Below are 111,459 nucleotides of genomic sequence, written 5' to 3'. Positions count from 1 at the left end.
CCCCCAGCACTTGTGGCCCGTAGGCGATCAACAGGATGAAAGCGGAGTAAAGCCCTAGCATGATCGCCGAGAGAATCCAGGCGAACCTTTCCCTTTTTCTCACCAGCTCCTTGAAACGCGGGCTGTTTTGAATCGAGAGGTAAATGCTGTCGTTCATTGTTTTTATCCTCGCAGCACAGCTTTTTTATTATTGGAACGTATCCACTGTATGCGGCTGCCGTAGAGGTTCCAGACGACCTTAGTCTTAGATCGAGTGTAGCGAGGGTTTGCGGGGGCGCAGGGAGATTTACGGGAGGCAAAATTAATGTGGGAGGGGGCTTGCCCCCGATAGCAGTGTGTCAGCCAGTACATCGATAGCTGACAGATCGCTATCGGGGGCAAGCCCCCTCCCACAAGGGTATATCAGGGGCTGTTACTTACCGGTCCACTCGGCTACGCGCTCAGGGTGCTTGGCGACCCAATCCTTGGCCGCTGCATCAGGCTTGGCGCCTTCCTGGATAGCCAGCATGACTTCGCCGATTTCGTCCTTGGAGGCCCACTGGAATTTCTTCATGAAGTCCGCGACTTCCGGCGCTTTCTTTTCCAGGCCCTTGCTGCCGATACTGTTGACGGTTTCAGCAGCACCATAAATCCCTTTTGGATCGTCCAGGAAACGCAGTTTCCACTTGGCGAACATCCAGTGTGGCACCCAACCGGTGACCGCAATGGATTCCTGTTTGTCTTCGGCGCGGGTCAGCTCGGCGATCATCGCCGCACCCGAGCTGGCTTGCAGTTTGTAGTCGAGGCCGTACTGCTTGATCGCTTCGTCGGTCTTGAGCATCACGCCCGAGCCGGCGTCGATACCAACGATCTTGTTCTTGAAGGTGGTGTCGGTCTTGAGGTCTTCGATGGACTTGGCCTTGACGTACTCCGGCACGATCAGGCCGATCTTCGCATCCTTGAAGTTGGGGCCGTAGTCGACCACCTTGTCCTTGTTCTTGGCCCAATACTCACCGTGGGTCACCGGCAACCAGGCGGACAGCATGGCGTCGAGCTTGCCGGTGGCCACGCCCTGCCACATGATCCCGGTGGCTACCGCTTGCAGTTTCACGTCATAACCGAGCTTGGCCTTGATCACCTCTGCCGCCACGTGCGTGGTGGCAACGCTGTCGGACCAGCCGTCCACATAGCCGATGCTCAGGGTTTTGCTGTCGGCGCTGGCCAGTGTGGAGCTCATCGCAACTACCAGAGTGGCAGCTGCGCCCAAGAGTCGTCGCATCTTCATCGTACTTCCCCGAAAGTGCTGCGCCCGACGGATGCCGAGCGACGTCAACCTGTTGTTATGTGGTGCACCGCGCCCCCGTCACGCGCATCGATCCGGTGTCTGCGGCATCAGTGGAGTGCTGACAGTTCGATCATCAACCTGCCGCGCCCTTCGACCTGCTCTGTCAGCGACCTCATACAAGCAAGAAACGACATCACATAGCCAGCAGGGCGTTTTGTAGGACTTGACGCCAAAATCCCGCCCGAACTTTGCATGTCAAAATTATGCGGCCCCACTGGGACGGCCTAAATCCGGGTAAGATGCGCGACTTTGCTCTCCAGATAAGCCGACCATGCCTGCGACTGCCCGCTTCCCTGCCCTGCCCTATTTCTGCGCCCTGCTCCTCGGCCTGCTGGCCCTGATCGGCTATTGGTATGGCCTCGGCCGCTCCGTAGTGCTGCCCGATGTCGCCAGCGCCACACACAAGATGCAGTGCGCGTCCTACACGCCGTTCGATAAAGACCAATCTCCGTTTGATCAGCCGTTCAGACTGCGGCCGGACCGCATGGACGCCGACCTGGCCCTGCTGGCCACCCGCTTTGAGTGCGTGCGCACCTACACAATGGTCGGCCTGGAAGCGTTGCCAAGCATGGCACGCGAACATGGGCTGAAGGTAATGGCCGGCGCCTGGGTCAGCAGCGACCCAGTGGCGACCGAGAAAGAAATCGAAACATTGATCACGGCAGCAAACGCCAACCCTGACGTAGTGACCTCGGTGATCGTCGGCAACGAAGCGCTGCTGCGTAAAGAAGTCACCGCCAAGCAGTTGGTGACGCTGATCCAGACCGTCAAAAGCCGGATCAAGCAGCCGGTGACCTATGCGGATGTGTGGGAATTCTGGCTGCAACACCCGGAAATCGCGCCGGCGGTGGACTTCCTGACGATACACCTGCTGCCCTACTGGGAAGATGACCCTTCCGGCATCGACCAGGCGCTCAAGCACGTGGGCGATGTGCGCCAGACCTTCGGCAACAAATTCGCGCCCAAGGACATCCTGATCGGTGAAACCGGCTGGCCCAGCGAAGGTCGCCAGCGCGAAACCGCCGTGCCGAGCCGGGTCAACGAAGCCAGGTTCATGCGGGGTTTCGTGGCCATGGCCGAGGCGAATGGCTGGCGCTACAACCTGATCGAGGCCTTTGACCAGCCGTGGAAGCGTGGGAGTGAAGGTGCCGTCGGTGGTTATTGGGGCCTGTTCGATGCCAATCGGCAGGACAAGGGTATCCTCGCCGGGCCGGTTACCAATGTGCCGTACTGGCCGCTATGGCTCGGCGTGGGCGGGATCATCCTGCTGGGCACCCTGGTTCTGGGTGGCCGTGTGCGCAGCACGCGCACCGCGATCGCCCTGCCGTTGCTGGGCGCCGTGGCAGCCTGCTCCATCGGCACTTGGGCCGAGCTGACCCGCGTCACCGCGCGGTTCAACGATGAATGGGTGTGGGCAGGCTTGCTGGTGGTGTTGAACCTGCTGGTGCTGGCCCATGCCGCCCTGGCCTTGAGCGCACGGCAAGATTGGCGCGCACGCGCATTCAACTGGCTGGAGCAGCGCGCGGGCTGGCTGGTGGCGACTGCCGGTTTTGCGGGGGCGGTGATGATGCTGGCGTTGGTGTTTGACCCGCGCTACCGCAGCTTCCCGAGCGCAGCGCTGGTGTTGCCAGCCCTGGTGTACCTGGTGCGTCCGGTGACCGGACCGCGCCGGGAGATTGCCTTGCTGGCCTTCATCATCGGTGCGGGTATTGCGCCGCAGTTGTACCGTGAAGGGTTGTTGAACCAGCAGGCTTGGGGTTGGGCGGTAGTGAGCCTGCTCATGACGGCAGCCTTGTGGCGCTGCTTGCGGGTGCGCAAGGTCTAAAACCGCTATCGGGGGCAAGCCCCCTCCCACAGGTGAATGCATTACCAATGTGGGAGGGGGCTTGCCCCCGATGAGGCCCTATCAGGCAACGCGGGGCTTCCTGACCAACCGCAACCCCGCAATCACCACCGCAAACACCGCAAACGTGGTGTTGTACAACGCCAATGCCGGCAACCCGAACGCCACCCCCAGCACCGCCAACCCCCAACCCACGCGGCCAGGCACAAAAAACGCCAGCACCGACGTGATCAGCGCGGTCCAGCCCAGCACCTTGAAGTGGATCATCAGGCCCAGGTTCGAACGCAATTGGCATTCCCAGCGGCTGGCTTCATCCGCGCAGATGCCCACCCACTGGCCGTCCTCCATAAAGCCATAGCGCGCACCGTAACTGGCAGCCAACCATAGCGGCAGGGCAATAAGCAGCAAAATCAACGGTAAACGACGGGACATGGGCCACTCCGATAGGCAAAAACGGCGCTCAGCTTAATGCTCCGACAGCCGTTAGCAAGGCGCATACACACAATTAGTATTCATCAAAGCGCGGCAAAGTGTATCTTCTCGCTACTATTACCCCGATTCCGACGTTATTTACCGACTTTTCGTGCCGAGTGCTGGCACTTCGGCGACGACGCGGTGGTCATAGCCTGCGAACTTCATTAAGCACGTTTCCTCCTAGGGATTAAGTCATGCTCCGTTCCTTGCGCTGTGCTGCCCTGCTGGGCAGCCTATTTCTGAGTGCGTCAGCACTGGCCGTCGATATTGACCAGGCCAGCTATGGCTACCCTTTGACCAACCCGTTTGAAGCGACCATCGCCACCACGCCGCCCGATCTTCGGCCAACGTTGCCGAGCGATGACGAGATCAACCAATCCGACTACACCCTGAACATGCGCCCCGAGCGCGAGTTCAGCCTGCCGGACAACTTCTGGGCGGTGAAGAAACTCACCTACCGCATCGCCAAGCAGGACCGAGCGGCGCCGCTGATCTTCCTGATCGCCGGCACCGGCGCGCGGTTTGACAGCAGCCTCAACGAATACCTGAAAAAACTGTATTACCAGGCCGGCTACCATGTGGTGCAACTGTCGTCGCCCACCAGCTTCGACTTCATCAGCGCCGCCTCGCGCTTCGCCACCCCGGGGATCACCCAGGAAGACGCGGAAGATATGTACCGCGTGATGCAAGCCGTGCGCGCGCAGAACGCCTCATTGCCGGTCACCGACTTCTACCTCACCGGCTACAGCCTGGGCGGCCTGGATGCGGCGTTTGTGGCCAAGCTCGACGAGACCCGTCGCAGCTTCAACTTCAAGAAAGTCTTGCTGTTGAACCCGCCGGTCAACCTCTACACCTCGATCACCAACCTCGACAAGCTGGTACAGACCGAGGTCAAGGGCATCAACAACACCACCACCTTCTATGAGCTGGTGCTGAACAAGCTGACCCGTTACTTTCAGCAAAAGGGCTACATCGACCTTAACGACGCCCTGCTGTACGACTTCCAGCAGTCCAAGCAGCACTTGACCAACGAACAGATGGCCATGCTGATCGGCACCTCGTTCCGTTTTTCAGCGGCCGACATCGCCTTTACTTCGGACCTGATCAACCGCCGTGGCCTGATCATCCCGCCGAAGTACCCGATCACCGAAGGCACCAGCCTTACGCCGTTTCTCAAGCGTGCGTTGCAATGCGACTTCGATTGCTACCTCACCGAACAAGTGATCCCGATGTGGCGCGCGCGCTCCGATGGCGGCAGCCTGTTGCAACTGGTCGACCAGGTCAGCCTGTACGCCCTCAAGGACTACCTGCACAACAGCCCGAAAATCGCCGTCATGCATAACGCGGACGATGTGATCCTCGGCCCTGGCGACCTCGGTTTCCTGCGTAAAACCTTCGGCGATCGCTTGACCGTCTACCCGCTGGGCGGCCACTGCGGCAACCTCAATTACCGCGTCAACGCCGACGCCATGCTGGAGTTCTTCCGTGGCTAAATATCTTCTGCTGCTTGCCGCCTTGATGTGCGCAGGCGTGGCCAATGCCGACAACAGCAAGGCCCATGAGCCGGTCAATATGGATGCCGACGGCTTCAAGGAACCGCTGAGCAAGCTCAAGTTCAACCCAGGCCTGGACCAGAGGGAGTTCGAGCGCTCGTCGCTCACCGCACTCAACGTGTATGACCCGCTGGAGTCGTGGAACCGCCGCGTGTACCACTTCAACTACCGCTTCGACCAATGGGTGTTCCTGCCGGTGGTCAACGGCTACACCTATGTGACCCCCAGCTTCCTGCGCACCGGCGTGAGTAACTTCTTCAATAACCTGGGCGACGTGCCCAACCTGTTGAACAGCCTGTTGCAACTCAAAGGCCACCGCTCCCTGGAAACCACCGGGCGCCTGCTGGTCAACACCACCCTCGGTATCGCCGGCCTGTGGGACCCGGCCACCGCCATGGGCCTGCCGCGCCAGAGCGAAGACTTCGGCCAGACCCTGGGCTTCTACGGCGTGCCTGGCGGTGCGTACCTGGTGCTGCCGATCTTCGGTCCATCCAACCTGCGCGACACCACTGGCCTGATTGTCGACTACGGCGCGGAAACCCAGATCAACTTCCTCAACGTGTCGGAAGTCAGCTCCAATCACCCGGAAATCTGGGCGTTGCGTGCGGTGGACAAGCGCTATCAGACCAGCTTCCGGTACGGGCAGATGAACTCGCCGTTTGAATATGAGAAAGTGCGGTATATCTATACTGAGTCTCGAAAGTTACAAATAGCCGAATAATATAAATTCAGCAAATACAGGGCTACCCGGTTATTCGGGCAGCCCTTTTTTATTGCCAAAGATTTTCAACATAACCAGTAAAAACCTCGCCTCGCGCCGTACCGTTTTCATGGAACCGCCCAGCCATACGACGCACTAAGACTGCGCAACCGATACATTTTCCTGCCTCGCCAGAAAAACAGAAACTATACTTAATCAAATGGAGTTGTTTACTTATGATCCCTATTAAAAATGGCTACAGTACACCCTATTTCACCTCCCTGCCTGCAGCAACGCCTTCAACAACCTCAGTTCATCCCGCCCCTGTTTCCGGTCATGACCGAGACATACGTTATTCTCGCATCCTTAAACAGGTCCTTGAAGACCCTCTCTTTTCAACTCTAGACAAAAGGGGAAAACCAGACGGGGCTCAATTTCTGGACCTTAATAAATTTTATAAACAACTGGGTGGCCATTGGAACGACAAATCTTTAAGTCCGCTTCAGCAACTAATCTTTGCGATCAAGGCATTGAACGTGCTTGAACGTATCGACAGGCTGGGCGGCGCTTACTCGCCGGAAAACAACAATAAAATCGATGGCGTTATGCGCGATCGCCCAACGTTAGAAGCTCGTCACATTTCCAACACCGTACACGCAGATTCGGAATTCATGCGTTTATTGGATTATTGCGAAAGGGGAGAAGAAGCATTGTCGGGCGATATCGTTAACCGGCGATAACACGTCGCGAAGCATAATTTACAGACGGTAGAGCAAACACTTCTTAGAAGGCCATTCGATTGAATGGCCTTTTTATTGCCAACGGATCAAGCCCTCGCGGCGTTCCAGAGCTTGCCCACTGCGCTGACCACCGCCAGCACCACCGCCCCCGCAACAATCCCCACAATGCCGTTCAGCACCACCGGCACCAACCACGCCACCCCGCCCACGCCCTGGCTGACCGTTTCGATCCAGTGATGCACCACCGGCACGCCATGGGTAAGGATTCCACCGCCGACCAGGAACATCGCCGCCGTACCGATCACCGACAGGCTCTTCATCATGTACGGTGCTGCCCGCAGGATGCCGCCGCCGATACTGCGCGCCACCTGGCCGGGCTTCTGGGTGAGCCACAGGCCCAGGTCATCCAGCTTGACGATACCGGCCACCAGTCCGTAGACGCCCACCGTCATGACAATGGCGATGCCGGACAGCACGATGACCTGCTGCATCAGTGGCGCATCGGCCACAGTGCCGAGGGTGATGGCGATGATTTCGGCGGAAAGGATGAAGTCGGTACGAATGGCGCCCTTGATCTTGTCCTTTTCGAAGGCCACCAGGTCGGTTGCCGGATCGACCACAGCCTCGACCAACTGCGCATGTTCAGCCTGGTCCTGGTCCTTGCTGTGGAGAAACTTGTGCGCGAGTTTCTCGAAACCTTCGAAACACAGGTAGGCACCGCCGAGCATCAATAAGGGCGTCACCGCCCACGGCGCGAACGCACTGATCAACAGCGCTGCGGGCACCAGGATCAACTTGTTGACGAAGGAGCCCTTGGCCACCGCCCACACCACGGGAATTTCCCGTTCGGCGCGCACGCCGGAGACCTGTTGGGCATTGAGCGCGAGGTCATCGCCCAGCACCCCGGCGGTCTTCTTCGCCGCCATCTTGGTCATCAGGGCAACGTCATCGAGTACCGCGGCGATATCGTCGATCAACACCAACAAGCTGCTTCCTGCCATGAATCGGGCTTCCGTAAGAGTGAGATGGCGCGAGCATAACGCGGCAAAAGGCCCAACGGGCAGATTGTTGAGGCGCGCGGATAGCCGGTGCTACCATGCGCAACCGCCAGTCTTGGCAAGGAAACTCCAGGTTTATGAGCACCATTCGCGAGCGCAACAAAGAAAAGATCCTGCGGGCGGCGAGCGAGGAGTTCGCCGACAAGGGCTTCGCCGCGACCAAAACCAGCGACATCGCCGCCAAGGCCGGGCTGCCCAAGCCCAACGTCTACTACTACTTCAAGTCCAAGGACAACCTCTACCGCGAGGTGCTCGAAAGCATCATCGAGCCGATCCTGGCCGCCTCCACGCCGTTCAATCCGCAGGGCGACCCCAAGGAAGTCTTGAGCAACTACATCCGCTCGAAAATCCGCATTTCCCGTGACCTGCCGTTTGCCTCCAAGGTGTTCGCCAGCGAAATCATGCACGGCGCGCCGCACCTGAGCGCTGATCAGATCGAGCAGTTGAACGCCCAGGCCAAGCACAACATTACATGCATCCAGGATTGGGTGGATCGTGGCCTGATCGCGGCGATTGACCCCAATCACTTGATGTTCAGCATCTGGGCGGCCACACAGACCTACGCGGATTTCGACTGGCAGATCTCGGCAGTGACCGGCAAGGCCAAGTTGGATGAAGCGGATTACGAGGCGGCGGCGCAGACCATTATCCGGTTGGTGCTCAAGGGCTGTGAGCCGGACTGACACACCGTGGTGTGTGTGCCAATCGGGGGCAAGTCAACACAAAATCAAGCTGACACCCCGGCATCCGCCATCAACCCCACCCCCTCGATCGCCGTGATCGCACACTGCTCATCAATATCCGACGTATCCCCGCTGATCCCGATCGCGCCCAGCACCACACCTTCCTGACTTCGAATCAACACCCCACCCGGCGCTGGCACCACACTGCCCTGCCCCAGGCTGTTCAATGCGGCGATAAAGGCCGGGCGTTGCTGCGCGTCCAGCGCCAGCAGGCGTGACCCTTTGCCCAGGGCAATCGCACCCCAGGCCTTGCCAATGGCGATCTGCGGGCGCAGCAAGCTCGCGCCGTCCTCCCGTTGCAGCATGACCAGATGACCACCGCTGTCGAGCACCGCGATGGTCAGCGGCGCAGCAGAAATCGTGCGCCCTGCGGTGAGGGCCTGACTGGCCAGCTGGGTGGCAATTTTCAAGGTTAAAGCGCTCATGGTGCCGTCCTTCTTTTGTTATTGGGAAAGCGGTGCAGGCCTGAATGATCAGATGCTCCATTCAACAAATAGAACACAATGACTTTTATTTTTGTATACAATATTTTCACACAAAGGCTCCATACGTCGAAAAAAGCCGTTCAGATGAGCGCAAAGGCCAGTTTATAAAATGCATTGACCTGCGCAGCTCGCCGTGAATACACTTTGTATAGAAACCACTTGTATACAATTACAAAACGCAAGAGGCACCAAAATCATGAGCAAAATGAGAGCAATCGAAGCCGCCGTCCTTGTCATGCGCCGTGAAGGCGTAGACACCGCCTTCGGTATCCCAGGCGCCGCGATCAACCCGCTGTATTCGGCCTTGCAGAAGGTGGGTGGCATCGATCACGTCCTTGCTCGCCACGTTGAAGGCGCCTCCCACATGGCCGAGGGCTACACCCGCACCAAGGCCGGCAACATCGGCGTGTGCATCGGCACGTCGGGCCCGGCGGGCACCGACATGGTCACTGGTCTTTACAGCGCCTCGGCCGATTCCATCCCGATCCTGTGCATCACCGGGCAAGCGCCCCGCGCCCGCATGCATAAGGAAGATTTCCAGGCCGTGGACATCACCAGCATCGTCAAGCCAGTGACCAAGTGGGCAACCACTGTCCTGGAGCCCGGCCAAGTGCCGTATGCCTTCCAGAAAGCCTTCTATGAAATGCGCTCCGGTCGCCCCGGCCCGGTGCTGATCGACCTGCCCTTCGACGTGCAGATGGCCGAGATCGAATTCGACATCGACGCCTACCAGCCGCTGCCCCTGGCCAAGCCTTTGGCCACCCGCGTGCAGGTGGAAAAAGCCCTGGCCCTGCTGGACCAGGCCGAGCGCCCGCTGCTGGTGAGTGGCGGTGGCGTGATCAACGCCGACGCCAGCGAGCTGCTGGTGGAATTCGCTGAGTTGACCGGCATCCCAGTGATCCCGACCCTGATGGGCTGGGGCACCATCCCTGACGATCATCCGCAGATGGTCGGCATGGTCGGCCTGCAAACCTCCCACCGGTATGGCAACGCGACGATGCTCAAGTCAGACGTGGTGCTGGGCATCGGTAACCGCTGGGCCAACCGTCACACCGGTTCGGTCGAGGTGTACACCGAGGGCCGCACCTTCATTCACGTCGACATCGAGCCCACGCAGATTGGCCGCGTCTTCACCCCGGACCTGGGCATCGTCTCCGACGCGGGCTCCGCCCTGACGATGTTCATTGAAGTGGCCCGCGAGTGGAAAGCTGCCGGCAAACTCAAGGATCGCAGTGCCTGGCTGCACGACTGCCAGCAGCGCAAGGCCACCCTGCACCGCAAGACGCACTTCGACAACGTACCGGTCAAGCCACAGCGTGTGTATGAAGAAATGAACCAGGTGTTCGGCAAAGACACTTGCTACGTCAGCACCATCGGCCTGTCGCAGATTGCCGGCGCGCAGTTCCTGCACGTGTACAAGCCACGCCACTGGATCAACTGCGGCCAGGCCGGCCCATTGGGCTGGACCATCCCCGCCGCCCTCGGTGTGGTCAAGGCCGACCCGAGCCGCAAGGTGGTGGCGCTGTCCGGCGACTACGACTTCCAGTTCATGATCGAAGAACTGGCCGTGGGCGCGCAGTTCAAGCTGCCGTATATCCACGTGGTGGTGAACAACTCCTACCTGGGCTTGATCCGCCAGGCCCAGCGCGGGTTTGAAATGGACTACTGCGTGCAGCTGTCCTTCGACAATCTCAACGCCCCGGAACTCAACGGTTATGGCGTAGACCACGTGGCCGTCGCCGAAGGCCTGGGTTGCAAGGCCCTGCGCGTGTTCGAGCCAGGCCAGATCGCGCCGGCACTGCGCCGCGCCGAGGCAATGATCGAAGAATTCAAGGTGCCGGTGATCGTTGAGATTATTCTGGAGCGCGTGACCAATATTTCCATGGGCACCGAGATCAACGCCGTCAATGAATTCGAAGATCTGGCGCTGGTCGGCAATGATGCGCCGACTGCCATTTCCCTGCTCGATTAAGGAGAACCCTATGCCGCGTTTCGCCGCCAACCTGTCCATGCTGTTTACCGAACAGGACTTCCTTGCCCGCTTCAAAGCGGCTGCCGATGCCGGTTTCCAAGGGGTCGAATACCTGTTCCCGTATGAATTCAGTTCCGCTGAAATCAAGGCGCAGCTCGACGCCAACGGCCTGACCCAGGTGCTGTTCAACCTGCCGGCCGGTGACTGGGCCAAGGGTGAACGCGGCCTGGCGTGTCACCCGGACCGCGTCGAAGAGTTCCGCGCCGGGGTCAAGCTGGCCATCGCCTACGCCCAGGTGCTGGGCAACACCCAGATCAACTGCCTGGCGGGCATCCGCCCACACGGCGTTGATGACGAAACCCTGGAAAAAACCTTCGTCGCCAACCTCAAGTACGCCGCTGAAAAACTGCAAGCGGTGGGCATCAAGCTGGTGATGGAAGCGATCAATACCCGCGACATCCCTGGCTTCTACCTGAACAACACGGCGCAGGCCCTGTCGATTCGCGAACAGGTCGGCAGCGACAACCTGTTCCTGCAGTACGACATCTACCACATGCAAATCATGGAAGGCGACCTGGCCCGCACCATGGCCGCGCACCTGGGCGAGATCAATCATATCCAGTTGGCGGACAACCCGGGGCGTAACGAGCCGGGCACCGGTGAGATCAACTACCGCTTCCTGTTCGAGCATCTGGACCGCATCGGCTACACGGGTTGGGTCGGCTGTGAATACAAGCCGTTGACCACCACCGAAGCGGGTTTGGGTTGGTTGAAGACCCATAACGCCATCTAATAAAAAGAGGATTCTTTCATGGCTAAAATCGGATTCATCGGCACCGGCATCATGGGCCAACCCATGGCCGCGAACCTGCAGAAAGCAGGCCACCAACTGTTCCTCTCCGAGCACCACGGCAAGGCCCCGCAAGCGCTGATCGACGCTGGCGCCGTGGCCCTGGCCAACCCGCAGCAGGTGGCGCAGGAAGCCGAGTACATCATCGTGATGGTGCCGGATACACCCCAGGTGGATGACGTGCTGTTCCGCAAGGACGGCGTCGCCGCAGGCCTGTCGCCGAACAAGGTGGTGATCGACATGAGTTCGATCTCCCCCACTGCCACCAAGGCATTCGCCGCGAAGATCAACGAGACCGGCGCGCAGTACCTGGACGCGCCCGTGTCCGGTGGCGAAGTCGGCGCCAAGGCCGGCACCCTGAGCATCATGATAGGTGGCGAGCCGCAGACCTTCGAACGCGCCTTGCCGCTGTTCCAGGCCATGGGCAAGAACATCACGTTGGTGGGCGGCAATGGCGATGGCCAGACCGCCAAGGTCGCCAACCAGATCATCGTGGCGCTGAATATCCAGGCGGTGGCCGAAGCATTGTTATTCGCGTCCAGGAACGGTGCCGACCCGGCCAAGGTGCGTGAAGCCCTGATGGGCGGCTTTGCCTCGTCGAAAATCCTCGAAGTGCATGGCGAACGCATGATCAAGGGCACCTTTGATCCGGGCTTCCGTATCAACCTGCACCAGAAAGACCTCAACCTGGCACTGGCCGGGGCCAAGGAGCTGGGCATCAACCTGCCGAACACCGCCGGTACGCAACAGGTGTTCAGCACTTGCGCCGCGATTGGCGGCGGCAACTGGGACCATTCGGCGCTGATCAAGGGCCTGGAGCATATGGCGAACTTCTCGATTCGCGATAAATAACCCCTGATGAGCTGCAGTCAAATGTGGGAGGGGCGGTGCGACGATTCGACTTGCCCCCGATAGCGGTGTATCAACCGACAAAAATGTTGAATGAAAGAATGCCATCGGGGGCAAGTCGAATCGTCGCACCGCCCCTCCCACCATTTGACCCCATTCCAAGCCTGAAATTGACGCACCTCTAATAACAAAAATCCCCGGGAGCCCGCTTATGTCGGTCGATCCGCAACACCTGCTTCGCGCGCTGTTTGCCACAGCCATCGACGCCGCCCACCCCCGGCAAGTCCTTGAACCCTGCCTGCCCGCCGACCGCAGCGGCCGTGTGATCGTGATCGGCGCCGGCAAGGCGGCCGCCGCCATGGCGCTGGTCGTGGAGAACTGCTGGCAGGGCGACGTCAGCGGCCTGGTGGTCACCCGTTACGGCCACGGCGCACCCTGCAAAAAAATCGAAGTGGTCGAAGCCGCGCACCCGGTGCCCGATGCGGCGGGCCTCGCGGTGGCCAAGCGCGTTCTGGCATTGATCGGTAACCTCGGTGAAGACGACCGCGTGATCTTCCTGCTGTCCGGTGGCGGTTCCGCCTTGCTGGCACTGCCCGCCGAAGGCATCACCCTGGCCGACAAACAGGCCATCAACAAAGCCCTGCTCAAATCCGGCGCGACCATCGGCGAGATGAATTGCGTGCGCAAGCACCTCTCCGCAATCAAGGGCGGCCGCCTGGCGAAAGCCGCATGGCCGGCGACGGTCTACACCTATGCGATTTCCGACGTACCCGGTGATCAGGCCACGGTGATTGCCTCCGGGCCCACGGTGGGCGACCCGAGCACCTCGCAACAGGCCCTGGCGATCCTCAAGCGCTACCACATCGACGTTCCCGCCTCGGTGCGCAATTGGTTGCAGGACCCGGCCTCGGAGACCGTCAAGCCCGGCGACCCGGTGCTCTCCCGCAGCCACTTCCAATTGGTCGCCCGCCCGCAGCAATCTCTCGAAGCCGTGGCGGTGAAAGTGCGCCAGGCCGGGTTCAGCCCATTGATCCTCGGCGACCTGGAAGGCGAAGCGCGGGACGTGGCCAAGGTACACGCCGGCATTGCCCGGCAAATCGTGCAACACGGCCAGCCGCTGGCGGCGCCATGCGTGATCCTCTCCGGTGGCGAAACCACCGTCACCGTGCGCGGCACTGGCCGTGGCGGGCGCAACGCAGAGTTCCTGCTGAGCCTCACCGATAGCCTCAAGGGCCTGCCCGGCGTATACGCCCTGGCCGGTGACACCGACGGTATCGACGGCTCGGAAGACAACGCCGGCGCCATCATGACCCCCTGCAGTTACCGCCGCGCCGAAGCACTCGGCCTGTCGGCCAGCGACGAGTTGGACAACAACAACGGCTACGGCTATTTCGCCGCCCTCGACGGGTTGATCGTCACCGAGCCGACGCGCACCAACGTCAACGACTTCCGCGCCATCCTGATCCTTGAGGCTGCCCAACATGACGCCTGACAAGAAGGTCAAAATCCTCGCCACCCTGGGCCCGGCCACCGACGGTATCGATGACATCCGCGAACTGGTGGAAGCCGGGGTGAATATCTTCCGGCTCAATTTCAGCCACGGCGATCATGCCGACCACGCCCAGCGCTACCAATGGATCCGCCAGGTCGAGCGCCAGCTGAATTACCCGTTGGGCATCCTCATGGATTTACAGGGGCCGAAGCTGCGCGTCGGGCGTTTTGCCGAGGGCAAAGTGCAACTGGTGCGCGGCCAGGCCCTGCGCCTTGACCTGGATCCGACGCCGGGCGACCAGCGCCGGGTCAACCTGCCCCACCCGGAAATCATCGCGGCGCTGGAGCCGGGCATGGACCTGCTGCTGGATGACGGCAAGCTGCGTCTGCGGGTCATCACCAAACAAACTGACGCCATCGACACCACCGTGCTCAATGGCGGCGAACTGTCGGACCGCAAAGGCGTGAACGTCCCACAAGCCCTGTTGGAACTCAGCCCTCTGACCGCCAAGGATCGGCGCGACCTGAGCTTCGGCCTGGAACTGGGCGTGGACTGGGTGGCGCTGTCGTTTGTGCAGCGCCCGGAGGATATCCGCGAAGCCCGCGAGCTGATCGGCGACAAGGCCTTCCTGATGGCCAAGATCGAAAAGCCCTCGGCCGTGCTGCGCCTGCGGGAAATCGCCGAACTGAGCGACGCCATCATGGTGGCCCGGGGCGACCTGGGCGTGGAAGTGCCGGCCGAGAGCGTGCCGCAGATCCAGAAAGACATCATCCGTACCTGCCGCCAACTGGGCAAACCGGTGGTGGTGGCCACGCAGATGCTGGAGTCGATGCGCTTCTCGCCGGCGCCGACCCGTGCCGAAGTCACCGATGTCGCCAACGCCGTGGCCGAAGGCGCGGACGCGGTGATGCTGTCGGCGGAAACGGCGTCCGGCGAGTACCCGCTGGAAGCCGTGCAGATGATGAGCAAGATCATCCGTCAGGTGGAAAATGGCCCGGACTACCAGACCCAGCTCGACGTCAACCGGCCCAAGGCGGATGCCACGGTGTCGGACGCCATCAGCTGTGCGATCCGCCGCATCAGCAGCATCCTGCCGGTGGCGGTGCTGGTGAACTACAGCGAGTCGGGCAGTTCCAGCCTGCGCGCGGCCAGGGAGCGGCCAGTGGCGCCGATCCTCAACCTTACGCCGAACCTGTCCACGGCGCGGCGCTTGAGCGTGGCGTGGGGCGTGCACTCGGTGGTCAATGACCGCCTGCGCCAAGTGGATGAGGTGTGCTCCACGGCACTGGAAATAGCCCAGGCACAGGGCATGGCGGAGCGTGGGGATACGTTGGTGATTACGGCGGGGGTGCCGTTCGGGCAGCCGGGGTCGACCAATTCGCTGCGTATCGAGACGTTGATTTAGCGTCTGTAAGGGCCTCATCGGGGGCAAGCCCCTCCCACATTTGAATCTGTGAACCCAATCAAGTGTGGGAGGGAGCTTGCCCCCGATGGGAACAACTCGGTCCCACTGATTAATCACCATGCACAACCCATCCTGCCCCGACTGGGCCGAAGCGCTGCTCAACGGCTTCAGCCAGATTTTCCTGCAGCGCCAGCCGCTGTGCGGCCTGCTGTGCCTGCTGGCGATCCTGATCGGCGCCCCGGCCTTGTTCGGCGGGGCGCTGCTGGGTGGCGTGGCGGGGTTGCTCACGGCCCAGCGTCGCGGTTATCCCAAGGCCGAACGCCAGGCCGGCCTTTACAGCTACAACGGCGTGCTGCTGGGTTTATTGATCAGCCAGCACTTTGCCTGGTCGGCGTTGTTGCCGCCGCTGATCCTGGCATGCGGCGGACTGGCGGCGATGTTGACACGGCAATGGTTGAAACATGCCGACCAGCCCAATGACTTGCCCGCTTACACGGCGCCTTTTGTCGGCCTGGGCTGGTTGTTGCTGGGCACGGTGCCGCAGAACACGTTTGCCCTGGGCGAACCCGACACCTTGGCTATCCTCACGGCGCCTTTTACCGGGCTTGCGCAGATCATGCTGCTGGACCAGCCGATGGCGGGCGCGCTGATTGCACTGGGTCTGTGGCTGGCCAACCGCCGCGCCGCTGGATGGGCGCTGATCGGTGCCAGCGTCGGTGTGCTGCTTGCGCTGTGGCTGGACGAACCTGCGGGCGCCCTCCTCGGCCTGCACAGCTACAACCCGGCATTGGCGGCCATGGCATTGAGCCAGATGCGTCGCCAACCCTGGTTGCCGTTGCTCGGCATCCTGCTGGCGATCCTCCTCACACCGGGCTTTGCGGCCCTGCACCTGCCCGCGTTGACCGCGCCATTCATACTCGCCTGCTGGCTGGTACGCGCAGGTGTTCGAGTGCTTCAGAAACCCCGCATGGACAGCCCCTTCGAATCCCCCTAGGCTTGCTCGATATTCGATTCAGGTGGGCTTTATGGACAGCAACAACGACTGGCGCCAACGGCTCTACGTCATGGTTTTTCAAAGTGACACGGTCGCCGGGCGGCGCTTCGATGGCATCCTGCTGCTGATCATCCTCGCCAGCCTGGTGATCGTGATGCTCGACAGCATCGACCAGATCCACCAGAACTACGCCGACGTGCTGGCGTACATCGAGTGGGGGTTCACCCTCATTTTCCTGATCGAGTACGGGCTGCGGCTGTACTGTTCGCCCAAACCCTTGCGCTACGCCTTCAGCTTTTATGGGTTGGTGGATTTGCTGGCCATCGTGCCCGGTATCCTTGCGTTGTATTACAGCGACGCGCAGTACCTGCTGATCGTCCGCATCATCCGCATGTTGCGGATCTTCCGCGTGCTCAAGCTCAGCCCCTACCTCAAGCAGGCCAACTACCTGATGGCGGCGCTGCGCGGCAGCAAGCAGAAGATCGTGGTGTTCCTGGTCAGCGTGTGCACCCTGGTGACGGTGTTCGGCACCCTGATGTACGTGATCGAAGGCCCGGAGCACGGGTTTACCAGTATTCCCAAGGGCATCTACTGGGCCATCGTGACCCTGACCACCGTAGGCTTTGGCGACATCGTGCCCAAGACGCCGCTGGGCCAGGTGATTTCGTCCCTGGTGATGATTACCGGTTACTCGATCATCGCCGTGCCCACCGGGATTTTCACCGCCGAACTGGCCAGTGCCATGCGCGGTGAACAATTGCAGCATGACTGCCCGGTGTGCAAGAAAGACAGCCATGAGCCAAACGCAGCGTTCTGCTCACGCTGTGGCAATCATCTTTTCAAGAAAGTGGAATAAGCAAAGTTCGTTTTAATCTTTAAACGTCTATGCGACGCCAGCTATAGTCGCTGGCAAATTGCCCCTACTCAATCAGCAACCTTCTCGAACAACAAGGAATGAGCAGTGAAAAAACTCCTTAGCGCCTCCCTTCTGGCCGCCGGCCTTGCCCTGGCGGGCGCCGTCCAGGCTGCCCCGGTCACACTGCTCAACGTCTCCTACGACGTGATGCGCGACTTCTACAAGGACTACAACGCTGCCTTCCAGAAACACTGGGAAGCCGAGCACCCGAACGACAAGCTGACGCTGCAGATGTCCTTCGGTGGCTCCAGCAAGCAAGCACGCTCGGTCATCGACGGCCTGCCGGCCGATGTGATCACCATGAACATGGCCACCGACATCAACGCCCTGGTGGACAACGGCAAATTGGTGCCGGACAACTGGGTCACCCGCCTGCCGAACAACAGCGCGCCGTTCACCTCGGCCACCGTTTTCATCGTGCGCAAAGGCAACCCCAAAGCCCTGAAAGACTGGCCGGACCTGTTGAAAGATGGCGTTCAAGTGATCGTGCCCAACCCGAAAACCTCGGGTAACGGCCGCTACACCTACCTGTCGGCCTGGGGTTATGTGCTGAAGAACGGCGGTGACGAAAACAAGGCCAAGGCCTTTGTCGGCAAGCTGTTCAAGCAAGCCCCGGTACTGGACACCGGTGGCCGTGCCGCCACCACCACCTTCATGACCAACCAGATCGGCGACGTGCTGGTGACCTTCGAGAACGAAGCGGAAATGATCGCCCGCGAATTCGGCCGTGATCAGTTCGAAGTGATTTACCCAAGCGTCTCCGCCGAAGCCGAGCCGCCGGTGTCGGTGGTCGACAAAGTGGTCGAGAAGAAAGGCACCCGCGTGGCGGCCGAAGACTACCTGAAGTACCTGTGGTCGCCGGAAGGCCAGGAAATCGCGGCCAACAACTACCTGCGCCCGCGTGATCCGAAGGTACTGGCCAAGTACACCGACCGGTTCCCGAAAGTCGACTTCCTGTCGGTGGAGAAGACCTTTGGTGACTGGCGCACGGTGCAGAAGACCCACTTCAATGATGGTGGAGTGTTCGACCAGATCTACAGCGGCCAGTAATTGATAAATGTGGGAGGGGCAAGCCCCCTCCCACATTTGGCTCTGTGTCTGGCCGTTACATCGGTGGTGTCACGCCATCCTTACCGGCGGAGATCGCCTGGGCCGTGATCGTGCCATCCGCGCCCTGCGCGGCAAACAGCACCACCTTCACGCCCGGCTTGAGCAGGCTGCGGTCACCCGGCTCCAGGTTGACGATCGGCACATCTTCCGGCACCACGATCTTCTGCTCGCCGCCTTTGTATTTCACCGTCAGCGTGCGCCCGTTGCTCACTACCAGGTCGCCGACGGTGCCGTTGGTCATGCTGCTGCCTTCCTTCAAATCAAATGCGCGATGCCCGTCGCCGGTGCCGGCCATGGCTGGCGGGAACACGTGCACTTCCAGCGCGGTAAGGCTGCCATCGTCGTTGGGCATCGCGGCCGAGCCGATGTAGCTGCCCGGCTTGATCTCATCGATTTTGGCCAGGGTGACCGCGCGCACCTGGGTGTCTTTGGTCAAGTGCACGACCACCTCTTCGCCGCTGTTGACCTTGACGTGCATCGCATCGCCGTCCATCGCCGTAATGGCGCCGCGTACGCCCACGCGAGGCGTCTCGGCAGCATGGGCCAGGCCCACGGCCATGGCGGCGGCCAGCGTGGAAGCCAGGAGCATCTTGTTCAACGTGATCTTCATTGCAATGGATTTCCTGTTTCAGCAGTGGTGCCTGAATGTATCATCAGCCTTCGCGCAGAAAGTTAACGATTCACTCATCATTACCGGGCATGAGTGTTATCACTGCCAGCGGCCTACCCGGGCTACGGTGTTGTCTTTAGGCTCGCCCCACTTCCTTCGCTTTTATGAGAACACCATGAACGCTACTTCCCACGCTACAAGCACCATGACCCGGAGCATGGTGATGCTGTTTGCGTTTTGCTGCGGCGCCATCGTTGCCAACATCTACTACGCGCAACCCATCATCGAGCTGATCGCGCCGGACATCGGCCTTACGCCGGCCATGGCCAGCCTGATCGTTTCACTGACGCAAATCGGCTACGCCCTGGGGCTGTTTTTCCTGGTGCCCCTGGGCGACCTGCTGGAAAACCGCAAGCTGATGATCGCCACTACCGTGATCGCTATCGCCAGCCTGCTGGGCGCAGCGGTCACCGAGCAGCCGAACCTGTTCCTGCTGGTGTCGCTGCTGATCGGCTTCAGTTCGGTGTCGGTGCAGATCCTGATTCCGCTGGCCGCGCACCTGGCGCCCGCCGAATCCCGGGGCCGTGTGGTCGGCAGCATCATGGGTGGCCTGTTGCTGGGCATCCTGCTGGCGCGGCCGGTGTCCAGCGTGGTCGCGGACCACTTCGGCTGGCGGGCGATGTTCATGGCGGCGGCGGCGCTGATGGCGTTTATCAGTGTGGTGTTGATGCTGACCATTCCCAAGCGTCAGCCGGATCACTCTGCCAGCTATGGTCAACTGCTGCGCTCCCTCGGCACCTTGCTGCGTGAGCAACCGGTGCTGCGTCAACGGGCGTTCTACCAGGGCTGCATGTTTGCCACCTTCAGCCTGTTCTGGACCGCCGCCCCACTGGAACTGGCGCGTAACTATGGCCTGAGCCAGAGCGAGATCGCCCTGTTCGCCCTGGTCGGCGCACTGGGTGCCATAGCCGCACCCATCGCTGGTCGCCTGGCCGATGCCGGTCACACCCATCGCGCTTCGCTGCTGGCCATGTTGTTCGCCGCGTTGAGCTTCCTGCCGGCCTTCGTGCACCCGCTGTACAGCGTGATCGGCCTGGCCGTGACTGGCGTGGTCCTGGACTTCTGCGTGCAGATGAACATGGTGCTCGGCCAGCGTGCCATCTACGCCCTCGACGCCAACAGCCGCAGCCGCCTGAACGCGCTGTACATGACCAGCATCTTCATCGGCGGCGCGTTCGGTTCGGCGATTGCCAGCGGCGTGTATGAACACGGCGGCTGGTTGGGCGTGATGCTGGTGGGCAGTGCGTTCCCCTTGATCGCATTATTACGGTTCCTGAGCGTTTCCCGTGAGGCCTCGGTGGCCACTGCCTGAGGCGCTTGTCTCGCTATGCCAAAGCCGTCCGCCAGCAATGACGGACGGCTTTGACTGGATGCCGTTTCAAACGGCGACGCGCCTTTTGCAACACCATCAGTTACGTCGGGATAACTGCCGATCGTAGGCCTGGTTCACCTTCATACCTACCACGTCTGCGGCGCTTATCACGTTAGGGCTATTGACGACAAAATCACTGCATCTGTCCCCGTCCAGGTCAACGGCTACCCAGTACAGACCATCACTGTCTGATTTCATGATGAATGCCTCACCGGCCCTTCCCGTGAACCTGTCTACCTGTGTCAGCGAAACACCCGCCTTTTCAAGCATCCTGGATAAATCAATTTTATCCTTACCACTGGTGAAATCCTTCAAAGTGTCGACCTTGCGACAGTTCGATTCGGAAGCCGAACCGTACGTGTACGTTTTACCGCCCCTCTGCTCGTTTGCTGTGTTCGCTCTTTTAGTCCTCGGCGGGGTGGGCTCTGGTTCCGGAGCTGTCGTCAAATCGGGCTCTGGTTCAATTGAGGTGGGAGGTTCAGGGTTGACCATCAAATCCTTGTAGTGGATTTTCCCGTTACAGTTCACCAGAAAATCAGGCTTCCCATTACCTGTCAGGTCAAGCGCCAGGCGTCCCTGCCCGTTGCTGGCGTTGTGGGTCAATACCGCCTCGCCCGCACGCCCACTGAATCGGTCAACAATGTAGAGGACCTTCACAGCAGCGCGCTTCAATAGCGTGGAGATGTCGACTCTGTCAGTACCGCTGGCAAAATCCACGATCAAATCAGGGGACTCAGGCGTGGAGTCTGCGATGCTGTCATAGACAAACGTATCCGCACCGCCGCCGCCCTCGAGCTTGTCCGCCCCGCCACCGCCCTTGAGGCGGTTGCCGACCTGATTACCGATCAGGCTGTCATCACTGGAACCACCCACCGCATTTTCCAGCGTGACGCCCTTGGCAATGGAGACGTTGTTTTTCAGGCCGCCAACATCCGAAAAGGACTCAGCATTAAGATTGATTTTCTGTTTCTGGCGAAAACCGGAAAAGTCCAGGGTATCCGTTCCACCTGCGTCCCAGACGCAAAAAACAGGTTTGTCCTCGGCGGTCTTCAGGCTGTAGAAATCTCGACCGGTGTTGGAATTGAAGCCGTAGACCGTGTTGGTTTTTCGGGTTTGGGTGTTCGCCCCGTACAACCTCTGCGCCGCAGCGATATCGTGCATCATGGGGGCCGCGATTTTTTTGCCGTTGTAAGGATCATCGCCAAAGGATGAATCGTGGTAGCTCATGGCGGTGTAGGCGGTTGAGTCCTCCCGGTACCCCGGGCCTTCTCCGTGGGGATGCCGAAGACCGATGGAATGGCCAAGTTCATGGACTGCTACCTTATCAAACAAAGTCCCGTGTTCCAGCTTTCCATCAGCCCCCTCAATGCCGATGTCGACCGTACCGATCGACCAGTCATTGGGCAGGCTCGCTACTCCGCCGGCATATCCCGGTATGGCTGAGATACGGAGGGAGGCATCAGTCCCCTTGGCATTTTCCTTGAACAAGAGGTTGGTCACCTCCGCCCAAGACCGAAGCGCCTCCCTGATGCGCAATTTCTGGTGAGGGGTGAATCGAGAGTCCAAGGTATACGACAGGTCTATTTTTTTGTCGTCATTACGATCTCGCCATTTGAAATCTCCTCGCACGAGATGTTTCGCAGCTTGATCGGTCGTGTATGAATTGGGGTGGCCACCTGTTGTTAAAGTGTCACCATTAACAATCCTGCCACTGTGCGCAACAGGCGGAACGCTTGATAGTTTCATGAGCAACTCGCTAGGCTTTTAAAAAATGAAACAACAATTAATATCCACATAAATTATTTGCAAACAAGCAAACCATGAATACACGAATAAATTCGCATAGGAAAATACGCCAAACAAGCACTTGAACCATACCAATTGAAACACCGAACATTCGTTATAAACAAACTGATAAAAACTCACACATCACCTGACGTTCGAAAATACTTGCAACTGACAACGGCCCCCAAGCGTTCACCTGAACCATCCAAATATCCAGTTCGCGACGTGAGAGATCCCTGAAACTATCTGTTTGCCCACCCGCGATCCAAACCAGGGTGCAGGCCTAGGCGTTGGCAGCGGATCAGGCTCTGAAGTTGAGTCAGACACGGGATCCGAGTCCGGTTCCGGCGTGGGGTCAGCCGTTTGATCGGGCGTAACGGGTGCGGCCTCCCCCTTTCCGCTCCAGATCACATCCTCCTGTTTGATTTGGCCATGGCCGCTGATCAACAGGTCTGCCGTGCCATCCCCCTGGGTATCCACGGCCAGTGTGGAGCGCCCGGTTGTGGTGTCGTGACTGAGCACCGCGTCGCCGGCACGCCCGCTGAAGCTATCCGTGAAGTTCAGCGACGTGAGCCCCGCCTCGCGCAGAACACCGGCGACGTCGATTTTGTCGCTGCCGCTGGTGAAATCCTGAATAACATCGGGGGCCTGCGGTGTTGACTCGCTGGCGCGGTCGTATACAAACGTGTCGGCGCCCGCGCCACCACGGAGCGTGTCGCTGCCGCCAGCCCCCTTCAAGCGGTTATTGGCGCTGTTACCCGTCAACACATCACTGTTGGAGCCCCCAATAGCGTTCTCAACGACTACCCCCTTGGCGATCGACACATTCCCCCGCAGCCCTCCCACATCGGAAAACGCCTCGGCATTGAGGTTGATGTTTTGTTTATTGGCAAAGCCGGAAAAATCCAGGGTGTCCTCGCCTCCGCCATCCCAGACGCAGAAGACGGGTTTGTCGCGGTCGCTCCTGAGGCTGTAGTGCGCACGATTGGCATTGGAGTTGAACCCATACACGGTGTCGGTGGCACGGGTGCGCTTATTCGCCCCGTACGAGCGCTGGAGCGCCGCGATATCGTCCATCATGGGGGCTGCGGGTTGTCGTTCGTTGAAGTCATGCCCCGGCTGTTTGCGCTCCGACCAATAGCTCATGACACTGCGGGCCTTCGTATCCTGCGCATAATCGGCATTGGCCTCGTAAGTGCCACCGCCGTCGTAAGCGCCCGGATGTTGCAGGCCCAAGGTGTGCCCCAACTCATGGGCCAACAAGGACAGAAAATGACTGCCCACTTCAGGATTGGCGCCCGCGCCTGCCGTTCCCACATTCGCCGTTACGCTCGATTGGTATTGGTTGGGAAAACCTGCGCTGCCCGACCAGGAGCCTGGCACGCCTCGGATGACAATAGAGCCATCTACCTGGGCACTGTTTTCAACAAAGGAAATGTTGGCGACATCGGCATAAGCCTTCAATGCCCGCCTGGCGTGCTCTTTCTGGGCCGCAGTAAAGGCGCCGGAAAAACTAAAGCCCACCACGACTTTATTGTCTCGATCTCGATCATGAAACTTGAAGTTACCTCGAGTGATATGTTTGGCCGCCTGCGCGGTGCTAAACGATCTCTTGTTGCTTGTCCAGTGCAAGGCGTCGTTATCAAACACTGACAAAAGGGAATGCGACGGGTGAACAGGGGGTTGCAGTGAAGTTTGTCGGACAGGAAAGTGCATAACCATGAATACTCTGAACAGTGAACAGCCATTCGTCCATGCATGAGAAATACCAACGCTGACCAGTCCATTGGCAGGCGATTAAATTCTCAAATTAACGACACCTTCACCAGCGCGAGTTATTTTCAACGATACTTAATAAACACCCCTGCAAAGAAAACACAAAAAATCACTTAACAACCGATCTTCTCCGAAATACCAACAACACTATGAAGTTGATTTTTCAAGGAAAAAATCTTGTAAAACACCCCCTTAACTTAATCAAAATCTTAATTTCAAACATGAGGAAACTCACTCAAACATGCCTGAAAAAAGGCGGGCAGAAAAACCGTGCTCATCCGACAACGCACGCGCCCCCTCCCTGACACCGCCTGATCGCCCTAGGATCGCACCAATTTTTCCAACGCTGCGTCCGCCAGGAATGACGAGCGGCTTTTGACCTTGTGCTCCCGCACATAGCGGTCGATGCGCTGGATGACATAACCGGGCAGGGTCACATTGACCTTCTCGGTCTTACCCAGGTAGGGCGTGACGTCCAACTCCAACATGCCCCAGCCCATCCCGGCGTAGTCCTCATGGGCATGATAACGGGCGACCGACGTTGGCATCGGAATCGTCCCACCTTCTGCGGCGATCTCTTGCAGCATGATGTGCGCAACTTCCACGGCCGCGTTGTAGGCCTCTTCAAAACTGTCCCCGGCGGTGACTGCACCGGGGATATCGGGGATCTGGATACCGGTGGCGGTGAAGTCATCGCCCCATTCGATATAGATTGGGTATTGCATGAATGCTCTCCTTAAAAATCAAACAGCCCGGCGCGTTTCCTGATGCTTCTGAGGGTGCCCAGTGGCAGGTCCTTCTTGGGGTGGGGTACCGGGATTGTGTACAGGCTATAACGATGGATAAAAATGTGATGACTGCCCGTTACCCGATCCAATACCCAACCCGCGTCTTGCAGTTCCTTGATCAATAGCCTGCTTTGCACCCCAGCCTCCTTGGCTTGGCCCGAATAAAAGTAACTCTAGAGTTATCTTTACTCAAGCACAAAATGCGCATGTCTGACTGACGGCTGTTTTACCGAATATTGAAAACTCAACGGCTCACCACGGGAAACGCATGACACCGCTAGCCCAGCGCCTTAGGCTTGAGCGCCGCCCAGTCAACAGGAACATCCGATGGACCGTCTCACTGCCATGGAAACCTTCGTTCACGTCGTCGAGACCGGCTCCTTCTCGGCCGCCGCCAAACGACTGGGCGTAGGCCAGCCCGCCGTCTCCAAAAGCATCGCGCAGTTGGAGGGCCGCCTGGCCGTGCGGTTGTTACTGCGCTCGACCAGGGGCCTGACCCCTACCGAGGCAGGCCTGGCATTTTTCGAGAAAGCCAAGAGCGCCATTTTCGAAGCCGACGAAGCTGACGAGGCCGCCCGTGGCGCAGGCGCTGGCTTGACGGGCAACCTGCGGGTCAGCGCCGGCGTGACGTTCTCCCGTATGCGGATCATTCCTAACCTGGGACCGTTCCTGGACCAACACCCCGGCCTGAACATCGACGTGTTGCTTGACGACCGCCTCCTCAACCTGGTTGAAGACGGCATCGACGTTGCCCTGCGTATCGGCAACCTGAGCGATTCCGGCCTCACTGCTCGCCGGCTTGGCCAAAGCCCGAGCCGGGTGTTCGGTACACCGGCCTACTTCGAACGTTTCGGCGAGCCACAAAGCCCGGCGGATATCCTCAACCACCAGGCCGTGATCTACAGCCTCGGAGAAAGCCCGCTCTGGTCGTTCAAACAAGGCCCGCACGAACAGGCGATAGCCGCCCGTGGGCGCTTGCGCGTCACTTCGTCGGAAGGCTTGCGCGCAGGCGTACTCGCCCACCATGGCCTGGCGATGACGTCCGAATGGATGTTCTCGCCGGAATTGGCCAGGGGGGAGGTGAAAGCTGTGTTGACCGATTGGGAACTGCCTCCCAAGGATCTCTGGGCGGTATTGCCGACGGGTCGAATGCCGAGTGCCAAGGCCAAGGCGTTTATCAACTATGTCGAAGGGTTAATGACCTAGCGCCATCCGTGGGCCGGTGCCGCGCGAGGTCAAGCGCATGCCGAATGCCCGTGGTCGAGGCAACACAGCAGGCGCTCGACCGTGTGGTCCAGCGGCCCGGAGTTATCCAGCACGAACAACCCCGCGCCATTACCGGCGATCAGCTCGGCGGTGAACCGCGCATTGCGTGCCAGGCGCGCTTCGATATCCGCCAACGCCTCACGGCCCCGTGCGATCAAGCGTTGGCGCAACACGGCCTGGTCCACCGTCAACAGCAACACCAGCGACGTCGAATAGCGCTCGCGAGTCTGCGCCAGGTGTGCACGGGAGCCGTTGACCAGTACGTCGTCCCCCGCTGCCAGCCAGTCGTCAATCACCCTGGGAATGCCGTAGGACAAGCCATTCGCCTGCCAACTGAGGGCAAACGCACCCTCGGCCTGCATCTGCGCAAACCGCTCCGGGCTCACCCCTTGCGCCGCTTCGCCCACCGACTCCGGCGAGCGAGTGATCACGCGGCGTACAATGCGGCAGCCGCGCTCGGCCAAACGTGGGCGTGCGGCATCCAGCAGGCTGTCCTTGCCCGAGCCCGAAGGCCCGATGAGATAGATCAACCTGCCTGCCATCAGAACCCCCTCTTCGCTTGTCGTCATACGTATTGCGCTACAGGCGCCCCTTCGCGGCGGCGGGCCTGGACCCGGTCTTCGCGCGGGCCGAGGGCAGTCTCGCCACGGTCCTCCAGCCCTGCCGCTAAGTATATCCAGCAAGCCCCCGGCCGCCAGGCCGGCGGCGGTCACATTACCGGAGTGCGACGCGTCGCGCACCACGTTCGGCGCCCCCCTCGACACTTTCATGTTCAGCGTCTGGCAGCCCTTCGCCGCCTGAATCTGAAAGCACACTCCCATCGGGGGCAAGCCCCCTCCCACCTTTCTTTGATCTCCAGTGTTTGAAAGAGCGGATTTCAAAGCGCAAAAAAAAGGCGACCTGTGTAATAGGTCGCCTTTTGTCATTGCGCGTACTGCTTGCTCAACCCCGGCGGCACACCCTGCACGTCGGTGTCTTCCCACGGCCCGTTCGGGCTGATCGAGCGGCTCCAGCCGTTGCTCCAGCGGTAATACGTGCGCTGGCGATAGAAGGTGTCGGGCTGGTCGTCCAGTACATACACCTGCATCTTGCCGTCCCAGTGGCTGGCGGCGCCCGGAGGTGGCGCAAACGTCGGCGACTTGGTCGGCACGGGCTTCGGCGGCGGGGTCACCGGGCCGGACGGTTTGGTGCTCGGTTGGGTCGACGGGGACGGTGGAATGGTCGGGCCGGTAGGTGCCGGAGGTGGGCGGTGGACCGCACAAGCGCTCAGGCCCAATACCAGGCTGAGCAGGGTGATGCGTGCAAATGCGGTCATGGGCGTTTCCTCGGTTTACTGGTCCGGACTGTCGATGGTCAGCTGCTGCAAGGCAGTGGTACTGCTGGCCAAGGGTTGGCTGCGGCCGATCCACTCGCCAGTGGTCGGCTGACCGGCCCGGGATATGCGCGCAACCAGTTGGACTTCGGGGAAGTTGGACAGTTTCAATTGCGGCATCATCGCGTCGGCATCGCCCAGTTCGACGGTGATCGGCAGTTCGGCGACAGTGACGCGCTTGGCCGCCAAGGGAGCCGGCGGGCCACTGACGGCGCGGGCGAAGATGAACACGCTGTCGGTGGGCAGGGCTTTGGCCTTCGCCTCGGCGGACAGGTCCACGCGGACTTTCATCACGGCCTTCTGCGCAACCGTGCCGCCGCTTTCCTTGAGCTTCTCGGCCGCGCGGTCGATACCGCCTTGCAGGGCGGCGCGGGAGTTGTCTTGCGGTGGCAGTTGGGCCAGCAATCGATTCCAGTAGTCGATCGCCTCTTGATAACGCTGACCTTCAAAGGCAGCGATACCCAGCAGGCCGAGGCTGGTGACTTCCTTCGGATCGAGCTTCAAGGCTTCGTCGGTCAGGGCCTGGACCTTGGGCGACCATTGTTTGTTGTCGGCAAAGTACTGCGCCTGGGCCCACTGGCCGAGCAACTCCGGTTGACGCCCGGCCAGGGCCACGGTGCGCTCGAAGACTTTCGCGGCATCGGCGGAGCGGTCCTGGGCCATGTAGGCGCGACCGAGGAAGTACAGGCCTTCCGCCGAATCCGGCTGGGCAGCGGCGGCCCGTTCCAGGCGCTGGGTCATGTCCTCCATGGACACCGGCGGCTGGGAGAATTCGCGGGTCAGTTCGACCTTGTCGCTGGCCCCATAGTGCAAGTACAGGGCAACGCCGAGGACCGGCACCAGAAACGCCGCCAACAAGGGCAGCGGCTTGCCCAGGCGCGACTCACGGGGCTTTTCCACGCCTTCGGTATCGGCCAGCAATTCGCGGGCAGCTTCGGCGCGGCCGGTGTCGAGTTGCGCAGGATTCAACACGCCTTCCTCCTGCTGCACTTGCAGCTCGGCGACGCGTTCCTGGTACAGCGCCACGTTCAGCGCGGTGCGGTCCTCTTCACGCTGGGCACGGCGGCCGCGCAGGACAGGGATCAACAGGAAACTCAGGGCAATCAGAAGCAGCAGGCCGGCTGCGAGCCAGAAATCAATCATCAGTCTTGGTGTCCAGCAATTGGTCGAGGCGTTTACGCTCATCCAGGGACAGCGCGTCGGAACCATCGGTCGGCGCGGCGCGGCGGCGGCGCACGATCACCGCCATTACCACAACGCCGGCCAGCAACAGCCCGGCAGGGCCGAACCAGAGCAGCGCGGTCTTGCCGGTGAGGGCCGGTTTGTAGCGCACGAAATCACCGTAGCGGTCGACCATGAAATCGATGATCTGCTGGTTGTCCTTGCCCTCCCCCAGCATGCGGAAAATCTCTTTGCGCAGGTCGGCGGCAATCGGCGCGTTGGAGTCGGCGATGTCCTGGTTCTGGCACTTGGGGCAGCGCAGTTCCTTGGTCAGGTCGCGGAAACGCTCGCGCTCGGCGTCGTTGGCGAATTCGTAGGTGTCGATGGCGGCGTGGGCCACACCGGCCAATCCGAGCGCCAGGACCGCAGCAGCTAACAGACGCTTCATGGCTTGGCCTCATCGACCAGGGCCTGGTACTTGGCGGCCAGTTGCTCGCGCCAGACCACCTCGTCGATCACGCCGACGTACTTGTCGCGGATCACGCCCTTGGCATCGATAAAGAAGGTTTCCGGAGCGCCGTAAACACCGAGGTTCAGACCGAGGTTGCCGTCTTCATCGCGGATATCCAACTGGTACGGGTTATGGAACTCCGCCAGCCATTTCAAGGCGGCGGCATTGTCGTCCTTGTAGTTGATGCCGTAGATCACCACGCCCTTCTCGGCCAGCTTGTTCAGCACCGGGTGTTCGACGCGGCAGGAGATGCACCAGGTGCCCCACACGTTGACAAGCGCCGGCTTGCCCAACAGGTCGGCCTGGGTCAGGGTCTTGTCGCCCTGCACGGTCGGCAGGCTGAACGCCGGGAACTGTTTGCCGATCATCGCCGAAGGCAGCTCGGCAGGGTCCAGGTACAGCCCGCGATACAGGAATACCGCCACCACCAGAAACATCGCCAGCGGTACCACCATCAACCAACGCTTCATGTCGCCGCTCCTTGCAGGCCGAGGGCTTCACGCACCCGGCTTTTCACTTTGACCCGATAACGCCGGTCCAGCGCGGCGAGCAAACCACCAAAGCCCGTGAGCAAGCCGCCGAACCAGATCCAGCGCACAAACGGCTTCACATGCACCCGCACGGCCCAGGCGCCGTCGCCCAGCGGTTCACCCAATGCGACGTAGAGGTCACGGGTGAAACCGGCGTCGATCCCGGCTTCGGTCATCATCGAGCTCTGCACGGTGTACAGGCGTTTTTCCGGGTGCAGCACCGCCACCTCCTTGCCGTTGCGCACGACGCGCACGGTGCCTTTGTCGGAGGTGAAGTTCGGCCCTTCGAAGTGCCTGGCGCCTTCGAAGATGAAGTGGTAACCGGCCAGGTCCATGGACTCGCCCGGCGCCAGGCGCAGGTCGCGTTCAGCACTGTTCTGGCTGGACAGCACCACACCGAGGGCGCACACGGCGATGCCGATGTGGGCGACCTGCATGCCCCAGTAGCTGCGGGTCAGGGTTGGCAGGCCCTTGATCAGGCCTTTGTGGCGGGTTTTGTCGAAGATATCGCGCACGCCGGCCAGCAACACCCAGGCGGCGAGCAGGAAGGTGGCGAGCACCGCCCAGTTGAAGTCGCCGTAGGCAACCCCGGCGATCACCGCCAGGGCCACACTGCCCAGCAGCACCGGCATCAGCATGCCGGCCAGCCATTTGACCGGGGTGTCTTTCCAGCGCACCAGCACGCCGACCGCCATTACCACCATCAACAGGCCCATCAACGGGATGAACAATGCGTTGAAGTACGGCGGGCCGACCGACAATTTGGCGCCACTCAGGGCATCCAGCACCAGCGGATACAAGGTGCCGAGCAGGATCATCGACGCGGCCACCACCAGCACCAGGTTATTGCCCAGCAGCAGGGTTTCCCGCGACCACAGGTTGAAGCCGACCTGGCTCTTGACCACCGGGGCACGCAGGGCGAACAGGGTCAGGGAGCCGCCGACCACAAACAGCAGGAAGATCAGGATGAACACGCCGCGCTCCGGGTCGGACGCAAACGCATGCACCGACGTCAGCACCCCCGAACGCACGAGGAAGGTGCCGAGAAGGCTGAGGGAAAACGCGGCGATGGCCAACAAAACGGTCCAGCTCTTGAACACGCCACGCTTCTCGGTGACGGCCAGCGAGTGAATCAGCGCCGTACCCACCAGCCAGGGCATGAAGGAGGCGTTTTCCACCGGGTCCCAGAACCACCAACCGCCCCAGCCGAGTTCGTAGTAAGCCCACCACGAACCCAGGGTGATGCCGATCCCGAGGAACGCCCAGGCGACGATGGTCCAGGGCCGAGACCAGCGCGCCCAGGCCGCATCGAGGCGCCCACCCAGCAACGCGGCAATGGCGAAGGCAAAAGCCACGGAGAAACCCACGTAGCCCATGTAGAGCATCGGCGGGTGCACGATCAGGCCGATGTCTTGCAGCAAGGGGTTGAGGTCATGCCCGTCCGCCGGGATCTGCGGCAGGATGCGGCTGAACGGGTTGGAGGTCATGATCAGGAACAACAGGAAGCCGATGCTGATCATGCCCATCACCGCCAGCACCCGGGCCAGCATCACTTGCGGCAGTTGGCGCGAGAACACCGACACGGCAAAGGTCCAGCCGCCGAGGATCAGCGCCCACAGCAGCAGCGAGCCTTCGTGGGCACCCCACACGGCGCTGAACTTGAAGTACCAGGGCAACGCGCTGTTGGAGTTGTTGGCCACATAGGCGACGGAAAAGTCGTCGGTCATGAAGGCATAGGTCAGGCAGCCAAACGCGAACAGCAGGAAAGCAAACTGGCCCCAGGCCGCCGGTTGCGCCAGGCTCATCCACAAACGGTCGCCACGCCAGGCACCGAGCAACGGCACCACGGCCTGGACGATGGCAAAGCACAGGGCGAGGATCATCGCCAACTGGCCCAGCTCCGGAATAAACAGTGCGGACGTCATGGCTTAGCCCTCCTTGGCAGGTGTTGGAGCCGACTGGCCGCTGTCTTTCAACGCCTTGGTGACTTCCGGCGGCATGTATTTCTCATCGTGCTTGGCCAGCACTTCATCGGCCACGACCACGCCGTCAGCGTTGAGTTTGCCCAGGGCGACAATGCCCTGGCCTTCACGGAACAGGTCCGGGAGGATGCCGCGGTAGGTGATGGTCACGGCTTTGTTGAAGTCGGTGACCACGAAGGTGACGTCGAGGGAGTCGGCAGAGCGTTTCAGCGAGCCCTTCTCCACCATGCCGCCGGCGCGAATCCGCGTGTCCACCGGCGCTTCGCCGTTGGCGATCTGAGTCGGGGTGTAGAACAGGTTGATGTTCTGTTGCAAGGCGCTCAAGGCAAGGCCCACGGCAATGCCGACGCCCACCAGGATGGCAAGGATGATCAACAGACGCTTTCTACGCAGCGGATTCACTTTTCGGTCTCCCGGCGCAAACGACGCGCCTCTTGTTGCAGGTAACGCTTGCGGGCCAGGATCGGCGCGGCGACGTTGAGGGCCAGCACCGCCAGGCAGATGCCATAGGCGGTCCAGACGTACAGGCCGTGATGGCCCATGGCGAGAAACTCGCTGAAAGAAGCAAAACTCATCCACGCGCTCCCAGGCTGCTTTGCACTTCGGCCTTGACCCAACTGGTACGGGCTTCACGCTTGAGCACTTCGAGGCGCATGCGCAGCAGCAGCACGGCGCCGAAGAAGCAGTAGAACCCCAGCACCATCAGCAGCAGCGGCGCCCACATTTCCACGGGCATCGCCGGTTTTTCGGTGAGGGTGAAGGTGGCGCCCTGGTGCAGGGTGTTCCACCACTCCACCGAGTATTTGATGATCGGGATGTTGATCACGCCGACAATCGCCAGCACCGCGCAAGCCTTTGCGGCGCTGTCACGATTGCTGATCGCGTTGCCCAGGGCAATCAGACCGAAGTACAGGAACAGCAGGATCAACATGGACGTTAGTCGCGCATCCCACACCCACCACGAGCCCCAGGTGGGCTTGCCCCAGATCGCGCCGGTGACCAGCGCCACGGCGGTCATCCAGGCGCCGATGGGCGCGGCGCATTGCAGGGCCACATCCGCCAGTTTCATCTTCCACACCAGGCCGACAATGCCGCACACCGCCAGCATCACGTAGCAGGACTGGGCCAGCATCGCGGCAGGTACGTGGATATAAATGATGCGAAAGCTGTTGCCTTGCTGGTAGTCCGGCGGCGCGAAGGCCAGACCCCAGACCAGGCCGATGCCGATCAGCAACACGGCAGCTACGCTCAACCACGGCAACAGCTTGCCGCTGATGCCATAGAACCATTTGGGCGAGCCGAGCTTGTGAAACCAGGTCCAGTTCATTGCTGTTTCCATCACGGTTGCTTTTCGTCGTTGCGAAAAGCTTAGGGTCTTTACTGGTTAAGACAACGCTTAACCAGACCTCATTATTCGCCGACGCTGATCTTCAGGCCGGCCGCTATAGCAAAGGGTGTCAGGGTGACCGCCAGGGCGGTCAGGCTACCCAGCCACAACAGGTAACCGGTCGCTGGCATGCCCATGAGCGCGGCTTGCAAGGCACCGCTGCCCAGGATCAATACCGGGATGTACAAAGGCAGAATCAACAGGGCCAGCAGCAGGCCGCCCCGCTTCAAACCCACGGTCAATGCCGCGCCTACCGCGCCCAACAGGCTGAGCACCGGCGTACCGAGCAACAGGCTCAGCAGCAGGATCGGCAGGCATTCGGTGGGCAACCCGAGCATCATCGCCAGCAGCGGCGAGAGCAAGACTAGCGCGAGGCCGGAAAAAGCCCAGTGTGCCAGTACCTTGGCCAGAACCAGAAGTGGCAGGGGGTGCGACGAAAGGACCCACTGTTCCAGGGAACCGTCTTCGAAATCACTGCGAAACAGCCCGTCCAGCGAGAGCAGGACCGATAAAAGCGCGGCCACCCACACCAGTCCTGGGGACAAGTTTTGCAACAGTTTAGTCTCGGGGCCAACCGCCAGCGGGAACAGCGCGATGACAATCGCAAAGAACACCAGCGGGTTGGCCAGTTCGGCCGGGCGACGGCAGAGCAAGCGTGCTTCGCGGGCAACCAACAGGCCGAATACGCTCATAGCGACCACCGCCCCAGGTCCAAGTCACGATAACCGGCGGGCACGCGATTGAGGGTGTGATGAGTGGTGAGAACGACCAGACCGCCCTGCTCGCAATGCCGGGCCAGGTGCTCTTCCAACTGGGCGACGCCCTGTTTATCGAGGGCGGTGAAGGGTTCGTCGAGAATCCACAGCGGCGGGCCGGGCAGATACAAACGCGCCAGGGCCACGCGGCGCTGCTGGCCGGCGGACAAGGTGTGACAGGGAACGTCTTCGAAACCCTTGAGGCCGACAGCGGCCAGGGCCTGCCAGATGGCATCGCGGGAAGCGGGATGATGCAGGGCGCTGAGCCAACTGAGGTTTTCCTCGGCGGTCAGTACGTCCTTGATGCCGGCGGCGTGGCCGATCCACACCAGGTTGCGGGCAAGTTCGCTGCGTTGTTCGTTGAGGGGCTTGCCGTTGAGTCGAACCTCACCGGCGGTCGGCTGCATCAGCCCGGCCAGCAGGCGCAGCAAACTGGTCTTGCCGCTGCCGTTGGGGCCGCTGATCTGCACCATGTCGCCGCCCTTGAGCCGCAGTTCGAGGTGCTCGAACAGCAGGCGCAGGTCGCGTTCACAGGCAAGCGCTACGGCTTCAAGAAGAGGGCTGGTCAAAAGATCGCGGGCCTTTACGGTTCAAGTCGGCGGTGCAGCGGCCGTTAAAGAGAAATGCACAATAACGGCTTTGGCGACCGATTTTAGAGAGCTGGATCAAATAGTTGTGAGGTTTTTACCGCTCTCGTTGCAGACGGGCGGCATTATACATGTGATGCCCTACTCTAAAGAGGGCAATTTCCCCAGAGACGACGCGCGCGATGACCGGTGAGATCAACCTTCCTACGCTTGCACCCGCCCCGACAGCCGGGCCTGGCCCCGCACCCGCGGCCGGCGAGTTGCTGAAACTGCTGGAGCCGCAGATCGGCCTGATCGACCCTGGCAAAACCGCGAACGCTGAAGTCATCGCCCTGAAACAAGGCGGGGAAGCCTTCCAGTTGCTGCTCAAATTGACCCTGGAAGGCGGCCGCCAGACCCTGGTACAGGCCAGCAGTCCCCAACCACTGCCGCTGGGCAGCAATGTGGCAGTGAGCCAGACGACTGCGGGCAACCTGACCCTCAGCCTGCAGCAGGCCTTGAGCGCCAATGTCGCCGCCCTCACCCGCATTGACACAAACCAGATGCCGGTAGGCACGCTGTTGCAGGCCAAGGTGCTGACCACCCAGATGCTGCCCCAGGGCACGGCGCAGCCGGCGATCTACCGCTCGCTGGTCACTGTGCTCAACAACGCCCTGGCGGGCGCGACCCTGACCGTGGAAAGCCCTCAGCCCCTGCGCGTCGGCAGCCTGCTCAGCGCCGTGGTGCAGAACGCGCAGACCCTGAGCTTTGTGCCGCTGAGCGGGCTCAAGGATCAACTGGCCGTCAGCCAGCAACTGTCGACCCAACAGAGTCGCCAGGGCTCGCTGGATGCAGTCCTCACCGCCCTGCAAAACCTGCCACGCGGCGACAGTACTTCCGCCGACCTGCGCGCCGCCGCCGACCGCCTGCTGGCCGCACTGCCGGACCTGGCGCAGGTCAGTAACCCCAAGGTACTGGCGCAAGTCATCCAGAACAGCGGCGCCTTCCTTGAAGCCAAGCTGCTCGCCGGGCAGAACCCGCAAATTCCGCCGTTGGACATGAAGGGTGCGTTGCTGCGCCTGGTCGCGGACCTGTTGCCCGCCCTGCCCGCCAGCACCAACATGACAGCGATCCTCGCCGCCAACACCCTGGCCCAGGCACTGCCCAACTTCGTGCGCAGCCCTTTGAATACCCTCGGCCAAGTCAGCGCCCGCCAGATACCTGCCAGCTTCCCGCTGCCCGAACGGTTGATGGCGAAACTGGAAGGCGAAGGCGACCTGGAAAACCTGCTGCGCCTGGCCGCCGGAGCCATCTCACGCCTGCAAAGCCATCAGCTGTCGAGCCTGGAACAGACCGGCACGACTGCCGACGGCCGCTTGCAAACCACTTGGCAACTGGAAATCCCCATGCGCACGTTGCAAGACATCGTGCCGTTGCAGGTCAAGTTCCAGCGCGAAGAACCGGCACCGGACAAGGACCAGCCCGAACGCAAGGAGAAGAAGGACGCCAAGCAGATGCTCTGGCGCGTCGAACTGGCTTTCGACATGGAGCCGCTCGGGCCATTGCAGGTCCAGGCACAATTGAGCCAGGGCAAACTCTCCAGCCAGCTGTGGGCCTCCCGCCCCTTCACCGCCAGCCTGATCGAAAGCCACCTGGGCACCCTGCGCGAACGCCTGGTGACCTCGGGCATCAACGTCGGCGACCTCGACTGCCACCTCGGCACCCCACCGCGCGGGCCGAAAACCGGACTGGAACAACGCTGGGTGGATGAAACCGCATGAAGAACCCAACACCGCCGCGCCAGGCGATTGCCCTCAAATACGACGGCCAGCAGGCACCTACGCTGACGGCCAAGGGCGATGACGCCCTGGCCGAAGCCATCCTGAAGCTGGCGCGGGAAAATGAAGTACCGATCTACGAAAACGCCGAACTGGTCAAGCTGCTGGCACGGATGGAGCTGGGCGACAGTATTCCCGAGGAGCTGTACCGCACGATTGCCGAGATCATTGCGTTTGCCTGGACGTTGAAGGGCAAGTTTCCGGTGGGGTATGACCCGCACACCGCACCGGTAGAGCGCGACGTGACCGAACGCGGGGATGACTACTGAATCAGCCCGGCACCACACCGGCCAACATGCGGGCCGCTACCGAGGTGGCAACCGGCTTGCGCTGAGCGTGTTGTTTCAACGCCTGCTCGAACGTCAGCCCTTCATACTGCCGCAATGCCGCACCAAACGCACTCGCCTGCGCAGGCGGAAGTGGCGCGGTGAAGGCCTCGATGAACGGCGCGTCAATCACGGTGTTGCGAACACTCTCTACCTCTGCCTGTATGGAACGGCTATCCCGGGCAGTGACCTTATCGAACAGGGCTTGATCCTTGATCACAAAATCCTTGGCACCGGGTGCGCGTTGAGCAACGAGCACATTCTGCTGACCGTTCCAGGCCGACAGTGAATACTCCTTAAGCCTGTCCTGACTGTTCTTGACCGACTCGATACTCGGGCCACGATGCTCCAGACCCGCACTGAAAAACTGGCTCAGGACATTGAAGTCCATCACCGCCTCATCGGTGCCGCGCTTGAGAATCCGACAGCACAAAGTCGCGAGGTCCACCTGGATATCGTGGAAATGCAACTTGGATTCCTGGCTCAAGCGTGCGATATCGGCTATTTTCTGGTTGAAATCGTTTGGCCACAGGTACAACGCATCCCGCGTCAGTGGCTGCCCCAGGCGCTTTTCCATGGAGCTAATGAACTGCTGAACCAACGCCGCGCCCTGGTCATGCACCTGCAACATGCTCGTGCCGGGCATACGGTTTTGGATCATGTTCTTGACAATATCGGTGTTGAGCGCGAACTGGCCGGTGAGAAAGGTGGTTTTACCCGCTGATGGCGCACCCCGAACTATCGAGACATCCTGCGACAAGGCAGGTGCCGGGTCTTGAAGAATGGACTGGAATTGCGTCAGGTATTTTTCTGCCACCTGTGCGGTCAGGTTCTTCAGGATGTTGGCATTGAGGCTGTCCACCTCAGGCAGCCAGACATTTTTCTTGCCCAGAGCCTGTGCCAGTGTCGGCAAGGTTTCGTCAGCCGCAGCCGGGTCGGCCCACCGCAGCCGTTCATTGTCCTGCAATCGTTGCAACTGCCCAGGATCACGCGTCAGCGCCTGCCAGGAGGTAATACTCGGATCGGCGATCATGCAGGCAAGCCGCTCCCGATAAGTATTTTCGGAAAGCGGCCTGCCGATCAGTTGATTCAAAACCCCACGTGCAGTGCTTGAATTGATTGACGCTGCAGCGGGCAAGCCGGGTTCGGCGCGAGCAGGTGCCGCCACGCCAGGAACGGAAGTAGCAGGTTGAATAGTCATCGTCAGGCCTCCAGTAACCAAGACTCAGAAAATTAACCTGCCCGTTCTGGATGGCTCATAGGACTTATCTTGACTGTGCCCCCGCCACCGGTGAATTGTGTGTCAGCCAAATACCTCACTCAACGGAATGAAGTTGGCCCGATCGCCGATAGCCAGCGTCGTGCCTTCCAACACCTCGACAAACCCCTCCGCCCACGCCGCGCTGCGCAGTACACCGGAGCTCTGGTTGCGGTAGATGATCGCCTTGCCCTGTTCGATGCGACCACGCAGGTACTCGCGGCGGTTGCCAGGTTTAGGCCAGGTGAAGCCCACCGGCACTTCGAAACGCAACGGTTCGACATCCTGCACACCTTGGCGGCGCAGCAGATAAGGCCGGGCCAACAGCGCAAAGGTCACCAGCGTCGACGCCGGATTGCCTGGCAGGCCGATCACCGGCACGCCACGAAAATGCCCGAACGTCAGCGGCTTGCCCGGTTTGATCGCCAGTTTCCACAGGGCCAGTTCGCCCTCTTCGCGCAGGGCAATGCCGAGGAAATCCGCCTCGCCCACCGACACGCCGCCGGTCGACAGGATCAGGTCGACACTGTCCAGGTCGCCCAGGCGCGTACGGGTTTGCTCAAGGTCGTCGGGCAGAATACCGGCGTCGATCACTTCGCAGCCAATACGGGTCAACCACGAGCACAGCACCCGCCGATTGCTGTTGTAGATCTGGCCCGGCCCCAGTGGCAAGCCCGGCTCGATCAGCTCATCACCGGTGGACAGCACCGCCACACGCGGGCGGCACACCAGGTCCAGGCGGTCACGACCCAGGGAGGCGGCAAGTCCGAGTTCAATCGGACCCAGGCGCGTACCTGCCGACAAAACCAGCTCGCCTGCAGTGGTTTCCTGGCCTTGTGGACGGATGTTCTGGTCGAGGTGCAGGGGTTCGGTGAAGCTCACGCGCTCGTCGGCATGGACCACGGCGTTTTCCTGCATCTCCACGCAGTCGGCGCCTTCGGGTACCGGGGCGCCGGTAAAGATGCGCGCGCAGGTGCCCGCAGCCAAGGGTTGCGGCGCCTGGCCTGCGAAGATGCGCTGACTGACCACCAGGGGCTCGCCGGTCCAGTCCGACAGACGCACGGCATAGCCGTCCATGGCGCTGTTCGGCCAGGGTGGCAGGTCGAGCGTGGAGACCAGGTCCAGGGCCAATACACGCCCGTCGCAGTGCGCAAGGGGCAAGGTTTCCTGCTCGCGGATCGGTGCGGCTTCGGCCATGGCCAGCAGTTGCGCCAACGCGTCTTCCACCGGCATCAGGGCGCCGGTCTTGCCCGGCTTACCCACGGGATTCACAAGGCTCGGCCTGTTTCAGGTGCGGGACGAAGTTGCACGGACGGTGACGGTTGTCCAATTGCTCGGCGAGGATACCGTCCCAGCCGGTGCGCACCGCATTGGTGGAACCTGGCAGGCAGCACACCAGGGTGCCATTGGCCAGCCCCGCCAGGGCGCGGGACTGCACCGTAGAGGTGCCGATGTCCGCCACGGAGATCTGGCGGAACAGTTCGCCAAAACCATCGACCTGCTTGTCCAGCAGGCAGCTCACGGCTTCGGGGGTGCTGTCACGGCCGGTAAAGCCGGTGCCGCCGGTGATCAGCACGACTTGCACCACGTCTTCGGCGATCCAGTGGGCAACCTGGGCGCGGATCTTGTAGAGGTCGTCCTTGAGCAGCACGCGTTCGGCCAGGTTATGCCCGGCAGCGGTGAGGCGGTCGACAAAGACTTGGCCGGAGGTATCGGTGTCGAGGGTGCGGGTGTCGCTGACGGTCAATACAGCGATATTCAGGGGTACGAAGGGCGCATCTGCCTTGGCTTTCATGGCACGGTCCGGTTGTCGAAGGAACAGCCCGATGTTATATCACAGCCCCCCCTTTTACTGCCGCTGCGGAACCGCCATGCCTATCGATTCATCATCACTGCCCTGTTCGGTCTTGCTGCTGTCCGGTGGGCGTGGCCAGCGCATGGGCGGCCAGGACAAAGGCTTGCTGGCATGGCATGGCCAACCCTTGATCGCCCATCTGCAGCGCCTGGTGCGGCCGCTGACGGATGACCTGATCATCTCGTGCAACCGCAACCTGGAGCACTACGCCGCGTACGCCGACCAACTGGTGAACGACGACAGCCCGGACTTTCCCGGCCCGCTTGCCGGTATCCGCGCGGGACTCGCCGCCGCGCGCCACACACACCTGTTGATACTGCCGTGCGATGTGCCGCACGTCGACGCAGGGTTGCTCGCCGGCCTGTGTGACACTGCACGGCGCAACCCGCGGCTGCCGGTGATGGTACGCCATGGTGAGTTCTGGGAGCCGCTGATCTGCATCCTCCCCACCGCCCTGCTGGACGCGGTGGAGAGCGCCTGGCAAGCCGGTGAGCGCAGCCCGCGCAAGCTCTTCCTGCAACTGGGCGGCGTGGGCCTGGAGTGCCCGGCGGATGACCCGCGCCTGGCCAACCTTAATACGCCGGAGCTGTTACAGACGCGCCCGGGCGTGTCAGAATGAACCTCGCACCCGGAACTTTGTCGACGCCGTGAGCGTCACAAGGTCAGCTATTCAAAAGAATTATCTCGGAGACAAACTCATGACTCAACGGACCATCGCCGCTCTCATGCTTGCACTGGGCCTCGCCACCCTCGCCGGTTGTGCCTCGCCGACAGTGATCACCCTGAATGACGGCCGCGAAATCCAGGCCGTCGACACCCCTAAATACAACGAAGATTCGGGTTTCTACGAATTCGAACAACTTGACGGCAAGCGTACCCGCATCAACAAAGATCAGGTTCGCACCGTCAAAGACTTGTAAGCCTTAGCGTTTGCCATCAAGGCCCGCCTCGCGCGGGCCTTGTCGTTTCTGGCGGTTACCAGTCGAGGGTGATCTGGCTGCGGAAATTGCGCTCGACACCTGTGACCGGGTCGCTAAACCGCACACCCTGGGCCAGCAGTTTAAGCGGGTTGGCGTAGTCGTCTACGGCGTCCTTGATCACGTTCGGGTAGAACGGATCGTTGCAGATACTCGCGCCGAGTGCGGTCATGTGTACGCGTAGCTGGTGCTTCTTGCCGGTTACGGGAAACAGGCCATAGCGCCATAGATCGCCGTTTTTTTCGCGCACTTCCACCGCCGTTTCGGTGTTAATCGCGCCAGGCCCTTCCTGCATGCGAAAGAACGGCTCGCCATCGACCAGGCGGCTTTTATGCACCAGGGGGAACGTCAGGTTCGGCAGGGCCGGAGCGATGGCTTCGTAGAACTTGTCGATCTGGCGTGTGGGAAACAGTTGCTGATACGCCGAGCGGCTGGCCGGGTTGGCCGAGAACAGCACCAGCCCCGCCGTATGCCGGTCGATGCGGTGCAGGGGCACCAGCGATGGGTTATCCAACTGGCGAATCAAGCGCCGCAGCAGCGTTTGCTCGACATATTCACCGGCGGGGGTCACGGGCAGGAAGTGCGGTTTGTCGGCGACCACCAGGTGTTCGTCGGCGTACAGGATGGTTTCCTGCACCGGGATGACTTTCTCGTTGGGCACTTCGCGAAAGTAATAGATGCACAGGCCTTCCTTGTAGGCCAGGGCCAGGCCGATGGGGCTGCCGTTGATGTCCAGCACTCGGCCCCGGGCAATGCGGTCGATCCAGTGTTCACGGCCGATCGCCGGGAAGTGCTCGCACAGGCACTCGAGCACTGTCGCCCAAGGCCCGGGCGGCAAATACAGGGTACTGGCTTGGTGCTCGGATGGGATAAAAACGGAAGTGGACATGAAATGCTCGAAGCCTGGGAAAACCGGCGGGCATTATCCCGCATGGAGCGGGACTGAGCCTAGGGCGGATCTCAAGCCTTGGCCAACTCCGCCCGCAGAATCGGCGAGGCACTGGCGGCCTCGGTGAATTCCTTTAGCCAGCGCAGCACGTCCACGGCTTCCCAGCGACCCGGATCATACAACGCGTATAACAAGCCCTGGTAACCCACCACATCCAGCTGCTTGTGGTAACCGGCGCGCTGGAACAGCGCCTCGATCTCGGCAAAGCAGGTATTGAAATGCACTTTGTTGAACGGCGTCTTGCCTTCCGTGACCAGGCCATCGAGGCGCAGCTCGTTCACCGCGTCGCGCACGACATCGGCGGACATGCGATTGACGCTGCTTTTCAGTTGTTCGACATTCACCACGGGCGTTCCCTCTATTCAATCGCTGTACAAACATACAGTAACGTAATATTTGGAAACCTGCCATCGCATAAACTCAACGAAGGAAGGTCACGACCTGTTGTGAGTCAAATGGCCAATCCAGTTCCGCCCCGGTGTCCACCCTGCGAAGTACCGGAATCCGCAGGCCGTAGGCTTCGGTCAGGTCGTCGGGGTCGGCGATATCCACCAGTTCCACCAACAACCCGTGTTCGACGAGCGGCATGATTTCGGCTTCGGCGATTTCACACAGATGGCAACCCAGGGTGCCGAATAGCTGGCATTCAGGAAGCATGACGAATGGACCTGATCAGAAAGTAGGCCAACATTCTAAGCCTGACGAAAATCTGTGGCGAGAAACCAGCCCCCAAAAACCCTGACCCAGGTCACCATGGCCTATAACTGTTTCAGCGATTCTCGCGGCTTTTTGCCTGCCCCCTTGCAACGGAGATGCGTGTGTTTGCCAACCTGCTGATCATTCTGGCCTCATCCCTGGTGGTGATTGCGCTGTTTCGCCGGCTGCAATTGCCGCCGGTGCTGGGCTACCTCTGCGTCGGCCTGGCCGTAGGACCGACCGCGCTGGACTGGGTGAATGACAGCGAAGAGCTGCCCGACCTCGCCGAACTGGGCGTGGTGTTCCTGCTGTTCTCCCTGGGCCTGGAGTTCTCCCTGACCAAGATGCTCGCCCTGCGCCGCGTGGTGTTTGGCCTGGGCAGTTTGCAGGTATTGGGCTGCGGGGCGCTGCTGGGCATCTTGTTGATGATCCTGGGTGTGGCGCCAGGCGTCGCGTTGTTACTGGGCGCAGGGCTGGCGCTGTCATCCACGGCCATCGTCAGCAAGGAGTTGACCAGCCTCGGTGAAATCTTCAGCAGCCATGGCCAGAACGCGATTGGCGTGTTGCTGTTCCAGGATGTGGTAGCGGTGCTGTTACTGACCCTGGTGCCGGTGTTTGCCGGCACCGGTGAACAAGCCTGGTACTGGGCGCTGCCACTGACCCTGGGCAAGACCGTGGTGTTGTTTGTCGGCTTGCTGCTCGCCAGTCGCTGGTTGTTGCCGCGCTTGTTTCATGAAGTCGCCGCCTCCCATTCGGCCGAGTTGTTTGTACTGCTAGCGCTGGTGATTGTGTTGCTGACCGCCTGGCTCACCCACCTGCTGGGGCTCTCCCCTGCCCTCGGCGCGTTCCTGGCCGGTATGCTGCTGGGAGAAAGCCACTACCGCCATCAGATCGAGGCAGATATCCGTCCGTTTCGCGACATCCTGCTGGGGCTGTTTTTCGTCAGCATCGGTATGCTGATCGACCTGCAACTGTTCGTCAGCCACAGCCTGTTGATCCTCGCCCTGACCCTCACCTTGATGCTGGTCAAAGGCTGTGTGGTCGCCGCGCTGGTCAAGCTGCGCGGCAGCGACAGCGAAACCGCCTGGCGCAGCGGCCTGGCGCTGGCCCAAGGCGGCGAGTTCTGCTTTGCGTTGATGGCACAGATGCAACAGAGCCGGTTGATCCCGGATGAATTCAACGGCTTGCTGCTCGCCGCCACCTTCTGCTCGATGCTACTGACGCCGCTGCTGCTGCGTGCCGCGCCGGGCATTGCCCTGCGCCTGCACCGCAAGCCCAACCAGCAAGTACAACTGGAAGCCATCACCGCGCTCAACGCCGAGCTGCACGGTCACGCGGTGATCTGCGGCTATGGTCGCGTCGGCCAATCCATCGGGCGCTTTCTACGCCAGGAACAACAGGCATTCATCGCTCTGGATGACGACCCGGAACGGGTACAGGAAGCCGCCACCGAAGACAGCAGCGTGCACTACGGTGATTGCCGGCGTGGCGCCTTGCTCAGTGCGGTCGGCCTGGAACGCGCGCGGTTGGTGGTGATTGCGGTGGACAACACCGACGTCGCGCTGGTGGTGTTGAAAGAAGCACGCCGGATCAACACCGAAGTGCCGATCCTGGTGCGCACCCGCGATGACAGCCAACTGGCTGAACTGAAGGCCGCAGGCGCCAGCGAAGTGGTGCCCGAACTGCTGGAGTCAAGCCTGATGCTCGCCTCCCACGCCCTGATCCTGCTGGGCCTGCCGGACCAACAGGTGCAGGCGCGGGTTGACGATGTGCGACACAACCGCTACCGCCTGCTGCACGGTTTTTATCGCCAGGCAGACGAGCCGATCAATCCTGACTGACCGCGCCGATCTTGTGGATCGACAGGTCCGCGCCGTAATACTCCTCTTCCTGGCTCAGGCGCAGTCCGTGCACGCGCTTGATCACGCCGTACACCAGCAGGCCACCGACCAGCGCGACCAGCACACCAAGGGCAGTACCGATCAACTGGCTGACCAGGCTGACACCGCCCAGGCCACCCAATGCCGTCTGGCCGAAGATGCCGCAGGCAATGCCACCCCACACGCCGCACAGGCCATGCAGCGGCCACACGCCCAGCACGTCGTCGATCTTCCAGCGATCCTGGGCGGCGATAAAGAACCACACGAACAAACCACCAGCGACTGCGCCAGTGACCAGTGCGCCCACCGGATGCATCAGGTCGGAACCCGCACAGATGGCCACCAGCCCGGCCAGCGGACCGTTATGCAGGAAACCCGGATCGTTGCGGCCGATGATCAAAGCCGCGACGGTGCCGCCAACCATGGCCATCAGCGAGTTGACCGCCACCAGGCCACTGACGCCATTCAACGTTTGCGCACTCATCACGTTGAAACCAAACCAGCCGACAATCAGGATCCACGACCCCAATGCCAGGAACGGAATGCTCGACGGCGCGAACGCCACCAGGCGCCCTTCGCGGTAGCGCCCGTTGCGCGGGCCAAGCAGCAACACCGCCGCCAGCGCCAGCCAGCCGCCCATGGCGTGGACCACCACCGAGCCGGCGAAATCATGGAAGCTGGCGCCGAAGGTCGCGAGCAGCCAGGCCTGCAGACCGAAATTGCCGTTCCACACCACGCCTTCGAAAAACGGGTAGATAAACGCCACGATCAACGCGGTTGCGCAGAGTTGCGGCGCAAACCGTGCACGCTCGGCAATCCCCCCGGAAATGATCGCCGGGATTGCTGCCGCGAAGGTCAGCAAGAAGAAGAACTTCACCAGGCCGTAGCCATGGTCGGCGCTGATCACCGCCGCCGGTTGCATGAAGCTCACCCCGTAGGAGATCCAATAGCCTATAAAGAAATAGGCCAGGGTGGAGATGGCGAAGTCGCTGAGGATCTTCGACAGGGCGTTGACCTGGTTCTTCTGGCGCACCGTGCCGACTTCGAGGAACGCGAAGCCAGCGTGCATGGCCAGGACCATGACCGCACCGATCAGGATAAACAGGGTGTTGGAGCTGTGGACAAGCGTGTCCACTGCACTTTGCACATTTTCCATGGAAGTTGGCAGGCCTGCAGTAAGGCAAAAAGCACCAAAGCGGTTCAAGCCCGGGTTGCGCGCACTAAATTGGCACCGCCGGTCCCGCCCCTCTGCAGAGGGCATGAACCGATTTAGCGCAGCGATCAACACAACAGGCCGTTGCCGACAGGGTTTTTCCGCGAGTTTCAGTTATTTAGGGTAAGGTTTTTCAAGGCTTCCTGCCCGACCGCCCGGATTCAGCGCAGGCCCCGGGGCCTGCGCACCAAGGCAAAGCAAAAGCTGTACCACACAATTGCACTGAACCTTCACCGACGCCGGTGACTCGAAACCACTAAGTACAAAACAGCCCATCACGGAGATAACCATGGCCAGAAGAACTGCAAAGACTGCTCAAGAAATATTGATGGCGGATTTTCAAACCCTGGTGACTGATACCGAAAGGTTGCTGGACGACACCAAGGTGCTCGCCGGTGACCAGGCTGATGAGCTACGGGCCAAGATCCACGATACCCTGCTCCAGGCCCGCGAAACCCTCAAGCAGACTGAAGACTCGCTGCGCGAACGCGGCCAGGCGGCGGTCACCGCGACTGAAGATTACGTGCAAGCCAACCCTTGGCAGTCGGTGGGCATTGCCGCCGGCGTGGGCTTTCTGATCGGCCTGCTGGCCACAAGGCGCTAATCATGTCTATCGGCGAAACCGGCTCGTCCACTGGGACGACTTCAAGGCGCCTGGGCGCAGCCGTGCTGGGCTTGCTGCACAGCCACGTCGAGTTGTTCGGCATCGAATTGCAGGAACAGAAAGCCCGCACCGTCAGCCTTCTGCTGTTTGCCGGCCTGGCGCTGGTGTTTGCACTGCTGTTGCTGGTGGGGTTGTCGACACTGGTGATGATCCTGGTCTGGGACACCGGCTACCGCCTGACCGGAATCATCTGCCTCTGCGTGTTCTACAGTCTTGCCGCAGCCTTTTGCGGGGTGCGCTTGAAAGCGGCGGTGTTCGATGAATCCACGCCATTCCACGCCACCCTCGAAGAGCTGGCCAATGACCGGGAGCGTCTGCTGCCATGAGCCTGACTGAAATGCCAAAAAACACGTCACGGCGGGAAATGCGCAAAGCGCTGATCCGGCTGCGCATGGAAATGCACCGTCAGGAAATCCGCCACGAGTCCCAGCAACTGATGCTGCCGTTGAACAAGGTGCGCAACCTGGGCAGTCACTGGCAGGACAGCCTGGGCATCAAGCACGCGCCGCTGTGGGGCGTTGCTGCGGTGACGCTGATGGGCTTTTTCACCGGCAAAGGCGCCAAGGGCGGCGGTATCAGCAGCCTGACACGCCTGGTGCGTCTCGGTGCCGGGTTGATCCCGCTGATCAAATTGGCCATGCAGGGCACTTCGCGCAAAAGTTGAGCCTGGCTGGCTGCATTCTTGCTAACAGAATCGGCCCGGCCCTCGTTTTCGAGGGCCGGGCCTTTTTTCAGCCACCTCGCTTAAGGAGGCCCCGTGATCGACGGGCAACCGCTCGCCTGCTTCCAGCCGTTTATCGATACCGCCACCGGCCGCATCGCCGGTGTCGAGGCCCTCGGCCGCCTGCGCCAGGCCGACGGGCGCCTGCAATCGGTGGGGCCGCTGTTCGCCGACCCGCGCACCCCAGGCGTGACCTTGCGCCGTCTCGACCGGCAGATTCGCGACAATGCCCTGAGCCGCTTGCATGAAGCACCCGCCGACTGGTTCCTGAGCCTGAACATCTCGCCGCGCTGGATCAACCGCCTGCGTCCGGGCCAAGCCCTGCCGAGCCTGAAACAGATTCACAGCCATGGTGTCGACCCGCGACGGATCGTGTTCGAGATCACCGAACTGGGTGGCGACATCCAGCGCCTGGCTGACGTGGTCGCGCGTTACCGCGAGGCCGGTGCGCGTATCGCCATCGATGACTTCGGCGCCGGCTATTCCCAGCTCGACCGGGTGCTGGCATTGCAACCAGACATTCTCAAGCTGGACATGCGCCTGTTTCAGGAAGCGGCCCGCGGCGGGCCGAGCAGCGAAGTGGTGCGGGCGCTGGCACAGATGGCCGAGAAAACCGGCTGCTGGATCATTGCCGAAGGCGTGGAAACCGAAGCACAGTTGAGCTTCGCCCTGGAGTGCGGCTCGCGTTATGTGCAGGGCTATCTGTTTGCCCAGGCACAGTTGGACTGGTTTGCCGCCGACGCCTTCGTGCCGCGTTTTGCAGAGTTGCGCACCGCCTACGTTCAGCAAAAACTGGCGGAACGCGGGCGCATCATGCAATTGCGCCAGCAATTGGCCGAGCTGATGAAAATCCTGCAAACCTGGGCCCAGGCACAGGCGCCGCTGAGCCAATTGCCCCAACTGCCGGCGTTCCCCTGGCTGCTGCGCTTCTACCAATGCGACCGACACGGCACTCAGCTGACGCCCAATTTCGAATGGCGCCAGGACGCCTGGCAGGCCGACAGCCTTTATCTGGGCCATAACTGGTCGTGGCGCCCGTATTTCTATCACCTGTTGGCCGAGGGGTGGGACGAGCGTCGTCTGACCCTCTCCTCGACCTACCGCGACGCGACCACCAACCAGTATTGCCTCACGGCCGGACAGTTCTTTGATAACGGTCAGCGTTTGCTGTTAATCGATATCGACGCGGCCGGGCTGTAGATTTTCGCTTGCCCAGCCCGCGCTGAACCGGGAAGCTGGGAGGGTCATTCACCGCACGGAGAGTACCCGCCTTGGATTGGCCCACCCTGCTGACTCGCGAACGTCTAGGCAAACCGCTGCACAGCCCGGAAGAACTGGGCCGTAGCCCGTTCCACAAAGACCATGACCGTATTATCTTCTCTGGCGCATTTCGCCGCCTGGGCCGCAAGACCCAAGTGCACCCGGTCTCGAGCAACGACCACATTCACACCCGCCTGACCCATTCCCTGGAGGTGAGCTGCGTAGGCCGCTCCCTGGGCATGCGCGTCGGCGAAACGTTGCGCAGCGCCCTGCCCGACTGGTGCGACCCGAGCGACCTGGGCATGGTGGTGCAATCGGCCTGCCTGGCCCATGACATCGGCAACCCGCCGTTCGGGCACTCCGGCGAAGACGCCATCCGCCATTGGTTCCAGCAGGCCGCAGGCCGCGGCTGGCTGGATGACATGAGCAGCGCCGAGCGTAATGACTTCCTCAATTTCGAAGGCAACGCCCAAGGTTTCCGCGTGCTCACCCAGCTTGAATATCACCAGTTCGACGGCGGCACGCGGTTGACCTACGCCACCCTGGGCACTTACCTGAAATACCCTTGGACCGCCCGCCACGCCGACTCCCTGGGCTATAAAAAACACAAGTTCGGCTGTTACCAGAGCGAATTGCCGATCCTCGAGCAGATCGCCCACAAGCTCGGCCTGCCGCAACTCGAAGAACAGCGCTGGGCCCGGCATCCGCTGGTGTATCTGATGGAGGCAGCAGATGACATCTGCTACGCCTTGATCGACCTGGAAGACGGCCTGGAAATGGAGTTGCTGGAGTACACCGAGGTCGAGTCGCTGCTGCTAGACCTGGTAGGCGATGACCTGCCGCAGACCTATCGCCAACTCGGCGCGCAGAACTCCCGGCGGCGCAAGTTGGCGATCCTGCGGGGCAAGGCTATCGAACACCTGACCAACGCGGCCGCGCGGGCCTTTGTCGAACAACAGGATGCCTTGCTCGCCGGTACCCTGCCCGGCGACCTCGTGGAGCACATGCACGGCCCGGCCAAGCGTTGCGTGCTGGACGCCAAGGACATGGCGCGCAAGAAGATCTTCCAGGACAAGCGCAAGACATTGCATGAAATCGGCGCCTACACCACCTTGGAAATTCTGCTGAACGCCTTTTGCGGTGCAGCCCTGGAGCAGCATGGCGGGCGTACGCCGTCGTTCAAGAATCGGCGCATTCTCGACCTGCTGGGTAACAACGCGCCAAACCCCCAATGGCCTTTGCACGCCTCGTTCCTGCGCATGATCGACTTCATCGCCGGCATGACCGACAGCTATGCCACCGAAATGGCCCGGGAAATGACCGGGCGCTCCAGCCCCCAATGACGAGTACGATCAAGCCGCCTGTTACCCGAGAGGAATCGACCTACGAAGGGAACAGAGCGGCCTGATCGAATTCGCACAAGCACCTGCTGAATAATCACGCACGCTCCGGGCGACCCAGGCGAACAGTTCCTACGCGCCCTCCATCGACGCTTGACTCACCGTGTGCCCCCCAATGCCCAGTTATCCGCTTCGTATCCTGCTGGTGGAGGATCATCCGTTTCAACTCCTCGCCACCCAGTGCCTGCTCAGAAGCTTCGGCTTCGCACGGGTGACCCCCGCCGAAAGCGCCGAACAGGCAATCTGTTTGATGTCGCAGGCCGAGGTGCCTTTCGACATCATCCTGTGCGACCAGTGCCTGCCCGACCTGCCGGGGCTCGAACTGATTGAAATTGCCAGTCGCCGACGCTTTACCACAACCGCCATCCTTCTGAGCGGATTGCCCACGACAGAACTCGCCACCCTGATAGCCCAAGCGGTGGACCGTGGCCTGCCATTGCTCGGCTATTTGTCAAAGCCGCTGAACAAAGATGAGTTGGCACGTTTGATCTGCCCATTACTTCGGTTACACATGTAGGATTTTAAACATCAGTCTCAAAGAAAAAGCACTGCACCGGGCCAGTTAACTCCATAGCGGCGACATTTAATTCATTTATCTCCCAAGCGCTGGCACATCACTTCACATAGCCCGAGCAGCTGGTAGGCTTTTACCTTTTTTAATGTAGGAATTTTCCTGTTTTATATCTACACCCCTCTGTGCTCATGCTCCCGCCTCCGCTTCTGAGCTAATGTGCCCGCTTTATTTGCTCTTGCACGGAATGTGATCATGAACTCAGTTTTTATTATCGATGACCACCCGGTTATACGGCTTGCAATCCGAATGTTGTTGGAACATGAGGGCTACAAAGTGGTGGGAGAAACGGACAACGGATGCGACGCCATACAAATGGTCCGCGAATGCCTGCCCGACCTCATCATCCTCGACATCAGCATTCCCAAACTGGACGGGCTCGAGGTGCTCTGCCGATTCAACGCAATGAACACACCGATGAAAACCCTGATCCTGACGGCCCAGTCCCCCACCCTGTTCGCCACCCGCTGCATGCGCTCGGGCGCCGACGGCTACGTGTGCAAGGAAGGCGACCTGAGTGAATTGCTGAGCGCCATCCGCGCGGTGTTGTCCGGCTACAACTACTTCCCCAGCCAGGCACTGAACGCCAATGGTGCAGACGGCGTCGAGTCCCAGGAGCTTGAACTGTTCAAAAACGTCAACGACCGCGAACTTATGGTATTGCAACTTTTTGCACAAGGCCGCACCAATAAGGAAATTGCAAAAGGTATGTTCCTGAGCAACAAAACAGTAAGCACTTACAAAAAGAGGCTGATGCAAAAACTTCAAGCCAAATCCTTGGTAGAACTTATCGAGATGGCAAAACGAAACGCGCTAGTGTGAGAAAGCGGATGCCCAGGCGTATAAAGGACTATCTGATTATATTGAGTGCCGGTTTGTGCTTCAGTACCGCCGTGCTCGCGAACCATCAACCGGGCCCGGAACATTTCACCTTGTTGAGCCGTGCAGGCTCTGTTCAACTGGAAACCAACCTTAACAAGACCCAACGCCAATGGCTGCAAAACAAGCGCGAACTGGTGCTGGGCACTGCGGCCCCTGACTATCCTCCGTTCGACCTCACGTCCAGTGGTCGCGACTACGAAGGACTGACCGCTGATTACGCCGGCCTATTGGCCAAGGCGCTGGCCTTGCCAGTGAAGGTATTGCGTTACCCTTCCCGTGAGGCGGCCATCCGTGCGCTTGAAACCGGGGATATCGATTTACTGGGCTCCTCCAACGGCTTCGAGGCGGCGAACCCCAACCTCACGCTGTCCGAACCCTATGCCGTCGACCAACCGGTGCTGGTCACCCGCGAAGGTGAAACCCGCAGCCTGAACGATGGCCTGGCCGGCATGCGTCTGGCCCTGGTCTACCACTACCTGCCCTTGGCGGAAGTGGAAAAGCTGTACCCCCAGGCGATCATCCGCGCCTACCCCTCTTATCAAAATGCCCTGAATGCAGTGGCGTTCGACCAGGCTGACGTGTTCCTCGGCGATACCATTTCCACCCATTACATGATCAACAAGGGCTACCTGAAGAACATCCGCATGGCCAACTTCGGTAAACACGAAGCCTACGGGTTCAGCTTTGCCATGCCCCAACATCAGCGCACCCTCTTGAGTATTGTTGACGCGGTTCTGGCCACCGTGCCCATGAACGAACGGGAAATGATCGCCAAGCGCTGGAGCGCCGGCAGCGACATCTTGCTGTCCGATCAGAAGCTGCAACTGACCCAACGCGAGGAGCGCTGGTTGAAAGACCATCCGGTGGTCAAGGTGGTGGTGAATGAAACCTTCGCACCACTGACCTTTTTCGATGCCGATGGCAACTTCCGCGGCATCACCGCCGACCTGCTGGAATTGGTCCGCCTGCGTACCGGGCTGCGCTTCGAGATCCGGCGCGAACGCGACGTCAACGAAATGATTGAACAGGTAGATGCCGGCAAGGCCGATATCATTGGTGCCATCGTGCCCAGCGCCGAGCGGGAGGCGCAACTGAACTTCAGCCGGCCCTACCTGGAAAACTCCTATGTCCTGCTGACACGCAAAGAACCCAATGCACCCTTGAACCTGGAGCAGATGGCCGGCAAACGCCTGGCAATCACGCCAGGCAACCCTCTGGAGGCTATCCTTCGTCGCGACTTTCCCCAGGTCCACCTGGTCAAAGCCAGCGACACCTTCAAGGCTTCGGAACTGTTGGCCCAGGGGCACGTGGAAGGCGCGGTGAACTCCCTGGTAGTCGCCAACTACTTCCTGTCGTCCCAGGTGTTCCAGGACAAGCTGCAGATGAGTACGAGCATCGGCACCTTCCCAGCCATGTTTGCCCTGGCCACATCGCGCAGTGCCACCGAACTCAGCTCGATTCTCGACAAGGCCTTGTTGAGCATCGCTCCGGATGAACTGGGGGTGATCAACAGCCGCTGGCGGGGCTACACTGCCGCCTCCGACAGCTATTGGCGCAACTACCACCAGCTGATAGCCCGTATCATCATCGGCACCGGGCTGCTGCTGTTGATCTCCCTGGCCTGGAACGCCTACATGCGCCGTCAGATCAAGCACCGCAAGATGGCTGAGCGTGCCCTCAACGATCAGTTCGAATTCATGCGCGCGCTGGTCAACGAAACCCCGCACCCGATCTACGTGCGTGACCGTAAAGGCCTGCTACAGACATGCAACGACAGCTACCTGCAAGTGTTCGAGGTCAAGCGTGAGGACGTGATCGGCAAAAGTGCCCTGCAGATGAGCAAAGCCCTCGAGACGGACGCGGAGCAGTACCATGCCGACTACCAGCGGGTAATGGCCGAAGGCAACCCGCTGATCCTGGACCGCACCCTGCATATTCGCGGGAAGAAACTGACGATCTATCACTGGATCCTGCCCTACCGCGACTCTACCGGGGAGGTGCAGGGAATCATCGGTGGCTGGATTGACATCAGCGAGCGCCGCCAATTGTTCGATGAGATCCGCGCGGCCAAAGAGCGCGCCGACGAAGCCAATCGGGCCAAGAGCACGTTCCTCGCTACCATGAGCCATGAAATACGCACGCCGATGAACGCGGTGATCGGCATGCTGGAGCTGACCCTCAAACGCGCCGACCATGGCCACCTGGATCGCCCGGCCATCGAAGTTGCCTATAACTCGGCCAAGGACCTGCTGGAGCTGATCGGCGATATCCTGGACATCGCACGTATCGAATCCGGCCGCCTGAGCCTGGCGCCGGAACGGGTCAACCTGCGCGAGGTGATCGAGTCGGTGGTGCGTGTCTTCGACGGGCTGGCGCGCCAGAAAACCCTCAGCCTGTCCCTAGAGTTCAAGCCCGACCAGGACGACACCGAAGTCCTGATCGACCCGCTGCGCTTCAAGCAGGTGCTGTCGAACCTGATCAGCAATGCCATCAAGTTCACCGAACGTGGCCAGGTAAAAATCCGCGTTGAAGTATTGCCCACCAAGCTGGTGCAACAGGTCGAGATGAAGCTGGTGGTGGAAGATACCGGGATAGGTATCAGCCGCGATGATCAGAAACGCCTGTTCGAACCCTTTGCCCAGGCCGACAATTCCGGGCAGCTCGCCAGGAGCGGCGCGGGCCTGGGGTTGGTGATCTGCCGCAGCCTGTGCGCAATGATGGGTGGAGAACTGAGCCTGAGCAGCGTGCCCATGGTGGGCACCCAGGTACATGTCAACCTGCGAATGCCGCGACTGCTGCCGGAACAGGCAGCCGATGAACAGAAACCCGAGAAGCCCGCAACCACGCCGGTACTCAATGTGCTGGTGGTGGACGACCATCCCGCCAACCGCTTGCTGATGTGCCAGCAACTGGGCTACCTGGGCCACCAGTTCACGGCAGCCCAGAATGGCGCAGCCGGTTTCCAGGCCTGGCGCCAGGAACGCTTCGACCTCGTCATCGCCGACTGCAACATGCCCATCATGAATGGCTACGAGTTGAGTCGTTCGATCCGCGAATACGAACAGCGCGAGCAACTGCCACCGTGCGTGGTGCTTGGGTTTACCGCCAATGCACAGCCTGAAGAGAAACAACGCTGTGCTCAGGCCGGTATGAACGATTGCCTGTTCAAACCCATCAGCCTCACGACTCTGGAGCGGCAACTGGCGCAGATCGCCCCTCAAACAGTGGAGTTGCACCTGGACCTTGGCAACTTCGAGGCCTTGACCGGCGGCGACCCACAGTTGAATGGGCGACTGCTGGAGGAGCTGTTGAGCAGCAGCCGGAACGATCGCCAGGCACTGACCGCACTGATAACCGCACACGCCCCACTCCAGGAGATCATCGAGCAGGCCCACAAGATCAAGGGTGCCGCCCGTATTGTTCAGGCGGCCTCATTGGCCGGGCAGTGTGAAGCCCTCGAACAGGCGTGTGCCCGTGGCGATGACTGGACGTTAATCGAGGCGGGTGCGAAAACCCTGGAAAAATCCATGCTGGAACTGGAGAGGTTGCTGCAAGTGCAGCTCAGCCCAGAGGGTCAGTAAGGGGCATTGCTGCCCCTTGCGTGATCAGCAGTCGGTCAGACGCAGGAAAATCGCCGCCAGCTGTTCAATGCCCGCCTGGTCCTGGAGCGTAAAGCGTGCAAGCGACGGGCTGTCGAGGTCAAGAACGCCAACCAGCTTGCCGTCCTTGACCAAAGGCACCACCAGCTCACTGTTCGATGCGCTGTCGCAGGCAATGTGCCCGGGAAACGCATGCACATCCTCCACCCGCTGGGTTTGCCGCGTTACGGCCGCCGTCCCGCAGACCCCGCGACCGAAGGGAATGCGCACACAGGCAATCTGGCCCTGGAACGGTCCGAGCACCAGTTCTTCGTTGCGGTTGAGATAGAAGCCGGCCCAGTTCAAGTCGTCCAGCTGATTGAACAGAAACGCAGAAAACTGCGCACTGTTGGCGATGAAGTCGCGCTCATCGGCCAGCAGCGACTCCAGTTGCGCGCAGAGCATCGCATAGCCATCCAGGCCGGTGCCAGCGCTGTGTAGATTGATCATGGTTGAAGCTCCAACAATTTAAGGCCTACCCAGTAACGGGCAAATTGGTACGCGCAACGGCCGTTGCGGTTGCCGCGTCCGGTCGCCCAGCGCACGGCGAGGATGTCGAGGGCTTCATCGCGCTGCCATTGCAAACCGGCCTTGCTCGCCAGCTCGCCGATCCAGTGCTCCACCACATCCAGGAAATGCTCCTGGGTAAACGGATAGAACGACAGCCACAGGCCAAAACGGTCGGACAAGGCAATTTTGTCTTCCACCGCTTCGCTGGGGTGCAGCTCGCCATCCACGCGTTTCCAGTTGTCATTGTCGCTTTGGTTCTCCGGGACCAGGTGACGGCGGTTGGAGGTCGCGTACAGCAGTACGTTTTCCGGAGCCTGTTCGAGGGAGCCGTCCAGCACGCTTTTCAGCACGCGGTAATCGCCTTCGCCGGCCTCGAACGACAGGTCATCACAGAACAGGATAAAGCGCTGCGGCAACTTGATCAGTTGCTCGACCACGCGCGGCAGATCAGCGAGATGATCACGCTCGATTTCGATCAGGCGCAGGCCCGCCTTGGCATGCTGGGCCAGCAACGCGCGCACCATGGACGATTTACCCGTGCCGCGCGAACCCCACAGCAGTGCATGGTTGGCGGGCAGGCCATCGATGAATTGCTGGGTATTGCGCGCCAGTGTTTCACGTTGCTTGTCCACGCCAATCAGGTCGGACAGGCGCATGTCCAGGCTCACGTCCAGCGGCAACAGGAAACCACTGCGGCCTTCACGCTGCCAGCGTGCCGCCAGGCACTGGCTCCAATCGATGGCCTGGCGCGGCGCGGGCAACAATGGCTCCAGGCGGGCGAGCACGGTTTCAGCCCGTTCAAGAAAGGCATTCAATCGAGAGTCCACGATTATTCCTCTGGCAAGTTCTTGCAAAAGATGGCGTATTGGCAACCCTGCGGCAGACCGCACGAAGCTGCGTAAAAAACGATTCATGCCGGGTAAGCCAGAGCTTGTGGATGTTCAGCTATGCTTGCCGGGCGAAGGGAAACGTGAAGTGGTTCAACACTCGATGGATATCAAGTTCGCCCACCGCTTGTCTTATAAACAAGCCAGATTGACTGTGCTGGTCGGTTTCGTCTTGGGAACCTTGCTCAGCCTGATCCAGATCGGTATTGATTATGCCAGCGAAGACGCATCCATCAACCGTGAAATTCGCTCGTTGATCGAAATCAGTCACAACCCCGCGTCACGCATCGCCTACAACATCGACGCCGAACTGGCCCAGGAACTGACCCTGGGCCTTTTGCACTCCCCCGCCATCGTTCACGCCCAGTTGATCGACAACAACGGCGTGGTGCTGGCCGATGTCGACCGACCGCGCAAAGAAAGCACCTACCGCCCTATCAGCGACTTCCTGTTCGGTGCCAACCGTCAGTTTGAGGACCGCCTGTTCCTCAGCCACATGCCCAACGAATCCCTTGGGGTGCTGCGCCTGGATGTGGATACCTACGCCTTTGGCAGCCGCTTTCTGCGCCGTGCCGAGATCACGCTACTCAACGGCTTCGCCCGCAGCCTGTTGCTGACCGGCATCCTGCTGGGCTTGTTCTACGTGATGTTGACCCAGCCTCTGGTGCGCATTATCCGCGAGCTGAGCAATCGCCGGCAGGCCCGCCTGGACTGCCCACCGGGCCACGAGCACGACGAAATCGGCGTGCTCGTGAACGTCGCCAACCAGCAGTTCGAAAACATGGAGACGGAGATCCAGCAACGCCGTCACGCTGAAGATCGGCTGACCGAATACCTGGGGCAACTGGAAGATATCGTCTCTGCCCGCACCCTGGAGCTCAAGGCCAGCAACCAGCGACTGAGCCAGTCCAACGATGAACTGGAAGCCGCAAAGATGCATGCACTGGGCATGGCCCAGGCGCGGGCGGCCTTCCTGGCCAACATGAGCCATGAGATTCGCACCCCGCTCAATGGCCTGCTGGGGATGATCGCGCTGTCGCTGGACAGCCCACTCAACGCCGAGCAACGCCAGCAACTGTCCATTGCCCATGACTCTGGCAAAGTGCTGGTGGAGCTGCTCAACGATATCCTCGACCTGTCCAAGTTCGACGCTGGCCAGTTGGAGCTGGAGCGCATCCCGTTCGATTTGGGCTCACTGGTGGAAGACACCGCCAACCTGTTGTCGCAGAACGCGGCGCCGAGCGTCGAACTGACCTGCCTGATCGACCCGCAGTTTCCCGCCCAGGTCTTGGGCGACCCGACCCGCGTGCGGCAAATCGTCAGTAACCTGCTGTCCAACGCCTTGAAATTCACCCGCTTCGGCCGTGTGGATGTTCGCCTCAGCGCGCAGGAGGGCCGGGTACGCATCGAGGTGTGTGATACCGGCATCGGCATTGCGCAGGAAGCTCAGGTGAAGATCTTCCAACCCTTCACCCAGGCCGGCGCCGGCATCACCCGTCAGTTTGGCGGCACGGGCCTGGGCCTGGCGTTGACGCACAACCTGTGTGAAGCGATGCAGGGCCGCTTGAGCATCAGCTCGGAGGTGGGCTTCGGCAGCCAGTTCTGCGCCGACCTGCCATTGCCGACCCATTTGCCTGCGGTGCAACCGACACCGCTCAAGGGGGAAGTCATCGCCATTACCAGTGCCGGCAGTGGCCTCACAGAGCTGCTCACCACCCTGCTGCCCCACTGGGGGCTGACACCGCACTGCTACACGCAAGACGATGACTTGAGCGGACAAGCCCCGGACCTGCTGATCACCGACTGCCCCGAATGCCTGTTCCGCCTGCGCCCCGCCATTAGCGCGCCGATCCTGCTGGTGACCGCCTATGGCAATTTCATGCCCAGCGAAGAAGTCGCGGCACTGGCGCCGTTGCAGCAACAGGCGCGCCCATTGAGCCGCAACGCGCTGTATCAGATCCTGCAACGCAACCTGCGCAGCGAAGCGCAACTGATCCTCGACCCGATCCAGATGGACGCCGCGCCCCTGATGCACCGGGCGCGCATCCTGCTGGTGGAGGACAACCCGGTCAACCAACTGGTGGCCAAGGGCATGCTCAGCAAACTGGGGTGTGAGGTGATCGTGGCCGCCCACGGTGGCGAAGCACTCAGGTTTCTTGAGGAACAACCCTTCGACATGGTGCTGATGGACTGCAATATGCCAGTGATGGATGGTTACGAGGCCAGCCGACAGATCCGTCGCAGCGGGCGCTGGCCGGACCTGCCGATCGTCGCACTGACCGCCAACGCCCTGTCGGAAGAACGCGAGCGTTGCCGGGCTGCAGGCATGAATGACTACCTGGCCAAGCCATTTCGCCGCGAGGAGCTCAGCGGCTTGCTGGATCTATGGGTGCCGAAGGCGACAAGTCTTTGATCTGCCGGAGCAACTGGTCCAGGCCATCGCGCAACGTGTCGGCCTGGTTCAGGTCGATGCCGCTGTCGCACAGCAGCCGTGTTTTCAGGCCATGGGCCTGGTCGCGCAATTGCACACCGCTTTCGCTCAGGCTCAGGTGCACTTCGCGCTCATCCCTGGCGCTGCGTTGACGCCTGACCCAGCCGAGCTGCTCGAGGCGCTTGAGCAGCGGCGTGAGCGTGCCAGAGTCGAGCATCAGGCGCTCGCCCAAGGCCTTGACCGTGGGTAGCGCCGGCGTCGTGGCATGCCACTCCCATAGCACCAGCATCACCAGGTACTGCGGGTAGGTCAGGCCCAGTTGATCCAGCATCGGCTTGTAGGCTCGGGTCACCGCCCGGGAAGCTGCGTAGAGCTTGAAACACAGTTGATGGTCGAGCGCCAGGGAGACAGTCATTTGAGCAGGGCTTCGATCTCTTGGGTGAGGTCCTGGGGCTTGGTGGTCGGGGCAAAACGCTTGACCACCTGGCCGTCACGACCGATCAGGAACTTGGTGAAGTTCCACTTGATCCCCTTGGAACCCAGCAGACCCGGTGCCTGCTTTTTCAGCTGTACGAACAAAGGGTGGGCGTCGCTGCCATTCACGTCGATCTTTTTGAACAGCGGGAAGCTGACACCAAAATTCAGCTCGCAGAATTCGGAAATCGCGCCTTCGTTACCGGGCTCTTGCTTGCCGAACTGGTTGCAAGGAAAACCCAATACCACCAAACCCTGGTCCTTGTACTGCTGCCAGAGTTGCTCCAGGCCTTTGTACTGCGGGGTGAAGCCGCACTTGCTGGCGGTGTTGACCACGAGGATGGCCTTGCCGGCGAAATCGGCCAAGGTCTTTTGCTCACCCTTGATGGTGGTGCAAGGAATACTCAGCAGGTTGTTGCTCATGGCAGTGCCTCGAATAGCGGGGAAAAAAGGAAAAAGATAGTCGCCAATTAAATTGCGTGCAATTTAATTGGCGAAATTGATACCTCGCTATTACCCCTCCCTTGCAGGAGCCCGTCTTGCCGGGCTCCTGCAGGGTGCCGCGCCGTTCAATTCAACGCGGAACGAGGTCCAGGCACACCGAGTTGATGCAGTAACGCAAGCCGGTCGGCGGCGGGCCGTCCGGGAACACATGCCCCAGGTGCGCATCGCATTTGGCGCAGGTGACTTCGGTGCGGATCATGCCGTGGCTGACGTCGCGGATCTCGATCATCGCGCTCTCGGCAATCGGCTCGTAGAAGCTAGGCCAGCCACAGCCCGCATCGAACTTGGTGCTGGAATCGAACAGCGGTTCGTTGCAGCAAATGCAGTGGTACACGCCATCCGTGGTGGTGGCGTTGTACTTGCCGGAGAACGGGCGCTCAGTGCCCTTCAGTCGACAGACCTGATATTGCGCGGGGTCGAGCATCTCCCGCCATTCCTCCAGCGTTTTATCCAACTTTTCCATCGGTACACCTCGGCAACTGAAAAAGCCTGATCTGTGTCTTTTCCATGGATCAGGCGGCACGTATGATTGCGCCTCTTCAAAACGCCAGTCTGGCACCCGCGCTACCGGCATTCAAACGTATTTATGGGTGCGGCCTTCGCAGGGTTCACAGTACGGTAGTGCCCACACCGTCTGGATCGTTCATTTTCAGGATCACATCGCCATGCAGGTCAGCAAATCGAACAAGCTCGCCAACGTCTGCTACGACATTCGCGGCCCAGTGCTCAAGCACGCCAAACGCCTGGAAGAGGAAGGCCATCGCATCCTCAAGCTGAACATTGGCAACCCGGCGCCCTTTGGTTTCGAAGCGCCGGACGAAATCCTCCAGGACGTGATCCGCAACCTGCCCACCGCCCAGGGCTACAGCGACTCCAAAGGCCTGTTCAGTGCGCGCAAGGCCGTGATGCAGTACTACCAGCAGAAGCAGGTCGAAGGTGTCGGCATCGAAGACATCTACCTGGGCAATGGCGTGTCCGAGCTGATCGTGATGTCCATGCAGGCCCTGCTCAACAATGGCGACGAAGTACTGGTACCGGCGCCGGACTACCCATTGTGGACCGCCGCCGTGACCCTGGCCGGTGGCCACCCGGTGCACTACCTGTGTGACGAAGGCGCCGACTGGTTCCCGGACCTGGCCGACATCAAGGCCAAGATCACCCCGAACACCAAGGCCCTGGTGATCATCAACCCGAACAACCCGACCGGCGCCGTGTATTCCAAGGAAGTGCTGCTGGGCATGCTCGAACTGGCACGCCAGCACAACCTGGTGGTGTTCTCCGACGAGATCTACGACAAGATCCTCTACGATGACGCCGTGCACGTGTGCACCGCCTCCCTGGCGCCAGACCTGCTGTGCCTGACCTTCAACGGCCTGTCCAAGTCTTACCGCGTGGCGGGTTTCCGTTCCGGCTGGATCGCCATCTCCGGTCCCAAGCACAACGCCCAGAGTTATATCGAAGGCATCGATATGCTGGCCAATATGCGCCTGTGTGCCAACGTGCCGAGCCAGCACGCCATCCAGACCGCCCTGGGCGGCTACCAGAGCATCAATGATCTGGTATTGCCCCAAGGCCGCCTGCTGGAGCAGCGCAACCGTACCTGGGAGCTGCTCAATGCAATCCCGGGCGTCAGTTGCGTGAAACCCATGGGGGCGTTGTACGCGTTCCCGCGGATCGACCCGAAGGTATGCCCGATCCTCAACGACGAAAAGTTCGTGCTCGACCTGTTGCTGTCGGAAAAACTGCTGGTGGTGCAAGGCACCGCGTTCAACTGGCCGTGGCCGGATCACTTCCGCGTGGTGACGTTGCCGCGTGTGGATGACCTGGACATGGCCATCGGTCGTATCGGCAACTTCCTCAAGTCCTATCGCCAGTAAGGGAAACGGCGCCGTACGACCGACAATCGGTCGTACGGCGAGTATCTGGCAACACTTCTCTTCCTCTCCCCTGCCCTGCCATTTCACCGACGCCGCAAAAACCACTCGCCCCCTAAATCAAAGGGCTTCAAGGCAACGATGAACCGATCAAACGACCTTTTCCGCATCGGAAATTCCCTTCAAACCTCTACATTCCGGCTGTAGGACACAGTTTGAAATAGTCGCTCGGTTGAATCACCCTATGCGGCACCTTATATACCCCGCAGTACGCGACATATTAAGCATGAGGAGAACTCTACAACCATGATGCGCATCCTGCTGTTCTTGGCCACTAACCTTGCGGTCGTGCTGATTGCCAGCATCACCTTGAGCCTTTTCGGCTTCAACGGGTTCATGGCGGCCAACGGGGTTGACCTGAACCTCAATCAGCTGCTGGTTTTCTGTGCGGTCTTTGGTTTTGCCGGCTCGCTGTTCTCGCTGTTCATCTCCAAGTGGATGGCGAAGATGAGCACCAGCACCCAGGTCATCACCCAGCCACGTACCCGGCATGAGCAATGGTTGCTGCAGACCGTCGAGGAGTTGTCCCGCGAGGCCGGCATCAAGATGCCTGAAGTCGGGATCTTCCCGGCCTATGAAGCCAACGCCTTTGCCACCGGCTGGAACAAGAACGACGCACTCGTTGCAGTCAGCCAGGGCATGCTGGAACGCTTCTCCTACGACGAAGTGAAAGCCGTGCTGGCCCACGAAATCGGCCACGTAGCCAATGGCGACATGGTCACCCTGGCGCTGGTCCAGGGTGTGGTGAACACCTTCGTGATGTTCTTCGCGCGGATCATCGGCAACTTTGTCGACAAGGTGATCTTCAAGAACGAAGGCGGCCGCGGCATTGCCTACTTCGTGGCGACCATCTTTGCCGAGCTGGTGCTGGGTTTCCTGGCCAGTGCAATCACCATGTGGTTTTCGCGCAAACGGGAGTTCCGTGCAGACGAAGCCGGTGCACGCCTGGCCGGTACCGGGGCAATGATCGCAGCGCTGCAACACCTGCGTTCCGAACAAGGCCTGCCGGTGCATATGCCGGACAGCCTGACCGCCTTCGGCATCAACGGCGGTATCAAGCAAGGCATGGCTCGCCTGTTCATGAGCCACCCGCCGCTGGAAGAGCGGATCGACGCGTTGCGTCGTCGGGGCTGACAGGCAACACAAAAAAGGGCGATCTGATCGCCCTTTTTTGCAGGTCTGAAGGCCTCATCGGGGGCAAGCCCCCTCCCACACTTAAAGGTTTTCACAGATCAAAATGTGGGAGGGGGCTTGCCCCCGATAGCGATGGAAAATTCAGCGCCTGGTCAACTGATACACCCGTTCATCCAGCCGCGTGACGCCGTCCTGCACGAACTTCCAGCTCTCGCCCAGGATGTCTTGTTCTTCCAGCACCTCCAAGGCCCAGTGCGCACCCAGCAACACCTTCACCTCGTCATCCGTTACTGCAAATGGTGGTCCGGCTTTTTGCGTCTGGTCGTAATCGAGGGTGATCAACAGCCCCTCGCAACCTGGACGCAACAGACTGTTCAGATGCTCGGCATACCGCACACGCATCAGCGGCGGCAAGGCGATGAGGGCGGCGCGGTCATAAAGCGCAGCGCAATCGGCCAGCGCCTCAGCATCAAGGGCAAAGAAGTCGCCACACCACACCTCGATCAAGCCCGCCTGATACACCGCAAAGGTGCCCCGTTGCGTGATACGGGGCACAAGGTCCTGTTCGTCGAAAAACGCCTCGACCGCCTGCTCCGACAGCTCCACACCGAATACTCGCAGCCCCTGGCTGGCCAGCCACATCAAGTCCAGGCTTTTGCCACACAAGGGCACCAACACCTGCGCACCCTCGGCCAGGCCCAGTTGCGGCCAATGTCGTTGTAGATACGGATTGACCTTGGGTTGGTGAAAGCCGATCTGGTTGCTTGCCCAGCGGTCTTGCCAAAATTTAGGCTCCATACATCACCCTGAAAATTCGATCAAAAGGCACTAAAACTTATATTAGATTTAGATCAATGACCTGGTTGAAGATGGGCCCATACTAACGCTCAGGACCCTACTTATGTTGCCCAGCCTGTTTATCTCCCACGGTTCGCCCATGCTCGCCCTGCAACCCGGCGCCAGCGGCCCGGCGCTGCAACAGCTAGCGGCCGAGCTGCCCCGACCGAAGGCGATCGTGATGGTGTCGGCGCACTGGGAAAGCCCTGAACTTCTGGTCAGCGGCAGCGCCGCGCCGGAAACCTGGCATGACTTCGGCGGCTTCCCCCGCGAGCTGTTTGCCGTGCAGTACCCGGCCCCGGGCGACCCGCAACTGGCCAGCAAGATTGTCGAGCTGCTGCACGCCGATGGCCTGAATGCGCGCATCGATGACCGTCGCCCCTTTGACCACGGCACCTGGGTCCCGCTGTCGCTGATGTACCCGGCGGCGGATATCCCGGTGGTGCAGGTGTCTTTGCCGAGTCGCATGGGTCCAGCCCTGCAGACCCGTGTCGGACATGCACTTGCGGGCCTGCGTGAGCAAGGTGTGTTGTTGATCGGCTCTGGCAGCATCACCCACAACCTGGGCGAGTTGGACTGGCATGCAGGCCCGGAGAGCATCGAGCCATGGGCGCGGAATTTCCGGGACTGGATGGTGGACAAGCTGGCAGCCAACGATGAAACCGCGCTGCACGACTATCGCCGCCAGGCACCGAATGCCGTGCGTAGCCACCCCAGTGATGAACACTTGCTGCCCCTGTACTTTGCCCGTGGCGCCGGTGGCGAATTCAGCGTGGCGCACCAGGGATTCACCATGGGCGCGCTGGGGATGGACATCTACCGCTTCGGCTAAAGTAAATTTCAGGCAAAAAAAATCCCCGAACCAGTCGGGGATTTTTTATGTGCGATCAATCAGCCCAAGGGCGGATCAATCTTCGCGGTAGCGACGCAGTTTGAGCTGCTTACCGGCAACGCGAGTGTCTTTGAGCTTGGTCAGCAGTTTTTCCAGACCGTCTTCCGGCAGCTCCACCAGGGAGAAGCTGTCACGGACCTGGATGCGACCGATGGCTTCACGTGCCAGGCCACCCTCATTGAGGATAGCGCCCAGCAGGTTCTTGGCAGCGATGCCATCACGCGCGCCCAGCGCGGTACGGCAACGCGCACGGCCTTCAGCCAATGGAACCGGAGCGCGACGCTCACGATCACCACGGTCTGGACGGTCGCCGGAACGCTCCGGGCGATCACCGCGGGGTGCGCTGTTCGGCACCAGTGGACGTTCTTTCTCGATGGCCGCCAGGGTCAGGGCTTGACCGTTGGTTGCCTTGCGCAGCAGGGCTGCGGCCAGGGCACGCGGGGTGCAACCGATGTCGGCGGTCAGGCGGTCCAGCAGGTCGCCGTGGGTCGATTCAGCGTCAGCCACCAGTGGTGCCAGGCTGTTGGTCAGTTTCTTGATGCGGGCATCCAGGACTGCCTGGGCATCCGGCAGGCGCACTTCAGCGACTTTCTGACCGGTCACACGCTCGATCACTTGCAGCATGCGGCGCTCACGCGGCGTCACCAGCAGCAGTGCACGACCTTCGCGACCGGCACGGCCGGTACGGCCGATACGGTGCACGTAGGACTCCGGGTCGTACGGCATGTCAACGTTGAACACGTGGGTGATACGTGGAACGTCGAGGCCACGCGCAGCAACGTCGGTCGCTACAACGATGTCCAGGCGGCCATCCTTGAGGGAGTCGATCACGCGCTCACGCTGGTTCTGGGCGATATCACCGTTCAGCGCAGCGGCTTTGTAGCCTTTGGCTTCCAGGGCACTGGCCAGGTCCAGGGTCGCTTGCTTGGTGCGCACGAACATGATCAGGGCGTCGAAGTCTTCGACTTCCAGCAGGCTCAATACAGCCGAGGTCTTCTGGTCAGCGTGAACCAACAGGTGAGCCTGTTCGATCGCGGTAACGGTCTGGGTCTTGGTCTGGATCTTCACGTGTTGCGGATCGCGCAGGTGGCGTTCGGCAATGGCACGGATCGACTGTGGCAGGGTGGCCGAGAACAGTACGGTCTGACGGGTTGGTGGCAGTGCCTTGAAGATGACTTCCAGGTCATCCATGAAGCCCAGCTTCAACATTTCGTCAGCTTCGTCCAGAACCAGGTGGTTCACGGTCGACAGGACTTTCTCGTCACGACGCAGGTGGTCACACAGGCGGCCCGGGGTGGCGACAACGATCTGTGCGCCATTGCGGATTGCCTTGAGTTGCGGGCCCATAGGCGCGCCGCCGTAAACGGCCACAACGGTTACGCCTGGCATTTGCTTGGCGTAGGTTTCAAAAGCGGTTGCTACTTGCAGCGCCAACTCACGAGTTGGCGCCAGGATCAGGGCTTGCGGTTCGCGCTTGGCAGGATCGATGCAGTGCAGGATAGGCAGGGCGAACGCGGCGGTTTTACCGGTACCGGTTTGCGCCTGGCCAATCATGTCCTGGCCGGCCATGATGATCGGGATCGATTGCTGCTGAATCGCCGAAGGCTCTTCGTAGCCGGTCGCTGCGACGGCTGCAAGAATATTCGGGTTAAGATTAAAAGCGGCGAAGCCGCCGGTTTCCTGGGTCATGGGTCTGCCTCTAAGTGCATCCGCAAAGACCCATGCTCCAAAGCTGCGCATGCCGTGTTGAGACTCAAGAGTCGCCCTGGCTGCTTTGTCGGCGGGGATTTGCGAAAACGAATGAATGAAAAAGATTCGTCAAGGGAGAGTCCGCTGTGCGGACGTGCAGCCGAAGCTGACTTCGGGGAATTGCGCTACCTAAACGCGGCCCGGTTAAAGGCCGGCGCGCACTATACCGGAAATAGCTGAAAAAGGGAGCTTTTTTTATCGCCATGTGCCGATAAACCGCGCTATATCACAGTCTTTGCAGATAACGCCGGCAGGGTCTATTTTCCAGAGGCCCGGCCCTGCTGGTCATAACGCTTAAACGGTTCACCTGAGCGTTGCGGCCCTTTGGTCCGAAACCTTTCCCCGCGCCCGAGGGCACACCCGATGAATCAAGCCAGCAGCAGCCGCGTCAGCCGTGAACTCCAGGGTCATGTCTTGCTTTTGGGTCTGGACCGGGTGGCCAAACGCAACGCGTTCGACCTCGACCTGCTCAATGAGCTGAGCCTGGCGTATGGCGAATTTGATCGAAATGATGACGCTCGGGTGGCGGTGGTGTTTGCCCATGGCGACCACTTTACCGCCGGGCTGGACCTGGCCAATGTCAGCGGCGTAATGGCCGGCGGCTGGCAGCCGCCTCTGGGCGGTTGTGATCCGTGGGGCGTATTTGCCGGCCCGCGCGTGAGCAAACCGGTGATCGTCGCAGCCCAGGGCTACTGTCTGACCATCGGTATCGAATTGATGCTGGCCGCCGATATCAACTTGTGCGCGAGCAATACGCGCTTTGCGCAGATGGAAGTGCAGCGTGGGATCTTTCCGTTCGGCGGCGCGACGCTGCGCCTTCATCAGATCGCCGGCTGGGGCAACGCGATGCGCTGGCTGCTCACCGGCGACGAATTCGATGCCCATGAAGCCCTGCGCCTGGGCCTGGTGCAGGAAGTGATGGCCAGCGAGGACTTGCTGCCCCGCGCCGTCGAACTGGCCAACCGCATTGCGCGCCAGGCACCGCTGGGCGTGCAGGCCACGTTGATGTCGGCACGGCTGGCGCGCATGGAAGGCGAAGCCGTGGCGGCTGAGGCGTTGCCGCCGATGGTGGACAAATTGCTCAACAGTGAGGATGCCAAGGAAGGGGTGCGGGCAATGATTGAGAAGCGGCCAGGCATATTCAAAGGCATCTAGCTCAGGTCGCCGGGCGAATCGCCTTGATCAGCGACTGCAGCGAATAACCCAACTGCGGAGCCAAGGCGTCGGCGCGAGCGGACAGCGACTCCAGGTCCAGCACCTGATCCAGCTCCGAAGGCACCAACAGAATCACATTGCCCTCCTTCACCGGCAGTTCCCAGTAATGCCGGTGATACAACCCGCGCAACAATGCCGCGCCCAAGGGTTTGCCGTCATCGGTGGCCCATTGGTTGATCACCAGCCAGCCGCCGGGGTTGAGTTTCTTCTGGCAGTTTTCCAGAAAGGTCCAGGCCAGGTGCCCGACGCCGGGACCGACGTCCGTATAGAGGTCCACGAAGATCAAGTCTGCCGATTCGGCGCTTTCCAGCAATTGGAGGGCATCACCAATGCGGATATACAACCGCGGGTCGTCATCCAGCCCCAGGTATTCGATGGCCAGGCGCGGCACGTCGGGGCGCAACTCGATGGCTTCCACATCTTCCAGCGGCAGGAACCTGAGGCACGCCTGGGTCAACGTCCCGGCCCCCAGGCCAAGGAACAGCGCGCTCTCCGGCTGTTCATGACACAACGCACCGATCAGCATCGCACGGGTGTAGTCATACTCCAGCCAGCTCGGGTCAGCGGTGAACACGCAGCTCTGCTCGATGGCATCGCCAAACTCGAGAAAACGGTAATCGGCCACTTCGAGCACACGGATCATGCCGAATTCATCATGGACTTCGGCGAGCAGGCGCTCGACACGCTCCTCGGTCATCACAACTCCTAACGGGTTTGCTGCACGGCAAAAGCGCGATTGTCGGCCAACCGGCGGCAACAGGTCACGCACTAATTGCTGATAACATTGGCGCCCCACCGTCAATCAGCCAATCGAGTTCATGATGAGCCAACCCTGGAGCCCCGACAGCTGGCGCGCCCTGCCGATCCAGCAACAACCCCGGTACCCGGACGCTGCACACTTGCTGCAAGTGGAGCAAAACCTGGCCAGCTACCCGCCACTGGTGTTTGCCGGTGAAGCCCGCGAGTTACGCCGCCAGTTTGCCGAGGTGACCCAGGGCCGCGCGTTCCTGCTGCAAGGCGGCGATTGCGCCGAGAGTTTTGCCGAGTTCTCCGCCGCGAAAATCCGCGACACGTTCAAAGTGCTGCTGCAAATGGCTATCGTGATGACCTTTGCCGCCGGCTGCCCGGTGGTCAAGGTCGGGCGCATGGCCGGCCAGTTCGCCAAGCCGCGTTCGGCCAATGATGAAACCATCGACGGTGTCACCCTGCCCGCCTACCGTGGCGACATCGTCAATGGCATCGGTTTCGACGAGAAAAGCCGCGTGCCGGACCCGGACCGCCTGCTGCAGTCCTACCACCAGTCCACCGCTACCCTGAACCTGCTGCGCGCCTTTGCCCAGGGCGGTTTTGCCGACCTGCACCAGGTGCACAAGTGGAACCTGGACTTTATCGCCAACTCTGCGCTGGCTGAAAAATACAGCCAACTGGCCGACCGTATCGACGAAACCCTGGCCTTCATGCGCGCCTGCGGCATGGACAGCTCGCCGCAACTGCGCGAGACCAGCTTCTTCACCGCCCACGAAGCGCTGCTGCTCAACTACGAACAAGCCTTCGTACGCCGTGACAGCCTGACCAACGACTACTACGACTGCTCGGCCCATATGCTGTGGATCGGCGATCGCACTCGTCAACTGGACGGCGCTCACGTCGAGTTCCTGCGCGGGGTGAACAACCCGATCGGGGTCAAGGTCGGACCGAGCATGAACCCGGATGACCTGATCCGCCTGATCGATATCCTCAACCCGGACAACGACCCCGGCCGCCTCAACCTGATCGCGCGCATGGGCGCGGGCAAGGTCGGCGATCACCTGCCCCACCTGATTCGTGCCGTGCAGCGCGAGGGCAAGCAGGTGCTGTGGAGCTCGGACCCGATGCATGGCAACACCATCAAGGCCAGCAGCGGCTACAAAACCCGCGACTTTGCGCAGATCCTCGGCGAGGTGAAGGAGTTCTTCCAGGTGCACCAGGCCGAAGGCAGCTATGCCGGCGGGATTCACATCGAGATGACCGGGCAGAACGTCACCGAGTGCATCGGCGGCGCGCGGCCGATCACCGAGGATGGCTTGTCGGACCGCTACCACACCCACTGCGACCCACGGATGAATGCCGATCAGTCACTGGAGTTGGCGTTTCTGATTGCCGAGACATTGAAGCAGGTCAAACGCTGAGTTTTCAGTTGCCTTCAGGGCCTCATCGGGGACAAGCCCCCTCCCACACTTGAATGTATTCACAGATCAAAATGTGGGAGGGGGCTTGTCCCCGATGAGGCCCTAAAGACCAACCCCCATGCTGATCATCGCCGCCCGCAACCGCTCGGCACTCGGCCTTTGGCAATTGAGTTGCACCTGCTCCAGCCCCAGCCAGTCGGCCATTTGCCGCAGGTTCCGCGCCAACGCCAGCATTCCTTCTTCATCCAACCCCGGCTCTTCTTCGTGCACCGCATGCACCGCCAGGCGCCCATTGGCGCGTTCGGCGCGCAGGTCGACGCGCGCGGCGATCCGCTCGTTGTGCAGGAACGGCAGCACGTAGTAGCCGTACACCCGCTTGTCCTGCGGGGTATAGATCTCCAGCCGGTAACGGAAGTCGAACAGCCGCTCGGTGCGACTGCGCTCCCAGACCAGCGAATCAAACGGCGACAACAAGGCGCTGGCCGGCACTTTGCGCGGCACTTTGGGATCGGGCAGGCAGTACGCCGCGTGTTTCCAGCCTTGTACCTGGCACGTCACCAGTTGACCGTCCTCCACCAGTTCAGCGAGGCGATCGCGGCTGTCGGCCGGGTCGAGACGGAAGTAATCGCGCAGGTCTTTTTCAGTACCGACACCCAACGCGGTGGCGCTGTGCAGCAACAAACCACGCTGGGCCTCGGCTTCGGTCACCGTGGTTTGAAGGATATCGCCGGGAATGACCCGCTCCGGCAAATCATAGAGCCGCTCAAACCCGCGCCGACCGGCGACTGTGACCAAACCAGCAGCAAACAGCCATTCCAACGCGTGCTTTTCGTCGCTCCAGTCCCACCATGGGCCGGCGCGTTCCTCGCGGGTCGACAAGCTGCCGGCACCCAGCGCGCCCTGCTGCTCGACAGTGTGCAGTACACGTTGAATCGTGGCCTGTTGCTCACGCCCAAAACGCGCCATCTGCGAATAAATGCCCTGCCCTTGCCTGGCCCGCTTCATGCGCCAGCGCATCAACGGGAACAATGCCATCGGCAGGAGCGACGCCTCATGCCCCCAGTATTCGAACAGAGAGCGCCGCCGCCCCTGGCTCCAGGCAGCCTGCTCGAGCAACAACGGGGAATAGTGACCCAGACGGGAAAACAGCGGCAGGTAATGGGAGCGCACCACCGCATTGACCGAATCGATCTGCAACACGCCCAGGCGCTCGATCATACGGTTGAGGTGCGCAGCCTTGATCAGTGCAGGCGCCTGGCGCCCGGAAAAACCCTGGGCCGCCAGCGCCATGCGTCGAGCTTGCTTGAGTGAAAACGACTGGTCGGCGGGCATGGGTTTCTCCGTGGGGGCTCGCCGACTACCCTACTGTATCCGCGATCATTTTCGCAGCGGATCTTGCCAGAAATGCAGGTGGAGCTCCTGCTCCACGTCGCCGCGATTGAGGCCGATGTCCTTGAGCGCATCATCGCTCAAGGTCGCCAGCATCTGGCGCTCCTCATGCAGCGTCTGCCAACGGACAATCTTGTGAAGCAGCCCGGTAAACGGACGTTTCGCCAGTAATACAAAACCTCTTTGACCTTTCATCTTCTCGCCCTCCAGTGGGGATGGCGCAAGTGTGTGCGTGGGCTTAAGATCAATCCAACGAATGTTTCTTATGCAATACATCTCGGAGATTGATCAATTGTCCGGCTACCCAAGCATCGACACTGAGGTGCTGCGCACCTTCGTCGCCATCGCCGACCAGGGTGGTTTTACCCGCGCCGGCGAGCTGGTCAACCGCACTCAATCGGCGGTGAGCATGCAGATGAAACGCCTGGAAGAGGACGTATTGCAGCGCAAGCTGTTCGAGCGCGATGGCCGGCAGGTGCGGCTGACGCCTGAGGGCCAGGTATTGCTGGGCTATGCGCGGCGTATCCTGAAACTGCACAGCGAGGTGTTCAACACCCTGCGCGAGCCGCACATGGTCGGGTTGGTGCGCATCGGCACGCCGGACGACTACGTGATGCGGTTCCTGCCGGGCATTCTCAAGCAGTTCTCCAAGGCGTACCCGCTGATCCAGATCGAGATGCACTGCGAGGCGTCGACGGTATTGATGCAGCGTCGGGATTTGGCACTGACCGTTGTCAGTCGTGAGCCGGGCAATGAGATCGGTGAACTGTTGCGCACGGAGCGCATGGTGTGGGCAGCGGCGCCGTGCTTCTGCGCCGACGAGCACGACGCCCTGCCGCTGGCGATGTCCGGCGCCGATTGCCTTTATACCCAGTGGGCACGCTCGGCACTGGACGCGGCCGGGCGCGATTATCGCCTGGCCTACCACAGCTCCAACGTGTCGGCGATCCAGGCGGTCGTCAATGCAGGCCTGGCGGTGATGGTCAGCATGGAAAGCCTGGTGACCGAAGACCTGCGCGTACTCGGCCGCGACGAGGGTTTCCCGCCGCTGCCGTCAATGAATCTGCATTTGCTGCGTAACCCGCAGATGAATTCGCCCATCACCGACTGCCTGGCGGAATACATCCTCGAAGGTTTCAGACTTTAAAGGTCAACATCACTGCGCACACCACCAGGAAGCCGCAGAACAGACCGCGCAGCACACGTTCCGGCAGTGCATGGGCCACCTTCACGCCCCAACTGATGCTGAGCAAACCGCCCACGGCCAACGGCACACCGATCATCCAGTCCACTTCCTGATGCCAGGCGTAAGTGACCAATGTCACCCCCGTGCTCGGCAAGGCCAAGGCCAGGGACAACCCTTGGGCAACCACCTGGCTCGTGCCGAACACACTGGTCAGCACCGGCGTAGCGACCACGGCGCCGCCGACGCCAAACAAACCGCCCATGGACCCGGAAGCGGCACCGAGCACTCCAAGCCACGGCCAGGAATAGCGCATCTGCGCCGTAGGCGGTGCGTTGCGGGTGAACATGCGCAGCAGGTTGTAGGCAGACAGTGCCAGCAAAAAAGCGATAAAACCGATGCGCATCGCACCCGCGTCCAGCCCCACCGCCCAGATCGAACCCAGCCAGGCAAACGTGAACCCCATGACGCCGAGCGGCAGCGCATGGCGCAGCTCGATACGGTTGCGCTGGTGATAGCGCCACAGCGCCAGCATCACGTTGGGCACCACCATCACCAAGGCGGTGCCTTGGGCCAATTGCTGGTCCAGGCCGAACAACACGCCCAGCACCGGGATGGCAATCAACCCACCGCCAATGCCAAACAGGCCGCCCACCGTGCCGAGGGCCGCGCCCAAGATCAGGTACATCATTAAATCCAACACCGCTTGTTACTCCGCAATCCCAGGCCTTGCATGCTACGCAGTCGGCTCTGGCGCGGAAACGCACAGCAACGCACAATGGCTGTGCCAATCTCGCATAAGCGACGCTACGATGAACCCCAATCCTCTGACCGATCAACTGAGCCTGTTTCTCGATGTACTGGAGACCGGCAGTTTCTCCGCCGCCGCACGCCGCCATCCGCTGACGCCGTCGGCGGTAGCACGGCGGATCGACAGCCTGGAAAGCTCGGTGGGCAGCCGCTTGTTCCAGCGCAGCACCCATGCCGTGGTGCCGACCCCGGCCGGCCTGGCCTTCGCCGAGCGGGCACGGCGGATCGTCAGCGAGCTGCAACTGGCGCGTGCCGAAGCGGTGTCCCTCAGCCACGCGCCGGAAGGCCTGATCCGGGTAGATGCGCCGGCAGCGTTTGGGCGACGGCATCTGGCGCCGGTGATTGCGGATTTTCTGAATGTCTACCCTGGGCTGGATGTGCACCTGCATTTGATCGACAGCTTTGTGGATATGCAGGGCGCACACCTGGGCAAAGTGGACCTGGTGCTGCGCGCCGGGCATCTCGTCGACACGCGGTTGATCGCCACGCCCTTGGCGAGCATCGTGCGCATCGCGTGCGCCAGCCCGGCCTACCTGAAAAGCCGCGGCACGCCGATCCACCCTCGGGAACTGAGCGAACACGATGGGTTGGACTGGGATGGCCTGGCGCCCACGTTCGCCTGGCGCTTCGAGCTGGATGGGCGCCGCGCTACCTATCGCCCGCAACGCATCCGCATGAGTGCCAATAACGCTGAAGCCTTGTTGTCTGGTGCTTTGGCAGGACTGGGTATCGCTCACCTGCCCACGTGGCTGGCCAGCGAATACCTGGTGCGCGGCGAACTGCTGCCCTTGTTCTGCGAAGACGGCCTGCCCAGCCCCGAGACCACCGGAATCTACGCGCTGCGCCTGGAACAGCAACCCAATGCCCGCAGCCGATTGCTGCTGGAATATCTGAAGTCCCGCTTCAGCCCGGTGCCGCCTTGGGATCTGGCGCTACAGAGTGGCCTGGTCTAACCATTCGGTCAGAATTATCTGGCGCATTAAAGATTTGCCCGCTAGATTCCAGCCCAGACATGCTTTTTCGAGGTACCGCCATGAGCAAGAACCCTGATCCGTGCGAATCCCTGATGCTGGACAACCAGCTGTGCTTCGCCTTGCACTCCACTTCGCTGCTGATGACCAAGGTCTACAAGCCATTGCTGCAAGCACTTGGCCTGACCTACCCGCAGTACCTGGCCATGATGGTGTTGTGGGAAGAGGATGGTTTGACCGTCGGCGAAATCAGCAGCCGCCTGCTGACCGATCCGGGCTCGCTTACCCCACTGCTCAAGCGCCTGGAAGCCGAAGGTGTGCTCAGCCGTACCCGCAGCCGCGAGGATGAACGCGTCGTGGTTGTAGAACTGACCGAGGCCGGGCGGGCATTGCAGGACAAGGCCCTGGGGATCCCGCAGTGCATCCTGGGCGCCAGCGGCCTGGAGTTGGACCAACTACGCAAGCTACAAGCTGATTTGATTGCACTGCGCAGCAACTTGCAGAACGCAATTTAGAACGCCCCTCCCAGATCGGTTTTGGCTACACGAAAATATTTTATAAATTTATCTTGCGCACTAAACATTAGCGCTATACATTCACCTCACCAACTACTTAGCGCGCAAACATTTAGCGATAAAAACCAAGAGGAAAACACCATGCAAACGCTCTACACCGCAGTAGCTACCGCCACCGGCGGCCGTGATGGTCGTGCTGTTTCCAGCGACAACATCCTCGACGTCAAACTCTCCACCCCCAAAGAACTGGGCGGTGCCGGCGGCCAGGCCACCAACCCTGAACAACTGTTCGCTGCCGGCTACTCGGCCTGCTTCATCGGTGCCCTGAAATTCGTCGCCAGCCAGACCAAACGCAAAATCCCGGATGACGCCTCGATCACCGCCCACGTTGGCATCGGCCAGATCCCCGGCGGTTTCGGCCTGGACATCGACCTGCACATCAGCCTGCCCGGCCTGGCCCAGGACGACGCGCAAAGCCTGGTCGACGCCGCCCACCAAGTCTGCCCTTACTCCAACGCCACCCGTGGCAACGTCGATGTACGCCTGCACGTGATCGTCTAAATGAAACCGGCCGCCCCTGGAGAACGAAATGAACACAATTGGTAAAGCGCTCACCGGCACCCTGCTCGCCTTGTCCATCACCCACGCCTTTGCGGCGACCGGTGAAGTCGAGCACAACACCCAGGCCTTCCTGGATGTGTTGAACGCAGGCAACGGCAAACCGATGGAACAACTGACGCCCAAGGACGCCCGTGCCGTACTGACCGGCGCCCAGGCCGGTGTGAAGCTGACCTTGCCCAAGGCGGATGTGAGCCAGAAGACCATTCAGGTCGACGGCAAGCCGCTGGACCTGACCATCGTGCGGCCAGCCGGGGTCAAGGGCACATTGCCTGTGTTCATGTTCTTCCACGGTGGCGGCTGGGTGCTGGGGGATTACCCGACCCATGAGCGCCTGGTGCGGGATCTGGTGGTGGGTTCGGGGGCGGTGGCGGTATTCGTCAACTACACGCCTTCACCGGAAGCGCATTACCCGGTGGCGATCAACCAGGCCTACGGCGCCACAAAATGGGTGGCCGAGCACGGTACAGAGATCAATGTCGATGGCAAGCGCCTGGCGGTCGCGGGCAACAGCGTCGGCGGCAACATGGCGGCAGTGGTCAGCCTGATGGCCAAGGATAAGGGCACGCCGGCGATCAAGTTCCAATTGTTGCTATGGCCGGTGACCGACGCCAATTTCGACACCGCGTCCTACAACCAGTACGCCGAAGGGCACTTCCTGACCCGCAACATGATGAAGTGGTTCTGGGACAACTACACCACCGACGCCAACCAGCGCGCCGAGATCTACGCCTCGCCGCTGCGGGCCACCACCGACCAGCTCAAAGGCTTGCCGCCTGCGCTGATCCAGACCGCCAGCGCCGATGTGCTGCGGGATGAGGGTGAAGCCTACGCCCGCAAGCTGGACGCAGCCGGTGTACCGGTGACTGCCGTGCGCTACAACGGCATGATTCACGACTACGGTTTGCTCAACGTGGTCAGCCAAGTCCCGGCAGTCCGCTCCGCATTACTCCAGGCCTCGGATGAGCTGAAGCAACACTTGAAGTAAAAAACAGCGCCCACGAAAAAGCCCGACTCAAGGTCGGGCTTTTTTTCGTATCGGCGGGGCCAGAATTACTTCTTGGCGCGACCTTTGTACGAACCGCCTTCGCGGGTATCGATCTCGATCAGGTCGTCGATTTCGATGAAATCGGCCACTTGCAGTTCGGTACCGTTGCTCAGCTTGGCAGGCTTCATCACCTTGCCCGACGTGTCGCCGCGAGCGGAACCTTCGGTGTAGGCCACTTTACGCACGATGGTGGTCGGCAGCTCTACGGAAACCAGGCGCTCTTCGAAGAAAATAGCTTCGCAGACGTCTTCCATACCTTCTTCGATGAACGGCAGAACAGCTTCGATATCTTCAGCGTTCAGCTCGTACATGGTGTAGTCGGTGGTGTCCATGAACGTGTAGGTGTCACCGCTGATGAAGGACAGGGTCGCTTCTTTGCGATCGAGGATTACGTCGTCCAGTTTGTCATCGGCGCTGTAGACGATCTCGGTCTTGTAACCGGTCAGCAGGTTCTTCAGCTTGGTCTTCATGATGGCGCTGTTACGACCAGACTTGGTGAACTCAGCTTTCTGAACCAGCCAAGGGTCGTTTTCGAGACGGATCACTGTACCGGGTTTCAGTTCTTTACCAGTTTTCATTGCATATATCCGAAATTTGGATGGGATTTACAAAATTCAAGGTGGCGTATCATATCCAACTTTCATAAAACTTCACCAGCGCCGTCGCAAGATCGGCCCGCAAGCCCTGTTCCAGACACCACGTTTCGGCGTGCTGGCTGACCTCCGGCCAATGTTCCAGCAGCATTTTCCACGGCTGGGCCATATCGCCCTCCATGTTCCAGGCTTGCCAGAGCCCGATCAGCGCCGTCCTTGCCGAGGGTGATAAGCCTGCGGTGTACAGTTCCAGGAAGGCATCGAGTTTGTCGAGGTGAATATCTTCGTCCTGTCGATAGATATGCCACAGCAGCGGTCGCCCGGCCCACTGGGCGCGCACGAACGAGTCTTCACCGCGTACGGCATTGAAGTCACAGCACCACAGAAGGCGGTCGTATTGCTCCTGGCGCACGAACGCAATCACCTGCACCGTCAGCGATCCCCGCTGCTGGATATCCCCCGCCACCAGCCGCTCCAAGCCCAACCAACGCTGCACATCGCCAAGAATGCGCCCCTCCGGCACCAATAGATGAGTGGCACGCCCGTCCGTCGATAACACGTCCAGCCAACTGGCGAGCCCGGCATTCTCATAGGCAAACAGTGAGATCAGCCGCGCACCGGCTGTGGGAAACACACCCAAGGTTTGCAGGAAGTCTTGTTGCACGTTCACATCCTGCTGAAAAGCCCGACGCTGTTCCAGCAACCCGGCCTCACGCAAAAGGCCGCCGGTGCCGGGCCGAAATCCGGGGAAGAAGAAGTACTTCTGCACGCCCTTGAACTTCACCGATGGCAGCCGGTGACAACCGACGACCCATTCCTCGGCGCTGAGGTAATCCAGGTTCATCCACACCGGCGTGCGTTCGCGCTCGGCCATGGCCTCCATATACTCAGGTGGCAACTGGCAGGCAAACGCGGCGATCACGACATCCGCCGCAGGCGCGCCCACCCACTCCGTCGGCCAATGACGCACTTCGACGCCTTCCTGCCATTGTTGATCGAGCTGTACGTCAATCTCAGGACACATGCGTTCGAATGCGCGCAGGTCGTCGACCCACAAGCGCACATCACAGGCGTGTTCCGCCACCAATTGCCGGGCCAGGCGCCAGGTCACGCCGATGTCGCCGAAGTTGTCGACGACGCTGCAAAAAATATCCCAGCGGGCTTTCATTCCGGGCTCCAACGCTCAAAGGTTCGATTGTCCGCATAAATGCGCGGATGCAGAAGGCTTGATCGCGATTATTCTGCACTGTGGCTGTGCGACAATCGCAGCCACGCCATCAATGCCTGCCAGGAGGGCATCATGTCTGATCGTCCGTTGTCGCTGTTCAAGCTCAGTGCCGCTATTGCGTCTGGCGTATGGCTGGGGTTTATCGCCATCGTGCTGACCACCTGGCTGGCGTCGCGCTACCTGTTCCCCCAGAGCCTGGCGCCAGTGGCCCAGGCCGTACAGCAATTGGGCAAACCTGCTGTGGCGGAGCCTGAACCGCCGAATCGCATGTTCGAGCAATATCAGCAGAACCTGCAGAAGCAGGAACAGCAACAGAGCCTGGAGCAGGCTCGCAGCAACGCGCGCAACCTGTCCAACCCCAAATGCCAGTTCTGGCTGCAACAGGACCAGAACGCCCCCAACGAAAAGACCCGGGCCAATGTCCTGCAATTCTGCGATTGATGACCATGAATAAACACGCCGTCCACCTGCTGATCCTGGAAAAGCTCGGCGTCGACCTCGACATCGCCCAGCGCGCCGCGCAGACCGCCTACGAAACCGCGACCCACGAAGAAAACATCGCTGAAAACAAATACGACACCCTGGGGCTGGAGGCGTCCTATCTGGCGGCCGGGCAAGCCAAGCGCGTCGAGGAGATCAAGCAGGCGTTGGCGCTGTGCCAGAACATGCAATTACGTGCCTTCGATGATCAGCGCGGCATAGAAGTCGGCGCCCTGCTGGGCCTGGAAGACGAGAACGGTCGCCAGCAATGGCTGTTCCTGGCACCGGATGCGGCCGGTTTAAAGGTGGACGTGGTTGGACAACCGGTGACCGTCATCACCCCGCGCTCACCACTGGGCAAAAGCCTGCTGGGCAAGTTCGAAGGCGATGAGGTGGAGATTCTGGTGGCAGGCGCCCGGCAACATTTTACGGTTACCGAGGCCAAATAAACCGCTGGCTTAATGGACGGGCAATTCAACGCCGTCGAACAGCTCTTCCAGCTCCTGCTTGTTGTGGCACTGGATCGCCTTGGCCATGACTTCGCGGGTCAGGTGCGGCGCAAACTTCTCGATGAAATCGCACATGAAGCCACGCAGGAAGGTGCCACGACGGAAGCCGATCTTGGTCACGCTGGACTCGAACAGCTCGCTGGCATCGAGCACCACCAGGTCTTTGTCGAGGGCCGTGTCGACCGCCATCTTGGCGACGATACCCACGCCCAGGCCCAGGCGTACATAAGTCTTGATCACGTCGGCGTCGGCGGCAGTGAACACCACTTTCGGCGTGAGGCCACGATGGCTGAAGGCTTCGTCGAGCTTGGAACGGCCGGTGAAACCGAACACGTAGGTCACGATCGGGTATTCGGCCAGGGCTTCCAGGGTCAGCTTCGGCAGCTTGGCCAATGGGTGGCCTTGCGGCACGACCACACAACGGTTCCAGCGGTAGCACGGCATCATCACCAGGTCGCCGAACAGCTCCAGGGCCTCGGTGGCAATGGCGAAATCGACAGTGCCGTCAGCGGCCATCTCGGCGATCTGCATCGGCGAACCCTGGTGCATGTGCAGGGCCACATCCGGGTACTGCTTGATGAAATCACGGATCACCGGCGGCAACGCATAACGCGCCTGGGTGTGGGTGGTGGCGATGGACAGGGTGCCTTTCTTCTCGTTGGAGAATTCCTGGGCGATCTGCTTGATGCTTTCGACTTTGCGCAGGATCTCGCCGGCGGTGGTGATGATGCGCTCACCGGCGGGGGTGACACGGGTGAGGTGCTTGCCACTGCGTGCGAACACTTCGACGCCCAACTCGTCTTCGAGCAGGCGGATCTGCTTGCTGATACCGGGTTGCGAGGTGTAGAGGCTTTGAGCGGTAGCGGAAACGTTGAGGTCGTGGTGCGCCACTTCCCAGATGTAGCGCAGTTGTTGAAGCTTCATATGTGTCCCTCAAAGCAGATAGACGCCACGGGTATCAGCGACGGTATATAACTATATTAAAGGTTTGATGGATAAATCTAGAACTTTTTATCGTTTTCATCCATCACACGTCATCACTGCGTCGACGTTGCAACGAAGGCACCAGGTAGACCGGCACCGTAGACAGCTGCAGCACCCGTGCAGCGGTGCGACCCAACGGGGTGGCCGCCGCGGTTGCATGGCTATGACTTCCTACGATCAACAGATCCACGGAAAGTTTGCGCAGTTGGTCGAGAATCACCTCGCAGGGGTCCCCCTGGATCACCCGTACCGAGCGAATCAACTTCAGGTCTTGCTCCCCGTCCTCCAACTCCTCGCGAAAACTGTCCAGCACCCGCTGTTCGATCGTCGCCATGACCGTGGTCAGCCCCTGGCTTTGCCATTCACTCAGGGCCTTCTCATCAAGGTAGCTCTGCAACACCGATTCGGCGAACAGGCCGATGGGCTCGACCACATGAATCACATACAGGTCCGCCTTGAACGTTCGGGCCAGCGCCAGCGCATGTTGCATCACATAAGGCGCGTACAGACCGAGGTCCGTGGCGTACAGCATCGAACGGATCATAGAACCTCCTGGACTGCCAGGATGGCGGAGATGAAATCAGCTTAGCAGCGCCCTAGATCTTCACCTCATTACTGATTCCATGGGGCACGTGCCCGGTGGCGACAAATTCCATGGCTTTCTCGCAATGCCCGGCCTGGTCATCGAAAAACACGTCGGCGGCAAACGCCTCCAGGAATGCGGACTTCTCCAGGCCGCCAAGGAACAACGACTCGTCCAGGCGGATATCCCATTCACGCAAGGTGCGAATCACCCGCTCGTGTGACGGCGCCGAACGGGCAGTGACCAAGGCGGTGCGGATCGGGCAGGCCTCATCGGGAAACTCACGCTGCAACAGGTTGAGTGCCGCCAGAAACCCCTTGAAAGGACCGCCGTGCAACGGTTGGCGCGCCGCCTCCCGCTCATTGGCCTGGAACGCGGCCAGGCCACCGGCCTGGTACACACGCTCGGACTCATCGGAAAACAGCACAGCGTCGCCGTCGAAGGCAATGCGCAGTTCTTCGCTGGAGGCGCGGTTCGGGCCGCCTGACAGAATCGTCGCCGCCGCGAACCCCGCATCGAGGGCACTGCGTACATCCTCGGCATGGGTCGAAAGAAACAGATGGCAGCCAAACGCCGCCAGATAAGGATAAGGACTACGCCCGCCTACGAAAGCGGCGCGGGAAATATCCAGGCCGTAATGCTGGATCGAATTGAACACGCGCAAGCCGGTGTCAGCGCTGTTACGCGACACCAGCACCACCTCAACCCGCGCACGGCCCAGGCTGGCGTTCAGGCTGAGCAGTTTCTTGACCAGCGGAAATGCATCGCCGGGTTCGAGGATTTCTTCTTCGTGCTCGATCTGGTACTTGCGGTACGCCTCGACGCCTTGGGCGAGGTAGATCTTGTGGCTGTCACTCAGGTCGAACAGTGCCCGCGACGAAATCGCCAGCACCAGTTTGTCGCCCAATCCCTTTGCCATGGTATGCCCCCCTGCTCAGCGGTTACGCCGATCAATAAAACTCAAGGCCTGATACAGCGCCTGCATCCGTGGCAGCTCACAGCCGGCAGCCCTGGCCGCAGCAAGTGGGCGGGCGTAGATCGCCGCCAGTTCCAGCGGGCGTTTGTGCACGTGGTCGTGGTACATGCTCGGCAGGTAATCGTCCATGGTTTCAGTCAGGGTAAACATCTGTTCGGCGTAGCTTCTGGGAATCTCATGACCACAGGCGTGGGCGCCCTGCACCACTTCGGCCATCAGCGCCTGGATCAGTTCGCGGCTGGATTGGTCCGCCATCATCGCCGTGGTCCCCGCGCCCAATAACACGGACAGGCCGTTATAGGGCACGTTCCACACCAGCTTGTGCCAGCGCGCCAGATGCACATTGGCCATGGCCTGGGACTCGATACCCGCCTGGTGAAACAACGCGGCGCCCGCTTCGACAATCGCTTTCTGGAGGGCGTCATCGTTGGCCGCCGTACCACTGTGATACCCCAGGTTGACCCGCCCCAACGCCTGGTGCTCGATAACGCCCGGACCCGAACGGTGCACGCCGATATAACACAGGCCACCCAGCAAGTGCAGCGATGCTGGCAAGTGTTCACGCAGGCTATCTTCCACATCGAGGCCGTTTTGCAGCAACACTACCTTGGCATCCGGCGCCGCCACCTGGGCGAGGGTCGGGGCCAATTCGACGTTACCGGTCGACTTGGTGCCCACCAGCAGCCAGTCGCACGGCGGCATATCGGCAGCGCGGGCATAAGCCTGCACGGGATGCAGATGCAATACGCCGTGCACGGTGCTGTTCAAGTGCAGGCCGTGCTCGCTGACCGCCGCGTATTCACTGCGCAACAGAAAGTGCACATCGAAACCGGCACGCGCCAGCATCAGTCCGTAGAAACCACCAATGGCACCGGTGCCGATAATGCCGATGCGGGGTGACTGGAGGTTAACTGCTGTCATGGCAAATCCTCAGGTGAACGGGTGAGTGCCTGTTTTACGGCATCGAAAACGTCATCACGCGTAAGACGTGTCTGTATCTGCCCGAGGAATTGACCCTCGCACACCACGAACAGCGCCGGCAAATGAAAGATCTGGTAGCGTTCGACCGCACCACCGTTATGCCCGGCGTCCACCCAGCACAGCCGGTCCACCGGTAACGGCCAGCCCGGCAGTTGCTGGCGTGCCCAGCGGCAACTGGAACACCCTGCGCTGGTAAAGATCACCAGAGAAATACCTGGCAATCCCAGCAATTGCTGGTCAATATCCAGGTCGGTCAATTCCAGTTCCTTCACTATACTGCTGCCACCGCCGTCAATTGGACGGTGCTCGGAGTCCGTGTACATGGGTCGTTTTTTACCTCACCCTGATGATGTCGCTGTCGAGTTAATCCAACGTCCCTCTCCCGCCATTCCCCGCCAACGCCTGCACACGATCGGCCTGGGCGGCATTGCCTGCCATTGGCCACGCGCCTGGCGCGAAGGCACGGCGGTTGATCTGCATATCCCGTCCCTGGGTGCCAGCGCGCGTTATCCGGGCTATGTGGCGTGGTGCCGCAAGGTGGAAAACGGCTACCGCGTCGCTGTCTCGTTCACCGATGAACATGCGTTGTTCGGTGCACGCATGGGTGAGCAAGCATGCCGGATAGAACGCTACTGCCGCCAGCACGAAGACGCCGAGCCAACACCCCAGCAACTCGAAGCCCTGGCCCGCGAGTGGGTATCGCGCCATGCCAGCGAGTTCTCCCATGAGGCATTTGTGGCGCCAGCACTGGATTAAAGCGGGCTTTGCCCATTGTCGCGGGCCGGTGTTACGCGCTAAGGTTCCTCCCCCCTGCATTCAAATCATGCTGTGCTCCGCCGCACGGGGATGGCTGGCGGCCGGCACCCGTGACCCTGACGAGTAACACGATGGCTGATTTACCGATCAATGACCTAAACGTTGAATCCAACGAGACCCTGATCACGCCCGATCAGCTCAAGCGCGAAATCCCTTTGAGCGACGCTGCCCTGCATACCGTCACCAAAGGCCGCGAAGTCATCCGTGACATTCTCGATGGCACCGACCACCGCCTGTTCGTCGTCATCGGGCCTTGCTCGATCCACGATCTCAAGGCTGCCCACGAGTACGCCGAGCGCCTCAAGGTGCTGGCGGCGGAAGTGTCCGACACCCTGTACCTGGTGATGCGCGTCTATTTCGAAAAACCGCGCACCACGGTCGGCTGGAAAGGCTTGATCAACGACCCGTACCTGGACGACTCGTTCAAGATCCAGGACGGCCTGCACATTGGTCGCAAGTTACTGCTGGACTTGGCCGAGATGGGCCTACCCACCGCCACCGAAGCCCTGGACCCGATCTCCCCGCAGTACCTGCAGGACCTGATCAGCTGGTCGGCCATCGGCGCACGCACCACTGAATCCCAGACGCACCGCGAAATGGCGTCCGGCCTGTCCTCGGCCGTGGGTTTCAAGAACGGCACCGACGGCGGCCTGACTGTGGCGATCAACGCGCTGCAATCGGTTTCCAGCCCGCACCGTTTCCTGGGTATCAACCAGGAAGGTGGCGTGTCCATCGTCACCACCAAGGGCAACGCCTACGGTCACGTGGTACTGCGCGGCGGCAACGGCAAGCCCAACTATGATTCGGTCAGTGTTGCCCTGTGCGAGCAAGCGCTGAACAAGGCCAAGATCAAGCCGAACATCATGGTCGACTGCAGCCACGCCAACTCCAACAAGGACCCGGCCCTGCAGCCGTTGGTGATGGAAAACGTCGCCAACCAGATCCTGGAAGGCAACCAGTCGATCATCGGCCTGATGGTCGAGAGCCACCTGAACTGGGGTTGCCAGGCGATTCCAAAAGACCTGGCCGACTTGCAGTACGGTGTGTCGATCACCGATGCCTGCATCGACTGGGCCGCCACCGAAAACACCCTGCGCAGCATGCACGCCAAGCTCAAGGACGTGCTGCCTAAGCGCAAGCGCACCTGAGTCTGTATCGAGCGCACACAAAAACGCCGGGCTGAGCCCGGCGTTTTTTTCATGCTGCTGTTTATGCCTTACAACTTCGCGGCATGACGCTGGTGGCGCTCCATGTAGCGTTCGACATAGGAGCAGGACGGGATCACCGTGTAGCCCGCCTCCTCGGCAAACTTCAAGGCTTCCTCGGTCAGTGCCGCCGCAATACCACGGCCCCGCAGTGCGTTGGGCACGAAGGTCCGATAGATATCCAGGGTCTGTTTGCCGAGGTCCATATAGGTCAGATAGGCACGATGACCGTCCACATTGGTCTCGAACTGATGACCAGCCTGGTCATGGTGGATGGACAACGCCTCGCTCATCACTACTCCTCGCGGGTCTTGGTTTCTGACCCCTACCTTACCGATGTTTTTCCGGCGAAGGAACATCTACGCCACCCCGTGCCGGTTTCGACAACGAGAAAACCTTGAGCGCTCACACCTGCACGTAGGGAATAGTAGGCACCAATCCTGCAATTGCTCAAGGCGCACTCGTCATCCCTGCCACGGGTGGATATAGAAAGGGCTTCGATCTACCGATGATCGAAAGCCTGAACATTGCCGGCAGTTGAACCTTGAGACGAACAGGCGCTCTTAAAGTCACCTCTACATGCGCAAAAGATACCGGGCAACGCGAAGCCATGCTGAACGTAAGTGTCAGCGTGGATATATAAAATTTCATCTGTTTACAGGGCTTAACACATGCGGGCCGGCCCTTTCAGCCTGGATCCGATTTGCGCCTGGTTAAAAAAATTGGACAGTTTTTATACAAAGCTCCAAAAGATTAGCCAAAATAGATTCGGCACGAGAATTTTTTTTGCTTCTTGCGCTACGTCAGTTTACTTACTACAAGTAATGGGTAGTATGTACGCCGGCTATTGGCTCACTCTGAGATACTAGCCATCTAATAGAAAGTCCTTGAAGGGGAACACGATGAACAACGTTCTGAAATTCTCTGCTCTGGCTCTGGCCGCAGTTCTGGCTACCGGTTGCAGCAGCGTCTCCAAAGAAACCGAAGCTCGTCTGACTGCGACTGAAGACGCAGCAGCTCGCTCCCAGGCCCGTGCAGACGAAGCCTACCGTAAAGCTGATGAAGCGCTGGCTGCTGCTCAAAAGGCACAACAGACTGCTGACGAAGCTAACGAGCGCGCTCTGCGCATGCTTGAAAAAGCTAGCCGCAAGTAATAATCCCTCGGGGTTGTTATCAAGCCGATCCATTTATGGGTCGGCTTTTTTATTGCCTGGGATTTGTGCCTGGATCACGGCCAATAAAAAGCCCGCCGTGGCGCAAGGCCTTGGCGGGCGTTTGATGCCGTGCCTTATTGCTGCAGATCGATCGGCGCGCTGGTGGCGACCGCCGCTGCGCCGGGCACACCGATTTCCGTCGGCAAACCATCTTCCGCCGCGACCACGTCACGTACCTGATCCCAATTGACCCGCAAATTGTTGGCCAGGTCTTCACGCTTGAGCAAGGCGTTGATCACCGCAGTGTGCTTGTCGACCACCGACGGCGTACCGTCATCATTCAACGGCGTATGCGCTTCAAGGTACACCTTGCCGCCACTGCTGCCGAACTTGTAGGCATCGTTGATGATGCGCACCGATGTCCCCACCGGCACCATGCCGGCCATCTCCAGCACATTATTGTTGAACATGCGGAAGCAGCCGTGGCTTGTACGCGTGCCGATACCAAATTTCATGTTGGAACCGTGGATCAGGTAACCCGGTGTGCCCAGGGTGAACTTGAACGGACCCAGCGGGTTGTCCGGGCCGGCCGGCACCACGTTGGGCAGCGGGTCGCCGTTGGCGGCGTGCTCGGCCTTGATCGAGGCGGGCGGGGTCCAGGTCGGGTTGGGTGTCTTGGCAATGATGCTGGTATGGGCAATGGGTGAACCCCAGCCTTCACGACCAATTCCCAACGGGAACGTGTAGACCACGTTCTGACCCTTGGGGTAGTAATAGAGCCGGTATTCCGCCAGGTTGATCACGATGCCCTCGCGCGGCCCCGGCGGCAGGATGAAACGCGTCGGCAATACGATCTCGGTACCCGCACCCGGCAACCAGGCATCCACACCCGGGTTGGCCGCGACCATCTCCGAATAGCCCAGGTCATAGGTGGTGCCCAGGTCGGCAAAGGTATCTTCGTACTTGGCCTTGATCACCTGGACCTGGCCGACGATGTCTTCACCCGGTGGGGGCAATGGCAACTGCAAAGCTGACGCAGAACCGGCCGCACAAAGCGCAGCGATAGACAGGCAGCAGGTGACGACGGAAAGGCGCGACAACATCCGGTAAATCCTTCGCAGACGACGGGTAGGTAAACATCGATTGTATACGTGAAGCGCGCTTCTAGCTGCCCCCTACAACTCGAAACGCAGCTCCGGCCAGATCGGCGGCGTGCCGCGCTTCTGGGACTCCAGGATGGCACGGCACAGCGGGCACAAGCGCTGGTCCTGGAAAATCGAACGATCGACTCGCGACCAACGCGGTTGCGCCGGCAACAGGGTGCCGCACAGCGTGCGATCGATGGAGCCACCCAGTTCCAGTTGACGTGCCACCAGATGCACCCGCACTTCCTGGCAGGCGAACAGATCCAGCTGCTCGTCCGGCTCGATCAGTTGGTAGTTAAACAGGGACCAGGCAGGACGCGACATCAGGGGCTCCAAATCGGGGGGGCGCCACCTTAGCCGAAAGCCTGCCGGTAGAAAAGCGTCATAGCAGCGGTTTTAACGTCGGCCAGACATTTTCCAGCAACTTGCCCTGGGCACCGACCGCCGGGTGAAGTTGATCGGCCTGCATCAGCTCCGGGTGACCGCCCACACCATCGAGGAAAAACGGCACCAGCGGGACATTCTTTTGCTTGGCCAGCTCGCCATAGACTTCGGCAAACGCGGTGGTGTATCGCGGGCCATAATTGGGGGGCAATTGCATTCCCAACAACAACACCCTGGCGCCACCGGCCCTGGACTGGTCAATCATCGATGCAAGATTTTGTTGCAATTGCGCAGGCGGTTGCCCGCGCAGGCCATCATTGCCCCCCAACTCAATAACCACCACATCCGGCTTGTGCTCTGCAAGCGCCGCCGGCAGCCGCGCCAGGCCTCCGGCACTGGTGTCGCCACTGATGGAGGCATTGACCACCTTATCGTCGAAACCTTCCTGCTTGAGCCGTTGCTGCAGCAGGGCTACCCACCCTTTGCTGGTATCCAGGCCGAAACCGGCACTGATACTATCGCCAACGATCAGGACTGTACCCGCCGCTGCGTTCTGGGCCATGCACATCAAGGCCAGGCCAGCACTCAAAAACCACATTCGCATCGGATTCTCCATGGGCGCAAGCATTCTCACCGCGCGGAACCTTAGCAAAGTGGTTCCCAGCGCGGAAGGTGAACTGACTATCCTGCACGAACTGAGCCTGGAACTGAACAAGGGCGATAGCCTGGCTATCGTCGGCAGTTCCGGTTCCGGCAAATCCACCCTTCTCGGCCTGCTGGCTGGCCTCGACCTGCCCAGCAGCGGCGAAGTCACCCTCGCCGGACAAGCCCTCAGTACCCTCGACGAAGACCAGCGCGCGCGCATCCGTGCCGAGCATGTGGGCTTCGTATTCCAATCCTTCCAATTGCTCGACAGCCTCAACGCCCTGGAAAACGTCATGCTGCCGCTGGAACTGGACGGCCGCAAAGACGCTCGCGAACGGGCCAGGCACCTGCTGGAGCGCGTAGGCCTGGGCCAACGCCTGACGCACTCGCCACGCCAACTTTCCGGTGGCGAACAGCAACGGGTAGCGATTGCCCGCGCCTTTGCCGCCGAACCGGACGTGCTGTTTGCCGATGAACCCACCGGTAACCTCGACAGCCACACCGGCGAGCGCATCAGCGACCTGCTGTTCGAACTCAACAAGGAGAGCGGCACGACCCTGGTGTTGGTCACCCACGATGAGCGCCTGGCCCACCGCTGCCGGCGCCTGATCCGCCTTGAAGCCGGCCTGATGGTCGCGCCCCTGGAGCCTTGATGGCACGTTTGCCGCTGTTACGCCTGTTCAGCCTGGCCATGCGCCAATTACTGCGCGATGCCCGCGCCGGTGAATTGCGCGTGTTGTTCTTCGCCCTGTTGGTGGCCGTGGCCGCCAGCACCGCCATCGGTTACTTCGGTGCGCGCCTCAACGGTGCCATGCTGTTGCGCGCCACCGAATTCCTCGGCGCCGACCTGGTGCTTGAAGGCAGTTCGCCGGCCCGGCCCGAACAAATCCAGTCCGGCACCGAGCTGGGCCTGGATCACGCTCGCATCGTGGAGTTCTCCAGCGTCATCGCTACCGATAACGGCATCCAGCTCTCCAGCATCAAGGCGGTCAACGAGCAGTACCCGTTGCGCGGTGAACTGAAAAGCGCTGCCGTGCCTTTCGGCGATGAAACCCCAGGCGGTGGCCCGAAACCCGGTGAAGCCTGGGTGGAAGCGCGGCTGCTGACCGCGCTCGACCTCAAGGTCGGTGACAGCATCGATGTCGGCATGAAGACGCTGCGCCTGGCTCGCGTGCTCACCTATGAGCCGGACCGCGCCGGCAACTTCTACAGCCTCACGCCCAGAGTGATGATCAACCTGGCGGACCTGGACGCCACCGGTGTGGTGCAACCCGGCAGCCGCGTCAGCTACCGCGAACTGTGGCGCGGGCCACAGGGCAGCACCGTGCTGCAAACCTATCGCGATCTGGTCAAGCCGGGGCTCGCCGCCAACCAGCGCCTGCAGGATTCACGGGACGGCAACCAGCAGATCGGCGGCGCCCTGGGCAAGGCAGAACGCTACCTGAACATGGCCAGCCTGGTCGCCGTATTGCTGGCGGGTGTGGCGGTGGCGCTGTCGGCCAATCGCTTTGCCACGCGACGTTTCGACGCCAGTGCATTGCTGCGCTGCCTGGGCTTGTCACGACGTGAAGCCATGTTGCTGTTCAGCCTGCAACTGAGCGTCCTGGGGCTTTTCGCCAGCCTGGTCGGCGCCCTGCTTGGCTGGCTGGCGCAGTTTGGCCTGTTCTACTTTCTCCACGACCTGTTACCCGCGGACGTTCCACCCGGCGGGCTGCTACCGGCGGTTGCCGGGATCGGCACCGGGTTGGTCGCCCTCGCCGGCTTCGCCCTGCCCCCGCTGGCCGCATTGGGTCGAGTGCCACCGCTGCGGGTATTGCGCCGTGACCTGCTGCCGATCCCTTCCAGCACCTGGATGGTCTATGGCGCAGCGTTGTTCGCCTTGGGCCTGATCATGTGGCGCCTGAGCCTCGACCTGGTGCTGACCTTCGCCCTGCTCGGTGGCGGAGTGGTTGCGGCACTGGTACTCGGTGGCTTGCTCCTGCTCTTGCTGCAAAGCCTGCGGCGACTGCTGGCCCGCGCCTCCCTGCCGTGGCGCCTGGGTCTGGGCCAACTCCTGCGTCACCCACTGGCAGCGGCCGGTCAATCCCTGGCATTCGGCTTGATCCTGCTGTCCATGGGCTTGATCGCCCTGTTGCGTGGCGAACTGCTCGACACCTGGCAAAACCAGCTGCCCAAGGACGCACCGAACTATTTCGCCTTGAACATCCTGCCGGCCGACAAGGATGCCTTTGGCGCCCGTCTGCTGGAACTGCAGGCGCAATCCGCGCCACTGTACCCGGTGGTGCCGGGGCGCCTGATCAGTATCAATGGCGAACCGGTACAGGAAATCGTCAGCAAGGACTCCAGCGGCGACCGTGCGGTGCAACGCGACCTGAGCCTGACCTGGGCCGCCGACCTGCCACCAGGCAACGCCCTGACGGCGGGCTCGTGGTGGTCGGCGCAACCTACCGATGAAATCCCGGGTGTCTCGGTCGAAGCCAAGGTAGCGGAAAGTCTCAAACTCAAGCTCGACGACCACCTGGTCTTCACCGTGGGCGGAGAGAATCGAGAAGCGCGGGTCGCCAGCCTGCGCACCATCAACTGGGATAACTTCCAGCCCAACTTCTTCATGATTTTCCAACCGGGCACCTTGAAAGATCTGCCGGCCACCTACCTGACCAGCTTCTATCTGGCGCCCGGGCATGACCAGCAGATCGTCGACCTGTCCCGAGCGTTCCCGGCGGTAACCATCCTGCAAGTCGAGGCGTTGCTGGAGCAATTGCGCAGCATCCTCGCCCAGGTGACCCTGGCGGTGGAGTACGTGTTGCTGTTTGTACTGGCGGCAGGGATGGCGGTGTTGTTCTCCGGCCTGCAAGCCACCCTGGATGAACGTATCCGCCAGGGCGCGCTGCTGCGTGCGTTGGGCGCCGAACGCAAGCTGCTGGTCAAGGCCAGGCGTATCGAGTTCGGTTTGCTGGGTGCCGTCAGTGGGTTGCTGGCGGCGCTGGGCACGGAGCTGGTGACGTTCGTGCTGTACCGCTACGCATTTGACCTGGCCTGGCACCCTCACCCGTGGCTGTTGCTGCTACCGGTGATCGGTGCCGTGCTGATCGGCGGTGCCGGTGTGTTTGGCACCCGCCGCGCGCTGAATGCCAGCCCGTTGACGGTGTTGCGCGAAGGTTGAAATGCGATGGGCCCGGTTTCTTTACAGAATACGGGCCCATTTTGCTCACTTCACATATTCGATCCCGGTGATCCACCAGCACACCTCACCGCTTGGGGTCTGCACGATAGCCTCGTCATCCACCTCCTTGCGCAACAGCGCACGGGCCATGGGCGAATCGATGGAGATGTAGTCCATCCGGTCATAAATCTCGTCATAACCGACAATACGAAAACGCTTGGTTTCACCCTGCTCGTTTTCAATATCCACCCAGGCGCCGAAAAACACCTTACCCTCCTGCTCAGGCATGTACTCCACCACGCGCATGTCTTCCAGGCGTTTGCGCAGGTAGCGCACGCGACGATCAATCTCACGCAACAGTTTCTTGTTGTACTGGTAGTCGGCGTTTTCGCTGCGATCCCCCAGCGAAGCCGCCCACGTCACTTTGCGCGTGGTGTCCGGGCGCTTTTCGCGCCACAGGTAATCCAGCTCCTTTTTCAGCGCTTCATGGCCTTCTTTGGTAATCAGCTTGGTACTCAAACGCTTGCATCCCCAGGCAATGTCCATAGGTGCCGATACGCCTGGGTTTCATGCCCTGGGTTCGGCTGGCTGGCGTTGATGATAAATGAACCGGTGAAAGTAGCCAGGCCGGTCTAGCTGTCCAGCGTCCGATCCAGCTCCAGCAACATGCCCCGCAGGCTTTGCCGCAAGCCCGACACCTGTGACGTCATCACCTTCAAGGCTTCGGTCCTCTGGCTGACGGCAAGCGACTGATCATGCAGTTGAGTGGTGCGCTGTTCCAGCTCTCGAACCTTCTCATCCAGTTGGTTTTGTTCCTGTTGCAATCGCGCCTGCCACTGCTCAAGTGCAGTCTCCCGCTCGATTGCAGCGAGTTTTTGCTGGGTCAACTCTTGAGCGACACGGGCAAGGTTGGTCAGCGTGCTATCGACTTCGAACAATGTACTGTGGTCGCCTGAAGACATGGACTTCGTTGGCACCGGCGCATCAGGCTCACGTGGAATGGCAGGTGCGGCCTGCGCCACGTCCACTGGCGTGCTCAAGGGTGCCTGCCGGGGCTCCTCAACCGGTTGTTCATGCAGCGGAGGGCGGACCGACTCCGGTGGGCTCGCGCTCTTGGGAGGAGAGATCATTTGTGACGAAAACCGAATGGACGGCACAATCACTGAAGCACTTTCGATCGCTGGCAACGTCGGCGCAGACATGCCCAGGGTGATCACTTTCATCACCAGCGCTTTCTTGATGATCACCGAATGATGATCCTCAGGCCTGGCCGGTGGCAACTTGCAACCTTTCAAATCGACAAAATGATAAGGCACTTGGGTTTCGGTAACACCACCGGATTTAACACCCGAAGCGGCCAATGTCAGTATTTGCTTGAAAACATGCAATGCCACCTGCAGGTCTTCCTTGGATTCAACGCTTCCCAGAAAATACCGATCAAGTTTCTTACGCAAGGCCGCGATATAGACCCTGGAACTTCCAGGCTCTATCTCTTCATCCAGGCTATACACAAGGAAGTTTGAGGCCGTCTGACCGACAGCAAACCCACAGAGCAGTGCACCGTTAACCGGAGCATCTTGACCATTGCGTTCAAGAACAAGGGTACGTAGCAGCATCATGCAATCAGGCCTCAATATTCGGACAGAAAGTTTATATAAACAACCAATAAACATTCAAAAATTAGACACTCCAAAACACGACACATTGTTTCAGTGGTCTGCCCGCCCTGCACGTAGGACTTGTCTTATTAATGCTGACCGACGTTCCCAAAACCGCGAGCAACCCGTACCCTTTTTTCAACCTCCCTACGTCATACCAAACTTATTCGGTAAAACAATGATCGAAATAAGCAATCTGACAAAACACATGGGTAACAATACTATTGTCAGCGACTTTTCATTCAGTGCCGGTCAACAGGAATGCCTCGGGTTGTTCGGACAGGATCACACAGCCAAAACAGTCCTGTTCGATGTCATTGCCGGTTCGACACAGCCGTCCAGCGGTCATATAAATATTCAGGGCTTCGACACACAAACCCACCCGCTCGAAGCAAGGCAACTGGTCGGCTATCAACTGTCCAACGACCTCGGCCATTCAACGATGTCCGTCAAAGCGTTCCTGGATTTCATTGCTGCCATTCGTGGCTTTCGCGGTACCGAAAAACGTGACCGCCTGGAACAGTCCATCGCACGACTGGAGTTGTTTCCGGTGCTCGATGCCCCCCTCGACCTCCTTTCTATCGCCTGGAAACGCAAAGTCGCAATTGCCCAGGCCATCCTGCATGGCCCTGCCCTGTTACTGCTGGACGAACCCACCGAAGGACTCGCGCAGGATCAGAAGCACGCATTCAAGGCGCTTATCCAATCATTGACGCAAGAAATGACGGTCATCATTGCCTCGCGTCACTGCGAAGAGTTGTCCGAACTGTGCACACGCGCCCTGGTCATTGCCAACGGTCGTCTGGTGGCCGATACGCCACTGCCCGATCTACAGCGCGACTCGCGTCACTTCCAGGCAGTCACCCTTACCGCCGAGACGCCACTGGACCTGTTGGCACTGGCTGTCCTTCCAGGTGTGGCAGGCATCGAAGAGCATCGAAACGCGCCCGGCACAGTGACCGTTCTCGCCATGCCCGGACACACCATCTATCCCCATATCAACACGCTGATTGCCAGCCGGCGCTGGAAAATCAACTCACTGAACCTGGAGCCAGGTCGCCTGAATGATGTGGTCCACCATCTGACCAAAGAGGCGTCCCATTGAGACTATTGCCCATCATTCTGAGGCGTCAACTCACCAGCTATGCGCGCTCCCCCAGCACTTACCTCAACATTGCCATTTTCCTTATACTGTCAGTGACATTAGGGTTGTACGTAAGTCCGTGGCGGGAACAAAACGGCAGTGACTTACAGGTATTTTTCCGGTTCCACCCTTCGCTTTATTTATTGCTGATTCCCGCCCTGACCACTCAACTTTGGTCCGATGAAACCAACGCAGGTTTTTTCAGCCTGATGAAAACCCTGCCCATCACAACGCTCGAATGGATTGTCGGAAAATTCCTCGCCGCCTGGCTGGTGGCCAGCACCGCCCTGTTTCTGATGTTCCCCCTGGTGATCATTGCGAACTCTCTGGGCAACGCCGACAACGGTGTCATTGCCTCGCAATTTCTGGCGAGTTGGCTGCTGGCAGGCAGTTACTTATCCGCAGGCTGTTTTATTTGCGCACTGGTCCATCACCGCACTGTTATTTTCGTATTGACACTGGGCTTGTTACTGACAACCAGTGGCCTTTCCTATGTATTGGACTCACTTGAACACCAAACCCCTATATGGCTGATCGACAGCCTGGCATCCCTCAGCCCTACCTGGCGATTCAGCAGTATCGATGATGGAAAACTCACACTGCGCGACATACTTTATTTTATTAGCATGATCCTCGCCTTTCTCACCGCAACGACAGTCACACTCAACTACAAACACAGATGAGAAGGGAACCTCTTAATGCGGTCCACTCTGCGCACCGGTATGACGCTTTGCGTCACCTTTTTGCTTTTCCTGGCTTTCAACCTGGTGTGGATAGGTAAACTTCCTGATATACGCTGGGATCTTTCTCAACAAAAAATCCACACTTTATCGCCCCCCGTATACCCACTGCTCGCAACGCTGGAAAGCCCGGTGGACATGTATTACTTCAATTCAAATAACGACCCGAAGCGAAGCTACGCCGTGAAACGCTATGGCAAACGTATTGAGGACCTGCTCAAGGAGTACGAAAAGAAGGCTCGGGGCATGATCAACCTGCACGTGATTGAACCCGCTCCCTATTCGGAAGACGCCTATAAGGCACGGCTGTCAGGGCTCGACGAGAACACAGGTTTTCTCGGTCTCATCAGCACGAGCCCCGGTCATGGCGTGCGACGTATCGGTTCTTTCAGCCTCGAGCGCGAACCCTTGCTCGAATATGAAATAAGCCACCTGCTCTACAAGTTGCAGCACCCGGAGCGACCGGTTGTTGGGCTGCTGTCGGGGCTGTCGATGGACGAATCCGCAGGTCGGCTCCTGCAGGCCGTACGGCGAGAATTCGAACTGGTCACTCTGGAGCCGAATGCCGCTCTAATCCCCGAACACATCAAAACGCTGATGGTTGTACAGCCACGGATGCTGCCGGAACGGACCTTGTATGGGATTGAGCAATTTGTCTTGAGGGGCGGTAGATTGATGATGTTCATCGACCCGTTGAGCGAACAACGTTCAACCGCATTCCCAGCCAATAGCCGACTGGACGAGGTGCTTGCCGCCTGGGGTATCCAGATGCCGACGGACAAGCTGGTGGTCGACTCTCTCTACACGCCCTGGGAGACGCCAGATATGCCCAATCGAGTCAGGCTGAACTTGCCACGACAGGCAATGAACCTGAACGACATCAGCACCTGGAACCTCAACAGGGTGACAGTATCGAGCAGTGGGGCGCTGGTGCAGTTGAACAAAAGCCGCACAACCTTCACCCCGATCCTGCAAAGTTCCGAGCAATCCGTGCTGTTGGAGGCCAACCAATCCCCTCGCGCAACAAAGTCCGATTCCGTGATTGAAGAGGCTTCGAGCCGAGAACGGCGCCATGTCATTGCTGCACGCATCGAAGGGCCGAGCTACTCAGTCTTTTCCGATGGTATCAAGGGCCTGCCGCCCGGGTTGCAAACAGCCGCGCAGATTCATGTTGTGGTCATCGCTGACACCGACATGCTTACCGATAAGGTCAGCGACGCGGCGCCCGATGGCAACGCGCTGTTTGTTCTGAATACACTGGATAACCTGTCCGCCCCCGACATGCTCGTCGCGATTCGCCCAAGGGCAACGCAGGACATGCCGACGGTGCTGGAGGGTATGCGCGAGGTCGCAAGACAGGCCTATCGTTCGAAAGCCAGCGAACTGGAGCGACGCTTGCAACGAACAGAGCAGGAATGGCAACGGCTGAGCCCATGGACAACCACCCTCGGCACTCAGGCAGTGGAGACCAATACCCAGCTGCAAGCACTCAACAAGGAACGACTGCGCCTACCCATGGAGCTGAATACCCTGCAGCGCGAAGCCTACGCCCAAGTGCGTCGTCTGGAGTTGGCGATAACGCTGGTGGCGGTCTTCGCCATGCCGCTGACGTTATGCCTGATCGCCTGGGTGGTCTTTCTTGGAGAGCGCCGACGCCGGTTGCAAGCCGGCGGCATTATTCACTGAATGTTCAGCGACGGGCTATCAGCCCCTGTCGTGCGATACGGGTCAATTGGCGGATGACTTCGGTGGCATTGTTGGCACTCGGGGCCTGGATAACCGCCAGGTCAAAGCTGTCACTGGCAAAACGCGCAAGTGAATCGCCATCTTCAACAAACTGGATCAGGAACGCCGAAGGTCGGCCAGTGCGACGCGGCCAACCATCCAGGTAACGCAATAGCGTGGGCTGGTGTTTGCCGCCAAGAAGAATTTTCGGGTTGCGTTGAGTGAGGTCCGCAGTAATCGGGGCCAAGCGTATCAGGGGGCGTAATGCATTCATCGTGTCGTGTCTCTGCCTCAAAAGTCTGCGGGCAGGTGAGAGGCAACACCGAACCAGCGCTTTAGCGGAATTTCGAAGCATGAAACACGCTTCTGTCGGGACCGATGACGATCACCCATGGCGCCCCGCAATTAGCTGTTTAAATCGGCGCATGAGCGGCATCCTAGAGAAGCCGGTGGGGCGGTGTCAAGAATCCCGAGCAACGAAAAGGCCCGCACAGGGCGGGCCGATTCAAGGTGTTGCAGCCCAATCAGTGGGCGATGGCGCGGTCTGCGGACAGTTTGCCAGCACCCTCCAGCAGTACCGCCAGTGAGCCGCCGAGCAGGGCCAGGGCGAACTCATAACCGTTGTTGGCCATGAACAGGCCGTTATGGATGTGCACCGAGAAGATCGCCACCAGCGACAGGAAAGTCAGGCCCAATGCCGCAGGACGAACCAGCAGACCGATGATCAACGCCAGGCCGGCAAAGAACTCGGTACCGCCCGACAGCAGCGCCATCAGCGTACCCGGCGCCAGGCCGATGCTTTCCATCCACTGGGCGGTGCCCGCCAGACCGTAGCCGCCAAACCAGCCAAAAAGCTTTTGCGAACCGTGGGCGGCGAAGATGATGCCTACCACAATGCGCAGAATAGTCAGGCCGTAACCGGCGCGAGTGGAGAGAATGCGGTTGATCAGTGGGCTCATGGTGCAGATCCTTTTCAAAGTAGGGTTGGTTGGCCGCTATATTAATCAGTTAAAGCAATGATAAAAGCCGAAAAAATGCCTGATTAATATCGATAAAATCGATTACTTCCGTGAAGCGATTTTCGGCGCTGGCGGTTCCAGGGACTCCCGCTCCCGATCGAACGCCAAGAAATACTTGTTGACGCTATTAACATAGCTGACGCCGCCCATCCCTACCTGCTCCATGGCAATGCGTTCAACCTGGAAAAACCACTGGTTGGGGTTGAGCCCCCGCCGCTTGGCTTCAGTACGCATGCCCTGCACCCGCTCCGGCCCCATGTTGTAAGCCGCCAGCACAAAGGCCATGCGTTCGCGCTCGTTGAGCTTGGGGCTGGCGAAGAACTTGCGACGGATCATTGCCAGGTACCGCGCGCCGGCCTGCACGTTGCTGTCGAGACTTTCGATGTTGTTGACCCCCACGCGTTGCGCCGCCGATGGCGTGATCTGCATCAAGCCGGTAGGGCCGCCGCTGTTGCGCGCGCCAGGGTCAAGCGCCGATTCCTTGAAGGCCAGTGCGGCGAGGTTCAACCAGTCCATGCCCTGCTCGCGGGCGTGTTTCTGCAAGACCGGGCGCAGTTTTTCCAGGCGCTGTCGGTCGACGCGGGCCAATGGGTTGCGCACTTGGTAAAGGCGACGGTAGATACGCTGGAATGCCACATCCTGATCGGACGGGGTTCGATAGGTCTTGAGGAATCGATCAATGCTGGCCCGCAGCATCGAGGCATCCTGGCGCACGAACCAGTATTCGTCGCCCGGCTCGCTGATCGCCACCTGCTTATCGAAACGCAACTTGGGCAGGATCTTCGACCAGCGCTCGGCAATCGGCTTTTCGACAATGGTCAGGTGGAAAATACCGGCCTGGACCATCTCCAGCACATCTTCCACGGCCAGGGTCGGGTCCACCCACTCCACTTTCACCGGCGGCTGCTTGTGCAGCGCGAGTTTTTGATTGACCTGGTTGATGGCATCCGCCGCGGCGCTACCGGTGGTCAACGCCAGGGTGCGGCCGGACAATTGTTCCAACTTGGTAAACCGCCGCTCGCCCTTAACCCCCACCAGCCACAACGGCACATCGCTGGCAATCGGGTCGCTGGTACTGATCTTGTGCGCCGCTTTTACATCGAGCAGTTCACCGGGCGCCACCAAATCACCTTCGCCACGGGCCAGTGCGCCAAGCAACTGGTCCTTGGCCTTGGGAATGATCTTGAGGTTGATCTCCTGGCCATCACGGGCATGGCCATTGAGGTACTGCTCGAAGGCGCGCAGGCGATGGTATTCAACACCGATGGCCTGGCCTTGCACCTCACCGGAGCTGTTACGGCTCTGGTTGACCAATACGCGCAACGTGCGGCTTGAACGAATCTCCGCCAAATCACGCACCTTGCCGGGCTTGGTCACTTCCAGCGGCCCGTCCAGACGCGCAACCGCCGCCATGGGCAGCAGCATCGTCAGGCACAACATAAGCAACGCCGAGGGTCGGATCATCCGCTCTCCGGAAAGAATACTGGCCAACGCCCTCGCGAAAAACGAGGCGGTGGGGGTCAGAAACAGAGCGCTTTATGCGCTGGCAAGGTACGCAACGGCGGCATGATGAAAGGCGGCGGGCCAACCACAATGTCGCTTGCGACGTTCAAAGACAGCTATAACTCGTTGTAGTTCTTCGTTTTTCTTATAAATCTACAGCTCTGATATGCTTTCCGGCCGCAGGCGGAGATAGCACCATGCAACTCATTGATATCGGCGTCAACCTGACCAACCCCAGTTTCGACGAGAAGCACCAGGCCGTGCTCGAGCGTGCCTATGCTGCCGGCGTGCAACAATTAGTACTCACCGGCACCAGCATCGAGGGCAGCGAACAGGCCCTGGCGCTGTGCGAAAAACTCGATGAAAGCAGCCAACGCCTGTTCAGCACGGCGGGTATCCACCCCCACTCCGCCAGTGACTGGAACGGCGATAGCGCATCACGTTTGCGCGGGTTGCTGAAAGAAAACCGCGTACGCGCAGTCGGAGAATGCGGGCTGGATTTCAACCGGGATTTTTCACCGCGTCCGCAGCAGGAAAAAGTCCTCGAAGAACACCTGGTGCTGGCCATCGAGCTGAAACTGCCGGTATTCCTCCACGAACGTGATGCCAACCAGCGCCTGTTGGATATCCTCAAGGACTACCGCGACCACCTCACCGCCGCCGTGGTGCACTGCTTCACGGGCGAACAACAGGCGCTGTTCAGCTACCTCGACCTCGACTTGCACATCGGCATCACCGGCTGGATCTGTGACGAACGCCGTGGGACACACCTGCACCCCCTGGTCAGGGAAATTCCCCATGGCCGCCTGATGCTGGAAAGCGACGCGCCCTACCTGCTACCGCGCACCTTGCGTCCGAAGCCGAAAAACGGTCGCAACGAGCCCGCGTATCTACCCGAAGTGCTGCGCGAAGTCGCCCTGCACCGCAACGAGAGCGTGGAAGACCTGGCACGCCACAGCACGGCCTGCGCCCGTCGCTTTTTTGGGCTGCCTGCCGTGGATTGATGCGGCGCATTGACCCATGTCAAAACCGTTTTCCTGGATAGCGGCACAATAATGGCACCTTGCCAATGCTGTTTCCGCTATCAGAGAAAACCTTCCATGGGTGCCTGGCTTAGCAATATCTCGCTGAAGTACAAATTCTGGGCCGTCAATGCGGTCGCCTTCATTACCACCCTGCTGCTGGTGCTCTATGCCGTGCAGCTTGAACAACAGTCCCGCAGCGATGCATCCCGGGCTTCGGCGCAGGCCCAGGCACACTTGTTCAATGCGTGGCCGACTGGCGAAGCATTGCCCAAGGGCGAGCACTGGCTGACGTTCAAGCGCGGCCAGGTCCCACAACTGGCGGAGCAGGATCTGTCAGCCCTTGGCAGCAACCTGGGCTGGGTCGAACTCAATCACATGCCGTGGTTCGGCGAAAACCCGCTGATGGGTGCCGAAGTCATCGCCCGCCCTGACGGTCAATACGTCGCCGTGCTTGCCTACGCGCCAAGCCTGAGCCAGGTGTTCGAAGAACGCTTCGCCAACTATGCAGTGGCGGTCCTGATCCTGATGCTGGCGATGCTCGGCGCCTCGCAACTGCTGATCCGCTTCCTGCTCAGCCAACTCAACACCCTGAAAGACGTGATGCTGCACGTAGAGAAAACCGGCGACCTTTCGGCCCGCGTGCCGTTGGCCTGCAAGGATGAAGTTGGCCAGATGGCCAGCGCCTTCAACGCCATGCAAGCGGGCTACCAGCGCGTCGTCAACACCGTGGCACGCACCGCCCAGCAACTCGACGATGGCGCCGCACGGTTGGCCAGCAGTATGAACGACGTGCAGCACGGCATGCTCGGCCAGCAAAGCGAAACCGACCAGGCCGCCACTGCCATCAACGAAATGACCGCCACCGTCTACCACATCGCCCAGCACGCCGGCGCCACCCGCGACCTGTCCCAGACCGCCGACACCCTGGCGGGCAGCGGCCAGGAAGTGGTCACCCGCGTACAACGCTCGATTGCCGGCCTCTCCACGGGCGTGCAGCAGACCGCCGAGATGATCCAGAAGCTCGCCGAGGACAGTCAGAAAATCAATGGCGTGGTCAGCGTGATCCATAGCATCGCCGAGCAAACCAACCTGCTCGCCCTCAACGCCGCCATCGAAGCCGCCCGCGCCGGGGAAATGGGCCGGGGTTTTGCCGTGGTTGCCGACGAAGTGCGCAACCTGGCCAAACGCGTACAAAGCTCCACCGACGAAATCACCCGCATGGTCTCGGCGCTGCAGGCCGGCACCCGCGACGCGGTGGACTTCATGCAGGAAAGCTCGTTCAAGGCTGACGACTGCGTGCAGCAAGCCCAGGAAGCCGGCGCGGCCCTCGCCGAAATCACCAGTGCCGTGGCGCAGATGCGTGAAAGCAACACCCAGATCGCCGTCGCTGCCGAGCAGCAAAGCCACGTCGCCGAAGAGATGAACCGTGCGGTGGTGAGCATTCGGGATGTGACCGAGAACACGGTGCAGCAAACCGTGGATTCGGCGACGACCAGTAATGAACTGGCAACCTTGGCCGGGGAGCTGAGCAAGGCGATTGGGCAGTTGAAACTGTAGGACTGCTCAACCCGTAATCCTCTGCCTACAACAAAGCCTCGGTTTGCCCGAGGTTTTGGCGAAACGTCCTAACCCTCCCGGCGAATAACGCCGACTTCTTTTCCCTGGCAACCTCTTCAAAGTCTCTCGCCTGTTCAATCAGCGCGAGGGACCGCCGATGCACTTCTCCAGCCGTGCCCCACTCAATGGGGCTGCCTCATGACTCCAGTTATTGCCCGGTTCATCCTGGCGCCCATGGATGCCAAGGCGCCGGACGTTGAAGGCGTCCTGCGTGACTTGCGTGAATGCCTCAACACGTTTGACGAGTGGGCCGAAAGCTTCTGGAGCGGCTCGGCGCTGGAAGTCGAGCAGGTGTTCAAGGTCGGCGACGAGGTTTCCCTCGTCGCTCCGGCGTCCTCCAAGAAACCGAATCGCACGGTTGCCACCTGTAAGGCCCAGGGTGCGTTGACCCTGGTGCATATGTTCGAGAGCACGCGGTTTGTGCCTATCGGCAATACGCCGGTGATGCTGCAAGCGATTGCGCCTGACGGCAGCCCAATGGGTTCGCCGATCCATCACACCATCGGCCCCAGCGGCATGCTTGAAGTCAGCGACTGCACCCGCGATCAGCGCTACCAGATCACCCTCTATCCCAACGTTTCCAAGGATCACATCAAGGCGCTGTATGCGTCTTATCAGTCGGTGATCGCAGAGCTGGAAATGGGCCTGCGTGATGAGTGGGCGAAGACCTTCAAGCCGCAATGGAGCGACCTTGCCAACGCCATATCCTTGGAACGCAGTGCGATGCAGGGCATGGCGTTTTCCAGCGGCATGGCCAAGGCGCTCTACAACCTGTGGGACAACTTCACACAACTGTACGACCTGCTGGCGGACCTCAAGAGCAATAGCCAGAAACTGCTGCAGTACGTCTCCCAGGCCGAACTGGATGAACTGTTGAAACTGGGCAAGGACACCATTGCCCAGGGCCTGCTTGTGCTCAGCGATGAGCCGCTGATGTTTATCTATCTGTCGGCCCTGGTTGCCTGGGTACGCATGCTGCCGCCGCCGCAGATGTACGAGCTGCTGGGCGAGATGACCGGCGAGGTGCTGATCAATCTGTTTCTGATCTGGGCCACGCGAGGCATGGGGGTTCAGCTTCGTTTGGGTATGCAGGTGCTGGGGCACATCAAGTCCGAGCGCGTGCGTAAATGGCTGCAAATGCTGGCGGACCAGATGGTTGGACCTCGTCTAGAGGGCCATGTCGAGGCGGCCAGGCCGTTGCTGCTGGGTAGCTCCGCGACGCCGATCCGGGTGATTCCGGATGCACCGTTGAAGGCCGGGGATCAGGTGGTTTCCAACGCGGTGCCGGTGGTGCGCAACAAGTCCCAGCGAACGGCGTTGGTGCGGCAGGAGACCGTGGATGATGTGCCGGTTTCTGCTCGCAACCCGAATGGGGATGCGGCGGCATCTTCGGACAAGACCGCCACCAACGGCTGCCCGGTGTCGATGGTCACCGGCGAGGAACTCCTGACCCTCACCGATGGGACGCTGGACGGGATCTTGCCGTTTGAGTGGACGCGGTTGTATCGCACCAGTGCCGTAGAAGTGGATGTCGGGCTGGGGTTTGGCTGGAGTCACGCGCTGGCGCATCGGCTGAGTGTTTCCGGGGATTCGGTGCTTTGGACCGATCATGAAAACCGCTCCACCACCCTGCCCTTGCCGTCTACTTCTCGCCCCGCAATCACCAACAGCCTGGCCGAAGCCGCAATCTATCTGGGTTCGTCGCCTGATGAACTGGTGCTGGCCCAGGCATCACGTTTCTACCACTTCCGCGACGGTGTGCTGACAGCGATCAGCGACGCGTATGACAACCGGCTGCGCATTACCCGAGACTTTCTGGGCCGTGTTGAGCGGGTGGATAACGGCGTCGGGCGCTCGTTGTGGTTGCGCTATGTGTCGGGCCGGATCGTGGCGGTGGATTACCAGATTCATCGCGTTGTGGATGACGGTCCGTTTGTGTGGGTGACGGAGCAGACGGTTGTTTCCTACGCCTATGACGACCTGGGACGACTGGTTTCAGCGACCAATGCCGTCGGTGAAAGCGAGGTTTATCGCTACGACGAACAGCACGTCATTCTTGAGCGCGGCTTGGCCGGTGGGGCGAGTTTCTTCTGGGAGTGGGAACGGTCTGGCAAGGCGGCGCGGTGTGTCCGGCATTGGGCCAGTTTCTCGCAGATGGACACGCGTTATGCCTGGGATGACAACGGCCAGGTCACGGTGTTTAACGCCGATGGCAGCCAGGAAGTCTACGTGCATGACCAGCGGGCGCGGCTGGTGCAGCGAGTGAATCCGGATGGGGCCGAGCACTTTAAATCCTACGATGACAGAGGCCGGCTGACGGTTGAGCAGGACCCGCTCGGGGCGATCACGGCGTATCAGTACGACGAAGCCGGGCGCTTGGTGGCGGTGTTTCCGGGGGACGATGAGCCGACGACCTACGAGCATGATAACGGCTTCGTACGCGTTGTAAGGCGGGGTCAGGCGGTTTGGAAGTATGAGCGCAACGACCAAGGCGATGTAACGCGCAAGACCGATCCAGACGGTCACGTTACCGATTACACCTACAACAAATACGGACAGCTGATTGGGGTTTGGTACCCGGACCACAGCTGTCAGCGGCTGGTGTGGAACGAGCGTGGGCAGTTGCTTGAGGAGCAGTTGCCCAATGGTGGGATCAAGCGTTATCGCTATGACGACCTTGGGCGACAGATTGCGCGGGAGGATGAGCATGGCGCGCTGACCCAGTACCAGTGGGACGACGTTGGGCGGTTAGTCCAGGTCGTCTTGCCGAGCGGCGACACGCGTAAATATACCTACAACGCTTACGGAAAAATCATCGCCGAACGCGATGAACAGGGGCACGTCACCCGCTACGAATACACCGACGGCCTGCACCTGATCAGCCGCCGCATCAATGCCGATGGCACACAGGTCAAGTACCGCTACGACAACGCGCGGTTACTGCTGACCGAGATCGAAAACGAGGTGGGCGAGACCTACCAGCTCCAGTACCACAACAGCGGCCTGATCCAACAGGAAATTGGCTTTGACGGTCAGCGCACGGCGTACGTATACGACCTCAACGGCAACCTTCAGGAAAAGACCGAACACGGCGATGACGGCAGTCAGCTGGTTACCCGTTACCAGCGCGATCATGCCGGACGCCTGATCAGAAAAATCCTGCCCGATGGCAATACCGTCGATTACACCTACGACCGCCAGGGCAATCTCTTAGGCGTCGAAGACGGCCACTGGTCACTGGCCTACGAGTACGACAGCCAAAACCGCCTCACTGCCGAACACCAAGGCTGGGGCACCCTGCGCTACGGCTACGACGCCTGCGGCCACCTGCAAAACCTGCGCCTGCCGGACAACAACCGCCTCACCTTCACTCACGACAAAGGCGGCCACCTCGCCACCGTCGAACTGAATGGCGCCGTTCTCACCTCACACCTGTTCAAGGCCGGCCGCGAACAGCAACGCCAACAAGGCCAATTGCTCAGCCACTACCAACACGACCACCAGGGCCGCCTGTTCAACCAAAGCATCGTTGATGCCGAAGGCCCGCTATACCGCCGCCACTACGACTACGACAAAACCGGCAACCTCACCCGACTGCTCGACACCCGCAAAGGTGAACACCGCTACCACTACGACCCACTCAACCGCCTCACCCGCGCCGACCACACCCAAGGCGAGCAGGAACGCTTCGGCCACGACCCCGCCGGCAACCTGCTCATGCAAAACCGCCCCGGCCCCGACATCGTCGCTGGCAACCGCCTGATGATCCAGGGCGACCACCATTACGACTACGACGCCTTCGGCAACCTCATCCGCGAACGACGCGGTAAGGGCCATCAACTCGTCACCGAGTACCGCTACGACTGCCAGCACCGCCTGATCGGTATTAAAACGCCCAACGGCCAGACCGCCAGTTACTGCTACGACCCGTTTGGGCGGCGTATCAGCAAAACCGTCGACGGCATCACCACCGAGTTCTTCTGGCAAGGCGACAAGCTGATTGCCGAACACCATGCGGATCGGCATCGCAGCTACCTGTACGAGCCGGACAGCTTCCGTCCGCTAGCCTTGCTGGAAGGCTTCGGCCCCAAGGAAACCAAGGCCTACCACTACCAGCTCGACCACTTGGGCACCCCGCAAGAACTCACCGCCCCGGATGGCGAAATCGTCTGGTCGGCGCATTACCGTGCCTACGGGGAAATCACCCGACTCGACATCGGAAAAGTCGACAACCCGTTGCGCTTCCAGGGTCAGTATTTCGATCAGGAAAGCGGACTGCACTACAACCGCCATCGCTACTACAATCCGGATGTTGGTCGTTACCTGACGCCGGATCCAGTGAAGCTGGCGGGTGGGATCAATGCGTACCAGTACGTGCCTAATCCCACGGGATGGGTGGATGCGACAGGGCTGAGCGCCAATTGTCCGCCGAAAGGGATACAACAGCCAGCCTGTAAAACACAGAATGAACCGGAAACACCTGATGTTTCTCGCAGAGGCGCTTTCAGACAAGCGAAAAGAGATGCTGGGATACCGATGGTTCAGGCCCCAGATATGGTAGTAGACCCAGACATAGGAAAGGCCAAACAATACACGACTGAAAAAATGACAGACAAGAATAGGAAAACAGTTCTGGATGAAAACGGCAAACCCATAAACACAAAAGTCTATCAATTCACAAGAGCAAACGGCTCGAAAATCCTTATCCAAGACCACTCAGCAGGCCATAAATACGGTAGCGTAGATGGAATTGGAGACCATTCATCGCACTTTAATTTGAGACCAATCGAAAAACCTCGAAAAGGTTATCTTGAAGGCGCAAAAAAACACTATCCATTCAGGAAATAAAAAATGAAATACTGGAACGAGTTAGAGGGGAGTATATTTCTTAGCAAAGTCTTCAGCCTTCCTGTTGAGATTGGAAAAATAGCCATTTCCTCATTAAGGGTAGAAAATGATCAGCCTTGTATTGGAATAGGATTCGACATCTCCGAATTTCCAGACAAACTACCAGAAAAATGGAAAAACAAAGGGTATAACATGTGCAGACTTGGAATAACCTGCAACGACATTAAAAATCTGAAAGTCTTTAACATCCCCGCACACGAGGTATTTACCGTAAAAATCAATAAGAAAATGGACCACTTTACTTTTGAAGCCACCAGCGATAATGCACACATAGAGTTCAACGCAAAATTTATTTCACTCAGCGGACCAACCGTTTACATCAACGATCCGGACGACTATTACTTCAAATAACCAAAACCAGTATATACCTCCCCATAAATGCGGCTAGGCGGCGCCACCTAATCCATCATCTCGAAAAAATATAGACAACTCATTCGAAACTTTAAATATACGCGCCAGAAAATTGAATCGGCAGAACTCACGACTTCGATTAACAATCTGGCGTGGAGTCTTTTCAAGTCAGAAAGCGATGTACCCGAACCAATCGAATTGAACGAAAAAGCACAGAATACGGCTCTAACTTCTGGCAGGAAATACAGAACAGGATTAGTCAAGAAATCTGGTTTTAGTGGGGTTCGATTCGGCATACAGGGCTTAGAAAATCCATGATGCAAAAGATATTACAGCGGTTCTGGGTGAGACGACCGGTTATCCATTCCAGATAACCGATAACAACCTCACGTTTCTGATACACATGGACGACCATGACTGCGTTATTTGGACATAAGGGGGGACATGCCGAAAACTACCCTCTATGACCCCCATAGCCAGCCCCAATTCGCCGCCCCGCCCGCCCCCACCTAAACTCTGTTCAAGTTATTTCAACGGACAGAGGATTCATCATCATGGGCAAACGTCACCCCAATCTCCCCGCCTGGCAATGGCGTCACTACCCGCAGAACCATCAGCACCCGACCAATCTGGCGTTGCACCTGATTGCCGTGCCGCTGTTCATCATTGGGTTTCTGTTGATTGTATCCGGGGTGTTCAGCCTGAGCCTGGCCAGTTTTGCCGTCGGTGTGGTCGGTATCCTGGCTGGCCTGGCGTTACAGCGTCATGGTCATAGCCTGGAAGCCCAGGCCAGTGAACCGTTCAGTGATCGTAAAGATGCGGTCCAACGCCTAGTGGTCGAGCAGTTCGTGACCTTTCCGCGCTTTGTGTTGAGCGGTGGCTGGTGGCGCGCCTGGCGGCAGCGCCACAGGCATTGAGATCAGGCGAAGACCACCACGGTCTGGCGGCTGATGGCGATGAGTTCGCCGGTCGGGCTCCACAGGGCGGCGGCGGCATGGCCGTAGCCGTCGCGGGCGTGCTCGATATTGACGTAATACTGGCACCAGTCGAGGGTCGTGAGGTTTTGTAGCGGCTGGATGAATTCGATGGTCCAGGTCAGGGTGCTGCCCGGTGCCGGCTTTTTCAGGTGCGGCAGCAACGCAGGGGGCCAGGCGTCGACCAGGGCAAGGATATGCGCCTCCGTCAGCGGCTCTTCCTTCACATCGCCGCGCAACCGTACCCAACCGCCCATGTCGCGGGATTTATTACCGGTAAAGGGTAAGCCGCCGACGCTCCAGCGCATCGCCAGGTGGCGCATGAATTCCGGGGTGACGCCCTTGATATAAGGCAGTTCCTGGCACTCATCCCAGTGCTTGAACACCGGCGGCGCTTCGCTTTCGACCGCGATTTGCGACTCACGGGCCCCACCGAAACTGGCCTGTACCAGTGTCGCCACTTCACCGTTCTGCACCACACGGCCAAGCAATTGGCTGACGGCTTTGCCTTCGCGCAGCACTTCGACTTGATAACTGGCGGGGACGTCCGGCGCTACCGGGCCAACAAAGGTGATTGCCAGCGACCGTAAAGGACGATCCGCGGGCACTTGGGCACGCAGGGCTTCGTATTGCAATGCGGCGACCAGGCCACCAAAGGTCGCACGGCCCTGGGCCCATTCGGCGGGGATGGTGACATCCAGCGGGTTGCTGCGGGCGGCGTCGAGCAAATCACTAAAGCGCATGGCGGTCTCACATCAAAGGGAACAGATGAGGGATCTTAACCATCAGGCCAATCAGGTACAGCGCCTATTCCGGCCAAAAGCCGGACCGGCTTAGAAACAATCAGCGCTGAGTTTATCCAGCACTCGATCCGCCTGCCCTTCCGCCTTGGCCATGGTGCGATGCCATACGGCAACACAAGGTTGCAGATCAGCCTGGTGTTCAGCCTGGGCCAACCACTGCCAGCAGTCATGCCAATCCCCCAGGGCGCCCTGGGCTTTTTTCAGGTGCGACATGGCGTTGGCGGGCAATTTGTCCAACTCGGGATAGGCCTCGGCGGCGTAGCGCACGCGCTTGATCAGCAAGCGGAGGCGATGGCGATCATGGCCCGGATCCTTCAAGGCCTTATCGAGTGCCTGCCATTGCTTGGCCAGACGCTTTTCGATGCGTGGGCGCAGGCCTTTGAGCAACTTCTGGTGCTCAGAAGCACGGATGAAACGCGGAAAAGCGTCGAGGATCAGCAGCAAGTGCGCAAGTTCCGGGCTTTGCGCCACCTGACGATAGGCCTGGGGTTGCAGGCGCAGTCGTCGGTTTGCGGCCTCATGATGGCCGTGCAGGTGCAAATACGCCGCCAGCACCTCGCGGTCGCGTAGCGGCGTAGTCAATTGGCCGACGGTGCTGGCCGCCAATTCAAGCTGCTCCACCCCTGGCAAGCCGCGCAAGGGGCGCAACAGGCTGCGCAGACGACGCACAGTGGTGCGCAGGTCATGCAGGGCTTCATCGTCGGTGACGGCGGCAAGGCGAGCCTGGCAGCTCAGTAACCCTACTTCCAGGCCAATGACCTGAGCGACTAACTGATCGACCAAAGCTGACATCCTGCACCCACTACCTGATGAGAAATCCTACTCGCTGCTACAGGTCAACGCCCGGCGCGAGACTCACGAATATAGAACCGCGCTTTCTCGGCCTTGTTGGAGCAGCCTTCAAACGCTTCAAATTGCTGCTGGGTCTTGGCGCCTGTCAACAAAGACAGTGCCTTAGAGTAGCTCACGGTGCCGGCAAAGCCTTCAGCCTTGGCCAGGTCAAGTTCTTTCCAGGCGGCGTCCAACTGGCTGCCGCAACTGTCGCGGTAGGCGGTTTTCCCGGCGCAACCAGCCAGGGCCAACACGATCACAGGCACACACATCCAGGCTTTCATCAATGACACCTCAAAAAGAAAAAACAGTCGTACGTTGTAGACGTTGCCTACAGGGAAAAGTGCCTGTCCTTAGCCTGAAATCGATAGTACCTATTGACCAGAGCATACCCGAGCAGCAGCGCTATCCTGGAAAAATATTGCAGGCCACCACGAATATTGAAGCCGGCCTCCCATGGGTGCATTGTGGGCACCTGCCTTGGGGAGGACATGGACCATGAAGAAACGTGTTGCCTTGGTGCTGGGTTCCGGTGGAGCCCGGGGCTACGCCCATATCGGGGTGATCGAGGAAATCGAGCGGCGCGGCTACGACATCGCCTGTATCGCCGGCTGTTCAATGGGAGCGGTAGTGGGCGGCATTTACGCCGCTGGCAAGCTGGATGAGTATCGAAACTGGATTGAAAGCCTCGACTACCTCGACGTGTTGCGCCTGGTCGATGTGAGCTTCCGCCTGGGCGCCATTCGTGGCGAGAAAGTCTTCGGGCAGATCCGCAAGATCGTCGGCGAGATCAATATCGAAGAACTGCGCATCCCCTACACCGCAGTCGCCACCGACCTTACCAACCAGCAGGAAATCTGGTTTCAGGAAGGCTGCCTGCACCAGGCCATGCGCGCCTCGGCGGCGATTCCCAGCCTGTTCACCCCGGTGATGCAAGGCAACCGCATGCTCGTGGACGGCGGCCTGCTCAACCCGCTGCCCATCGTGCCGGTGGTGTCGAGCCACTGTGACTTGATCATCGCGGTCAACCTCAACGCCACCAATCAGAAGCACTACCAGTTGCCGGTGATCCAACGCCCGCCCGCGTTCAAGAGCCGCTTCAACAACCTGGCGAGATCACTCGGTTCGCACCTGCCCTTTCGCCGCAAGCAGGCCGAACAACTGATGAAACTCGAGCAGGAGGCGTTGGAAGCGCAGGCGGCGGAGATCAACCCGTGGCTGGAATCTGCCGAGCCGGAATCCCAACAACCCGCCGCGGCACCGGAAAAGCCCGGCGCACCGAAGTCGGCAACCGGGTCGTTCATCATTGATAACGTCGGCCCGGCTTCGCTGCTGGACCTGATCAACCAGAGCTTCGAGGTGATGCAGACGTCGCTGGCGCAGTACAAGATCGCCGGCTACCCGCCCGACGTGCTGATCAACGTGCCGAAGCGGGTGTGCCGGTTTTTCGAGTTCTACAAAGCGCCGGAATTAATCGCCCTGGGGCGGGAAATTGCCAGTGATACGTTGGATCGCTATGAAAGTGAGCAACGCTGAAACAGGCGCGTCACTAACGCCGTTGTGGCGAGCGGGCTTGTCCGGCGTTGGGCTGCGCAGCGGCCCTCATCAATAAGCAGCCGGAGCGTCAGGCACTCCTGAGGGGCTGGCTTTGGGGCTGCTTCGCAGCCCAACGCCGGACAAGCCCGCTCGCCACAACAAGCCCGCTTGCCACAGAGAAGCACCTGAGATCTATCCGCCCAACAACCGATACCCCACCCCTGCCTCGGTCACGATAAACCGTGGCTGGGTCGGGTCATCCGCCAGCTTCTGGCGCAGGTGTCCCACGACGATGCGCAGGTAGTGGCTGTCCTCGGTATGGGTCGGCCCCCAGATATCCTTGAGCAATTGCTGCTGGGTAATCACCCGCCCAGGGTGCCGTGCCAGTTGCGCCAGCACCGCGTACTCCTTGCGCGTCAGCGCTACTTCAGCGCCGTCCAGCAGCACCCGGCGATAGGCCAGGTCCACCGTCAGCGGGCCAAAACGCAAGGCTGCTTCCTGGGCTTCCCCCGCTGGCGCCTGGCGTAGCAATGCACGCACCCGGGCGAGAAACTCCTGGATGCCAAAGGGTTTGGTCACATAGTCATTCGCACCGCCATCCAGGGCCTCGACCTTTTGCCCCTCGCTGGCCCGCACCGACAGCACCAGCACCGGCACCGTCGACCACTCGCGAAATTCACGCAGCACCTGCTGGCCGTCCATGTCGGGCAGGCCAAGATCGAGGACCAGGAGGTCCGGCTTGTTCAACGCTGCCTGGGCCAGGCCTTCGTTGCCGGTACCGGCTTCGATCACTTTGTAGCCCTGGGAGGCCAGGCTGATGCGCAGGAATTTGCGGATCTGCGGTTCGTCATCAATGACCAAAATCGTCGCGGTCTGGCTCATGGCTTCCAATCAAAATCCGTGAAGAAAACAGGGTAGCTCATGCCTCGCGCTCCAGGCCAGGCTGTGTCGGT

Annotated in this window: 115 protein-coding genes (2 of these 115 cut by a window edge); 55 read left to right on the top strand and 60 right to left on the bottom strand. The window is 60.3% G+C overall.

Translation table 11 applies throughout. The annotated features are described in order from the left end of the window. Window positions 1–157: the 5' portion of a DUF485 domain-containing protein gene (locus LUU92_RS09290; RefSeq protein WP_016972153.1), read on the bottom strand. The gene continues 155 nt to the left of window position 1, outside the view; the window shows 157 of its 312 coding nt (coding positions 1–157); the start codon lies at window positions 155–157; its stop codon lies off the left edge, out of view. 255 nt (window positions 158–412) lie between these two features. Next, window positions 413–1,264, bottom strand: a complete 852-nt coding sequence (locus LUU92_RS09285; RefSeq protein WP_257103500.1) for a glycine betaine ABC transporter substrate-binding protein — start codon at window positions 1,262–1,264, stop codon at window positions 413–415. A 331-nt stretch (window positions 1,265–1,595) separates the two neighbouring features. Here LUU92_RS09285 and LUU92_RS09280 point away from each other — a divergent pair, with 331 nt between their 5' ends. Continuing rightward, a complete protein-coding gene (locus tag LUU92_RS09280) occupies window positions 1,596–3,149 on the top strand; it encodes a glycoside hydrolase family 17 protein (protein ID WP_257103499.1) in 1,554 nt (517 codons plus the stop codon). Between the two features lie 81 nt (window positions 3,150–3,230). Here the strand turns inward: LUU92_RS09280 and LUU92_RS09275 are convergent, their stop codons facing one another. Beyond that, complete coding sequence (locus LUU92_RS09275) at window positions 3,231–3,599, bottom strand: hypothetical protein (RefSeq protein ID WP_071488465.1); 369 nt, start codon at window positions 3,597–3,599, stop codon at window positions 3,231–3,233. A 236-nt stretch (window positions 3,600–3,835) separates the two neighbouring features. Between LUU92_RS09275 and mlaY the strand changes: the two genes are divergently transcribed. The 3 genes from mlaY (at window position 3,836) to LUU92_RS09260 (ending at window position 6,634) form a co-directional block, all read left to right on the top strand. Next, a complete protein-coding gene (mlaY, locus tag LUU92_RS09270; RefSeq protein ID WP_222541331.1) occupies window positions 3,836–5,134 on the top strand; it encodes a lipid asymmetry maintenance lipase MlaY in 1,299 nt (432 codons plus the stop codon). Continuing rightward, complete coding sequence (locus LUU92_RS09265; protein WP_071488467.1) at window positions 5,127–5,915, top strand: MlaA family lipoprotein; 789 nt, start codon at window positions 5,127–5,129, stop codon at window positions 5,913–5,915. Before mlaY ends, LUU92_RS09265 begins: the two co-directional genes overlap by 8 nt. A 215-nt stretch (window positions 5,916–6,130) precedes the next feature. After that, complete coding sequence (locus tag LUU92_RS09260; protein ID WP_257103498.1) at window positions 6,131–6,634, top strand: hypothetical protein; 504 nt, start codon at window positions 6,131–6,133, stop codon at window positions 6,632–6,634. Window positions 6,635–6,720: 86 nt separating this feature from the next. Here LUU92_RS09260 and LUU92_RS09255 read toward each other — a convergent pair whose 3' ends face one another. Further along, window positions 6,721–7,635, bottom strand: coding sequence for a DUF808 domain-containing protein (locus LUU92_RS09255; protein WP_257103497.1), 915 nt, complete (start codon window positions 7,633–7,635; stop codon window positions 6,721–6,723). A gap of 134 nt (window positions 7,636–7,769) precedes the next feature. Here LUU92_RS09255 and LUU92_RS09250 point away from each other — a divergent pair, with 134 nt between their 5' ends. After that, a complete protein-coding gene (locus LUU92_RS09250; RefSeq protein ID WP_222541328.1) occupies window positions 7,770–8,375 on the top strand; it encodes a TetR/AcrR family transcriptional regulator in 606 nt (201 codons plus the stop codon). Between the two features lie 44 nt (window positions 8,376–8,419). Here the strand turns inward: LUU92_RS09250 and LUU92_RS09245 are convergent, their stop codons facing one another. Further along, the gene (locus LUU92_RS09245; RefSeq protein ID WP_222541327.1) at window positions 8,420–8,860 is read right to left on the bottom strand and encodes a GlcG/HbpS family heme-binding protein; all 441 of its coding nucleotides are present in this window, start codon (window positions 8,858–8,860) and stop codon (window positions 8,420–8,422) included. A gap of 256 nt (window positions 8,861–9,116) precedes the next feature. Here LUU92_RS09245 and gcl point away from each other — a divergent pair, with 256 nt between their 5' ends. From gcl to LUU92_RS09205, 8 genes are all read left to right on the top strand, one after another. Continuing rightward, window positions 9,117–10,892 carry a glyoxylate carboligase gene (gcl, locus tag LUU92_RS09240; protein ID WP_071488470.1) on the top strand — a complete coding sequence of 592 codons (1,776 nt, stop codon included), beginning with the start codon at window positions 9,117–9,119 and terminating at the stop codon, window positions 10,890–10,892. A 10-nt stretch (window positions 10,893–10,902) separates the two neighbouring features. Then, the gene (gene hyi, locus LUU92_RS09235) at window positions 10,903–11,685 is read left to right on the top strand and encodes a hydroxypyruvate isomerase (RefSeq protein WP_071488471.1); all 783 of its coding nucleotides are present in this window, start codon (window positions 10,903–10,905) and stop codon (window positions 11,683–11,685) included. Between the two features lie 18 nt (window positions 11,686–11,703). Beyond that, window positions 11,704–12,594 carry a 2-hydroxy-3-oxopropionate reductase gene (locus LUU92_RS09230; protein ID WP_257103496.1) on the top strand — a complete coding sequence of 297 codons (891 nt, stop codon included), beginning with the start codon at window positions 11,704–11,706 and terminating at the stop codon, window positions 12,592–12,594. 208 nt (window positions 12,595–12,802) lie between these two features. After that, window positions 12,803–14,083, top strand: a complete 1,281-nt coding sequence (locus LUU92_RS09225; RefSeq protein ID WP_071488473.1) for a glycerate kinase type-2 family protein — start codon at window positions 12,803–12,805, stop codon at window positions 14,081–14,083. After that, window positions 14,073–15,488, top strand: coding sequence for a pyruvate kinase (gene pyk / locus LUU92_RS09220; RefSeq protein ID WP_222541325.1), 1,416 nt, complete (start codon window positions 14,073–14,075; stop codon window positions 15,486–15,488). The genes LUU92_RS09225 and pyk overlap by 11 nt, the downstream gene beginning before the upstream one ends. Window positions 15,489–15,606: 118 nt before the next feature. After that, complete coding sequence (locus tag LUU92_RS09215; RefSeq protein WP_071488475.1) at window positions 15,607–16,482, top strand: urea transporter; 876 nt, start codon at window positions 15,607–15,609, stop codon at window positions 16,480–16,482. Window positions 16,483–16,513: 31 nt separating this feature from the next. Then, a complete protein-coding gene (locus LUU92_RS09210; protein WP_222541324.1) occupies window positions 16,514–17,338 on the top strand; it encodes an ion transporter in 825 nt (274 codons plus the stop codon). A gap of 105 nt (window positions 17,339–17,443) precedes the next feature. After that, window positions 17,444–18,448, top strand: coding sequence for a sulfate ABC transporter substrate-binding protein (locus LUU92_RS09205; RefSeq protein WP_071488477.1), 1,005 nt, complete (start codon window positions 17,444–17,446; stop codon window positions 18,446–18,448). Window positions 18,449–18,503: 55 nt separating this feature from the next. Here LUU92_RS09205 and LUU92_RS09200 read toward each other — a convergent pair whose 3' ends face one another. Further along, window positions 18,504–19,118, bottom strand: a complete 615-nt coding sequence (locus tag LUU92_RS09200) for a DUF5666 domain-containing protein (RefSeq protein WP_071488478.1) — start codon at window positions 19,116–19,118, stop codon at window positions 18,504–18,506. Window positions 19,119–19,293: 175 nt separating this feature from the next. Here LUU92_RS09200 and LUU92_RS09195 point away from each other — a divergent pair, with 175 nt between their 5' ends. After that, complete coding sequence (locus LUU92_RS09195) at window positions 19,294–20,490, top strand: MFS transporter (protein WP_257103495.1); 1,197 nt, start codon at window positions 19,294–19,296, stop codon at window positions 20,488–20,490. A 96-nt stretch (window positions 20,491–20,586) separates the two neighbouring features. On the opposite strand, the gene LUU92_RS09190 is transcribed toward LUU92_RS09195, so the two are convergent. The 4 genes from LUU92_RS09190 to LUU92_RS09175 form a co-directional block, all read right to left on the bottom strand. Beyond that, on the bottom strand, window positions 20,587–22,296 hold the full coding sequence (locus LUU92_RS09190) for a M10 family metallopeptidase C-terminal domain-containing protein (RefSeq protein ID WP_257103494.1): 1,710 nt from the start codon (window positions 22,294–22,296) through the stop codon (window positions 20,587–20,589). Window positions 22,297–22,527: 231 nt separating this feature from the next. Then, window positions 22,528–24,057 (bottom strand): M57 family metalloprotease, encoded by a 1,530-nt coding sequence (locus LUU92_RS09185; RefSeq protein WP_257103493.1) that lies wholly within the window; start codon window positions 24,055–24,057, stop codon window positions 22,528–22,530. Between the two features lie 374 nt (window positions 24,058–24,431). Beyond that, entirely contained in the window at window positions 24,432–24,836 is a 405-nt protein-coding gene (locus LUU92_RS09180) for a type II toxin-antitoxin system HicB family antitoxin (RefSeq protein WP_257103492.1), read from the bottom strand. Between the two features lie 11 nt (window positions 24,837–24,847). Next, window positions 24,848–25,036 (bottom strand): type II toxin-antitoxin system HicA family toxin, encoded by a 189-nt coding sequence (locus LUU92_RS09175; RefSeq protein ID WP_222541321.1) that lies wholly within the window; start codon window positions 25,034–25,036, stop codon window positions 24,848–24,850. Window positions 25,037–25,226: 190 nt separating this feature from the next. On the opposite strand from LUU92_RS09175, the gene LUU92_RS09170 reads away from it, so the two are divergent. Then, complete coding sequence (locus tag LUU92_RS09170; RefSeq protein WP_071488483.1) at window positions 25,227–26,105, top strand: LysR family transcriptional regulator; 879 nt, start codon at window positions 25,227–25,229, stop codon at window positions 26,103–26,105. Window positions 26,106–26,134: 29 nt separating this feature from the next. Here LUU92_RS09170 and phnN read toward each other — a convergent pair whose 3' ends face one another. From phnN to ccmA, 11 genes are all read right to left on the bottom strand, one after another. Beyond that, a complete protein-coding gene (gene phnN / locus LUU92_RS09165; protein ID WP_257103491.1) occupies window positions 26,135–26,707 on the bottom strand; it encodes a phosphonate metabolism protein/1,5-bisphosphokinase (PRPP-forming) PhnN in 573 nt (190 codons plus the stop codon). Between the two features lie 380 nt (window positions 26,708–27,087). After that, window positions 27,088–27,480 carry a hypothetical protein gene (locus tag LUU92_RS09160; RefSeq protein ID WP_071488485.1) on the bottom strand — a complete coding sequence of 131 codons (393 nt, stop codon included), beginning with the start codon at window positions 27,478–27,480 and terminating at the stop codon, window positions 27,088–27,090. Between the two features lie 15 nt (window positions 27,481–27,495). Beyond that, entirely contained in the window at window positions 27,496–28,680 is a 1,185-nt protein-coding gene (ccmI, locus tag LUU92_RS09155) for a c-type cytochrome biogenesis protein CcmI (protein WP_071488486.1), read from the bottom strand. Then, on the bottom strand, window positions 28,673–29,146 hold the full coding sequence (locus LUU92_RS09150; protein WP_071488487.1) for a cytochrome c-type biogenesis protein: 474 nt from the start codon (window positions 29,144–29,146) through the stop codon (window positions 28,673–28,675). The genes ccmI and LUU92_RS09150 overlap by 8 nt, the downstream gene beginning before the upstream one ends. Next, complete coding sequence (locus LUU92_RS09145; RefSeq protein ID WP_071488488.1) at window positions 29,143–29,679, bottom strand: DsbE family thiol:disulfide interchange protein; 537 nt, start codon at window positions 29,677–29,679, stop codon at window positions 29,143–29,145. The genes LUU92_RS09150 and LUU92_RS09145 overlap by 4 nt, the downstream gene beginning before the upstream one ends. Then, on the bottom strand, window positions 29,676–31,664 hold the full coding sequence (locus LUU92_RS09140; protein WP_257103490.1) for a heme lyase CcmF/NrfE family subunit: 1,989 nt from the start codon (window positions 31,662–31,664) through the stop codon (window positions 29,676–29,678). The genes LUU92_RS09145 and LUU92_RS09140 overlap by 4 nt, the downstream gene beginning before the upstream one ends. A gap of 3 nt (window positions 31,665–31,667) precedes the next feature. Then, window positions 31,668–32,123 carry a cytochrome c maturation protein CcmE gene (gene ccmE, locus LUU92_RS09135; RefSeq protein WP_092247762.1) on the bottom strand — a complete coding sequence of 152 codons (456 nt, stop codon included), beginning with the start codon at window positions 32,121–32,123 and terminating at the stop codon, window positions 31,668–31,670. Beyond that, entirely contained in the window at window positions 32,120–32,296 is a 177-nt protein-coding gene (ccmD, locus tag LUU92_RS09130) for a heme exporter protein CcmD (RefSeq protein WP_061435869.1), read from the bottom strand. The genes ccmE and ccmD overlap by 4 nt, the downstream gene beginning before the upstream one ends. Beyond that, window positions 32,293–33,048: a heme ABC transporter permease gene (locus LUU92_RS09125; protein ID WP_071488491.1), complete on the bottom strand. Its 756-nt coding sequence runs from the start codon at window positions 33,046–33,048 to the stop codon at window positions 32,293–32,295. Before LUU92_RS09125 ends, ccmD begins: the two co-directional genes overlap by 4 nt. A gap of 83 nt (window positions 33,049–33,131) precedes the next feature. Continuing rightward, window positions 33,132–33,800: a heme exporter protein CcmB gene (gene ccmB / locus LUU92_RS09120; protein WP_257103489.1), complete on the bottom strand. Its 669-nt coding sequence runs from the start codon at window positions 33,798–33,800 to the stop codon at window positions 33,132–33,134. Continuing rightward, window positions 33,797–34,432, bottom strand: a complete 636-nt coding sequence (ccmA, locus tag LUU92_RS09115; protein WP_092247756.1) for a cytochrome c biogenesis heme-transporting ATPase CcmA — start codon at window positions 34,430–34,432, stop codon at window positions 33,797–33,799. The genes ccmB and ccmA overlap by 4 nt, the downstream gene beginning before the upstream one ends. A 200-nt stretch (window positions 34,433–34,632) precedes the next feature. On the opposite strand from ccmA, the gene fliK reads away from it, so the two are divergent. Beyond that, window positions 34,633–36,210: a flagellar hook-length control protein FliK gene (fliK, locus tag LUU92_RS09110; protein ID WP_257103488.1), complete on the top strand. Its 1,578-nt coding sequence runs from the start codon at window positions 34,633–34,635 to the stop codon at window positions 36,208–36,210. Continuing rightward, window positions 36,207–36,536 (top strand): EscU/YscU/HrcU family type III secretion system export apparatus switch protein, encoded by a 330-nt coding sequence (locus LUU92_RS09105; RefSeq protein ID WP_257103487.1) that lies wholly within the window; start codon window positions 36,207–36,209, stop codon window positions 36,534–36,536. Before fliK ends, LUU92_RS09105 begins: the two co-directional genes overlap by 4 nt. A 1-nt stretch (window position 36,537) precedes the next feature. Here LUU92_RS09105 and LUU92_RS09100 read toward each other — a convergent pair whose 3' ends face one another. The 3 genes from LUU92_RS09100 to moaB all read right to left on the bottom strand — a co-directional run bounded on the left by LUU92_RS09100 (window position 36,538) and on the right by moaB (window position 39,646). Next, window positions 36,538–37,794 (bottom strand): hypothetical protein, encoded by a 1,257-nt coding sequence (locus LUU92_RS09100; RefSeq protein ID WP_222541313.1) that lies wholly within the window; start codon window positions 37,792–37,794, stop codon window positions 36,538–36,540. Between the two features lie 102 nt (window positions 37,795–37,896). After that, window positions 37,897–39,123 carry a molybdopterin molybdotransferase MoeA gene (locus tag LUU92_RS09095; RefSeq protein ID WP_257103486.1) on the bottom strand — a complete coding sequence of 409 codons (1,227 nt, stop codon included), beginning with the start codon at window positions 39,121–39,123 and terminating at the stop codon, window positions 37,897–37,899. Next, on the bottom strand, window positions 39,107–39,646 hold the full coding sequence (gene moaB / locus LUU92_RS09090; protein WP_056857153.1) for a molybdenum cofactor biosynthesis protein B: 540 nt from the start codon (window positions 39,644–39,646) through the stop codon (window positions 39,107–39,109). Before moaB ends, LUU92_RS09095 begins: the two co-directional genes overlap by 17 nt. 76 nt (window positions 39,647–39,722) lie before the next feature. On the opposite strand from moaB, the gene mobA reads away from it, so the two are divergent. Continuing rightward, window positions 39,723–40,325, top strand: a complete 603-nt coding sequence (gene mobA, locus LUU92_RS09085; RefSeq protein ID WP_257103485.1) for a molybdenum cofactor guanylyltransferase MobA — start codon at window positions 39,723–39,725, stop codon at window positions 40,323–40,325. A gap of 79 nt (window positions 40,326–40,404) precedes the next feature. Then, window positions 40,405–40,626 (top strand): YgdI/YgdR family lipoprotein, encoded by a 222-nt coding sequence (locus LUU92_RS09080; protein WP_010211805.1) that lies wholly within the window; start codon window positions 40,405–40,407, stop codon window positions 40,624–40,626. A gap of 55 nt (window positions 40,627–40,681) precedes the next feature. On the opposite strand, the gene LUU92_RS09075 is transcribed toward LUU92_RS09080, so the two are convergent. The 3 genes from LUU92_RS09075 to LUU92_RS09065 all read right to left on the bottom strand — a co-directional run bounded on the left by LUU92_RS09075 (window position 40,682) and on the right by LUU92_RS09065 (window position 42,289). Further along, window positions 40,682–41,572 (bottom strand): pseudouridine synthase, encoded by an 891-nt coding sequence (locus tag LUU92_RS09075; RefSeq protein ID WP_257103484.1) that lies wholly within the window; start codon window positions 41,570–41,572, stop codon window positions 40,682–40,684. A 71-nt stretch (window positions 41,573–41,643) separates the two neighbouring features. Further along, window positions 41,644–41,979, bottom strand: coding sequence for a hypothetical protein (locus tag LUU92_RS09070; protein WP_010565034.1), 336 nt, complete (start codon window positions 41,977–41,979; stop codon window positions 41,644–41,646). A 73-nt stretch (window positions 41,980–42,052) separates the two neighbouring features. Beyond that, entirely contained in the window at window positions 42,053–42,289 is a 237-nt protein-coding gene (locus tag LUU92_RS09065; protein ID WP_071488500.1) for a glutaredoxin family protein, read from the bottom strand. Window positions 42,290–42,444: 155 nt separating this feature from the next. Between LUU92_RS09065 and LUU92_RS09060 the strand changes: the two genes are divergently transcribed. Continuing rightward, window positions 42,445–44,169 carry a cation:proton antiporter gene (locus LUU92_RS09060; RefSeq protein ID WP_083351560.1) on the top strand — a complete coding sequence of 575 codons (1,725 nt, stop codon included), beginning with the start codon at window positions 42,445–42,447 and terminating at the stop codon, window positions 44,167–44,169. On the opposite strand, the gene LUU92_RS09055 is transcribed toward LUU92_RS09060, so the two are convergent. After that, entirely contained in the window at window positions 44,156–45,364 is a 1,209-nt protein-coding gene (locus LUU92_RS09055; protein ID WP_071488501.1) for an ammonium transporter, read from the bottom strand. The genes LUU92_RS09060 and LUU92_RS09055 overlap by 14 nt on opposite strands. 346 nt (window positions 45,365–45,710) lie before the next feature. On the opposite strand from LUU92_RS09055, the gene LUU92_RS09050 reads away from it, so the two are divergent. From LUU92_RS09050 to LUU92_RS09015, 8 genes are all read left to right on the top strand, one after another. After that, window positions 45,711–46,025 carry an ElaB/YgaM/YqjD family protein gene (locus LUU92_RS09050; RefSeq protein ID WP_012723021.1) on the top strand — a complete coding sequence of 105 codons (315 nt, stop codon included), beginning with the start codon at window positions 45,711–45,713 and terminating at the stop codon, window positions 46,023–46,025. Between the two features lie 2 nt (window positions 46,026–46,027). After that, window positions 46,028–46,411: a phage holin family protein gene (locus LUU92_RS09045; RefSeq protein ID WP_012723020.1), complete on the top strand. Its 384-nt coding sequence runs from the start codon at window positions 46,028–46,030 to the stop codon at window positions 46,409–46,411. Next, the gene (locus LUU92_RS09040) at window positions 46,408–46,749 is read left to right on the top strand and encodes a hypothetical protein (protein ID WP_058427942.1); all 342 of its coding nucleotides are present in this window, start codon (window positions 46,408–46,410) and stop codon (window positions 46,747–46,749) included. Before LUU92_RS09045 ends, LUU92_RS09040 begins: the two co-directional genes overlap by 4 nt. A 93-nt stretch (window positions 46,750–46,842) precedes the next feature. Next, on the top strand, window positions 46,843–48,006 hold the full coding sequence (locus tag LUU92_RS09035) for an EAL domain-containing protein (RefSeq protein WP_071488502.1): 1,164 nt from the start codon (window positions 46,843–46,845) through the stop codon (window positions 48,004–48,006). A 71-nt stretch (window positions 48,007–48,077) separates the two neighbouring features. Further along, complete coding sequence (locus LUU92_RS09030) at window positions 48,078–49,409, top strand: deoxyguanosinetriphosphate triphosphohydrolase (RefSeq protein WP_257103483.1); 1,332 nt, start codon at window positions 48,078–48,080, stop codon at window positions 49,407–49,409. A 172-nt stretch (window positions 49,410–49,581) separates the two neighbouring features. Beyond that, window positions 49,582–49,983: a response regulator gene (locus tag LUU92_RS09025; RefSeq protein ID WP_071488503.1), complete on the top strand. Its 402-nt coding sequence runs from the start codon at window positions 49,582–49,584 to the stop codon at window positions 49,981–49,983. Window positions 49,984–50,232: 249 nt separating this feature from the next. Further along, window positions 50,233–50,859, top strand: a complete 627-nt coding sequence (locus tag LUU92_RS09020; RefSeq protein WP_071488504.1) for a response regulator transcription factor — start codon at window positions 50,233–50,235, stop codon at window positions 50,857–50,859. Window positions 50,860–50,867: 8 nt separating this feature from the next. Then, the gene (locus LUU92_RS09015) at window positions 50,868–54,500 is read left to right on the top strand and encodes a transporter substrate-binding domain-containing protein (protein ID WP_257103482.1); all 3,633 of its coding nucleotides are present in this window, start codon (window positions 50,868–50,870) and stop codon (window positions 54,498–54,500) included. 24 nt (window positions 54,501–54,524) lie between these two features. Here the strand turns inward: LUU92_RS09015 and msrC are convergent, their stop codons facing one another. Both msrC and LUU92_RS09005 read right to left on the bottom strand, forming a co-directional pair. Continuing rightward, window positions 54,525–55,007, bottom strand: a complete 483-nt coding sequence (msrC, locus tag LUU92_RS09010; protein ID WP_071488506.1) for a free L-methionine (R)-S-oxide reductase MsrC — start codon at window positions 55,005–55,007, stop codon at window positions 54,525–54,527. Continuing rightward, window positions 55,004–55,894, bottom strand: coding sequence for an ATP-binding protein (locus LUU92_RS09005; protein ID WP_222541311.1), 891 nt, complete (start codon window positions 55,892–55,894; stop codon window positions 55,004–55,006). Before LUU92_RS09005 ends, msrC begins: the two co-directional genes overlap by 4 nt. A gap of 163 nt (window positions 55,895–56,057) precedes the next feature. On the opposite strand from LUU92_RS09005, the gene LUU92_RS09000 reads away from it, so the two are divergent. Further along, window positions 56,058–58,367 carry a hybrid sensor histidine kinase/response regulator gene (locus LUU92_RS09000; protein WP_071488508.1) on the top strand — a complete coding sequence of 770 codons (2,310 nt, stop codon included), beginning with the start codon at window positions 56,058–56,060 and terminating at the stop codon, window positions 58,365–58,367. On the opposite strand, the gene LUU92_RS08995 is transcribed toward LUU92_RS09000, so the two are convergent. From LUU92_RS08995 to msrB, 3 genes are all read right to left on the bottom strand, one after another. Beyond that, window positions 58,321–58,800 (bottom strand): MarR family winged helix-turn-helix transcriptional regulator, encoded by a 480-nt coding sequence (locus LUU92_RS08995; RefSeq protein WP_071488509.1) that lies wholly within the window; start codon window positions 58,798–58,800, stop codon window positions 58,321–58,323. The two genes, LUU92_RS09000 and LUU92_RS08995, sit on opposite strands and share 47 nt — an antisense overlap. Next, the gene (locus tag LUU92_RS08990; protein ID WP_058427952.1) at window positions 58,797–59,282 is read right to left on the bottom strand and encodes a glutathione peroxidase; all 486 of its coding nucleotides are present in this window, start codon (window positions 59,280–59,282) and stop codon (window positions 58,797–58,799) included. The genes LUU92_RS08995 and LUU92_RS08990 overlap by 4 nt, the downstream gene beginning before the upstream one ends. Before the next feature lie 151 nt (window positions 59,283–59,433). Continuing rightward, window positions 59,434–59,826: a peptide-methionine (R)-S-oxide reductase MsrB gene (msrB, locus tag LUU92_RS08985; RefSeq protein WP_071488511.1), complete on the bottom strand. Its 393-nt coding sequence runs from the start codon at window positions 59,824–59,826 to the stop codon at window positions 59,434–59,436. A gap of 202 nt (window positions 59,827–60,028) precedes the next feature. Between msrB and LUU92_RS08980 the strand changes: the two genes are divergently transcribed. After that, the gene (locus LUU92_RS08980; RefSeq protein ID WP_016978462.1) at window positions 60,029–61,240 is read left to right on the top strand and encodes a pyridoxal phosphate-dependent aminotransferase; all 1,212 of its coding nucleotides are present in this window, start codon (window positions 60,029–60,031) and stop codon (window positions 61,238–61,240) included. Window positions 61,241–61,543: 303 nt separating this feature from the next. Next, entirely contained in the window at window positions 61,544–62,431 is an 888-nt protein-coding gene (htpX, locus tag LUU92_RS08975; RefSeq protein ID WP_058427954.1) for a protease HtpX, read from the top strand. A gap of 141 nt (window positions 62,432–62,572) precedes the next feature. Here htpX and LUU92_RS08970 read toward each other — a convergent pair whose 3' ends face one another. Further along, window positions 62,573–63,229, bottom strand: a complete 657-nt coding sequence (locus LUU92_RS08970) for a thiopurine S-methyltransferase (protein WP_071488512.1) — start codon at window positions 63,227–63,229, stop codon at window positions 62,573–62,575. A gap of 103 nt (window positions 63,230–63,332) precedes the next feature. Here LUU92_RS08970 and LUU92_RS08965 point away from each other — a divergent pair, with 103 nt between their 5' ends. Next, window positions 63,333–64,100, top strand: coding sequence for a DODA-type extradiol aromatic ring-opening family dioxygenase (locus tag LUU92_RS08965; RefSeq protein WP_071488513.1), 768 nt, complete (start codon window positions 63,333–63,335; stop codon window positions 64,098–64,100). A 75-nt stretch (window positions 64,101–64,175) separates the two neighbouring features. On the opposite strand, the gene LUU92_RS08960 is transcribed toward LUU92_RS08965, so the two are convergent. Further along, on the bottom strand, window positions 64,176–65,849 hold the full coding sequence (locus tag LUU92_RS08960) for a DEAD/DEAH box helicase (RefSeq protein WP_058427958.1): 1,674 nt from the start codon (window positions 65,847–65,849) through the stop codon (window positions 64,176–64,178). 423 nt (window positions 65,850–66,272) lie between these two features. On the opposite strand from LUU92_RS08960, the gene LUU92_RS08955 reads away from it, so the two are divergent. Next, the gene (locus LUU92_RS08955; RefSeq protein WP_222541306.1) at window positions 66,273–67,064 is read left to right on the top strand and encodes a crotonase/enoyl-CoA hydratase family protein; all 792 of its coding nucleotides are present in this window, start codon (window positions 66,273–66,275) and stop codon (window positions 67,062–67,064) included. Window position 67,065: 1 nt separating this feature from the next. On the opposite strand, the gene LUU92_RS08950 is transcribed toward LUU92_RS08955, so the two are convergent. Then, entirely contained in the window at window positions 67,066–67,821 is a 756-nt protein-coding gene (locus tag LUU92_RS08950; RefSeq protein ID WP_257103481.1) for a spermidine synthase, read from the bottom strand. A 124-nt stretch (window positions 67,822–67,945) separates the two neighbouring features. On the opposite strand from LUU92_RS08950, the gene LUU92_RS08945 reads away from it, so the two are divergent. After that, on the top strand, window positions 67,946–69,292 hold the full coding sequence (locus LUU92_RS08945; RefSeq protein ID WP_071488516.1) for a class II 3-deoxy-7-phosphoheptulonate synthase: 1,347 nt from the start codon (window positions 67,946–67,948) through the stop codon (window positions 69,290–69,292). A 102-nt stretch (window positions 69,293–69,394) separates the two neighbouring features. On the opposite strand, the gene LUU92_RS08940 is transcribed toward LUU92_RS08945, so the two are convergent. Beyond that, window positions 69,395–70,624 carry a winged helix-turn-helix domain-containing protein gene (locus LUU92_RS08940; protein ID WP_071488517.1) on the bottom strand — a complete coding sequence of 410 codons (1,230 nt, stop codon included), beginning with the start codon at window positions 70,622–70,624 and terminating at the stop codon, window positions 69,395–69,397. Window positions 70,625–70,669: 45 nt separating this feature from the next. Further along, window positions 70,670–70,876: a DUF1127 domain-containing protein gene (locus LUU92_RS08935; RefSeq protein WP_256572969.1), complete on the bottom strand. Its 207-nt coding sequence runs from the start codon at window positions 70,874–70,876 to the stop codon at window positions 70,670–70,672. 70 nt (window positions 70,877–70,946) lie between these two features. Between LUU92_RS08935 and LUU92_RS08930 the strand changes: the two genes are divergently transcribed. Next, window positions 70,947–71,828 carry a LysR substrate-binding domain-containing protein gene (locus LUU92_RS08930; RefSeq protein ID WP_071488519.1) on the top strand — a complete coding sequence of 294 codons (882 nt, stop codon included), beginning with the start codon at window positions 70,947–70,949 and terminating at the stop codon, window positions 71,826–71,828. On the opposite strand, the gene LUU92_RS08925 is transcribed toward LUU92_RS08930, so the two are convergent. Beyond that, window positions 71,818–72,567: a sulfite exporter TauE/SafE family protein gene (locus tag LUU92_RS08925; RefSeq protein WP_222541301.1), complete on the bottom strand. Its 750-nt coding sequence runs from the start codon at window positions 72,565–72,567 to the stop codon at window positions 71,818–71,820. The genes LUU92_RS08930 and LUU92_RS08925 overlap by 11 nt on opposite strands. Before the next feature lie 109 nt (window positions 72,568–72,676). Here LUU92_RS08925 and LUU92_RS08920 point away from each other — a divergent pair, with 109 nt between their 5' ends. The 4 genes from LUU92_RS08920 to LUU92_RS08905 all read left to right on the top strand — a co-directional run bounded on the left by LUU92_RS08920 (window position 72,677) and on the right by LUU92_RS08905 (window position 75,766). Then, window positions 72,677–73,627 carry a LysR family transcriptional regulator gene (locus tag LUU92_RS08920; protein WP_071488521.1) on the top strand — a complete coding sequence of 317 codons (951 nt, stop codon included), beginning with the start codon at window positions 72,677–72,679 and terminating at the stop codon, window positions 73,625–73,627. An 80-nt stretch (window positions 73,628–73,707) separates the two neighbouring features. After that, on the top strand, window positions 73,708–74,160 hold the full coding sequence (locus tag LUU92_RS08915; protein WP_071488522.1) for a MarR family winged helix-turn-helix transcriptional regulator: 453 nt from the start codon (window positions 73,708–73,710) through the stop codon (window positions 74,158–74,160). A gap of 141 nt (window positions 74,161–74,301) precedes the next feature. Next, window positions 74,302–74,721, top strand: a complete 420-nt coding sequence (locus tag LUU92_RS08910) for an organic hydroperoxide resistance protein (protein WP_071488523.1) — start codon at window positions 74,302–74,304, stop codon at window positions 74,719–74,721. A 28-nt stretch (window positions 74,722–74,749) separates the two neighbouring features. Continuing rightward, on the top strand, window positions 74,750–75,766 hold the full coding sequence (locus LUU92_RS08905) for an alpha/beta hydrolase (RefSeq protein ID WP_071488524.1): 1,017 nt from the start codon (window positions 74,750–74,752) through the stop codon (window positions 75,764–75,766). Between the two features lie 65 nt (window positions 75,767–75,831). Here LUU92_RS08905 and LUU92_RS08900 read toward each other — a convergent pair whose 3' ends face one another. Together LUU92_RS08900 and earP are read right to left on the bottom strand one after the other, a co-directional pair. Then, on the bottom strand, window positions 75,832–76,404 hold the full coding sequence (locus LUU92_RS08900) for an elongation factor P (protein WP_003172723.1): 573 nt from the start codon (window positions 76,402–76,404) through the stop codon (window positions 75,832–75,834). Window positions 76,405–76,453: 49 nt separating this feature from the next. After that, window positions 76,454–77,587 (bottom strand): elongation factor P maturation arginine rhamnosyltransferase EarP, encoded by a 1,134-nt coding sequence (gene earP / locus LUU92_RS08895; RefSeq protein WP_257103480.1) that lies wholly within the window; start codon window positions 77,585–77,587, stop codon window positions 76,454–76,456. A gap of 132 nt (window positions 77,588–77,719) precedes the next feature. Between earP and LUU92_RS08890 the strand changes: the two genes are divergently transcribed. Beyond that, window positions 77,720–78,088: a hypothetical protein gene (locus LUU92_RS08890; protein ID WP_071488526.1), complete on the top strand. Its 369-nt coding sequence runs from the start codon at window positions 77,720–77,722 to the stop codon at window positions 78,086–78,088. Between the two features lie 5 nt (window positions 78,089–78,093). Further along, window positions 78,094–78,576 carry a GreA/GreB family elongation factor gene (locus LUU92_RS08885; protein WP_257103479.1) on the top strand — a complete coding sequence of 161 codons (483 nt, stop codon included), beginning with the start codon at window positions 78,094–78,096 and terminating at the stop codon, window positions 78,574–78,576. A gap of 9 nt (window positions 78,577–78,585) precedes the next feature. On the opposite strand, the gene cysB is transcribed toward LUU92_RS08885, so the two are convergent. The 5 genes from cysB to LUU92_RS08860 all read right to left on the bottom strand — a co-directional run bounded on the left by cysB (window position 78,586) and on the right by LUU92_RS08860 (window position 82,483). Further along, window positions 78,586–79,560: an HTH-type transcriptional regulator CysB gene (cysB, locus tag LUU92_RS08880; RefSeq protein WP_012722988.1), complete on the bottom strand. Its 975-nt coding sequence runs from the start codon at window positions 79,558–79,560 to the stop codon at window positions 78,586–78,588. 103 nt (window positions 79,561–79,663) lie between these two features. After that, the gene (locus LUU92_RS08875; protein WP_071488527.1) at window positions 79,664–80,164 is read right to left on the bottom strand and encodes a universal stress protein; all 501 of its coding nucleotides are present in this window, start codon (window positions 80,162–80,164) and stop codon (window positions 79,664–79,666) included. A 52-nt stretch (window positions 80,165–80,216) separates the two neighbouring features. Then, window positions 80,217–81,122 carry a 5'-nucleotidase gene (locus LUU92_RS08870; RefSeq protein ID WP_071488528.1) on the bottom strand — a complete coding sequence of 302 codons (906 nt, stop codon included), beginning with the start codon at window positions 81,120–81,122 and terminating at the stop codon, window positions 80,217–80,219. 15 nt (window positions 81,123–81,137) lie between these two features. Then, the gene (locus LUU92_RS08865) at window positions 81,138–82,100 is read right to left on the bottom strand and encodes a putative 2-dehydropantoate 2-reductase (protein WP_071488529.1); all 963 of its coding nucleotides are present in this window, start codon (window positions 82,098–82,100) and stop codon (window positions 81,138–81,140) included. Beyond that, window positions 82,097–82,483 carry a YbbN family protein gene (locus tag LUU92_RS08860; RefSeq protein WP_071488530.1) on the bottom strand — a complete coding sequence of 129 codons (387 nt, stop codon included), beginning with the start codon at window positions 82,481–82,483 and terminating at the stop codon, window positions 82,097–82,099. Before LUU92_RS08860 ends, LUU92_RS08865 begins: the two co-directional genes overlap by 4 nt. Here LUU92_RS08860 and LUU92_RS08855 point away from each other — a divergent pair. Together LUU92_RS08855 and LUU92_RS08850 are read left to right on the top strand one after the other, a co-directional pair. Continuing rightward, on the top strand, window positions 82,482–82,916 hold the full coding sequence (locus LUU92_RS08855; RefSeq protein WP_092247684.1) for a PilZ domain-containing protein: 435 nt from the start codon (window positions 82,482–82,484) through the stop codon (window positions 82,914–82,916). The genes LUU92_RS08860 and LUU92_RS08855 overlap by 2 nt on opposite strands. A 131-nt stretch (window positions 82,917–83,047) precedes the next feature. Beyond that, the gene (locus LUU92_RS08850) at window positions 83,048–84,124 is read left to right on the top strand and encodes a 3-deoxy-7-phosphoheptulonate synthase (RefSeq protein ID WP_257103478.1); all 1,077 of its coding nucleotides are present in this window, start codon (window positions 83,048–83,050) and stop codon (window positions 84,122–84,124) included. A gap of 68 nt (window positions 84,125–84,192) precedes the next feature. On the opposite strand, the gene LUU92_RS08845 is transcribed toward LUU92_RS08850, so the two are convergent. Continuing rightward, window positions 84,193–84,474 carry a GNAT family N-acetyltransferase gene (locus LUU92_RS08845; protein ID WP_003189869.1) on the bottom strand — a complete coding sequence of 94 codons (282 nt, stop codon included), beginning with the start codon at window positions 84,472–84,474 and terminating at the stop codon, window positions 84,193–84,195. Between the two features lie 609 nt (window positions 84,475–85,083). Between LUU92_RS08845 and oprI the strand changes: the two genes are divergently transcribed. Beyond that, a complete protein-coding gene (oprI, locus tag LUU92_RS08840) occupies window positions 85,084–85,335 on the top strand; it encodes an outer membrane lipoprotein OprI (protein WP_003172710.1) in 252 nt (83 codons plus the stop codon). 134 nt (window positions 85,336–85,469) lie between these two features. Here oprI and LUU92_RS08835 read toward each other — a convergent pair whose 3' ends face one another. The 3 genes from LUU92_RS08835 to LUU92_RS08825 form a co-directional block, all read right to left on the bottom strand. Further along, window positions 85,470–86,438 carry a L,D-transpeptidase family protein gene (locus LUU92_RS08835; RefSeq protein WP_257103477.1) on the bottom strand — a complete coding sequence of 323 codons (969 nt, stop codon included), beginning with the start codon at window positions 86,436–86,438 and terminating at the stop codon, window positions 85,470–85,472. A gap of 72 nt (window positions 86,439–86,510) precedes the next feature. Further along, on the bottom strand, window positions 86,511–86,804 hold the full coding sequence (locus LUU92_RS08830) for a hypothetical protein (protein ID WP_010211879.1): 294 nt from the start codon (window positions 86,802–86,804) through the stop codon (window positions 86,511–86,513). Window positions 86,805–86,862: 58 nt separating this feature from the next. Beyond that, complete coding sequence (locus LUU92_RS08825; RefSeq protein WP_071488533.1) at window positions 86,863–87,468, bottom strand: arylesterase; 606 nt, start codon at window positions 87,466–87,468, stop codon at window positions 86,863–86,865. 10 nt (window positions 87,469–87,478) lie between these two features. Here LUU92_RS08825 and LUU92_RS08820 point away from each other — a divergent pair, with 10 nt between their 5' ends. Both LUU92_RS08820 and LUU92_RS08815 read left to right on the top strand, forming a co-directional pair. Further along, window positions 87,479–88,162, top strand: a complete 684-nt coding sequence (locus LUU92_RS08820; RefSeq protein ID WP_005786391.1) for an ABC transporter ATP-binding protein — start codon at window positions 87,479–87,481, stop codon at window positions 88,160–88,162. Continuing rightward, the gene (locus tag LUU92_RS08815; protein ID WP_071488534.1) at window positions 88,162–90,672 is read left to right on the top strand and encodes an ABC transporter permease; all 2,511 of its coding nucleotides are present in this window, start codon (window positions 88,162–88,164) and stop codon (window positions 90,670–90,672) included. The genes LUU92_RS08820 and LUU92_RS08815 overlap by 1 nt, the downstream gene beginning before the upstream one ends. A 45-nt stretch (window positions 90,673–90,717) precedes the next feature. On the opposite strand, the gene greB is transcribed toward LUU92_RS08815, so the two are convergent. Both greB and LUU92_RS08805 read right to left on the bottom strand, forming a co-directional pair. Beyond that, complete coding sequence (gene greB / locus LUU92_RS08810; RefSeq protein ID WP_092248076.1) at window positions 90,718–91,191, bottom strand: transcription elongation factor GreB; 474 nt, start codon at window positions 91,189–91,191, stop codon at window positions 90,718–90,720. Window positions 91,192–91,304: 113 nt separating this feature from the next. Beyond that, entirely contained in the window at window positions 91,305–92,291 is a 987-nt protein-coding gene (locus LUU92_RS08805) for a hypothetical protein (RefSeq protein WP_071488535.1), read from the bottom strand. A 217-nt stretch (window positions 92,292–92,508) separates the two neighbouring features. Between LUU92_RS08805 and LUU92_RS08800 the strand changes: the two genes are divergently transcribed. Genes LUU92_RS08800 through LUU92_RS08790 form a run of 3 tightly spaced genes read left to right on the top strand, consistent with a single transcriptional unit; the run spans window position 92,509 to window position 95,900 of the window. After that, a complete protein-coding gene (locus LUU92_RS08800; protein ID WP_257103476.1) occupies window positions 92,509–93,435 on the top strand; it encodes an ATP-binding cassette domain-containing protein in 927 nt (308 codons plus the stop codon). Beyond that, window positions 93,432–94,157, top strand: a complete 726-nt coding sequence (locus LUU92_RS08795) for an ABC transporter permease (RefSeq protein WP_257103475.1) — start codon at window positions 93,432–93,434, stop codon at window positions 94,155–94,157. The genes LUU92_RS08800 and LUU92_RS08795 overlap by 4 nt, the downstream gene beginning before the upstream one ends. Window positions 94,158–94,172: 15 nt before the next feature. Next, entirely contained in the window at window positions 94,173–95,900 is a 1,728-nt protein-coding gene (locus tag LUU92_RS08790) for a Gldg family protein (RefSeq protein WP_257103474.1), read from the top strand. A 4-nt stretch (window positions 95,901–95,904) separates the two neighbouring features. Here the strand turns inward: LUU92_RS08790 and LUU92_RS08785 are convergent, their stop codons facing one another. From LUU92_RS08785 to LUU92_RS08775, 3 genes are all read right to left on the bottom strand, one after another. Next, window positions 95,905–96,213 carry a hypothetical protein gene (locus LUU92_RS08785; protein WP_071488539.1) on the bottom strand — a complete coding sequence of 103 codons (309 nt, stop codon included), beginning with the start codon at window positions 96,211–96,213 and terminating at the stop codon, window positions 95,905–95,907. 250 nt (window positions 96,214–96,463) lie between these two features. Beyond that, window positions 96,464–96,898, bottom strand: coding sequence for a DoxX family protein (locus tag LUU92_RS08780; RefSeq protein WP_071488540.1), 435 nt, complete (start codon window positions 96,896–96,898; stop codon window positions 96,464–96,466). Window positions 96,899–97,000: 102 nt separating this feature from the next. Then, window positions 97,001–98,422 (bottom strand): MltF family protein, encoded by a 1,422-nt coding sequence (locus LUU92_RS08775; protein WP_058427986.1) that lies wholly within the window; start codon window positions 98,420–98,422, stop codon window positions 97,001–97,003. 236 nt (window positions 98,423–98,658) lie between these two features. On the opposite strand from LUU92_RS08775, the gene LUU92_RS08770 reads away from it, so the two are divergent. The 5 genes from LUU92_RS08770 (at window position 98,659) to LUU92_RS08750 (ending at window position 107,279) form a co-directional block, all read left to right on the top strand. Further along, window positions 98,659–99,465, top strand: a complete 807-nt coding sequence (locus tag LUU92_RS08770; protein WP_257103473.1) for a TatD family hydrolase — start codon at window positions 98,659–98,661, stop codon at window positions 99,463–99,465. Window positions 99,466–99,561: 96 nt separating this feature from the next. Then, window positions 99,562–101,043, top strand: a complete 1,482-nt coding sequence (locus LUU92_RS08765) for a methyl-accepting chemotaxis protein (protein ID WP_058427988.1) — start codon at window positions 99,562–99,564, stop codon at window positions 101,041–101,043. Between the two features lie 198 nt (window positions 101,044–101,241). Further along, on the top strand, window positions 101,242–105,951 hold the full coding sequence (locus LUU92_RS08760) for an RHS repeat-associated core domain-containing protein (RefSeq protein ID WP_257103472.1): 4,710 nt from the start codon (window positions 101,242–101,244) through the stop codon (window positions 105,949–105,951). Between the two features lie 3 nt (window positions 105,952–105,954). Then, window positions 105,955–106,362 carry an Imm50 family immunity protein gene (locus LUU92_RS08755; RefSeq protein WP_092247633.1) on the top strand — a complete coding sequence of 136 codons (408 nt, stop codon included), beginning with the start codon at window positions 105,955–105,957 and terminating at the stop codon, window positions 106,360–106,362. 554 nt (window positions 106,363–106,916) lie between these two features. After that, window positions 106,917–107,279: an Mpo1-like protein gene (locus LUU92_RS08750; RefSeq protein WP_058424472.1), complete on the top strand. Its 363-nt coding sequence runs from the start codon at window positions 106,917–106,919 to the stop codon at window positions 107,277–107,279. 2 nt (window positions 107,280–107,281) lie between these two features. Here LUU92_RS08750 and LUU92_RS08745 read toward each other — a convergent pair whose 3' ends face one another. The 3 genes from LUU92_RS08745 to LUU92_RS08735 all read right to left on the bottom strand — a co-directional run bounded on the left by LUU92_RS08745 (window position 107,282) and on the right by LUU92_RS08735 (window position 109,254). Next, window positions 107,282–108,079 carry an acyl-CoA thioesterase gene (locus LUU92_RS08745; protein WP_257103471.1) on the bottom strand — a complete coding sequence of 266 codons (798 nt, stop codon included), beginning with the start codon at window positions 108,077–108,079 and terminating at the stop codon, window positions 107,282–107,284. A 90-nt stretch (window positions 108,080–108,169) separates the two neighbouring features. Continuing rightward, window positions 108,170–108,931 carry a CHAD domain-containing protein gene (locus LUU92_RS08740; protein WP_257103470.1) on the bottom strand — a complete coding sequence of 254 codons (762 nt, stop codon included), beginning with the start codon at window positions 108,929–108,931 and terminating at the stop codon, window positions 108,170–108,172. A gap of 44 nt (window positions 108,932–108,975) precedes the next feature. Further along, window positions 108,976–109,254, bottom strand: coding sequence for a hypothetical protein (locus LUU92_RS08735; RefSeq protein ID WP_012722962.1), 279 nt, complete (start codon window positions 109,252–109,254; stop codon window positions 108,976–108,978). A 214-nt stretch (window positions 109,255–109,468) separates the two neighbouring features. On the opposite strand from LUU92_RS08735, the gene LUU92_RS08730 reads away from it, so the two are divergent. Next, window positions 109,469–110,506 carry a patatin-like phospholipase family protein gene (locus tag LUU92_RS08730; protein ID WP_058424475.1) on the top strand — a complete coding sequence of 346 codons (1,038 nt, stop codon included), beginning with the start codon at window positions 109,469–109,471 and terminating at the stop codon, window positions 110,504–110,506. A gap of 192 nt (window positions 110,507–110,698) precedes the next feature. On the opposite strand, the gene LUU92_RS08725 is transcribed toward LUU92_RS08730, so the two are convergent. Both LUU92_RS08725 and LUU92_RS08720 read right to left on the bottom strand, forming a co-directional pair. Next, window positions 110,699–111,388 (bottom strand): response regulator, encoded by a 690-nt coding sequence (locus tag LUU92_RS08725; RefSeq protein WP_071490041.1) that lies wholly within the window; start codon window positions 111,386–111,388, stop codon window positions 110,699–110,701. A 37-nt stretch (window positions 111,389–111,425) separates the two neighbouring features. Next, a protein-coding gene (locus tag LUU92_RS08720; protein WP_257103469.1) for a DUF4118 domain-containing protein crosses the window boundary here: on the bottom strand, window positions 111,426–111,459 show its 3' end. 2,618 nt of this gene lie beyond the right edge of the window; the window shows 34 of its 2,652 coding nt (coding positions 2,619–2,652); the start codon falls outside the window, past its right edge; the stop codon is at window positions 111,426–111,428.

Origin of the sequence: Pseudomonas extremorientalis (assembly GCF_024584605.1) — a bacterium.
Taxonomy (GTDB): Bacteria; Pseudomonadota; Gammaproteobacteria; order Pseudomonadales; family Pseudomonadaceae; genus Aquipseudomonas; species Aquipseudomonas extremorientalis.
This window is presented reverse-complemented; position numbering and strand designations above follow the sequence as displayed.

Excerpts from the sequence above, each read along its gene's own strand:
- LUU92_RS09285 (WP_257103500.1), bottom strand. The coding sequence starts at position 1,264 with ATGAAGATGCGACGACTCTTGGGCGCAGCTGCCACTCTGGTAGTTGCG.
- LUU92_RS09280 (WP_257103499.1), top strand. The coding sequence starts at position 1,596 with ATGCCTGCGACTGCCCGCTTCCCTGCCCTGCCCTATTTCTGCGCCCTG.
- LUU92_RS09275 (WP_071488465.1), bottom strand. The coding sequence starts at position 3,599 with ATGTCCCGTCGTTTACCGTTGATTTTGCTGCTTATTGCCCTGCCGCTA.
- mlaY (WP_222541331.1), top strand. The coding sequence starts at position 3,836 with ATGCTCCGTTCCTTGCGCTGTGCTGCCCTGCTGGGCAGCCTATTTCTG.
- LUU92_RS09260 (WP_257103498.1), top strand. The coding sequence starts at position 6,131 with ATGATCCCTATTAAAAATGGCTACAGTACACCCTATTTCACCTCCCTG.
- LUU92_RS09255 (WP_257103497.1), bottom strand. The coding sequence starts at position 7,635 with ATGGCAGGAAGCAGCTTGTTGGTGTTGATCGACGATATCGCCGCGGTA.
- LUU92_RS09250 (WP_222541328.1), top strand. The coding sequence starts at position 7,770 with ATGAGCACCATTCGCGAGCGCAACAAAGAAAAGATCCTGCGGGCGGCG.
- LUU92_RS09245 (WP_222541327.1), bottom strand. The coding sequence starts at position 8,860 with ATGAGCGCTTTAACCTTGAAAATTGCCACCCAGCTGGCCAGTCAGGCC.
- gcl (WP_071488470.1), top strand. The coding sequence starts at position 9,117 with ATGAGCAAAATGAGAGCAATCGAAGCCGCCGTCCTTGTCATGCGCCGT.
- hyi (WP_071488471.1), top strand. The coding sequence starts at position 10,903 with ATGCCGCGTTTCGCCGCCAACCTGTCCATGCTGTTTACCGAACAGGAC.
- LUU92_RS09230 (WP_257103496.1), top strand. The coding sequence starts at position 11,704 with ATGGCTAAAATCGGATTCATCGGCACCGGCATCATGGGCCAACCCATG.
- LUU92_RS09225 (WP_071488473.1), top strand. The coding sequence starts at position 12,803 with ATGTCGGTCGATCCGCAACACCTGCTTCGCGCGCTGTTTGCCACAGCC.
- pyk (WP_222541325.1), top strand. The coding sequence starts at position 14,073 with ATGACGCCTGACAAGAAGGTCAAAATCCTCGCCACCCTGGGCCCGGCC.
- LUU92_RS09215 (WP_071488475.1), top strand. The coding sequence starts at position 15,607 with ATGCACAACCCATCCTGCCCCGACTGGGCCGAAGCGCTGCTCAACGGC.
- LUU92_RS09210 (WP_222541324.1), top strand. The coding sequence starts at position 16,514 with ATGGACAGCAACAACGACTGGCGCCAACGGCTCTACGTCATGGTTTTT.
- LUU92_RS09200 (WP_071488478.1), bottom strand. The coding sequence starts at position 19,118 with ATGAAGATCACGTTGAACAAGATGCTCCTGGCTTCCACGCTGGCCGCC.
- LUU92_RS09195 (WP_257103495.1), top strand. The coding sequence starts at position 19,294 with ATGAACGCTACTTCCCACGCTACAAGCACCATGACCCGGAGCATGGTG.
- LUU92_RS09190 (WP_257103494.1), bottom strand. The coding sequence starts at position 22,296 with ATGAAACTATCAAGCGTTCCGCCTGTTGCGCACAGTGGCAGGATTGTT.
- LUU92_RS09185 (WP_257103493.1), bottom strand. The coding sequence starts at position 24,057 with ATGGTTATGCACTTTCCTGTCCGACAAACTTCACTGCAACCCCCTGTT.
- LUU92_RS09180 (WP_257103492.1), bottom strand. The coding sequence starts at position 24,836 with ATGCAATACCCAATCTATATCGAATGGGGCGATGACTTCACCGCCACC.
- LUU92_RS09170 (WP_071488483.1), top strand. The coding sequence starts at position 25,227 with ATGGACCGTCTCACTGCCATGGAAACCTTCGTTCACGTCGTCGAGACC.
- phnN (WP_257103491.1), bottom strand. The coding sequence starts at position 26,707 with ATGGCAGGCAGGTTGATCTATCTCATCGGGCCTTCGGGCTCGGGCAAG.
- LUU92_RS09160 (WP_071488485.1), bottom strand. The coding sequence starts at position 27,480 with ATGACCGCATTTGCACGCATCACCCTGCTCAGCCTGGTATTGGGCCTG.
- ccmI (WP_071488486.1), bottom strand. The coding sequence starts at position 28,680 with ATGATTGATTTCTGGCTCGCAGCCGGCCTGCTGCTTCTGATTGCCCTG.
- LUU92_RS09150 (WP_071488487.1), bottom strand. The coding sequence starts at position 29,146 with ATGAAGCGTCTGTTAGCTGCTGCGGTCCTGGCGCTCGGATTGGCCGGT.
- LUU92_RS09145 (WP_071488488.1), bottom strand. The coding sequence starts at position 29,679 with ATGAAGCGTTGGTTGATGGTGGTACCGCTGGCGATGTTTCTGGTGGTG.
- LUU92_RS09140 (WP_257103490.1), bottom strand. The coding sequence starts at position 31,664 with ATGACGTCCGCACTGTTTATTCCGGAGCTGGGCCAGTTGGCGATGATC.
- ccmD (WP_061435869.1), bottom strand. The coding sequence starts at position 32,296 with ATGAGTTTTGCTTCTTTCAGCGAGTTTCTCGCCATGGGCCATCACGGC.
- LUU92_RS09125 (WP_071488491.1), bottom strand. The coding sequence starts at position 33,048 with ATGAACTGGACCTGGTTTCACAAGCTCGGCTCGCCCAAATGGTTCTAT.
- ccmB (WP_257103489.1), bottom strand. The coding sequence starts at position 33,800 with ATGAGCGTATTCGGCCTGTTGGTTGCCCGCGAAGCACGCTTGCTCTGC.
- fliK (WP_257103488.1), top strand. The coding sequence starts at position 34,633 with ATGACCGGTGAGATCAACCTTCCTACGCTTGCACCCGCCCCGACAGCC.
- LUU92_RS09105 (WP_257103487.1), top strand. The coding sequence starts at position 36,207 with ATGAAGAACCCAACACCGCCGCGCCAGGCGATTGCCCTCAAATACGAC.
- LUU92_RS09100 (WP_222541313.1), bottom strand. The coding sequence starts at position 37,794 with ATGACTATTCAACCTGCTACTTCCGTTCCTGGCGTGGCGGCACCTGCT.
- moaB (WP_056857153.1), bottom strand. The coding sequence starts at position 39,646 with ATGAAAGCCAAGGCAGATGCGCCCTTCGTACCCCTGAATATCGCTGTA.
- mobA (WP_257103485.1), top strand. The coding sequence starts at position 39,723 with ATGCCTATCGATTCATCATCACTGCCCTGTTCGGTCTTGCTGCTGTCC.
- LUU92_RS09080 (WP_010211805.1), top strand. The coding sequence starts at position 40,405 with ATGACTCAACGGACCATCGCCGCTCTCATGCTTGCACTGGGCCTCGCC.
- LUU92_RS09075 (WP_257103484.1), bottom strand. The coding sequence starts at position 41,572 with ATGTCCACTTCCGTTTTTATCCCATCCGAGCACCAAGCCAGTACCCTG.
- LUU92_RS09065 (WP_071488500.1), bottom strand. The coding sequence starts at position 42,289 with ATGCTTCCTGAATGCCAGCTATTCGGCACCCTGGGTTGCCATCTGTGT.
- LUU92_RS09060 (WP_083351560.1), top strand. The coding sequence starts at position 42,445 with ATGCGTGTGTTTGCCAACCTGCTGATCATTCTGGCCTCATCCCTGGTG.
- LUU92_RS09055 (WP_071488501.1), bottom strand. The coding sequence starts at position 45,364 with ATGGAAAATGTGCAAAGTGCAGTGGACACGCTTGTCCACAGCTCCAAC.
- LUU92_RS09050 (WP_012723021.1), top strand. The coding sequence starts at position 45,711 with ATGGCCAGAAGAACTGCAAAGACTGCTCAAGAAATATTGATGGCGGAT.
- LUU92_RS09045 (WP_012723020.1), top strand. The coding sequence starts at position 46,028 with ATGTCTATCGGCGAAACCGGCTCGTCCACTGGGACGACTTCAAGGCGC.
- LUU92_RS09040 (WP_058427942.1), top strand. The coding sequence starts at position 46,408 with ATGAGCCTGACTGAAATGCCAAAAAACACGTCACGGCGGGAAATGCGC.
- LUU92_RS09025 (WP_071488503.1), top strand. The coding sequence starts at position 49,582 with ATGCCCAGTTATCCGCTTCGTATCCTGCTGGTGGAGGATCATCCGTTT.
- LUU92_RS09020 (WP_071488504.1), top strand. The coding sequence starts at position 50,233 with ATGAACTCAGTTTTTATTATCGATGACCACCCGGTTATACGGCTTGCA.
- LUU92_RS09015 (WP_257103482.1), top strand. The coding sequence starts at position 50,868 with ATGCCCAGGCGTATAAAGGACTATCTGATTATATTGAGTGCCGGTTTG.
- msrC (WP_071488506.1), bottom strand. The coding sequence starts at position 55,007 with ATGATCAATCTACACAGCGCTGGCACCGGCCTGGATGGCTATGCGATG.
- LUU92_RS09000 (WP_071488508.1), top strand. The coding sequence starts at position 56,058 with ATGGATATCAAGTTCGCCCACCGCTTGTCTTATAAACAAGCCAGATTG.
- LUU92_RS08995 (WP_071488509.1), bottom strand. The coding sequence starts at position 58,800 with ATGACTGTCTCCCTGGCGCTCGACCATCAACTGTGTTTCAAGCTCTAC.
- LUU92_RS08990 (WP_058427952.1), bottom strand. The coding sequence starts at position 59,282 with ATGAGCAACAACCTGCTGAGTATTCCTTGCACCACCATCAAGGGTGAG.
- msrB (WP_071488511.1), bottom strand. The coding sequence starts at position 59,826 with ATGGAAAAGTTGGATAAAACGCTGGAGGAATGGCGGGAGATGCTCGAC.
- LUU92_RS08980 (WP_016978462.1), top strand. The coding sequence starts at position 60,029 with ATGCAGGTCAGCAAATCGAACAAGCTCGCCAACGTCTGCTACGACATT.
- htpX (WP_058427954.1), top strand. The coding sequence starts at position 61,544 with ATGATGCGCATCCTGCTGTTCTTGGCCACTAACCTTGCGGTCGTGCTG.
- LUU92_RS08970 (WP_071488512.1), bottom strand. The coding sequence starts at position 63,229 with ATGGAGCCTAAATTTTGGCAAGACCGCTGGGCAAGCAACCAGATCGGC.
- LUU92_RS08965 (WP_071488513.1), top strand. The coding sequence starts at position 63,333 with ATGTTGCCCAGCCTGTTTATCTCCCACGGTTCGCCCATGCTCGCCCTG.
- LUU92_RS08960 (WP_058427958.1), bottom strand. The coding sequence starts at position 65,849 with ATGACCCAGGAAACCGGCGGCTTCGCCGCTTTTAATCTTAACCCGAAT.
- LUU92_RS08955 (WP_222541306.1), top strand. The coding sequence starts at position 66,273 with ATGAATCAAGCCAGCAGCAGCCGCGTCAGCCGTGAACTCCAGGGTCAT.
- LUU92_RS08950 (WP_257103481.1), bottom strand. The coding sequence starts at position 67,821 with ATGACCGAGGAGCGTGTCGAGCGCCTGCTCGCCGAAGTCCATGATGAA.
- LUU92_RS08945 (WP_071488516.1), top strand. The coding sequence starts at position 67,946 with ATGAGCCAACCCTGGAGCCCCGACAGCTGGCGCGCCCTGCCGATCCAG.
- LUU92_RS08940 (WP_071488517.1), bottom strand. The coding sequence starts at position 70,624 with ATGCCCGCCGACCAGTCGTTTTCACTCAAGCAAGCTCGACGCATGGCG.
- LUU92_RS08935 (WP_256572969.1), bottom strand. The coding sequence starts at position 70,876 with ATGAAAGGTCAAAGAGGTTTTGTATTACTGGCGAAACGTCCGTTTACC.
- LUU92_RS08930 (WP_071488519.1), top strand. The coding sequence starts at position 70,947 with ATGCAATACATCTCGGAGATTGATCAATTGTCCGGCTACCCAAGCATC.
- LUU92_RS08920 (WP_071488521.1), top strand. The coding sequence starts at position 72,677 with ATGAACCCCAATCCTCTGACCGATCAACTGAGCCTGTTTCTCGATGTA.
- LUU92_RS08915 (WP_071488522.1), top strand. The coding sequence starts at position 73,708 with ATGAGCAAGAACCCTGATCCGTGCGAATCCCTGATGCTGGACAACCAG.
- LUU92_RS08910 (WP_071488523.1), top strand. The coding sequence starts at position 74,302 with ATGCAAACGCTCTACACCGCAGTAGCTACCGCCACCGGCGGCCGTGAT.
- LUU92_RS08905 (WP_071488524.1), top strand. The coding sequence starts at position 74,750 with ATGAACACAATTGGTAAAGCGCTCACCGGCACCCTGCTCGCCTTGTCC.
- LUU92_RS08900 (WP_003172723.1), bottom strand. The coding sequence starts at position 76,404 with ATGAAAACTGGTAAAGAACTGAAACCCGGTACAGTGATCCGTCTCGAA.
- earP (WP_257103480.1), bottom strand. The coding sequence starts at position 77,587 with ATGAAAGCCCGCTGGGATATTTTTTGCAGCGTCGTCGACAACTTCGGC.
- LUU92_RS08890 (WP_071488526.1), top strand. The coding sequence starts at position 77,720 with ATGTCTGATCGTCCGTTGTCGCTGTTCAAGCTCAGTGCCGCTATTGCG.
- LUU92_RS08885 (WP_257103479.1), top strand. The coding sequence starts at position 78,094 with ATGAATAAACACGCCGTCCACCTGCTGATCCTGGAAAAGCTCGGCGTC.
- cysB (WP_012722988.1), bottom strand. The coding sequence starts at position 79,560 with ATGAAGCTTCAACAACTGCGCTACATCTGGGAAGTGGCGCACCACGAC.
- LUU92_RS08875 (WP_071488527.1), bottom strand. The coding sequence starts at position 80,164 with ATGATCCGTTCGATGCTGTACGCCACGGACCTCGGTCTGTACGCGCCT.
- LUU92_RS08870 (WP_071488528.1), bottom strand. The coding sequence starts at position 81,122 with ATGGCAAAGGGATTGGGCGACAAACTGGTGCTGGCGATTTCGTCGCGG.
- LUU92_RS08865 (WP_071488529.1), bottom strand. The coding sequence starts at position 82,100 with ATGACAGCAGTTAACCTCCAGTCACCCCGCATCGGCATTATCGGCACC.
- LUU92_RS08855 (WP_092247684.1), top strand. The coding sequence starts at position 82,482 with ATGGGTCGTTTTTTACCTCACCCTGATGATGTCGCTGTCGAGTTAATC.
- LUU92_RS08860 (WP_071488530.1), bottom strand. The coding sequence starts at position 82,483 with ATGTACACGGACTCCGAGCACCGTCCAATTGACGGCGGTGGCAGCAGT.
- LUU92_RS08850 (WP_257103478.1), top strand. The coding sequence starts at position 83,048 with ATGGCTGATTTACCGATCAATGACCTAAACGTTGAATCCAACGAGACC.
- LUU92_RS08845 (WP_003189869.1), bottom strand. The coding sequence starts at position 84,474 with ATGAGCGAGGCGTTGTCCATCCACCATGACCAGGCTGGTCATCAGTTC.
- oprI (WP_003172710.1), top strand. The coding sequence starts at position 85,084 with ATGAACAACGTTCTGAAATTCTCTGCTCTGGCTCTGGCCGCAGTTCTG.
- LUU92_RS08835 (WP_257103477.1), bottom strand. The coding sequence starts at position 86,438 with ATGTTGTCGCGCCTTTCCGTCGTCACCTGCTGCCTGTCTATCGCTGCG.
- LUU92_RS08830 (WP_010211879.1), bottom strand. The coding sequence starts at position 86,804 with ATGTCGCGTCCTGCCTGGTCCCTGTTTAACTACCAACTGATCGAGCCG.
- LUU92_RS08825 (WP_071488533.1), bottom strand. The coding sequence starts at position 87,468 with ATGCGAATGTGGTTTTTGAGTGCTGGCCTGGCCTTGATGTGCATGGCC.
- LUU92_RS08820 (WP_005786391.1), top strand. The coding sequence starts at position 87,479 with ATGGGCGCAAGCATTCTCACCGCGCGGAACCTTAGCAAAGTGGTTCCC.
- LUU92_RS08815 (WP_071488534.1), top strand. The coding sequence starts at position 88,162 with ATGGCACGTTTGCCGCTGTTACGCCTGTTCAGCCTGGCCATGCGCCAA.
- LUU92_RS08805 (WP_071488535.1), bottom strand. The coding sequence starts at position 92,291 with ATGATGCTGCTACGTACCCTTGTTCTTGAACGCAATGGTCAAGATGCT.
- LUU92_RS08800 (WP_257103476.1), top strand. The coding sequence starts at position 92,509 with ATGATCGAAATAAGCAATCTGACAAAACACATGGGTAACAATACTATT.
- LUU92_RS08790 (WP_257103474.1), top strand. The coding sequence starts at position 94,173 with ATGCGGTCCACTCTGCGCACCGGTATGACGCTTTGCGTCACCTTTTTG.
- LUU92_RS08785 (WP_071488539.1), bottom strand. The coding sequence starts at position 96,213 with ATGAATGCATTACGCCCCCTGATACGCTTGGCCCCGATTACTGCGGAC.
- LUU92_RS08780 (WP_071488540.1), bottom strand. The coding sequence starts at position 96,898 with ATGAGCCCACTGATCAACCGCATTCTCTCCACTCGCGCCGGTTACGGC.
- LUU92_RS08775 (WP_058427986.1), bottom strand. The coding sequence starts at position 98,422 with ATGATCCGACCCTCGGCGTTGCTTATGTTGTGCCTGACGATGCTGCTG.
- LUU92_RS08770 (WP_257103473.1), top strand. The coding sequence starts at position 98,659 with ATGCAACTCATTGATATCGGCGTCAACCTGACCAACCCCAGTTTCGAC.
- LUU92_RS08765 (WP_058427988.1), top strand. The coding sequence starts at position 99,562 with ATGGGTGCCTGGCTTAGCAATATCTCGCTGAAGTACAAATTCTGGGCC.
- LUU92_RS08760 (WP_257103472.1), top strand. The coding sequence starts at position 101,242 with ATGACTCCAGTTATTGCCCGGTTCATCCTGGCGCCCATGGATGCCAAG.
- LUU92_RS08755 (WP_092247633.1), top strand. The coding sequence starts at position 105,955 with ATGAAATACTGGAACGAGTTAGAGGGGAGTATATTTCTTAGCAAAGTC.
- LUU92_RS08750 (WP_058424472.1), top strand. The coding sequence starts at position 106,917 with ATGGGCAAACGTCACCCCAATCTCCCCGCCTGGCAATGGCGTCACTAC.
- LUU92_RS08745 (WP_257103471.1), bottom strand. The coding sequence starts at position 108,079 with ATGCGCTTTAGTGATTTGCTCGACGCCGCCCGCAGCAACCCGCTGGAT.
- LUU92_RS08740 (WP_257103470.1), bottom strand. The coding sequence starts at position 108,931 with ATGTCAGCTTTGGTCGATCAGTTAGTCGCTCAGGTCATTGGCCTGGAA.
- LUU92_RS08735 (WP_012722962.1), bottom strand. The coding sequence starts at position 109,254 with ATGAAAGCCTGGATGTGTGTGCCTGTGATCGTGTTGGCCCTGGCTGGT.
- LUU92_RS08730 (WP_058424475.1), top strand. The coding sequence starts at position 109,469 with ATGAAGAAACGTGTTGCCTTGGTGCTGGGTTCCGGTGGAGCCCGGGGC.
- LUU92_RS08725 (WP_071490041.1), bottom strand. The coding sequence starts at position 111,388 with ATGAGCCAGACCGCGACGATTTTGGTCATTGATGACGAACCGCAGATC.